Source organism: Thauera sp. ZXT1-4, assembly GCF_052598215.2.
In genome coordinates this window covers 1-112,616 of the sequence record NZ_JBQWSN020000012.1, presented here as the reverse complement: position 1 = coordinate 112,616, position 112,616 = coordinate 1, and the positions used below count along the sequence as shown (strand labels likewise).

Below are 112,616 nucleotides of genomic sequence, written 5' to 3'. Positions count from 1 at the left end.
CGCAAACCCGGGTCTGAACGGCGCTCCGCGCAGCCGTGTGTCAGCGCGCCGCCTTGCGCTTGGCGCCCGACCTTGCCGTGTTGCGTGGCTGCGAGCGGGGCGACTTGAGCCCGGTGGCGCCTCCCTTCTTGGAGGGGGCGTTCAGCTTCAGTCCCTGCGGGCGAACGAGGGCTGCACGCAGGGGCAACAGGCTGACCACTTCCAGGGCCCCGTCCGGATCGACGCCGTCCGGTACCAACAGCGCGTAGCCCGGAGCGGGCTGGCTTCCTGAGGCAAGGCCGTTGAGCTTGAGCAGCTGGGCATGGCTGATGCCATGCCGTGCCGCCAGTGCCTGCAGGGTTTCACCCTTGGCCAGACGATGAATGCGCCAACTCCCGTCCTCCTCGTCGAGTTCGGCCAGCCCTTCCTGCAATTGACTGGCACGGTCGGCCGGCACGACAAAGCTCTGTCCCGGCAGGGTGACGGCCGGGCGATTGAAGCCCGGGTTCAGGGCCAGAAATTCGTCCAGCGGCATGTCGGACAGCCGCGCTGCAGTAGCCAGATCGACGCCGATCGGCGCATCCACGCTGACGAAGTGCAACTCGTTGGCGACATAAGGCAACTCGAAGTGGAACAGTTCTGGTTGCGCGACGATGTTCTTGATGGCCTGCAGCTTGGGGATGTATTTCTGCGTCTCTTCCGGCATGCGCAGGTGCTTGTACTCGAGCGGCAGTCCCTCTTCGGCATTGCGCTTGAGGGCGCGCTGCACCGAGCCTTCTCCCCAGTTGTACGAGGCAAGTGCGAGGTGCCAGTCGCCATGCATGTCGTAGATGCGCTGCAGGTAGTCGAGGGCTGCATTGGTGGAGGCGATGACGTCGCGACGCTCGTCGATCCAGTGGTTCTGCGCGAGGTTGTAATGCTGACCGGTGGATGGGATGAACTGCCAGAGCCCAGAGGCATGCGCGCGTGAGTAGGCCATCGGGTTATAGCTGCTCTCGATCATCGGCAGCAGGGCGATCTCGGTCGGCATGCCGCGCCGTTCGAGTTCGTCGACGATGTAGTAGAGGTAACGTCCGCCCCGTTCGAACACCTGCTTCAGGAAGCGGGGACGGTTCAGGTAAAAACTCTGCTGTTCCATGACGCGCGGGCTGTCCAGGTCCGGCATGCCGAAGCCGCGCCGGATGCGGTCCCAGATGTCGTTGGCGTCGCGGGTCAGGTCGAGGGTGAGCACGCGCGCGGCCGTGACGGGCGGCAAAAGCGCAGCGCGCTGACCAGTCGTAGCCGATGCAGTAGAAAGGTCGGCTGCGGGCTCCATGGGGGTGGGCAAGGCCCCGGCTGCATCCGGTGTCTGCGCACCGGGGGGCTGTGGGTCGGCGGCCTGCAGATCGGTGCGCTGCGGGTGGATGGCCTGGGCAGGCTGCGCGACCTGCGCCCCGGCTTGCGCACCGCTGGCGGTGGCATGAAGGCAGAGGGCGGCGGAGAGCACAAGTGCGATGGCACGCAGCAGGGCGGACAGGGTCATCGGCCCCCGGCCATGGAGGGCATCCTTTGGCTTCATGTGCGGTTCAGAACTGATCCTTCCAGGCGCGCAAGGCGGCAAGACAGGCTTGCGCATCGGCGGGCCGGACGCCGCTGTGGGCCTGCACCGCGGAGAGAATGCCGGGGCGGTCGCAGCGCAAGAAGGGATTGATCTCGCGCTCGAGCCCGATCGTGCTCGGCAGGGTCGGTTCGCCGCGGGCCCGCAGCGCTTGACAGTGTTCGGCGTGCCGGTCGCGGGCAGGGTTGTCCGGCTCGGCGGCGCGTGCAAACGCAAGATTGGACAGGGTGTATTCGTGGGCGGCGCAGACGCGCGTCTCGGCGGGCAGCGCGGCAAGTCGTGCGAGTGCAGCACCCAACTGGGCCGGCGTGCCCTCGAAGAGGCGCCCGCAGCCAGCCGAGAAAAGCGTGTCGCCGCAGAACACCACGCCGGGTTCGATGTCCATGCTCAGGTAAGCGACGTGACCCGCGGTGTGCGCGGGGACCCCGAGCACGCGGAAGCGCGCGGCCGGGTGGACCAGGTGGATCTCGTCGCCCTCGGCGACCGGGTGGCTCACGCCCGTGATCGCCTCGGCCGCTGGTCCATGGACCGGCACCTGCCACGCCGAGAGGAGCCTGGCAAGACCGCCGATATGGTCGGCGTGGTGGTGGGTGATGAAGATCGCCGAGAGCGCCAGCCCGAGGCGCTGCAGAGCCTCTTCAACCGGGGCGGCATCGCCTGGGTCGACCACCACCGCATGGCGGCCGTCGTGCATCAGCCAGATGTAGTTATCGCGGAAGGCAGGAAGAGGGATAATGTGCATCCGCGAATTGTGAGGACCTGAGTGACGATGTCAATCCTCCGGCTCGAGGAATGGCTGCAGACGCCGCAGGGGCGGTACCTGCTCGACTGGGAGCAGTCGGTGCTGGACCAGTGCCTGGCGGACCTCTTCGGCTACTACGCGGTGCAGGTCGGCCTGCCGGGCATCGATCTCCTGCGGGCGAATCGCATGCCGCAGCGCGTACGCTGCTGTGCCACCGACGCGGGAGCGGATGTGCTTGCGCAGCCTCATGCGCTTCCCCTCGCGAGTGGCAGTGTGGATCTGGTGGTGCTGCCGCATGTGCTCGAGTTCTCCCCCCATGCGCACACAATCCTGCGCGAGGTGGAGCGTGTGCTGGTTCCGGAAGGCAGCGTGATCGTGACCGGACTGAACCCGCTCAGCCTTTGGGGGCTGCGCAGGATGATGGCACGGACCGGTGCCGAATCTCCGTGGCGGGGGCGCTATCGCACGGTGATGCAGATCCGCGATTGGCTCGGTTTGCTGGGGTTCGAGATCCAGCACAACGCCTTCGGTTGTTACGCACCGCCGCTGCGCACCCCGCGCTGGCGCTGCCTGGACCGGGCCGGCGCGCGCTGGTGGCCCGTGTTGGGCGCGGGCTACATGGTGCATGGGGTGAAGCGGGTGCAAGGCATGCGGCTGATCACCCCTCATTGGCGAGGCCGCAAGGCAAGTACGAAACGGCTTTCTCCCGTTGCGCAGCGCGACGGGAGCACGAGGACATTGCTTTAGACATGGAAGAAGTGGATATCTACACCGACGGCGCCTGCAGCGGCAATCCAGGGCCGGGCGGCTGGGGTGCGATCCTGCGTTCGGGTCCGCACGAGAAGGAGATCTGGGGGGGCGAGCCGGACACCACGAACAACCGCATGGAGCTGCTTGCGGTGATCCGGGCACTGGATGCGCTCAAGCGCCCGGTCACGGCGCGGGTCCACACCGACAGCCAGTACGTGCAGAAGGGAATCTCCGAGTGGATTCACGGCTGGAAGGCGCGCGGCTGGAAGACGGCTTCCAAGGAGCCGGTGAAGAACGCAGACCTGTGGCGTGCATTGGATGCGGCGGCGGCCCGCCACCAAGTGAAATGGCTTTGGGTGCGCGGCCACTCGGGCCATCCCGAGAACGAACGGGCCGATGCGCTGGCGCGGCGGGGCGTCGATGCGGTGCGCCGGAATGGCGCGTCGGTGCAGGGCTGAACGGAGAGCGGGAATGCGACAGATCGTACTCGACACTGAAACCACTGGCCTGGACTGGCGCAACGGAGATCGCGTCATCGAGATCGGCTGCGTCGAATTGCTCAACCGCAGCCTCACCGGGCGTCACTATCACGTGTATATCAACCCGGGGCGGAGCATCGACGCGGAGGCCGTCGCGGTGCATGGCATCACCGAGGAGTTTCTTGCCGACAAGCCCAAGTTCGCCGATATCGTCGCCGAGTTCGAGGACTTCGTCCGCGACGCCGAACTGGTGATCCACAACGCGAGCTTCGACGTCGGCTTCCTCGACTGCGAACTGGACCTGCTCGGGCGTGGAAAGCTCGCCGCGCTATGCGCGGGTGTGGTCGACACGCTCAAGATGGCCAAGGAGCAGAATCCGGGCAAGAAAGCTTCGCTCGATGCGCTGTGCGATCGCTACGAGGTCGACAATGCGCACCGCGAGTTGCACGGCGCGCTGCTGGACGCCGAGTTGCTCGCCGAGGTGTATCTGGCGATGACCCGCGGCCAGGAGAGCCTGATGATCGGGCTCGAAGACGAAGTGCCGATGCCGGAGTCCGATGCGGGCGGCGCACCGGTCGTGCGCCCGGCGCTCAAGGTGTTGCGTGCGACCGAGGACGAACTGAAGGCACACGCCGAGGTCCTTGATGCGATCGCCAAGGCAAACAAGGGCGTATGCCTGTGGTTGCCGCCCGCAGAACAGGCGTCGCCCGCCGCTTGAAACAGCGCCGTCACGCGAGGGCGCTCAGCGCTCCTCGTTGCGCACCTTCTCGAGGCCTCTGAGGATGTCGCGGCGCGAAATCTGGCCCACCAGACGCGATCCTTCGCATACCGGCAGGCAGCGGTAGTGCTTGCTCAGGAACAGCTGGATCGCGTCGATCAGGCTGGCATCGCCCGAGATCGAAGTGACGTCGCGACTCATGAAGTCCTGCACCGTGCCTTCCTCGCGTCGGAAGTAGGAGGCATCGAGCGCAGCCTTCAGGCAGTCCTTCTCCGACAGAAAGCCGATCAGGCGACTGTTGTCATCCACTACGGGCGCGCCGCTCAGGCCATGCTTGAGCAGGGTATGCACCGCCTTGAGCAGGTTGGTATCGGATTTGAAGGCGAGGTGGTCACCCACCATGTAGTCCTTGACAAGCAGGGAACTGAGCATGCTTTCTCCTGAGTGGAATCAGTGTTGTTCTTCGGTTTGGGCCGCGTCGAGGCGAGCCTGGCGCTTCGAACACGGGTTGCTGCAGCCGCAAGCGCCACCGCTCGCACCCAGCCCACCGCAACTGCCTGCAATGGGCTTGCGTCCGAACATGACGCCAATGGCCATGGCACCGATCACGATGCCGATCACGACGAAGGCGATCAGGAAGGTGTTCATGCGTTCAATCCTCTTTGCACAGGGCCTCGCGACCCGACGTTGAGGTGGACAATAACGCGCGCGAGGCGTTTATGGCCACGTTTTACAGTCGCAGTACGCCACCGGGCAAGGCGCTCGATGCCTCCAGACGGGTGACGGTAGGAAGCAGGTCCAGCCCCGTCTCTGCCTTGAGCGTTCGTGCGCGTTCCCGCAGGTCTTCGATGCTGCGCTCGATGGGCTCTCCATCGGCGCCGAAAGCCACGACGTTGCCGCTGTCGCAGGACGGAAAGGCAAGCGCGCGATCATCGAAGGCGCGCACGATGCGCTCGACGCTCGCCTTGTAGCCGCGCGAACGACCGAAGAGGTTCACCGCCATGATGCCGCGCTTCGACAGCCGCGCCCGCACTGCCTGGTGGAAGGGCTCGGTGTCGAGCACGCCCGCGCGCGCGTTGCGGTCGAAGCCGTCAACGAGCACGTAGTCCCACGCTTCGTCGTGCTCGAGCACGAACTGTGCACCGCAGCCGATGTGCACCGAGAAGCGCGCGTCCTCCGCCGGCAGCTTGAAGAACTGGCGCGCCGCGGCGACCACCGCGGGCGCGATCTCGACCACGCGGATCTTCGCCTGCGGCAGGTGGTGATGCACGAAGCGCGCCAGCGAGGCCGCGCCCAGGCCGATGATCAGCACCTTGCGCGGCCAGTGCGCGCCGTCGGCGGCGAGACCGTCGCGCAGCAGCAGTCCGGCCATCATCTCGCGGGTGTAGGCGAGCTCGAGCGCATGCGGCTTGCGGATGCGCATCGCGCCCTGGATCCAGTCGGAGCCGAAGTGCAGGTAGCGCACGCCGGCTTCTTCGGAGATCTCGATTGGCGGGTTCATGCGTTGTGGTCTCCGGCCAGGCGCTTGAGGGCGTAGAGGCGCTCGAGCGCCTCGCGCGGGGTGAGCGCGTCCGGGTCGATGTCGGCGAGCTCGGTGAGCACCGGGTGCGACAGCGGCGCGTCCTCCGGTTCAGGCAGCGCGGCGAAGAGGTCGGCCTGCGGGCCGGCCTCGATCTCGCGGTTCTCCAGCGCGCGCAGTCGCCGCTTGGCGTCGCGGATCACCGCGGCCGGGATGCCGGCGAGCGCGGCGACCTCGATGCCGTAGCTCTGGCTCGCCGGGCCTTCCTCCAGCGCGTGCAGGAAGACGATGCGGTGGCCGTGCTCGACCGCGTCCAGGTGCACATTCGCGCACTCGGGGTAGTCGGCGTTGAGCCGGGTGAGCTCGAAGTAGTGCGTGGCGAACAGCGTCAGCGCGCGCGACTTCTCCAGCAGGTGGCGGGCGATCGCGAAGGCGAGCGCGAGGCCGTCGAAGGTCGAGGTGCCGCGGCCGATCTCGTCCATCAGCACCAGGCTGCGTTCGGTGGCGCCGTGCAGGATGGCAGCCGCCTCAGTCATCTCGACCATGAAGGTCGAGCGCCCGGAGGCGAGGTCGTCGGATGCACCGATGCGGGTGAAGATGGCATCCAGCGGGCCGAGCTCTGCTGCATCCGCGGGCACGAAGCTGCCGACGTGGGCGAGCAGGCAGATGAGCGCGACCTGGCGCATGAAGGTCGATTTGCCGCCCATGTTGGGGCCGGTGATCATCAGCATGCGGCGCGTGGCGGCCAGGCGCGCGTCGTTGCGGATGAAGCTCTCGACCTGGCGCTCGACCACCGGATGACGGCCGCCGACGATGTTCAGGCCCGGCGTGTCGACGAAGCGCGGCTGCACGTAGCCGTAGCGCAGTGCGGCCTCGGCCAGCGCCGCGAGACCGTCGAGCAGGGCCAGCGCGCGCGCGATGCGCTGCAGCGCCGGGATGTGTGCGGCGAGCACGTCCAGCACTTGGTCGAAGAGGAGCTTTTCACGTGCCAGCGCACGCTCGTTGGCCGACAGCGCCTTGTCCTCGAAGGCCTTGAGCTCGGGCGTGATGTAGCGCTCGGCGTTCTTCAGCGTCTGGCGGCGGCGGTAGTCGTCGGGCACCTTGTCGGCGTTGGCGCGGCTGACCTCGATGTAGAAGCCGTGCACCTTGTTGAACTCGACCTTGAGCCCGGGGATGCCGCTGCGCTCGCGCTCGCGCGCCTCCAGCGCCATCAGGAACTCGCCGCAGTTGGTCTGGATGCCGCGAAGCTCGTCGAGCTCGGCATCGAAGCCGGGGGCGATCACACCGCCGTCGCGCACCATGGCGGCGGGTTCGGCGGCGATGGCCTGCTGCAGCAGCGCGAGCGGCTCGGGGGCGATGGCGAGCGCGCCGACGATCTCGGCGAGCAGCGGCGCGCGGCAGGGGGCGAGCGCGGCGGCGAGCTCGGGCAGCCGCAGCAGGCTCTCGCGCAGCGCGGAGAGGTCGCGCGGGCGGGCGCTGCGCAGCGCGATGCGGGCGGTGATGCGGTCGACGTCGGCCACGCCACGCAGCGCGCCGCGCACGGCGAAGGCGACGCGGCCGTCGCGCCCGGCCAGCGCGAACCCACCGGCGGCTGCGTCCGTGTGCTCGCTCATCTCGCTTTCGACCGTACCCACGAGTTCCGCCACCGCTGCATGGCGCGCGGCGGGTTCGGTGCGGTCGCGCAGCGGGTGGTGCAGCGCATGGCGCAGCCAGCGCGAGCCCATGCTGGTCACGCAGGTGTCGAGCAGAGAGAGCAGGGTGGGCGAGGGCTCGCCGCGCAGGGTCTCGGTGAGTTCCAGGTTGCGCCGGGTGGCGGCGTCCAGGCGCAGGGTCTCCGATTCGCGCTCGACGACGAGGCCGGTGACGTGGGCGAGCGTCTGGCGCTGGGTGGCCTGGGCGTAGTCGTACAGGGCCGCGGCGGCGCCGAGCGCCACCGGCAGGTCCTCGACGCCGAAGCCGGCGAGGTCGCGGGTGCCGAAGTGGGTGGTGAGCAGGCGCGTGCCGGTCTCGGCGTCGAACTGCCAGTCGGCCAGCCGGCGCTGCGCGGGGGCGAGCGCGTCGAGGAGCGGCAGGGCGAGGCCGTCGGGCACCAGCACCTCGGCCGGGCGCAGGCGCTCGAACTGCGCCTGCAGCGCATCCGACGGACATTGCATGAGGCGGAAGTCGCCGTTGGCGAGGTTCAGCCAGGCCAGCCCCAGCACGCCGCGGTGCAGGCTGGCGGCGAGCAGCAGGGAATCGCGGCGGTCATCGAGCAGCGCGGCGTCGGTCAGCGTGCCGGGGGTGACGATGCGGCTCACCGCACGCTCCATCGGTCCCTTGGTTGCGCCCGGCTCACCGACCTGCTCAGCGATTACCACCGATTCGCCGAGCCTGACCAGGCGCGCGAGGTACTGCTCGACTGCGTGGAAGGGCACGCCTGCCATGCGGATCGGCTTGCCACCCGACTGGCCGCGGGTGGTGAGCGTGATGTCGAGCAGGCGCGCGGCCTTCTCGGCGTCGTCGAAGAAGAGCTCGTAGAAATCGCCCATGCGGTAGAAGAGCAGGGTGTCCGGATGCTGCTGCTTGATCCGGAGGTACTGCTGCATCATTGGAGTATGGGCGGCAATCTCCGCCTCGCTCAGGCTGGCCGGGCGCGCAGCCGCTTCGCCGCGCGATCGCTTGCTCGCTGCCAAGACGGCCTCAGGCCTGCATGTTGGCCGGGCGCCAGGCCTGAATGATGGGCAGCAGCTGGCCGAAGATCTTCGGCGTGGCGGCCACCACGTTACCGGAGGTGAGGTAGTTGCCCTCGCCCGACAGGTCCGACACCAGTCCACCCGCTTCCTGAATCAGCAGCACGCCAGCGGCCATGTCCCACGGCGACAGACCCATTTCCCAGAAGCCATCGAAACGGCCGGCGGCTACGTAGGCGAGGTCGAGCGAGGCAGCGCCCGGACGGCGGATGCCGGCGGTCTTCTGGGTGAGTTCCTTGAACATGCCCAGGTAGGCATCCACGTTGTCGGACTGGCGGAAAGGAAAGCCGGTGCCGATCAGGGCTTCGTTGAGGCGGGTGCGACGAGAGACGCGGATGCGGCGGTCGTTGAGGAAAGCGCCGCTGCCGCGCGAGGCGGTGAAGAGTTCGTTGGTATTGGGATCGTAGACCACGCCATGCTCCAGCACGCCGTTCTTCGTCTGCGCGATCGAGATCGCATACTGCGGGAAGCCGTGAATGAAGTTGGTGGTTCCGTCGAGCGGATCGATGATCCAGTTGAACTCGCTTTCCTGACCGTTCGCCGGCCCGGTCTCGCCGGACTCCTCTGCTAGAATTCCGTGCCCCGGGAAGGCGTCGCGCAGCACCTCGATGATGGCCTGCTCTGCGGCACGGTCCACTTCGGTGACGAAATCGTTGGGGGACTTGGACTGCACGGTCAGCAGGTCGAGCTGGTTCGCCGCGCGGTTGATGACGGACGCGGCGCGACGGGCGGCCTTGACGGCGATGTTCAGGGTGGGATGCATGCGGATCGGTCTCGGTTAAAGAATCGGGGCCTGCGACGTGCAGCGCGCGGGGCGTCAGGGACGCCTTGCCGTCTTATCGCCTTCACGTTCCGGGCAGGCAGCCCGGCAAATTCGGAAAACGCGGAATTTTAATATGAATCGCCCCCTTGCGCTCGACCGTATCCGGGTTGTCCTGTCGCGTACCAGCCACCCGGGAAACATCGGCGCTGCCGCTCGCGCGATGAAGACTATGGGTCTGCGCGACCTGTGGCTGGTGGCGCCGGAGGCGTTCCCGGATGAGGTGGCCACGGCCCGCGCCTCGGGTGCCGTGGACCTGCTCGAATCGGCCCACGTGGTCGGCAGCCTGCAGGAGGCGCTGGCCGACACCGTGTTTTCCGCCGCCCTGACGGCACGCCGGCGCGAGCTTTCGCTCCCGCGCCAGCAGGCAAGGGATGCCGCGCTGGAACTGGTTTCGCGCACGCAGGATGGCGTGGTTGCGCTGGTGTTCGGCAACGAGACCAGCGGCCTGACCAACGAGGAGGCCGCGCTGTGCAGCCTGCCGGTGACGATCCCGACCGATCCGGACTTTTCTTCGCTCAATCTGGGGGCTGCCGTGCAGGTGTTGGCCTATGAGTTGCGGATGGCGGTACTCGGTGCCGAGGCTGCGCCTGCAGATCCGCAGCCGGAGCCCGCGACCCATGCCGATTTCGAGGGTTTCATGGCGCATCTCGAACGTGCCGTGACCGCAAGCGGCTTCCACGATCCCACCACGCCCAAGCGCTTGTTGCCGCGCATGCGACGACTCTTTAACCGAGTACGGCTCGAGCGCGAGGAGGTCGCGCTGCTGCGCGGCATGCTTACGACCTTTGAGACGCCGCGCAAGCGGGGCTGAGCACCCGGCTGCATGCCGTGCGCTGCGCAGACGGGGCTTTCTGCCGCTGGCGATAGTCGATTAAAATTGTCGGAAATTCAGCGCAGCCCTCGCTGTGCGACCTCCCTGCACGCTTTCTTGTTCCATCCTGGAGTTTCTCCGTCATGTTCAGCCGCCTTCGAGAAGATCTGGCCAGCGTTCGCGAGCGCGATCCTGCCGCGCGCTCCACGCTCGAGGTGCTGACCTGTTATCCAGGTATTCATGCCCTGATGTTTCATCGCCTGGCACACGGTGCATGGCAGCGGGGCTGGCATTGGCTCGGGCGCTTTCTCAGCCATGTCGGGCGCTTCTTCACGGGCATCGAGATCCATCCCGGTGCAGTGATCGGGCGGCGGGTTTTCATCGACCACGGCATGGGGGTGGTGATCGGTGAGACGGCTGAGATTGGGGACGATTGCACGATCTACCAGGGCGTGACCCTTGGGGGAACGTCGCTGTATCGCGGTACCAAGCGTCACCCCACGCTCGGTCGCGGCGTCGTGGTCGGTGCAGGGGCAAAGGTGCTGGGCGGCTTCACCGTAGGCGAGGGGGCAAAGATCGGCTCGAACGCGGTGGTGGTGAAACCGGTGCCGGACGGGGCTACGGCGGTGGGAAACCCGGCACGCATCCTCGATCCGGAGCGGGATGCTGCACGCGAGCAGAAGGCGGAGGAGATCGGATTCAGCGCCTACGGTGTCACACGCGACATGGACGACCCGGTTGCGAAGGCTTTGCATGGTTTGCTGGATCATGCGGTGGAAACCGACCGCCGCATGCACGCCATCATCGCGCGCCTCGAGGCGCAGGGCGTCAAGCTGGATGACGTCGCCGAGGCGAGTGACGATTTCGACGCAGGTCGGCTGTCGAAGATGGTCGATTAGGCTGGTGGCGACTGTCGGGTGTCTGGACGCATAGGGACCGGGTCAGGCAGGTGGCTGAGTAGTTGACCGTTTTTGTCGGGATAAGTATAGTCGAGCGAAATTGTAGGGTATTCGATGAAGTGAGCGCGGACACGGTTGTGCCGCAGTGCGCGGCTGATCTTGGGTCCCCTGCGGCTTCATCCCGGCTATGGCTGTTCGACTTTAGCTGTTCGAATTTCCCTGCCTGATTTCCCCGCCGCTTTTGCCCCCAGCAGATTTATTTCAGGAGCACGCATGAGACTGACGACCAAGGGCCGCTTCGCCGTTACGGCGATGATCGACCTGGCTTCGCGCGAAGCCGATGGGCCGGTCACGTTGGCCGGTATTGCAGACCGGCAGAAAATCTCGCTCTCCTATCTCGAACAACTTTTCGGCAAGCTGCGCCGTCACGACCTGGTGAGCAGCGTGCGCGGCCCGGGGGGAGGCTACCGGCTGGCGCGCGACATGGCGGAGATCACCGTGGCTGACATCATCGTCGCGGTGGATGAGCCGCTTGACGCGACCCAGTGCGGCGGCAAGGAAAACTGCCACGACGCCCATCGCTGCATGACGCACGACCTGTGGGCGAATCTCAACAAGCGCATGTACGCCTATCTGGATTCGGTAACCCTGGACGCTCTGGTGAATCGCCGCATCCTGCCGGACTCCGAAACCTCGGTGCTCAAGAACATGCACCGCCGAAGCATGGCAGCCACCCGTCAGGTCGCGGCGGTCTGAGCGCAGTCCGCATCCATTCACGAAGTAGTATGAGCTTTACGCCCACTTACCTAGACTGGAACGCAAGCACGCCGCTGGACCCCGTAGTGCGCGAGGCGATGCTGCCCTGGCTCGGTGCGGCCGGGCCGGCACGCTTCGGCAACGCGTCCAGCCGTCACGAGTATGGTCGTCAGGCGCGTGCAGCCGTGGATGAGGCGCGCGCGCGCGTGGCGACGGCAGTCGGCGCACATGCGACCGAGGTGATCTTCACGAGCGGCGGGTCGGAGGCGAACAACCTCTTCCTCAAGGGCGCGGCCGGCGTCATGAAGCCGGGCCTGGTGGCCGTGAGCGGCATCGAACACCCTTGCGTGCGTGAGCCTGCACGACAGCTGCGGCGCAGCGGCTGGACGATGCGCGAGATCGCGGTGGACGCCCAAGGGCGCGTGGCACAGGAGGATTGGCAGACGGTGCTGTCCGACAAGCCGCGTCTGGTGTCGGTGATGCTGGCGAACAACGAGACCGGCGTGATTCAGGACATCGGCAGCCTGGCAGCAGAAGCTCGCGCAGCGGGCTCCCTGTTCCATACCGACGCGGTGCAGGCCTTGGGAAAGATCGAGATCGACTTTCGCGGCCTCGGTGTCCATGCGCTCACGCTTTCTGCGCACAAGATCGGCGGGCCGCTGGGGGCGGGGGCGCTCGTTGTGGACAAGCGTGTCGAGCTCGCGCCCTTGATCGCTGGTGGCGGTCAGGAGCGGGGGTTGCGCTCCGGCACCGAGAACGTGGCGGCGATCGTCGGCTTCGGCGCTGCCTGCGAGCTTGCTGTCGCGCGGCGCGAGGCGGAACATGCGCGCCTGACCACGCTGCGCGACGAGATCGAAGCTGCGCTGGCGGCGCGTGGTGCGCAGATTTTCTCTGCTGGCGCGCTGCGCCTGCCGAATACCGTATTCTTCGCCCTCGCCGGAATTGACGGTGAGACCCTGGTGGGCAAGCTCGACCGTGCGGGCTTTGCCTGTGCGAGTGGTTCCGCCTGTTCGAGCGCAAACCCCGAGCCTTCGCATACCCTGCTTGCGATGGGGGTGGAGCCCGGTCTTGCGCGCGGTGCGCTGAGGGTGAGTCTTGGTCGCGACACCTGCGAAGACGACGTGCGGCGTTTTGTGCAGACCTTTGTCCGCGTCGCAGACGAATTGAAGAACCTGGCGTCGGTGGCGCGCTGAACGACACGCCCCGGCAGACGTGATACACGAACAACGAACTTGCGGAGAGACGCAATGCTGAAGTTCCCCATCTACCTTGACTACTCGGCCACGACCCCCGTGGATCCGCGCGTCGCGCAGAAGATGATCCCCTGGCTCACCGAGCATTTCGGCAACCCCGCCAGCCGCTCGCACGCCTTCGGCTGGGAAGCCGAGAAGGCCGTCGAGGACGCGCGTGAACAGGTTGCCGCATTGGTGAATGCGGACGCCAAGGAGATCATCTGGACCTCCGGCGCCACCGAGTCGAACAACCTTGCGATCAAGGGCGCTGCGCACTTCTATCAGGGCAAGGGCAAGCACGTCATCACCGTCAAGACGGAACACAAGGCCGTGCTCGACACGGTGCGCGAGCTCGAGCGCGAGGGTTTCGAGGCCACGTATCTCGACGTGCAGGAGAACGGCCTGATCGATCTCGAGGTGCTCAAGGCGGCGATCCGCCCTGACACCATCCTGATCTCGGTAATGTTCGTGAACAACGAAATCGGTGTTGTGCAGCCGATCGCCGAGATCGGCGAGCTGTGCCGCGAGAAGGGCATCGTCTTCCACGTCGACGCTGCGCAGGCGACCGGCAAGGTGGACATCGACCTGGCCAGGCTCAAGGTGGATCTGATGAGCTTCTCGGCGCACAAGACATACGGCCCCAAGGGCATCGGCGCGCTGTACGTGCGCCGCAAGCCGCGCGTGCGCCTGGAAGCGCAGATGCACGGCGGCGGCCATGAGCGCGGCCTGCGCTCCGGCACGCTCGCCACTCACCAGATCGTGGGCATGGGTGAAGCCTTCCGCATTGCGCGCGAGGAGATGGCCGGGGAAAATGCGCGCATCACCAAGCTGCGCGACAAGCTGCTCGCCGGCCTGACCGACATCGAGGCCACCTATGTGAACGGCGACCTCGAGCACCGTGTGCCGCACAACCTGAACATCTCCTTCGCCTACGTCGAAGGCGAGTCGTTGATCATGGCGATCAAGGACATCGCGGTGTCGTCCGGTTCGGCTTGCACCTCGGCCAGCCTGGAGCCGTCCTATGTGCTGCGCGCGCTGGGTCGCAACGACGAGCTTGCGCACAGCTCGATCCGCTTCACCATCGGCCGCTTCACCACGGAAGAGGAAGTCGACTTCACGATCGACCTGCTGCACAAGAAGATCGGCAAGCTGCGCGAGCTCTCCCCGCTGTGGGAAATGTACAAGGACGGCGTGGACCTTGACGCCGTGCAGTGGGCAGCGCACTGATCGGTACGCGCGCGGTCGAAACAACAGAGACAACCCCAGCAGGAGAAAAACATGGCATACAGCGAAAAGGTCCTGGACCACTACGAGAACCCCCGCAACGTCGGCTCCTTCGGCAAGGATGAGGAAGGCGTGGCGACCGGCATGGTCGGCGCGCCCGCCTGTGGCGACGTCATGAAGCTGCAGATCAAGGTCGGCAAGGATGGCGTGATCGAGGACGCCAAGTTCAAGACCTATGGCTGCGGCTCGGCGATCGCATCGAGCTCGCTCGTCACCGAGTGGGTCAAGGGCAAGACCATTGATCAGGCGCTCGAGATCAAGAACACCCAGATCGCCGAAGAGCTGGCCCTGCCGCCGGTGAAGATCCACTGCTCGATCCTCGCCGAGGACGCGATCAAGGCCGCCGTGGCCGACTACAAGAAGAAGCACGACGCCTGACCGGCTCGTTCAGTACAGGAGGAATCATGGCCGTCACGCTTTCCGAATCCGCCGCCCGGCATGTGTCCACTTTCATTGCCAAGCGCGGCAAGGGGCTGGGCATCCGTCTCGGCGTGAAGACCTCGGGCTGCTCGGGCATGGCCTACAAGCTCGAGTTCGTCGACAACACCGAGGACGAGGACCTGGTCTTCGAGAGTCATGGCGTCAAGGTCGTCATCGACCCGAAGAGCCTGTCTTACCTCGATGGCACCGAACTGGACTTCGTCAAGGAAGGGCTCAACGAGGGCTTCAAGTTCAACAACCCGAACGTGAAGGATCAGTGCGGGTGCGGCGAAAGCTTCAACGTTTGAGCCGCGCGCGATGAGCATCGACCTGACGCAGGACTTCTTCGCGCTGTTCGGGCTGCCGCGCCGTTACGCGCTCGACGAGGGCGCGCTCGAGGCCGCCTGGCATACGCTGCAGTCCCAGGTGCACCCGGACCGGCACGCACACCTGCCGGACACCGAGAGGCGGCTGTCGATGCAATGGGCGACGCGGGTGAACGAGGGCTTTCGCACCCTGCGCAAGCCGCTTGCGCGCGCGCAGTACCTGCTCGAGCTGGCCGGAGTCGATGCCGCGCTGGAAACCAACACCGCAATGTCGCCCGAGTTCCTGATGGAACAGATGGAGTGGCGCGAGGCGGTGGAAGAGGCGCGCATCGCCGCCGACGCGGGCGAGCTCGAGGAGCTGCACCGCCGCCTGCTCGGTCATGCGCGTGAGGTGCGTGGCCATCTGGCCGAGCAGCTCGACACACGACACGACTACGAAGCGGCTGCCGACACCGTGCGTCGGCTGATGTTCGTGGACAAACTTCAGCAAGAAATCGACGAGGCCTTGCTGGCCCTCGAAAACGAGTAAGCACGGAACGAAGACCCGATGGCCCTGCTGCAAATCGCTGAACCCGGCATGTCCGCCGAGCCGCACAAGCACCGGCTCGCAGTGGGCATTGATCTGGGGACCACCAATTCGCTCGTCGCCACAGTGCGCAACGGCATTGCCGTCTGCCTGCCGGACGAGACTGGCCGCACCATGCTGCCGTCCGCGGTCCGCTACCTCACCGAGGGGGGGGTCGAGGTTGGCCTTGCGGCGCTCAAGGCGCAGGCGGTCGACCCGCGCAACACCATTGTCTCGGTCAAGCGCTTCATGGGGCGTGGCCTCAAGGACGTCGCCCACATCGAGGCCGTACCCTACGACTTCGAGGACGCCAAAGGCATGCTGCGCCTGCGCACCGTGCAGGGCGTGAAGAGTCCGGTGGAGGTGTCCGCCGAGATCCTGCGTCTTCTGCGCGAACGCGCGGAGGCCAGTCTGGGCGGTGCGCTCGTCGGCGCAGTCATCACCGTGCCGGCCTATTTCGACGACGCCCAGCGCCAGGCTACCAAGGATGCCGCGCGCCTGGCGGGTCTGGACGTGCTGCGTCTGCTCAACGAGCCGACCGCTGCTGCAGTGGCCTACGGTCTCGACAATGCGGCCGAAGGCGTCTATGCCGTGTACGACCTTGGCGGCGGCACCTTCGACCTCTCCATCCTCAAGCTTTCGCGCGGCGTGTTCGAGGTTTTGTCCACGAACGGCGACGCGGCCCTCGGCGGCGACGACTTCGATCATCGCCTGTTCTGCTGGATCCTCGACAAGTCCAAGATCTCGCCGCCGTCCCTGCAGGATGCGCGTCGGCTGCAGATGAAGGCGCGCGAAGCGAAGGAGCTGCTCACCAGTTGCGAGGAGGCGCCGGTGCATGTACGGCTGGCTTCGGGCGAGGAGGTGGACCTGGTGGTCACGCGCGAAGAGTTCGCCGAGATGACCGCCAACCTCGTGCAGAAGACGCTGACGCCGGTGCGCAAGGCGCTGCGCGACGCCGGACTCGCCCCGGACGAGATCAAGGGCGTGGTCATGGTCGGCGGGGCAACGCGCATGCCGCACATCCAGCGCGCGGTGGCGAACTACTTCGGCCAGGAACCGCTCACCAACCTCGACCCCGACAAGGTCGTTGCGCTGGGCGCCGCGATGCAGGCGAACGTGCTCGCGGGCAACCGTGCCGGAGAGGACGACTGGCTGCTGCTCGACGTCATTCCGCTCTCGCTCGGTCTGGAGACGATGGGCGGGCTGGTCGAGAAAGTCATCCCGCGCAACTCCACGCTGCCGATCGCGCGTGCCCAGGAATTCACCACCTTCAAGGACGGCCAGACCGCGATGGCTTTCCATGTTGTGCAGGGCGAGCGCGAGCTCGTGTCAGACTGCCGCTCGCTCGCGCGTTTTGAGTTGCGTGGCATCCCGCCGATGGTGGCGGGGGCAGCACGTATCCGGGTCACCTTCCAGGTGGACGCCGATGGTCTGCTGTCGGTGTCTGCGCGCGAGATGTCCTCTGGGGTGGAGGCGAGCGTGCTCGTAAAGCCGTCCTACGGCCTGTCCGACGACGAGATCGCGGAGATGCTGCGTTCCGGCGTCGATCACGCCGGCGACGATATGCTGGCGCGTGCGCTGCGCGAACAGCAGGTCGAGGCCGACCGGGTGATCGAGGCGGTCGCCGCAGCGCTCGACAAGGACGGTGAGTTGCTCGACGTGCAAGAGCGCGCGCGCATCGACGCCGTGCTGGCAAGCCTGCACCAGCTTCGCGCTGGCGAGGACCATCGCGCGATCAAGGCCGGCATCGACGCCGTTGCCCGCGCCACCGACGAATTTGCCGCCCGCCGTATGGACAACAGCATTCGCAGCGCGCTTGCTGGCCATAAGGTGGATGAACTGAATTTCTGAAGCACGAAACCATGACCCAGATCATCGTCCTGCCCCACGTCGAACTCTGCCCGGATGGTGGCGTCATCGACGTCGCACCCGGTACCACCATCTGCGACGGCCTGCTGGATCACGGCATCGAGATCGAACACGCTTGCGAGAAATCCTGTGCGTGCACCACCTGCCACGTGATTGTGCGCGAAGGCTTTGATTCGCTGAACGAGGCCACCGAGGATGAGGAAGACCTGCTCGACAAGGCCTGGGGCCTGGAGCCGAACTCGCGCCTGTCCTGCCAGACGGTGGTCGCTGACACGCCGCTGGTGGTCGAGATCCCGCGCTATACCATCAACATGGCTCGCGAAGGAAAGCACTGACATGAAGTGGACAGAGGTTCAGGAAATCGCCATCCAGCTCGCTGACGCGCATCCAGAGGTCGATCCGACAAAGCTGAATTTCGTCGACCTGATGAACTGGGTCATGGCGCTGCCCGAGTTCGACGACGACCCAAAGCGCTGCGGCGAGCGCATTCTCGAGGGCATCCAGCAGGCCTGGATCGACGAAGTCGCCTGAGACCGTCGCTGCGTCGACGTCAGCAACAAAAGCGATATCAGCGCGGCCGCCACCGCAGCGTCTCCCCGGCATATCGACCGGGGGCGCGCTGCGGTTTTTCTGCAACGCCCGATTCAGACCTCCGAACCCGGCAGATCCTCGCGCCTGAGCAGGAAGACCATGTCGTCTCCGCCCCGGGTGGAGAGCCAGTTGAAGGGCAGGTCGGGGAAGGCCTCTTCGACGATTGAACGGTTGTGTCCGACCTCGACTGCAAGGAGTCCGCCCCGGTTCAGGTGCGCAGCCGACTCGGCGATCAGGCGCCGCACCACATCCAATCCATCGTCGCCCGAGGCGAGGGCCATCTGCGGCTCATGCAGGTATTCCGGCGGGAGCGCGTCCATGGCCTCTGCGGTGACGTAGGGGGGATTGCTCAGGATCAGATCGAAGCTGCGCCCCTGCAGGGCTGAGAACACGTCGCTGCAGACGAGTTCGACGCGCTCTTCCAGTCCGTAGTCCTCCACATTGATGCGTGCGACCTCGAGCGCATCCGCGGAAAGGTCTGCACCCACCACCGCAGCGTGCGGGAAAGCGTGTGCCATCAGGATCGCGAGGCACCCTGAGCCGGTGCACAGGTCAAGCACACTGCCCACGGCCTCCGGGTCTTCCACCCAGGGTGCCAGCCCGTCCTCGAGCAACTCGGCGAAGAAGGACCGGGGCACGATCACGCGCGGGTCCACCGTGAAGCGGAAATCCCCCAGCCAGGCTTCACCCAGGATGTAGGCGGTCGGCAAGCGCTCGTCTGCGCGTTGTTCGATCGCCTGCAGCAGGTCGAGGCGTTCTTCCCCCGGAATGCAGGCATCGAGGAAGGGTTCAAGGCGATCGAGGGGCAGGGCGAGCGTGCCGAGGATCAGCCATACGGCCTCGTCGAAGCTGTCCTGTACGCCATGGCCGCAGAAGATGCCGGCGCGGTTGAAGCGGGTGACTGCGTAGCGCAGCCAGTCGCGGACGGTGACGAGCTCGGCAAGGGGACCGTGCTCATGTTCGTGATCGTGCTCGTCTTCCGGGTGTTCGTCGTGGTGCATCAGGGCCTCTTGGGTTCGGTGCGCGTCGCATGATCGCCGCGCACGGGATTTGGTGGGAGCGGGCTTGCCCGCGAAAGGTGTGCAGTGGGCTGAAGGCGTTACGGAGCGGCGATGTCTGGCCGGGGGCTGGTTCCTGGATTCGCCGTCGTCACATCAGGCCGTCAGCAGTCCCTCCAGGGTTCGCTCGTAGACCACCGAAAGCGGTTCGATCGCATCGAGGGAAACGCATTCGTTCACCTGGTGAATGCTTGCATTGACCGGGCCGAACTCGACCACTTCCTTGCAGATCTCGGCGATGAAGCGTCCGTCGGAGGTGCCGCCGGTGGTTGAAAGCTCGGTTTCCACACCCAGCGTATTCAGGATTGCGGCCGATAGCGCGCCGACCAGCCTGCCTCGCCCGGTGATGAAGGGTTTTCCCGACAAGTGCCAGTCGACCTCGTAGTCCAGTCCGTGGCGGTCGAGTACATCATGCGTGCGGGCCTTGAGGGTTTCGGCGCTCGACTCGGAGCTGAAACGGAAGTTGAACATCACCTCGCACACGCCCGGGATGACGTTGTTGGCGCCGGTTCCTGCGTGGATGTTGGACACCTGCCAGGTGGTGGGCGGGAAGAACGCGTTGCCCTCGTCCCAGGTGGTCGATGCCAACTCGGCCAGCGCCGGTGCGAAAAGGTGGATCGGGTTGCGCGCGAGCTGTGGATAGGCGACGTGACCCTGCTTGCCCTTGACGCGCAGCGTGCCCGAAAGCGAGCCACGCCGGCCGTTCTTGATCATGTCGCCCAAGGTCTTCACCGAGGTTGGTTCGCCAACGATGCAGTAGTCCAGGCGCTCGCCACGGGCAGCGAGCGCCTCCACCACCTTGACCGTACCGTGGGTGGCGATGCCTTCCTCATCGGAGGTAAGCAGCAACGTGATGCTCCCGTCATGTATGGGGTGCTGCGCCACGAAGCGCTCGATCGCGGTCACGAATGCCGCGAGCGAGGTCTTCATGTCGGCAGCGCCCCGTCCGTACAGCATGCCCTCGCGCTCGGTGGGTGCGAAGGGCGGAGTGGTCCAGGCCTCGGTCGGTCCGGGAGGTACCACGTCGGTGTGGCCGGCGAAGCAGAGCACGGGCGTCGCGGTTCCGCGCCGCGCCCACAGATTGCTGACGCCGCCGGTGTCGATGCGCTCGATCGTGAACCCGAGCGGGCGCAGCCGGTCGGTGATCAGTTCGAGGCAGCCTGCATCGTCGGGCGTGACGGATGGGCGAGCGATGAGCGCACGGGCCAGGGCCCGCGTGGAAAGGTCTTCTGTCATGGGGGTCTCGGGCACGACCGGCAGTGCGGCCGCGCCTCAGTACGTGCTCAGTTGTTGTTCAGGTCGAGCGTGAACTCCTGGAACGAGGCGCCGTCCGGCGAACTCGCTTCGAAGTCCATCGCTTTCGGCGTCCGAACCTGTGTCGATTTCAGCTCTGCGCTCTGGATCTGCGCGTTGTTGATCAGCCAGTGCAGGTTCGTGGGCGAGTCGGCGTTGGCCAGCGCCTCTTCCAGCGTGACCTGCTTTTCGATGTAGAGCCGGTACAGTGCCTGTTCGAAGGTCTGCGAGCCGGGCGCCAGCGATTGCTCCATGGCCTCCTTGATGCCGTTCAGTTCGCCACGTTCGATCAACTCGGCAGTGTGGCGGGTGTTCATCAGGATCTCCACTGCGGGAATGCGCTTGCCGTCGGGCTTGCGCACCAGCCGCTGGGAGACGATGCAGCGCAGGGCGACGGCGAGGTCCAGGTAGAGCAGCTGACGGTTCTCCAGCGGGAAGAAGTTCACGATGCGGTTGAGGGCATGGTAGGCGTTGTTCGCGTGCAGCGTTGCGAGGCAGAGATGGCCCGTCTGCGAATACGAGATCGCTGCCTGCATGGTTTCCCGGTCGCGGATCTCACCGATCAGGATGCAGTCCGGGGCCTGGCGCATGGCATTGCGCAAAGCCTCGTTCCAGCTCTTGGTGTCGATGCCGACCTCGCGCTGGTTCACCACCGACTTGCGGTGTCTGAACAGGTACTCGATCGGGTCCTCCACCGTGAGGATGTGACCGCTGCGGCTCCCGTTGCGGTGGTCGAGCATGGAGGCCAGTGTGGTGGATTTGCCCGAGCCGGTCGCCCCTACCACGAGCACGAGGCCGCGCTTTTCCATCACCACTTCATTGAGCACCGGCGGCATCCCCAGGCTCTCGATGGTCGGGATATCGCTCTGAATGTAGCGCACCACCACTGCCATCGAGTTGCGTTGCCAGAACACGTTGACCCGGAAGTTGCCCAGGTCCCGACGACCGAAGGAGAGGTTGAGTTCCCGATCCTTTTCGAGGGTGGTCATCTGCGCCGGGGTGATGGCCTCGGTCAGCATGCGCTGGATCATCAGCGGATCCATCATCTGCTGATTGATCGGCATGGTGTGCCCCTGGATCTTGATGTGGATCGGGGCGCCTGCAGTGATGAAGAGGTCCGAGGCCTTTTTCTCGGCCATCAGCTGGAAGAGACTGTCGAAAATCATGGCGTCAAGGTCCCGGACAAAAGATCGTGAGCATCGCAGGAGCGCCTCTTCCGCGCGCGCAAGGTCATCGCGGCAGAGGCGCGCCTACGGAGTGAATCAAGCGCCGCGAAGCAACTCGTTGATGCCGGTCTTGGCGCGCGTCTGGGCGTCCACCTTCTTCACGATCACCGCGCAGTAAAGGCTGTACTTGCCGCAGGCCGAGGGCAGGCTGCCGGGCACCACGACCGCGCCCGCCGGCACACGGCCGTAGGTGATTTCGCCGGTTTCGCGATCGTAGATCTTGGTGCTCATGCCGATATACACGCCCATCGACAGCACTGCGTTCTCCTCGATGATCACGCCTTCCACCACCTCGGAACGCGCGCCGACGAAGACGTTGTCCTCGATGATCACCGGGCCGGCCTGCACCGGTTCGAGCACGCCGCCGATGCCGACACCGCCCGACAGGTGCACGTTCTTGCCGATCTGCGCGCAGGAGCCGACCGTGGCCCAGGTGTCGACCATCGTGCCTTCATCGACGTAGGCACCGATGTTCACATAGGACGGCATCAGCACCACGTTCCTGCCGATGAAGCTTCCCTTGCGTGCGACCGCCGGCGGCACCACGCGGAAGCCGCCTTCGCGGAACTGCTCTGGCGTGTAGTCGCCGAACTTGGTCGCCACCTTGTCGAAGAAGTTGAGGCCGCCGGCCTGTACCACCTCGTTGTCACGCAGGCGGAAGGAGATCAGCACGGCTTTCTTGATCCACTGGTTGACCACCCACTGGCCGTCCTTCTTCTCGGCCACGCGCAGCGTGCCGGCGTCCAGGCCGGCAATGACCTCTTCCACCGCATTGCGGATCTCGGCCGGGGCGGAGGCGGGCGACAGGCTGGCGCGGTTTTCGAAAGCGTCGTCGATGATCGGTTTCAGAGCGTGCATGTGGGAAATCTCTCTCAGAGTGTTTTGCAGAAATCGATGATGCGCTCGGCCGCCTCGACGCACTCGTGCGTGTCGGCCACCAGCGCGATGCGCACGAAGCCGGCGCCCGGATTTACGCCATTGGCTTCGCGGGCGAGGAAGCTGCCCGGCAGGACCGTCACATTATATTCAGCCTGCAGACGGCGGGCGAACTCGGTGTCCGGGATCGGTGTGCGCACCCAGTAGTAGAAGCCTGCGTCCGGCAGTGACACCGGCAGCCAGGGCTGCAGCATGGGCGTGATGCGGGCGAACTTGTCGCGGTAGAGGCGGCGGTTCTCCTCGACATGCTCCTCGTCGTTCCACGCCACCACCGAGGCGGCCTGCACTGCCGGGTTGAGCGCGCAGCCGTGGTAGGTGCGGTACAACAGGAAGTCCTTCAGGATCCGCGCATCGCCTGCCACGAAGCCAGAGCGCATGCCGGGCACGTTCGAGCGCTTGGACAGGCTGGAGAACATCACCACGTTGCGAAAATCCGTGCGCCCCAGACGCCAGGCCGCCTCCAGGCCGCCGATCGGCCTGGCGTCGTCGTCGAAGTAGATCTCGGAATAGCACTCGTCGGCAGCGATCACGAAGCCGTAGCGGTCAGACAGCTCGAACAGCGTCTTCCACTCCTCGAGCTTCAGCAGCCGCCCGGTGGGGTTGCCCGGCGAACACACATAGACGAGCTGGACGTCGCGCCAGACGGCCTCGTCGATGCTGCCGAAATCCGAGCCGAAGCCGTTCTCGGGCAGGTTGTTGATGAAGATCGGCTCGGCGTTGGCGAGCAGGGCCGCCCCCTCGTAGATCTGATAGAAGGGGTTCGGGCACAGGACCTTGGCGCCGGGTTTCGTGCCATCGACCACGCATTGCGCGAAGGCGAACAGTGCCTCGCGCGTGCCCGCGACCGGGATCACCTGCGTTGCCGGGTCGATCTTCGGCAAGCCAAAGCGGCGTTCGAGCCAGTGCGCGATCGCGCCGCGCAGCGCGTCACTCCCGAGCGTCGCGGGGTAGCTCGACAGGCCGCCAAGGTTGTCGGCCAGCGTCTGGCGGATGAAGCCCGGCGTCGGGTGCTGCGGCTCGCCGATCGACAGCCGGATCGGTTTCAGGTGCGCGGGCGGCTCGATGCCTGCGAACAGCGCGCGCAGTTTCTCGAAGGGGTAGGTCTGCAGGCGGGCAAGATTCGGATTCACTTTGATACGGATCGGGTACGCGCTGGGCGCGTCCGCGCGAAGTCGGGATGGGCGGAAATGGTATCATGCGCAGCCTTTCCGACCGCCCTGCGACGCGTTCGCGCGCGCTCTCCGCCTGGTTCCGACGTGCGTCTCTCCAAGCTCAAACTCGCCGGTTTCAAGACCTTCGTCGACCCGACCACGGTGCTTACGCCCGGCAACCTCGTCGGCGTGGTGGGACCCAATGGCTGCGGCAAGTCCAACATCATCGACGCGGTACGCTGGGTGCTGGGCGAAACGCGGGCCTCCGCGCTGCGCGGCGAGTCGATGCAGGACGTTATTTTCAACGGCTCGACGACGCGCAAGGCGGTATCGCGTGCGAGCGTGGAGCTGGTGTTCGACAATGCCGAGGGCAAGGCTGCGGGGCAGTGGTCGCGCTACGCCGAGATTTCGGTCAAGCGCGTGCTCGACCGTTCGGGCGAGTCGACCTATTACATCAACAACGTGCACGTCCGCCGCAAGGACGTCATCGACCTGTTCCTCGGCACCGGCCTGGGTCCGCGCGCCTACGCGATCATCGAGCAGGGCATGATCTCTCGCATCATCGAGGCGCGCCCGGAAGAGATCCGTGGCTTCCTCGAGGAGGCGGCGGGCGTCACCAAATACCGTGAGCGGCGCAAGGAGACCGAGGGGCGGCTGCGTGACGCGCGCGACAACCTGGCCCGCCTGGACGACATCCGCATGGAACTGGGCGAGCGCATCGGCCACCTCGAGGGGCAGGCCGAAGTGGCGGCTCGGTACCAGCAGCTCAGCGCCGTCCACACCGAGCGGCAGCAGTTGCTCTGGTTGCTCAAGCGCAACGAGGCACGTGATGCGCACGCGCGGATCGCGGCCGAGCTCGGTGAAGCCGCCCGCCGGGTCGAGCTCGACAGCGAGCGTCTGCAAAGTCTGGAGACGGCAATCGAAACCTGCCGCGACGCCCACTTCCAGGCGTCGGAGTCGGTCCATGAAGCGCAGAACGACCTGTTCGCCGTCAGCGCCGAGGTGAGCCGGCTCGAGACCGAGCTCCAGCACCTGGGCGAGGCGCGCAAGCGGCTCGAAGCGCGCATCACTCAGCTCGGGCTTGACCATGCGCACTGGCAGGCGCGCCGCGAGGGACTGGCGGGCGACCATGAGCGCTGGGCGGAACTGGCGCTCAATGCGGCGATGCGTGCGGAGCAGGCCGAGGCGCGCCATGCGGAGATCGCCGACCGTGTGCCGGAGCTTGATGCGGCACGCCAGGCGGCGGATACGACGGTCGCCGCAGCGCGCCGCGAACTGGCGCAGACCGAACAGCAGCTGCGGGTGGAGGAGGCGAACCGCGCGAGCGCTCACCGCGCGCTCGAGGCCCTGCAGCAGCGGCGCGGCCGGCTCGAGGCCGAGCGCGCCGCGATTACCGGTCCGGACGCGTGCGCATTGCTCGAGCGCGAGGCGCGGCTGGAGGCGCTGCAGGAAGCGTCCGAGCAGGCGCACCAGGAACTGGGCGCTTTGCAGGCACGCCTGCCGGATGTGCAGGCGGCGCTCAAGACGGCGCTCGAGCGAGAACGCGCTGCGCAGCGCAACCTCACCGAACTGCGCGCGCGGCGGGACGCGCTGGTCCAGTTGCAGGCTCGGGTGCAGGCACAGGGCAAGCTCGGGGACTGGCTCAAGCGTCACCGACTCGAGCAGCTCCCGCCGCTGTGGGAGTTCCTGCAGGTGAAGGCTGGCTGGGATGCCGCGGTCGAGGCCGTGCTGCGCGAAAGATTGTCCGCGCTGATCGCGCCCGATGAAACAGCCGCGCGGTCCGCCGCGCACAGCCTGCTCGACGAGGCCCCGCCGGAATCGGTCGCGATCGGTCTCGGGCTGGCGCAGCAGGTCGCAGATTCGCCCGCGAACGAGGTGGCCTTGGCAGGGACCGTGCCGCTCGGCACGCTGGTGACCTGCATACGGGCAGAGCTCGCACCATTGCTGGAGGATCTGCTTGAAGGCTGCTACGCGGTCGAGGCCCTCGCCCCGTGGATTGCCCGCCATGCAGAGCTTCCCGTGGGCGTAAGGCTGGTCGGTGCGCAGGGTCAGGTGCTCACGCGCGCAAGCCTTTCGTACCATGCGCCCGACACCCGCACGCACGGCGTCATCGAGCGCCAGCGCGAGATCGAGAGTCTTGCCCATGCGCAGCAGACACTGGAGGAAGAGGCGCTGATCGCGCATGACGCGCTGCACGCGGCCGAGGCCGCGGCGAGTGATGTGCAGGAGCGCATTGGCGCGCTGCGCAAGGACGCGCAGGCGGTGCAGTCGCAGGTCCATGCCGAGCAGGTCGAGGTGCTCAAGCTCGCGCAGGCCCGCAGTCGGGCCGAAGAGCGCCGCAGCCAGCTGGTGCGCGACCTGGAGGATGTATTGCATCTCGAAGGCACCGAGCGAGAGCACCTCACGCGGGCCGAGCTGGAGCAGGCGCGCGCTGCAGAGCTGGCGGCGCTTCAGCGTGAGCGCCTGGAGGCTGCCAGCGAGATCCTGCGCGATCGGGAGCAGGCGCTGCGCGAGGCGCGCGCGCTGGAACAGTCTGCGGGCCGGGAGCTTCAGGAAGCCCGCTTCTCCGAGCGTGAGTGCGCGGGCAAGCTCGACGATATCGCTCGTAACCGGCAACTCGCCGAGGAGCAGCTTGCACGCATCGAAAGCGAAAGCCGCACCCGCGAGGCCGAGCTTGAAGCGACCGATGACCGCCGCGGTACCGAGGCCCTGCACACGGCGCTCGAACTGCGCACCCGCCGCGAGGCAGCGTTGGCCGCGCGGCGCGACGCGCTGGCCGATGCGGCCGCCGCCCTGAAGCAGGTGGAGGAGGCGCGCCTGCGCACGGAACACGAGGCTGCACCGATCCGCAGCCGCGTGGCCGAGTTGCGTCTGGCCCTGCAGGCCGCCGAGCTGTCGGTGCAGCAGTTCGAGGAGCGCCTGATCGAGGTGAAGGCGGATGAAGCCGCACTCACGCCCCTGCTTCAGGAGGGGCCGAAGGAAGGCAGTCTGCAGCGTGAGCTTGCCCGGCTTGCACGAGAGATCGCTGACCTGGGCGCGGTGAACCTGGCTGCGCTGGACGAGTTGAAGAGTGCAGCGGAACGCAAGGGCTACCTCGATGCTCAGACCGAAGACCTGCTGCAGGCGATCGACACGCTTGAAGATGCGATCCGTCGCATCGACAGGGAAACGCGCGAGCAGTTGCAGGAGACCTACAATACGGTCAATCGCCAGTTTGCGGCGCTGTTCCCGCAGCTGTTCGGCGGCGGACGGGCGGAGCTGGTGCTGACCGGCGAGGAGATCCTCGACGCGGGCATCCAGATCGTGGCGCAACCGCCGGGCAAGAAGAACGCGTCCATCCACCTGCTGTCGGGGGGCGAAAAGGCGCTGACCGCGATTGCGCTGGTGTTCTCGATGTTCCAGCTCAACCCGGCGCCCTTCTGCATGCTTGACGAGGTGGATGCGCCGCTGGACGATACGAACACCGAGCGCTATGCGAACATGGTCAAGCGCATGTCATCGCAGACGCAGTTCATCTTCATCAGTCACAGCAAGATCACGATGGAGTATGCACAGCAGCTTGTGGGGGTGACGATGCAGGAACAGGGCGTTTCGCGCGTCGTGGAAGTGGATATCGAAGAGGCGCTGCGCCTGGCCGATCCGGTCGCGGCGTAGGGCATACGGGGCAAGACGGAGTCTTTCGGAAAACTCATGGACAGCGAACTTCAGATCGCGCTGGTTGCAGTCGGAATCGGCGCGGTGGTACTGGTGGTCGGCTACAACAAGTGGCAGGAGCGCAAGCACCAGCGCAACGCCGAGCGCGCCTTCAGGTCGGAGCACCGCGATGTGCTGCTCGAGCCGCGCGCCGACGCGGAGGGTGGGGGCGGGTCGGCGCGCCGGGAGCCCGGCGAGTTCCGCGTGGGCAGCGAGTTGGACAACGCTGCGCGGCGCGTCAGTGAAGCGCCCTTGCGACGCAGCGCGCCCGACCTGCCGCGTCTGCTGGATGCTCGCGCAGATTGCGTGATCCGGCTCGAGACGATCGAAGCGCTGGAGGTTTCGCGCGTCTGGAACGAACAGATCGCCCAGCTCGCGGGCCTGAGCAAGCCGGTGCGCTGGTTCGGCTTCAAGGACACCGAGAACCTCTGGCAGCAGCTCGGCCCCGACAGCGAAGGCACGTGCAACTGGTTCTGTGCGGCGCTCCAGCTCGTGGACCGGCATGGATCGATCGGTGAAACCGATTTCATGCGCTTTACCGGCGGCGTGCAGCGCGTAGCGGATGCCTTGATGGCGCTCCCGCCGGGTTTGCCGCCGCGGGCCGAAACCCTGAAGCACGCCGCTGAGCTCGACCGCTTCTGCGCGGATGTGGATGTGCAGATCGGCGTGAATATCGTCGCCCGCGACGGCCAGTTCGAAGGCGGTGAGATCCGGCGCCAGGCGGAACGCCTCGGCCTGACCCTGGGCGAGGATGGCTGCTTCCATGCGATCGACGGCACCAGCAGCCAGTTCATGCTTGCGAACCTCGACGCCGGGCTGTTCTCGCGCGACAACCTCGACAAGCTTGTCACGCCCGGCATCACGCTGGTGATCGACGTCCCGCGTGTCGCGCACGGCGCCCAGGTCTTCGAGCGCATGATGCACACCGCGAACGAGCTCGCGCGCGCGCTCGACGGCGATGTGGTCGATGACAACCGCGCGCCTTTCGGTACGGATGCGGCAGCGCTGATCCGGGTGCAGATCGAGCAGTTTCAGGCACGCATGGCCGAGTCCGATCTTCCCGCGGGCGGTCCGCTCGCGCAGCGCCTGTTCTCGCACTGATGGATCTCTTCGATCAGGCATCGGGCGCCAGCGAGGGCGACCCGGAAGCGCGTGCGGCCGCACTGCGGGCGGAGATCGCGCGTCACGACCACGCCTATTACGTGCTGGATGCACCGACCATTCCGGATGCGGAGTATGACCGCCTGTTCCGCGAATTGCAGGCGCTGGAGGCTGCGCATCCAGCGTTGCGCACGCCCGATTCGCCAACGGTGCGCGTGGCGGGCAAGCCGCTGTCGCAGTTCCCCCCGGTGCGCCATCGCGTGCCGATGCTGTCGATCCGCACCGAGACCGACACCGAGGCAAGCGGCGCCTTCAGCTTCGACGCGCGGGTGCGGAGCGCACTCAAGCTCGAGGATGCGGATCCGCCAGTGGAATACGCAGCCGAACTGAAGTTCGACGGCCTCGCGATCAGCCTGCGCTACGAGCAGGGCCTGCTGGTACAGGCGGCCACGCGGGGGGATGGTGAGACTGGAGAGGATGTCACCAGCAACGTGCGCACGATGAAGGCTGTCCCCTTGCGCCTGCGCGGCGAGGCGCCGCCGGTGCTCGAGGTCCGTGGCGAGGTCTACATGCGCCGCGCGGACTTCGAGCGCCTGAATGCACGCCAGGCAGAGGCAGGCGAGAAGACCTTCGTCAACCCGCGCAACGCTGCCGCAGGCAGCATCCGCCAGCTCGACCCTGCCATCGCTGCGCGCCGTCCCTTGTCCTTCTACGCCTACGGCCTGGGGGATGTGGAGGGCTGGCAGGTACCCGACACCCACGCCGGCGTGCTTGACGCGATCGCCGACTTCGGGCTGCCGGTGTGCGCGCACCGTGCAGTGGTGCAGGGTGCGCAGGGGCTGGCGGATTTCCACGCCCGCATCGCCGGGTTGCGCGACAGCCTGCCCTTCGACATCGACGGCGTGGTGTACAAGGTCAACGCGCGTGCGCTGCAGCAGCAGCTGGGTTTCGTCACCCGTGAACCGCGCTGGGCGGTGGCGCACAAGTACCCGGCGCAGGAAGCGGTGACGCTGCTGCGCGATATCGAAGTGCAGGTCGGTCGCACCGGGGCGCTGACCCCTGTGGCGCGACTCGACCCCGTGTTTGTCGGCGGGGTGACGCTCACGAATGCCACCTTGCACAATCAGGACGAGATCGACCGCAAGGATGTGCGCATCGGTGACTGGGTCATCGTACGCCGTGCCGGTGACGTGATCCCCGAGGTGGTTGCGCCGGTGGTGGAGCGGCGAACGACCGAGTTGCCACGCTTCGTACTGCTCGAGCGCTTTCCCGTCTGTCCAGTATGCGGTTCGCACGTCGTACGAGGCGAGGACGAGGCAGTGGCGCGTTGTACCGGGGGACTGTTCTGTCCTGCGCAGCGCAAGCAGGCCTTGCTGCACTTCGCGGGGCGTCGCGCGATGGACATCGAGGGCCTCGGCGACAAGCTCGTCGATCAGCTGGTCGATGCGGCGATCGTCAAGACGCCGGTCGATCTCTACCGGCTGGGCGTGCTCGCGCTGGCCAACCTGGAGCGCATGGGCGAGAAGTCGGCGCAGAACCTGCTCGCGGCGATCGAGAAGAGCCGTGCGACGACGCTTGCGCGCTTCATCTTCGCGCTCGGCATCCGCAACGTGGGCGAGGCGACCGCACGCGACCTGGCACGTTATTTCGGCAAGCTGGAAGCCCTGATGGCGGCCGACGTCGATGCCTTGCAGCAGGTGCCGGATGTGGGCCCCATCGTGGCGAATGCGATCGCCGCGTTCTTCGCCGAGCCGCATAACCGCGAGGTCATCGAGCAGCTGCGCGCTGCGGGCCTGCACTGGGAAGAGGGCGAGCCCGCCGCGGCCGCTGCGGGTGCGCTGGCCGGCAAGACCTTCGTGCTGACCGGTACGCTGCCGACGCTGACGCGGGACGAGGCCAAGGCGCTGATCGAGGCGCGCGGCGGCAAGGTCGCGGGCTCCGTCTCGAAGAAGACGCACTACGTGGTGGCTGGTGCGGAGGCCGGCTCGAAGCTCGACAAGGCGCAGGCGCTCGGGGTCGCGATCCTCGAAGAGGACGGCTTGCTGCGGCTGCTGAGCGAATCGGATACAAACGGTGGATGCGCACCGGCGCGGACGGGCGCATGATGGCGCCCGCTGCGTTGCGGCATCCTTTCAATCTGGGAGAGCAATAAGAAATGAAGAAGGTCACCAAGGCAGTGTTTCCGGTTGCCGGCATGGGCACGCGCTTCCTGCCCGCCACCAAGGCGAGCCCGAAGGAGATGCTGCCGATCGTGGACAAGCCGCTGATCCAGTACGCGGTCGAGGAGGCCGTGGCGGCGGGCATCACCGACATGATCTTCATCACCGGGCGCACCAAGCGCTCGATCGAGGACCACTTCGACAAGGCCTACGAGCTTGAGACCGAGCTCGAGGCGCGCGGCAAGAAGGAGTTGCTCGACATCGTGCGCAAGACGGTGCCGAAGGGTGTCAACTGCATCTACATCCGCCAGTCGGAAGCGCTCGGCCTTGGCCACGCGGTGATGTGCGCCAGCCATGTGGTGAGCGACGAGGCCTTTGCGGTGATCCTCGCGGACGACCTGCTCGACAACAAGGACAAGACGCCGGTACTGAAGCAGATGGTGGATGTTTACAACTATCACCGCTGTTCGGTGCTCGGCACCATGAACGTGCCCCGCGAGGAAACCCGCAGCTACGGCATCGTCAGCACCGAGTCCGACAAGGGGCAGGTGCAGCGTATGACCGGCATCGTCGAGAAGCCGAAGCCCGAGGATGCACCGACGACGCAGGCGGTCGTCGGACGCTACATCCTGACCCCGCGCATCTTCGACCACATCCGCGCGCTGAAGCCGGGTGCCGGCGGCGAATACCAGCTCACCGATGCAATCGCCTCGCTGCTGAAGGAGGAGGCGGTGCTGGCCTATCAGTTCGACGGTGTCCGCTACGACTGTGGCTCCAAGCTCGGCTACCTGAAGGCGACGATCGAGTTCGGCCTGCGCCATCCCGAGACCGGCGCGGAGTTCGCGCAGTACCTGAGCGGCCGCTTCGGCGCGGAAACGGGCGGCGGCAAGAAGAAGTAGGCGCGGGGGGCTTTCGCAGGTTCTTGGCGGACAAGGCCGCTTCTGCGCCAGAGTCCCCAGTCCGGTGGGGGTTTTCGCGGGCCTGCCCGCGAATGAATGCGCCGCTCGCTCCGATCTGCATGTAGATGGAGCGGAGCATTCGCGATGACTGGAAAGAAGAGGCCCCGGCGGGACAATCCCGGCGGGGCCTCGGCGCATTCGGTGCGGGTGCAGGGCTTGGGCGCTGCACCCGATGGCGGGCGATCCGGCTCAGGCGGCCTTGGCCGCGCGCTTGCGGTCGGTTTCCTTGAGGTGGCGCTTGCGCAGGCGGATGTTCTTGGGCGTGATCTCGACCAGTTCGTCGTCGGCGATGAACTCGATCGCGGACTCGAGGGTGAGTGCGATCGGCGTGATCAGGCGCACGGCTTCGTCGGTGCCGGAGGCGCGCACGTTGGTGAGCTGCTTGCCCTTGATCGGGTTGACGACGAGGTCGTTGTCGCGTGTGTGGATGCCGATGATCATGCCTTCGTACAGCGCTTCGCCCGGGCTCACGAACATGCGGCCACGGTCCTGCAGGTTCCACAGCGCGTAGGCCACCGCCTCGCCGTCGTTCTGCGAGATCAGTACGCCGTTGCGGCGCTCGGCCATCGGGCCGGCCATCGGGCCGTAGTCATCGAAGACGTGGCTGGCGAGGCCGGTGCCGCGCGTCATGGTGAGGAACTCACCCTGGAAGCCGATCAGGCCGCGGGCCGGAATGCGGTACTCGAGGCGCACGCGGCCCTTGCCGTCCGGTTGCATGTCCTGCAGCTCGCCACGGCGACGGCCAAGCTCTTCCATCACGCCGCCCTGGTGGTCTTCCTCGACGTCGACGGTGAGCATCTCGTAGGGCTCGCATTTCACCCCGTCGATTTCCTTGTACACCACGCGCGGGCGGCCCACAGCGAGCTCGTAGCCTTCGCGGCGCATGTTCTCGAGCAGGATGGTGAGGTGCAGTTCGCCCCGGCCGGAAACCTCGAACACATCCGAGTCGCCGGTGTAGTTCACGCGCAGGGCGACGTTCTTGAGCAGTTCCTTTTCCAGGCGCTCGCGGATCTGGCGGCTGGTGACGTACTTGCCTTCACGGCCGGCGAGCGGCGAGGTGTTGACCATGAAGTTCATCGTCAGCGTGGGCTCGTCGACCGCGATCGGCGTCATGCCCTCGAGGCAATCGGGGTCGCAGAGGGTAACGCCGATGTTGACCTGCTGAATGCCCGCGATCAGCACGATGTCGCCAGCTTCGGCCATCTCGGAGGGTTTGCGCTCCAGGCCTTCGAAGGTAAGGATCTGGCTGACCTTGCCCTTGCCGCGGTTCTCTTCGCCGTACATGACGACGACTTCCTGGTTGGGACGCACGCGGCCGCGCTTGATGCGGCCGATCCCGAGCTGACCCATGTAGGTCGAGTAGTCGAGCGAGCAGACCTGGATCTGCAGCGGACCGCTGGCGTCGACTTCCGGTGCAGGCACGTGCTCGAGGATGGCCTCGAACAGCGGGCGCATGTCCTTCCGCTCATCGCCCTCGTTGATCACCGCGAAGCCATTGAGGCCCGAGGCGTAGATCACCGGGAAGTCGAGCTGCTCCTCGGTGGCGCCGAGCTTGTCGAACAGGTCGAAGGTGTGGTTGATCACCCAGTCCGGGCGCGCCCCCGGACGGTCGATCTTGTTGATGACGACGATCGGCTTCAGGCCCAGCGCAAGTGCCTTGCGGGTCACGAAGCGGGTTTGCGGCATCGGACCTTCGACCGCGTCGACGAGCAGCAGCACGCTGTCGACCATCGACAGCACGCGCTCCACCTCGCCGCCGAAGTCCGCGTGGCCCGGGGTGTCGACGATGTTGATGTGGGTGTCGCCGTACTGGATTGCACAGTTCTTCGACAGGATGGTGATGCCACGTTCCTTCTCGATGTCACCCGAGTCCATGACGCGTTCTGCGACCTGCTGGTTATCGCGGAAGGTGCCGGACTGGCGCAGGAGCTGGTCGACGAGGGTGGTCTTGCCATGATCGACGTGGGCGATGATGGCGATGTTGCGAATGGCGCGGGACATGGAGGAGGGCGTGGGAAGTCTTTGAAAGGGCGAGGATTCTACCATGACGCACCGCAGCGCAACACGAAATCTCGAGGTCGCCTGTCCGCATGTTAAGATCCCGCGCCCGAATCTGAGAGGTCATCGAATGCTTGCGATCATTGGCGGTAGCGGACTCACACAGCTGTCGAACATGGAGATCGAGCGCCGGGAGGTCGCACGCACACCCTTCGGCGAGCCTTCCGGCGCGCTTGTATTCGGGCGTATGTGCGGCGACGAGGTGGTGTTTCTGGCGCGTCACGGCTATGGCCACACGATTCCGCCCCACCTCGTGAATTACCGCGCCAACATCTGGGCGCTGAAGGAAGCGGGCGTCACTGGCGTGGTGTCGGTCGCGTCGGTTGGCAGCATCCGCATCGACCTGCCACCCGGAACGCTGCTCGTGCCGCATCAGATCATCGACTACACCTGGGGGCGCGCAAGCACCTTCTTCGAAGGCGGCGACAGCCCCGTGCGCCACATCGATTTCACCCACCCCTACGATGACGCCTTGCGCCAGCGTCTGCTTGCGGCCATCCAGGCGGCAGGCGAGGCGGCCGTGGATGGGGGCGTGTATGCGACAACGCAGGGTCCGCGTCTGGAGACTGCCGCCGAGATCGATCGTTTCGAGCGCGACGGTGCGGACATCGTGGGCATGACCGGCATGCCCGAGGCCTCTCTGGCGCGGGAGCTCGATCTGCCGTATGCCGCGATCGGCGTGGTGGTCAATTATGCTGCGGGCCGTTCCGCAAGCGAGCACGGCATCCACTTCGATGACATCGAGCTCGTGCTGCAGGAATCGATGGTGCGGGTGCGCAACGTACTCGAGTGCCTGTGCAAAGTGTGAGGGTGAAAAAGATGAAGCGTCTCGAGAGCGCGTTCGAGCACGTGCTGTTCACCAGCCGGTGGCTGATGGCGCCAGTTTATTTCGGCCTGGTGCTGGCGATGGTGCTGCTGCTGGTGAAGTTCACCAAAGAGCTCTATGGATTGTTCGCCCACATCTGGTCCGCGACGGGCGGAGAGCTGATCATCGGCGTGCTTTCGCTGGTGGATGTGGCGCTGATCATGAATCTGCTGGTGATCATCATCTTCAGCGGTTACGAGAACTTCGTCTCGAAGATGGAGGACCTGCACTCGCATCGTGATCGCCCCGAGTGGATGGGCCACATCGGGTTTTCCGACCTCAAGCTCAAGCTCATCGGTTCGATCGTGGCGATCTCCGGGATCGAGCTGCTCAAGGCCTTCATGAACGCGCACAACCTGACCGACCGTCAACTCGGCTGGATGGTCGGTATCCATGTGACCTTCCTGTTCTCGGGGCTGTTGTACGCCGCCATGGACAGGCTGTCGGGGAAAGGGCACTGAAGCGCGGGTGCGCGCAGGCCTGCCCGCCGTTCAGATCTGCAGACGGTCGAGCAACTCGCGCTCGATCCTGAGCACCTGCGCATCCTGTGCGAGCACCTGCCCGGTGAGCAGGAAGGTGTCTTCCACGCGCTCGCCCAGGGTCGCGATCTTCGCAGTGTGCAGGCGGATGCCGTGATCGGCCAGCACCCCGGCTACGTCGAAGAGCAGGCCTGGCCGGTCGGCCGCGGTCAGTGAAAGCACGTAGTGACGCCCGGCCTCGTCGGGCAGGATGCTGACCTGGGGCGTGATCGGGAAGTGCTTGACCTGACGTGACATGCGCCCGCGTGAGGGACGCTCGGGAAGGCCGGGTTTCTGCAGGCGAGCGCAGAGTTCGTGCTCGATCAGGGTGACGATGTCTCGGTACGCGGCCTGCTGGCCCGGGTCCTGGAGCATGAAGCTGTCCAGCGCGTAGCCGTGGCGCGTGGTGTGCACCTTGGCGTCCAGGATCGTGAAGCCCATGCGACCGAAGAAGCCGGTCAGGCGTACGAAGAGATCCTTCTGGTCGCGGGTGAACACCATCACCTGCACGCCATCTTCGCCCTCGGCGACGCGCGCCTTGACCACCGGCTCGTTGGCGTCGCAGCGGTAATAGAGCACGCGCGTGTGCCAGGCGATCTCTTCCGCCGAGTGGCGCATGAAGTACACCGGGTCCAGTCTGGACCAGAGCGCTTCTTCGACGCCCGGCCGCAGGCCGTGAAAACGCAGCTGCCGGCGCGCATCTTCGAGGCGGTCGTCCAGTCCGAGCGCTTCCTGCGGTGTGGCGCCGCGCAGCAGGCGCCGCGTGGCGAAGAAGAGATCTTCCAGCAGTTTGCCCTTCCAGCCGTTCCAGACCTTGGGGCTGGTGCCGCGCACATCGGCGTGGGTGAGCAGGTAGAGCGCGATCAGGCGGCGCTCATTCGCCACCGTGTCGGCAAAGCGGCGGATCACCTCCGGGTCGGACGTGTCTTCCTTTTGTGCCACGTGCGACATCGTGAGATGGTGTTCGACCAGCCACACCACCAGTTTGGTGTCTTCCTCGGTCAGGCGGTGCTGCACGCAGAACTCGCGTGCATCGGCCATGCCTAGCTTGGAGTGGTCGCCCCCGCGGCCTTTGGCGATGTCATGGAACAGTGCGGCGACATAGAGCAGCCAGTGGCGCTCGAAGCCCATGATCAAACGGGTCATCAGCGGGTACTCGTGCGCATGCTCGCCCATCGTGAAGCGGCGCATGTTGCGCAGAACCATGAGGATGTGCTGATCGACGGTATAGACGTGGAACAGGTCGTGCTGCATCTGACCGACGATGCGCCGCCACGCGGGGATGTAGCGCGAGAGGATGCCGTACTCGTTCATGCGCCGGAATGCATGCAGCACGCCGCGCTTCTGCTGCAGAATCTGCAGGAACAGCGCCTGGTTTTCCGTGTTATTGCGGAATGCGGCATTGACCCGCTTGCGGTTCGACCATAGTGCCCGCAGCGTGCGCGCTGTCATGCCCTTGAGCTCGGAGCGCTGCTCAAGCAGCAGGAAGCATTCGAGCAGCGCCGAGGGGTGACGTTCGAACACGTCTTCCTCGCGCAGGTCGAGCAGTTCCCGCACTGCCTGGAAGCGAGGATTGATCACGATCGCGGCGCCGCGGTCGGGGCAGATCTCGCTGCCGTAGTTCTGCAGCAGCAAGGTGTTGAGCTGAAGCACCATCTTCGCGTTGACGTAGTAGCGCTGCATCAGCACTTCGGACGCCCGCCGCACCGCGGTGGCTTCGATGCCGAGGATGCGCGCGATCTTCTCCTGGTGGTCGAAGAGCAGGCGATCCTCGGCGCGCCCCGCGAGATGGTGCAGGCGGATACGGAGATGCTGCAGGAAGCGCTCGGCGTTGCGCAGCTCGCTTGCCTCGCCGCCGGTGATCAGGCGTCGGCGTGCGAGCTCCCGCCAGTTGCGCCCCAGGCCTGCGGCACGGGCGATCCAGCCCAGCATCTGGATGTCGCGCAGGCCGCCAGGACTTTCCTTGCAGTTGGGCTCAAGTGCGTAGGGCGTGTCGTTGAAACGTGCGTAACGCTGCTCCTGCTCGAGCAGCTTGGCCTTGAAGAAGGCACGCACGTCGAGACTCTCGCGGTAGCGACGCTCGAGCAAGGCGAAGAGTTGCGCGCTGCCGGTGATCAGCCTCGCCTCCAGCAGGCTGGTCTGCACCGTGATGTCGTCGGCCGCCGTGCTCAGGCATTCCTCTACCGTACGCACAGCGTGACCGATCTCCAGCCCCATGTCCCACAAGGCGCCGACCAGGGCGGAGAGCTTGCCCTGCATGGCTGCGTCCGACGGTTCCTGCAGCAGTATCAGTACGTCTACGTCCGAGGCCGGGAAAAGCTCCCCGCGACCATACCCGCCGACTGCGACCACCGCGGCCTCGGTGGGCATGCCGCAGGCGGTCCAGAGCGCAGCGAGCTCACGGTCGACCAGTTCGGCACGGCCCTGCAGCAGGTTCGCCGTGTGCGGGTGTTCCTCATACGCGGCGCGCAGGGCCGCCATGCCCTCGGCAATCCTCTGCCGGGCAGCGGGGATGTGGTCCGGCAAGGGGCAGGTTGCGGTGTCGTTCATTCGGCTCGGTCGCCCGGCGTCTCTCAGGCGAAGCGTTCGGCAACCAGTGCGGGTGGAGGCGGGCATTTCTCGGACAGGGTCAGCACCTCGACGCCGGTTTCGGTGACCACGACCGTGTGCTCCCACTGTGCCGAAAGGCTGCGATCCTTGGTGACGATGGTCCAGCCGTCGGGGAGCTCGGAGATCGCCGCCTTGCCGGCGTTGATCATCGGCTCGATGGTGAAGATCATGCCGGGTTTGAGCTCGGGCCCGGTGCCGGCCTTGCCGTAGTGGAGTACCTGCGGATCCTCGTGGAACTTGCGGCCGATGCCGTGGCCGCAGAACTCCCGCACGACCGAGAAGCCGTTTCCTTCGGCGTGCTTCTGGATCACCGCGCCGATGTCGCCGAGTCGTCCGCCCGGTTTGACCGCGGCGATACCGAGCCACATGCATTCGTAGGTGATCTGGCTCAGCCGGCGGGCGATGATGCTCGCAGCGTTCGCTCCGCCCACGAGGAACATCCGGCTGGTGTCACCATGGAAGCCGTCCTTGATCACGGTGATGTCGAGGTTGACGATGTCGCCCTTCTTCAGCGCCTTGTCGCTCGGCACGCCATGGCAGACCTGGTGGTTGATCGAGGTGCAGATTGACTTGGGGTAGGGTGTATAGCCCGGGGGGGCATAATTCAGCGGCGCGGGCACGGTCCCTTGCACGTTCACCATGTAGTCATGGCACAGGCGGTCGAGCTCCGCTGTCGTGACGCCGGGCGCGACATGGGGCTCGATGTAGTCGAGTACCTCGGCCGCCAGCCGGCAGGCGACGCGCATTTTCTCGATCTCTTCTTCGGTCTTGATGACGATGCTCATTCGATGGTCTTCTGTTGCGGGGGCTGGAAGGTGTCTAGGCTAGCGCAAGCCACCCTTCCGCGGCAAACATCCATCCTGGAACATGTTGAGCGCAGCTTGCGACGCGTGCTAGTATCGCGGGCTTGTCTGCTTGGGCAGGCAAAATCCGCACGTCCTGCGGCAAAGGGGTCCGTACGGTGTGTGTCCGTCCTGGTGACGGCATGCTTCGGACGGCAGGAACTGCAGCGCCATGTTTGCACCCGCTCGGGTGTGGATGGGCTCGGCATCCGCAGGGCGGAGGTTCAACCCTTCGAAAACTTGGAGTATCAAATGTCCGTAACGATGCGTCAGATGCTGGAAGCCGGCGTCCACTTCGGTCACCAGACCCGCTTCTGGAATCCGCGCATGGCCCCTTTCATTTTCGGCCAGCGCAACAAGATCCACATCGTCAACCTCGAGAAGACGATGGTGAAGTACAACGAAGCCATGGACTTCGTGCGCAAGCTCGCGGCCAACCGCGGCAACATCATGTTCGTCAGCACCAAGCGTCAGGCGCGCGAGATCATCGCCGAGGAAGCGCAGCGCGCCGGCATGCCCTATGTTGACGAGCGCTGGCTCGGCGGCATGCTGACCAACTTCAAGACCGTCAAGCAGTCGATCAAGCGTCTGAAGGAAGTCGAGGCGATGATGGAAGACGGCTCGATCGAGCGTCTGTCCAAGCGTGAAGCGCTGACCGTTCGCCGCGAACTCGAGAAACTGCAGAAGTCGATCGGCGGCATCAAGGAAATGGGCGGTCTGCCGGACGCACTGTTCATCATCGACGTCGGCTATCACAAGATCGCCATCACCGAAGCGCAGAAGCTCGGGATCCCGGTCGTGGCCGTGGTCGACACGAACCACTCGCCCGAGGGTGTGGATTACATCATCCCGGGTAACGACGACTCCTCGCGTGCCATCCGTCTGTACGCCCGTGGCGTAGCCGATGCCGTGCTGCAGGGCCGCAGCCAGGTGCTGCAGGAAATCGTCGATGCCGGCGGCGACGAGTTCGTCGAGGTCGAGGAAGAAGGCACGCAAGAGCAGGCCTGATCCTCAGCGAAGGGGGCCCGAGGGGCCCCTTTTGCAATCCGGGTGGTGGGCGCGGCCGGCGACATGCCAGCTGTAACCCGCCCCGGAAAGAATTCAGGCTTCCGCTCCCGGGTCATGTGCCCGTGCGGGGCGGTAGCCGCAACCCGAACGTCAACCCAGATACATTCAGGAGCTAGCATGGCGGAAATCACCGCAAGCATGGTCAAGGAACTGCGCGAGAAGACCGACGCGCCGATGATGGAGTGCAAGAAGGCACTGACCGAGGCCGGTGGGGACATGGCCAAGGCCGAAGAGATCCTGCGCGTCAAGCTCGGCAACAAGGCAACCAAGGCCGCGGCCCGCGTGGCTGCCGAAGGCGTGGTCGGCATCGACATCTCGGCCGATGGCAAGCTGGGCTCGATCATCGAGGTTAACTGCGAGACCGACTTCGTCGCCAAGAACGACGACTTCCTCGCCCTGGTGCAAAACTGCGCCGGTCTCGTGTCCGCGAGCAACCCCGCCGACGTCGCCGCACTGTCGGCGCTGCCGCTGGGCGAAGGTACCGTCGAATCGACCCGCAGCGCGCTGGTCGGCAAGATCGGCGAGAACATGTCGATCCGCCGTTTCACCCGCGTCGAAGCCAAGGGCCAGTTGTTCTCGTACATCCACGGCGGCGCCAAGATCGGCGTGCTGCTGGACCTGGTCGGCGGTGACGAGCAACTCGGCAAGGACATCGCGATGCACATTGCCGCCTCCAAGCCGAAGGCGCTGGACGCGTCGGGCGTTTCCCAGGATCTGATCGACGCCGAGCGCCGCATCGCGATCGAGAAAGCCCGCGCCGACAACAAGCCCGAAGCGATGCTGGAAAAGATCGCCGATGGCACGGTGCAGAAGTTCCTGAAAGACGTCACCCTGCTGGCGCAGGTGTTCGTCAAGGCCGAAGACGGCAAGCAGACCATCGAGCAGTTGCTCAAGGCCAAGGGTGCATCGGTCGCGAGCTTCGCGCTGTACCTCGTTGGCGAAGGCATCGAGAAGAAGGTCACCGACTTCGCTGCCGAGGTGGCCGAGCAGGCCGCCGCTGCCGCTGCGGCCAAGCAGTAAGGAGATGCAGATGTCCGCCGCCTACAAGCGCATCCTGCTCAAGCTCTCCGGCGAAGCCCTGATGGGGGACGACGCTTACGGGATCAACGAGGAGGTCGTCACCCGCATCGTGTCCGAAGTCGCCGAGATCACGCAACTCGGTGTCCAGGTCGGTGTGGTGATCGGCGGCGGCAACATCTTCCGTGGCATGAAGGGCGCGGCTTCCGGCATGGATCGCGCCACCGCCGACTACATGGGCATGCTGGCCACGGTGATGAACGCCATGGCCATCGCCGATGCCATGCGCCGCATGGACGTGCCTGCGCGTGTCCAGTCGGCGCTGCGCATCGACCAGGTCGTCGAGCCTTACATCCGCGGTCGTGCGATCCGGCATCTGGAAGAGGGACGGGTGGTGATCTTCGCCGCCGGCACCGGAAACCCCTTCTTCACCACCGATACCGCCGCCGCGTTGCGTGGGGCCGAGATCGGCGCCCAGATCGTCCTCAAGGCCACCAAGGTCGATGGTATCTACACGGCCGATCCCAAGAAGGATCCGCAGGCTCAGCGTTACCATCGCATCAGCTTCGACGAGGCCATCGGCCGCAACCTGGCGGTCCTGGACTCGACCGCGTTCGCGCTGTGTCGCGATCAGAAACTGCCGATCAACGTGTTTTCGATCTTCAAGCCCGGCGCGCTCAAGCGTGTGGTGATGGGCGAAGACGAAGGCACGCTGGTTCATTCCTGAACTCCGGAGAATGCGCGCATGATCCCCGAACTCAAGAAGACCGCCGAAGGCAAGATGCAGAAATCGGTCGAGTCGCTCAAGACCGACCTTGCCAAAATCCGTACCGGTCGTGCCCACGCCGGTCTGCTCGACCACGTCATGGTCGAGTACTACGGCTCCATGGTGCCGGTGAATCAGGTGGCGAACGTCACCCTGATCGACGCCCGCACGCTGGGCGTGCAGACCTGGGAAAAGCCGATGCTGGGCAAGGTCGAACGCGCCATTCGAGACAGCGACCTCGGCCTCAATCCGGCCAACATGGGGGAGCTGTTGCGTGTGCCCATGCCGGCGCTCACCGAAGAGCGCCGCCGCGACCTGACCAAGGTCGTGCGCCACGAAGGCGAAAACGCCAAGGTCGCGATCCGCAACCTGCGTCGTGATGCGAACCAGCAGCTGAAGGATGCCGTCAAGGACAAGGCGATCTCGGAGGACGACGAGCGCCGTGGCGAGGAAGAGATCCAGAAGCTTACCGACCGATACGTCGCCGAAATCGACAAGCTGCTCGCCCAGAAAGAGCAGGAACTGATGCAGATCTGATCCGCTTCCGGATCGGCTGCTCCCTTATGGGCAGAACAGGAGGCGGAGCATGAGCGGACGGTTCAGAAGTTCCACCCGGGACATCCCCGAGGTGTCGGCGGTACCGCGCCATGTTGCCGTCATCATGGATGGCAATGGGCGCTGGGCGCGCAAGCGCCTGCTGCCGCGTGTCGCCGGCCACAAGCGCGGGGTGGAAGCCCTGCGCTCGGTCATCCGCGCCTGCATGGAGCGTGGTGTCGAATACCTGACGGTGTTCGCCTTCAGCTCTGAAAATTGGCGCCGGCCGGCCGACGAGGTTTCCTTTTTGATGCAGCTGTTCCTCAATTCGCTGCAGAAAGAGGTCGGCCGCCTGCACGAAAATGGCATCCGCCTGCGCGTGGTTGGCGACCTCTCCCGTTTCGACGCAAAGCTCGTCGAGATGATTCACGCCTCCGAAGCCCGCACCGCCGCTAACACGCGCTTCACGCTCACCGTGGCCGCCAACTACGGCGGTCGGTGGGACATCATGAACGCGATCTCGCGTTTGATGGCCAGGCATCCCGGGCGGAGCGAAGCCTTCACCGAGGACGAGCTCGCCTCCGAGTTGTCGATGCATTACGCACCCGAGCCTGACCTGTTCATCCGCACGGGTGGCGAAACGCGCATCAGCAATTTTCTGCTCTGGCAACTCGCCTACACCGAGCTTCACTTCACCGATGTGCTTTGGCCTGATTTCGATGCGGATGCGCTGGACGAGGCGATCACCTCGTATCAGCAGCGTGAGCGCCGCTTCGGCCGTACCAGCGAACAGCTTCAGACGACACTACAGACACGGGGCGACAATGCTTAAGGACCGGGTGATCACTGCGATCCTGCTGCTCGCGGGGCTGCTTGGTGCGCTGTTCCTTCTGCCGCCGTTGGGCTGGGCGGTCGTCTGTTCCCTGATCTGCGCTGCGGCTGCCTGGGAGTGGGGAGGGCTCGCGCGCTTCGAGCGTCCGCTGCGCGTGAGTACTGCAATCATCTTCGGCGTCACCTGCCTGCTCATCGGGCACCTCGCCGGTCTTGCCGATGGAACGCTCGCCGGGGGAGCGCTACTGTTGCCGCTGTATCTGCTGAGCGCCGTGTTCTGGCTTCTCATCGCGCCCGTGTGGCTGGCGCGCAAATGGTCGCTGGCGAATCCGATGGCGGCCTCCTTGGTTGGCTTCGTCGTGCTTCTGCCCACTGCGCTCGCCATGATGCACCTGCGCCTCATAGGCCCGGGCGTGCTGCTCGGGGCGATGGCGGTGGTCTGGGTGGCAGACATCGCGGCCTATTTCTCCGGTCGGGCCTTCGGCCGCCGCAAGCTGGCGCCATCAATCAGCCCGGGCAAGACCTGGGAAGGGGCGGCCGGTGCTGCGCTTGCCGTGTTGCTGTTCGGGTTCGGTGTGCTCGTGGGGCTCGGGGCGAATCAACCCGGCGGGGCGCTGGTCATCGGTGTCGCACTGGTCGCCTGGACTGCGATCAGCATCGTCGGCGACCTGTTCGAATCGCTCTTGAAGCGTCAGGCTGGTCTCAAGGACAGCGGCGCCCTCCTGCCTGGACATGGCGGCATCCTCGACCGGATCGACAGTCTCACCTCCACGCTGCCGCTGGTTGCCTTTGCCGCGCTTTTGCTTGCGCGCTGACGCGGCTCAGCCGCCCTTCGTCGCCCCCGTTCTGGAACTCCCCACGACATGGTTCAATCCGCACTCCGGCGCCTGACCGTTCTCGGTGCCACCGGCTCGATCGGGCAGAGCACGCTCGACGTCGTTGCGCGCCACCCCGATCGATTCGAGATCTTTGCGCTCAGTGCCCAGCGTCAGGACGACAAGCTGCTCGCGCAGTGCCTGCAGTTTCTGCCTCGCTACGCGGTGATGGGCGACCCCACTGCGGCTTCTCGGCTAGAGGGTGCCTTGCGTGCGGCGGGTAGCCGTACCGAAGTGCTCTGTGGCGAGCACGCGCTTGAACAGGTGTCGGCGGCGAGCGAGGTCGACATGGTGATGGCGGCCATCGTCGGCGCAGCCGGACTGCGGCCCACGCTTGCCGCCGCGCGCGCCGGAAAGAAGGTGCTCCTCGCCAACAAGGAGGCCCTGGTGCTGTCGGGTGCGCTGTTCATGGAGGCGGTGGCGCGCAACGGCGCGACCCTGCTGCCGATCGACAGCGAACACAACGCGATTTTCCAGGCGCTGCCGGCCGACTATACGCGCCGCCCCTCGGATGCAGGCGTTCGCCGCGTGCTGCTCACCGCCTCCGGCGGCCCGTTTCGCGCTGCGCCGCTGGACAGCCTCGCTGCGGTGACGCCCGAACAGGCCTGCGCACACCCGAACTGGGTGATGGGGCGCAAGATCTCGGTGGACTCCGCAACCATGATGAACAAGGGCCTGGAAGTCATCGAGGCGCACTGGCTGTTCGGCGCGCCGGCGCAGATGATCGAGGTCGTCGTGCATCCACAGAGCGTGATCCATTCGATGGTGGAATATGCGGACGGGTCGGTCATTGCCCAGTTGGGCAACCCTGACATGCGCACCCCGATCGCACACGCCATGGCCTGGCCGGAGCGTATCGAGGCGGGCGTGAAGCCGCTCGACCTGTTCGCGATCGCACGGCTGGAGTTCGAGCGTCCCGATCTGGAGCGTTTCCCCTGTCTGCGACTGGCCTTCGAGGCGCTGCAAGCCGGTGGCGCAGCCCCGGCCGTTCTCAACGCCGCCAATGAGGAGGCCGTGGCGGCTTTCCTCGACCGCCGCATCGGATTCCTGGACATTCCCGCCGTCATCGGCGAGACGCTGGAACGCAGCGGCGCGCTTGCGGTCGATTCGGTGGAGGCGGTATTCGCCGCCGACGCTGCCGCACGCGAGTGGGCGCGCGACCAGATCCGACTTCGCCAGGCTACCTGATGACACTGTTCGATTACCTGATTCCCTTTGCGCTTGCGCTGGGGCTGCTGATCCTCATCCACGAGTTGGGCCATTACCTGGTCGCGCGCTGGTGCGGGGTCAAGGTGCTGCGTTTCTCGATCGGCTTCGGCAAGCCGCTGATCCTCCGCCGCGCAGGGCGGGACGGGACCGAATGGGCGCTTGCGGCCTTTCCGCTCGGTGGTTACGTGAAGATGCTGGACGAGCGTGAAGGCACCGTGGCGCCGGAAGAACTGCATCGCGCGTTCAACCGGCAGAGCGTCTACCGTCGCTTTGCGATCGTCGCAGCCGGGCCGCTGGCCAATTTCCTGCTTGCCATCCTGCTTTACTGGGGCCTGTTCGTGGCGGGTACCGAGGAGCTTCGACCGCGCGTGGCCCTTTCCGATACTCCGGCGATCGCCCAGGCGGCCGGCGTTCGGGATGGCGATCTGGTGGTTGCTGTGGACGAGGAGCCCGTGGCGAGCTGGCAGGATCTGCGCTGGGTCCTGCTGCGTCATGCGCTCGATCAGCGCGAGATCGTCCTGCGTGTGCGTACGCTGGAAGACGTGGATGCCCTTCGTAATCTGAACCTGTCCGGCGTGGCGATCGATGAGGACGGCAAGGATCTGATCGAACGCATCGGGCTGAAGCCCTGGCGTCCGGAGATTCCCGCCGTGCTCGGTCGGGTTGCCGAGGGCAGCGCTGCGGCCCGGGCGGGTCTGCTGAGCGGCGACCGCGTGCTGTCGATCGCCGATGTACCGATCGGCCACTGGGGCGAGCTGGTACAGGCGGTACGCCAGGCGCCGGGAAGAGCGCTGTCGTTCGAGGTCGAACGTGGCGGCGAACGCCTGCGCTTCAGCGTTGTTCCGGAGTCGGCGGAGGAGGGCAGCACCCGCATCGGCCGCATCGGGGTGGGCGTTGCCGAGCCTGCGCCCGGTGGCGTGCAGATGTTCGGCGAGGTGCGCTACGGCCCGCTCGAAGCGATCGGCAAGGCCGTGCGGCATACCTGGGAGACCAGCGTGCTCAGCCTCAAGATGATCGGCCGCATGTTTACGGGTGAAGTGTCCTGGAAGAACCTTTCCGGACCGGTGACGATCGCCGACTACGCGGGGCAGACCGCGCAGCTCGGATTGAGCCACTACCTGAAGTTCGTCGCCCTGATCAGCATCAGCCTCGGCGTGCTCAACCTGCTCCCAATCCCGGTTCTGGACGGGGGGCACTTGATGTACTATACGGCCGAAATCATCAAGGGCGGCCCCATCCCCGAGCGCATCATGGAGATCGGCCAGCAGATCGGCCTTGCACTCCTGATCATGCTCATGGCATTCGCCTTCTACAACGACATCAACCGTCTCATTTCCGGCTGAATCCCGCATGAATCGCAAGCTCCTGCCCGGGCTCCTGATGGCCCTGTTCGCCGCTGCGCCGGCCCTCGCATTCGACCCCTTCGTCGTCAAGGACATCCGGGTCGAAGGCATCCAGCGCACCGAGGCGGGCACCGTGTTCAACTATCTCCCGGTACGAGTGGGTGAAACCTTCACCGAGGGGCAGGCTTCCGATGCCATCCGTGCGCTCTTCGCCACGGGCTTCTTCAACGACGTCCGCATCGAGACCGAGGGCGACGTAATCGTCGTCGTCGTGGACGAGCGCCCGGCAATCGCCGACATCGACTTCGTGGGCGTCAAGGAGTTCGACAAGGATGCGCTCAAGAAGGGCTTGCGCGATGTCGGACTCGCCGAGTCCCGCATCTTCGATCGCGCGCTGCTGGAGCGTGCCGAGCAGGAACTCAAGCGCCAGTACCTGTCGCGCGGCAAGTACGCCGCGACGGTGACCACCACGGTCACGCCGCTCGAGCGCAACCGCGTCGGCATCAACTTCGCGGTGGAAGAAGGCGGCGTCGCGAAGATCCGCCAGATCAACATTGTCGGCGCGAAAGCCTTCGACGCCGACGATCTGCTCGACCAGATGCAACTGACGACGCCGGGCTGGCTGACCTGGTACACCAAGAACGACCAGTACTCGCGTCAGAAGCTCTCCGCCGATCTGGAAACCCTGCGCTCGTTCTATCTCGACCAGGGCTATCTCGACTTCAACATCGACTCCACGCAGGTTTCGATCACGCCCGACAAGCGCGACATCTACGTCACGGTGAACATCACCGAGGGTGAGAAGTACACCGTCACCGGCGTGCGCTTTACCGGCGATCTTGTGTTGCCGGAGTCGGACTACGTGGCGCTGTCGAAAATCCGCCCCGGCGACACCTTCTCGCGCGAGAACCTGACCGAGACCACCAAGGCGATCACTGACCGCCTCGGCAATGAAGGCTACGCTTTCGCCAACGTGAACGCCGCGCCCGAGGTTGACAAGGAGAAGCGTGAGGTCGCATTCACGGTGTTCGTTGACCCGGGTCGCAGGGTCTATGTGCGCCGCATCAACGTCGGCGGCAACACCAAGACGCGCGACGAGGTGGTGCGCCGCGAGATGCGCCAGATGGAAGGCGGCTGGTACGACGCGGCGGCGATCAACCGCTCGCGCACCCGCATCGACCGGCTTGGCTTCTTTGACGAGGTGAACGTCGAGACCCCTGCGGTCCCCGGCACCACGGACCAGGTGGATGTCAACTTCACCGTCAAGGAGCGTCCAACCGGCAACCTGATGCTCGGTGCGGGCTTCTCCAGCGCGGAAAACATCGTCCTGTCGGCTTCGATTGCACAGCAGAACCTGTTTGGCAGCGGCAATGCCTTGACCCTCGGACTGAACACCAGTGAGTCGAGTCGCACCCTGGCGCTCTCGTTTACCAATCCGTATTACACGGTGGACGGCGTGAGTCTTGGCTGGGATCTCTATCACCGCACCTACGATGCGGACGAACTCGATAGCGTGTCACCTTACAAGACGGTTTCGACCGGTGCCGGTATCCGCCTGGGCTGGCCGATTGCCGAAGATGACCAGATCAATTTCGGTCTGACGGCCGACCACACCGAGATCACGACCTACGCGTTGAGCCCCAAGCTCTACAAGGACTTCTGCCGCGACTTCGGTGGCTGCAACAACAGCGACGGCACCGGCGATGTGACGGTTACCAGCCTGATCGCGACTGTGGGCTGGGCGCGCGACAGCCGCGACAGCTTCACCTATCCGCGTTCGGGCACGTATCAACGGGTCTATGGCGAGTTGACGGTTCCGGTCGGAGATCTGCGTTACGGCAAGATCGGCTATCAGCACCAGCACTGGTTCCCGATCGGGCGTGATTACGCGCTGATGCTCAATGCAGATGTGGGTTGGGCGAAGGGCTTCGGTGGCAAGGAGGTTCCGTTCTACAAGAACTACTACGTCGGCGGTATCGGCTCGGTGCGCGGTTACGACCAGGGCTCGATCGGTCCCAAGTTCCGGGACACGGACGGGGACGTGACCTCGACCGGCGGTACGCGCAAGATCGTCGGCAATGCCGAGTTCTACTTCCCGATGCCTGGTGCAGGCAAGGACCGTTCGTTCCGCATCTCGGCGTTTTTCGATGCCGGCTATGTCTGGGGCGAAGACGAGCAACCCCTGGGCAGCGACCAGTTCGAGGAGCAGAAGCTGCGCTTCAGCGACCTGCGCTACAGTACCGGTCTCGCATTCGCGTGGAGCTCGCCGATCGGCCCGCTCAAGTTCAGCTTCGGTCATCCGCTCAACAAGAAGGACCAGGACGAAGTCCAGCGATTCCAGTTCCAGCTCGGCAGCGTGTTCTGACGCTGCGGGCGATCCAGTTTCATCCGGAGGCATAAGTGAAAGTCAGTACCCTCTCCCTGGTTGCAGCCGCGCTGCTCGCCCTCTCCCAGGCCGCCATCGCAGAAACCAAGATCGGTTTCGTCAACTCCGACCGCGTGATGCGCGAGGCGGCGCCGGCCGTGCGCGCGCAGCAGCGCCTCGAGAAGGAGTTCGAGAAGCGCGACCAGGAACTCCAGCGCATGGCGCGCGACCTCAAGTCGATGCAGGATGACTTGGAGCGTAACGGTCCCACGATGGGCGAGAATGATCGTCGTAACAAGGAGCGCTCGTTCACCGACCTGAACCGCGACTTCCAGCGCAAGCAGCGCGAGTTCCGTGAAGACCTGAACCAGCGTCGCAACGAGGAACTCGCCACGGTGCTGGATCGGGCCAACCGCTCGATCAAGGACATCGCCGAGAACGAGAACTACGACATCATCTTCCAGGAAGCGGTGTACGCGAATCCGCGCATCGACATCACCGACAAGGTCATCAAGGCCCTGTCCGACGCCAAGTAAGCACGGCAGGCGCATGTTCCGACTGCAAGAACTGGTTGACCGCCTCGGTGGCGAACTGCGCGGCGACGGCGACGTCGCCGTTGCGCGTGTCGCCACGCTGGAAAAGGCCGGGGAGGGCGACCTCGCCTTTCTCGCCAACCGCAAGTACCTCGCTCAGGTGAGGGACTGTGCGGCCAGCGCGTTGATCGTAGGCCCCGATTCCTGCGAACAACTCACCGCTCGGACGCTGATCGTCACCCCGGATCCCTACCTCTATTTCGCCCGCGTCGCGCAGATTTTCTCTCCGCAGCCCGCACCCCGTCCGGGTGTGCATCGGATGGCCAGCGTGGATTGCGTGGTACCGGCGAGCGTCGAGGTGGGGCCGGGTGCCTGCGTCGAAGAGGGAGTCGAGCTCGGCGAGGACGTGGTGATCGGGCCGAACTGCTTCGTCGGACGTGGTGCGCGCATCGGGCGGGGTACGCGCCTGCATGCGAACGTAACGGTCTACCACGACTGCGTGGTCGGCGAGGACTGCATCCTGCATGCCGGCGTGGTGGTCGGTGCGGATGGTTTCGGCTTTGCCCGTGAGCGATCCGGTGCCTGGGTCAAGATTCCGCAAACCGGGCGGGTCGTGATCGGCAACGACGTGGAGATCGGTGCGAACACCACCATCGACCGGGGTGCGCTCGACGACACGGTGATCGGCGACGGCGTCAAGCTCGACAACCTGATCCAGATCGCGCACAACGTCCGTGTCGGCGCGCACACCATCATGGCAGGCTGCGCAGGCGTCGCCGGCAGTGCGCAGATCGGCGCGCGCTGCATGATCGGCGGTCAGGCGGGCATCTCCGGGCATCTCGAGATCGCAGATGACGTCGTGGTCTCCGCATGGACCCTGGTTGCCAAGTCGATCAACAAGCCGGGCGTGTATACCGGGAATCTCCCCCTGCAGACCCATGGCGACTGGGTGAAGAACTTCTCCCACCTGCGCCACCTGGATGCGCTCGCGAAGCGCGTCCGCCAACTCGAACATAATCATCACGACGGTTCCGAAGACCGCAATCCGGGCTGAACGATCATGGACATCAAGGAAATCCTGCAGTACCTCCCGCACCGCTACCCCTTCCTGCTCGTCGATCGCGTGCTTGAGATCGAGCCGGGCGTGCGTGCGCGGGCGCTCAAGAACGTGACCATGAACGAGCCCTTCTTCCCGGGCCACTTCCCGCATCATCCCGTCATGCCTGGCGTGCTCATCATCGAGGCCATGGCGCAGGCGGCAGCGCTGCTTTCATTCAAGAGCAGCGGGGTCAAGCCCGATGAGAACTCGGTGGTGTACTTCGCCGGCATCGACCACGCGCGCTTCAAGCGACCGGTGGTGCCGGGCGACCAGTTGATCTTCGAGGTGGAGATCACGCAAAGCAAGCGCAACATCTACAAGTACAAGGCGCGTGCGACCGTGGACGGTGATCTCGCAGCCGAGGCCGAGCTGATGTGCGCGATCAAGACGCTATGATCGATCCGAGCGCCAGCATCCACGCCACCGCGATCGTCCATCCCGGCGCACGGATTGCCGCTGGCGTCCGCGTTGGCCCGTACTCGATCGTCGGCGAACACGTCGAGATCGGCGAACGTACCCGCATCGGCCCCCATGTAGTCATCGAGGGGCACACCCGCATCGGGTGCGACAACGAGATCTTCCAGTTCTGCTCGATCGGCGCCAGCCCGCAGGACAAGAAGTACGATGCCGAGCCCACCCGGCTCGAGATCGGTGATCGCAACACGATCCGCGAGTTCTGCTCCTTCAATGTGGGCACCAGCCAGGATGCGCACATCACGCACATCGGCAGCGACAACTGGATCATGGCCTATGTGCACATCGCCCACGACTGTCATGTAGGCAATCACACCACCTTCGCCAACAACGCCACGCTGGCAGGCCATGTACACGTTGGCGACTGGGCGATCCTGGGCGGTTTCACCGGTGTGCACCAGTTCTGCCGCGTTGGTGCGCACAGCTTCTGCGGCGTGGGAACGGTGCTCCTGCAGGACCTTCCGCCGTTCGTGACCGTGGCGGGCAACCCGGCCAAGCCGCACGGCATCAACAGCGAAGGGCTGCGCCGCCGAGGGTACTCGGCCGAGGCAATCGCCGGCGTCAAGCGCGCCTACCGTACCCTCTACCGCAGCGGACTGTCGCTCGAAGAGGCTCGCCAGCGCGTGGCTGAGATCGCCGCCGCGCAGCCTGAAGTCGCCCTGTTCTCGGATTTCATCGCCGAATCCGGGCGTGGTCTCGTGCGCTGAGCACGCCGACCTTGCGATGACGGTCCGTATTGCCATGGTCGCCGGAGAAACCTCCGGCGACCTGCTTGCCAGCCATCTGATCCGTGCGCTCAGGCAGCATGTGCCCGACGCGGAGTTCTTCGGCATCGGCGGGCCCAGGATGCAGGCCGAGGGCTTCGAGGCGCGCTGGCCATGCGAACGGCTCGCCGTGCATGGCTACGTCGATGCGCTGAAGCGTTATCGCGAGCTTTCGGGAATTCGCCGCGACCTGCTGGGGCAGATCCTGCACGAGCGACCCGATGTCTTCATCGGGGTCGATGCGCCGGACTTCAACCTCTGGCTCGAAGGCAAGGCGCGCGCGGCGGGCATCGCGTCGATCCATTTCGTCAGCCCTTCGATCTGGGCCTGGCGGGGCGGCCGCATCAAGCGCATCGCGCGCTCGGTGTCACACATGCTGTGCCTGTTCCCGTTCGAGCCCGAACTCTATGCGCGGGCCGGGGTGCCCGTGACCTACGTTGGTCACCCCCTTGCCGACGTGTTCCCGCTGCAGCCCGACCGCGACCAGGCGCGGGTAGCCTTGGGTATTGCCGTCGCGCAACAGGTGGTGGCACTGCTGCCTGGAAGCCGGCAATCCGAGGTGCGCAATCTCGCTGCCACCTTCATCGAAACTGCCCGCCGGTTGCGCGAGCGGGCGCCGGATCTGCGCTTTCTCGTTCCGCTCGCAACGCCCGAGACCCGGCAGATTTTCGACGAGGCCATTGTCCGTTGCCAGGCGCAGGACGTGCCGCTCGAACTGCTTCCGGGCCAGGCAGTGGAGGCAATGACCGCGGCTGATGTGGTGCTGGTGGCGAGCGGGACGGCGAGCCTCGAGGCCGCGCTGCTGAAGCGACCGATGGTGATCACCTACCGCATCGGCAAGTGGCAGTACCGCCTCATGAAACGGATGGCCTATCTGCCTTGGGTCGGCCTGCCGAACATCCTGTGCGGGGATACTGTCGTGCCCGAACTGTTGCAGGACGATGCGACGCCCGAGCGGCTCGCCGAAGCGCTGCTTGCCTGGCTCCAGGAACCCGCCCGTCGGGCAGTGGTCGAGGCGCGCTTCATGGAACTGCACCTCAGCCTGAAGCAGGGTACCGCCCGCAGGGCGGCCGAGGCCATCCTGCCTTATCTTTCCCGCCCCGGGGCGTGAGCACGCACATGCGGACGCCGGACCTTTTCGACGAGATACCTGCCGGCCTGCCCGCGAGCGGTCTGGTGTGTGGAGTGGACGAGGCCGGTCGCGGGCCGTTGTGCGGGCCGGTGGTGGCCGCGGCGGTGATCCTCGACCCCGCGCGGCCGATTCCCGGCCTGAATGATTCCAAGAAGCTCAGCGAGGCAGCACGCGAGCGCCTCGCACCGCTGATCCGGGAGCGGGCGCTGGCGTGGGCTGTCGCGCAGGCCGATGTCGAGGAAATCGATCGGCTCAACATCCTCCACGCAACCATGCTCGCGATGCAACGCGCCGTAGACGGGCTGTCGCTGGCGCCGATCGAGGTGCTGATCGACGGCAATCGCTGCCCCCGCCTGCGCTACCCGGCGCGCGCCATCATCAAGGGTGATGCGACCGAGCCCGCGATATCCGCTGCTTCCATCCTTGCCAAGACGGCCCGCGACGAGGCCATGCGCGCGCTGGATGCCGTCTGGCCCCAGTATGGACTGGCTGCGCACAAGGGGTATCCGACGGCGGCGCATCTGGCGGCGCTGGAGGCGCACGGCGTGCAGTCCTTCCACCGGCGCAGTTTCGGGCCGGTGCGCAGGCTGCTCACGGCGCCGGGAGAGCGCTGAGCGGTGGAGATGAAGGCGATCCGTTCCCGCGACAACGCGCTGGTCAAGCACTGGCACGCGCTCGCCCACTCAGCACGAGATCGGCGCAAATCCGGGCAGACGCTGCTGGATGGCGCGCATCTGCTACGCGCAGCGCTGGATGCGGGCTGCCCGTTCGAAGCAGTGATCGTTTCCGAGAGTGGTCTCGAGCAGGCGGAGATCTCAGGCCTCTGCGCCGCGCTGCCCCCCGGCGTGCAGCGCTACCTGCTGACCGACGCCTTGTTCCGGCATGTGAGTCCGGTGGATACACCCGCGGGAGTGCTTGCGGTGGTGCAGCCCGCAACGGTCCTCGTCGACGAGGGCGGTGGGATCCTTCGCCCTGAAAGCCTGATCGCGCTGGATGCGGTGCAGGATCCGGGCAACCTCGGCACGATCCTGCGTACCGCCGCGGCGGCCGGAATCCGGCGTGCGCTGCTGGGTGAGGGCTGCGCCCACGCGTGGTCGCCGCGGGTGCTGAGGGCCGGAATGGGTGCCCATTTCGCGCTGCGGATCGAGGAAGGGCTGGATCTTCCCGCGCGCCTTGCAGGCTATCCCGGAGTGCGGATCGCAACTGCGCTCGGTGCGGGTGCGCGCCCGCTCTACGACCTCGACCTGCGTGGGCCGGTCGCCTGGCTCTTTGGTGCAGAAGGCAAGGGCCTGTCGCGGGAACTGCTGGCATGCGCCGACCAGCGCGCCGTAATCCCCATGTTGGGTGCCATGGAGTCACTCAATGTGGGTGCTGCCGCTGCGGTCTGCCTGTTCGAACAGGCCCGGCAACTGCGCAGCCGTTAAAAGCTTCACATTGGAGGGCGCCCGGGGCGTTGACGGGGGGACGGCACGCCCCGATGCTACACACTGATCCGGAGCAGCGCTCCGGCACACACCTAGACGGCCACAGGCCGCAACCCGGGTTGGAGACACCTTAGATGGCGAAATACCTCAAGACCGCTAAAGGGCAGGAGGAGATCAACTCGCGCACGCATGGGCTGGGCCTGCGCGCGCGACGCGTACTGATCCTCGTGGACGGTGAGCGTGACGCGGACGTGCTTGCAGCAATGAGCGGGGCACCCGATGTCGAGGACGTGCTCACGGTGCTCGTGGAAGGCGGCTTCATCGAAGCGAGCGTGGCGCCGCAAGCAGCTGCCACGGCGAGCGCTGCGGTGGTGGAGCCGATCCCGGCCCCGAAGGGCGCGGGCGCCAGCGCGGAGAAGGTAAGGATGGCGCGCGACTTCATGATGAACACGCTGCGTACCTTCCATGGTCCGTACGGCAAGCTCGACCTCGTCAAGCGTATCCATTCGTCCAATGCCGAGGACGAACTTCATGGCCTGTTCGACGAGTGGCTGGTTTCGATCACCGAAACCAGTATCGGGCGCAAGCGCGCCGACGAGCTTTCCGCCCGCTTGCGCGGGGTGCTGGCCGGGTCCTGATCCGGGCCGGCGCTTCAGCGCGGCAAGGTCAGTGCAGTTGCCTGATCTGCGGGCGAGCCGCCCGGCGTCCACTGCAGCAGGCCTAGCAGGGGCGCAGCGATGCGCTGGCGAAGCGCCTCCACGTTCTGCTCCCGGCGCAGCATTTCCGCATCGACACAGTTGCCGATCCAGCCGGCGAGCGTCAGCCCGCGATGTGTGATGGCTTCGACCGTCAACAAGGCGTGGCTGAGACAGCCCAGGCGCAGGCCGACCACCAGGATCACCGGCAGCGCAAGCTCGACCGCGAGGTCTGCGCTGTCATAGTCCTCCGCGAGCGGCACCTTGAAGCCGCCCACGCCCTCCACGAACACGACATCGGCCTGCCTGCGAAGCGCCGCAAGCGCATCGACCACCGGAGCCGGCTCAACCCTGCGGCCTTCCTCCGCCGCCGCGATGTGGGGCGCGATGGGTGCAGCGAAACAACACGGATTCAGCCGCTCCAGCCCGGGGTCGAAGCTGCCGGCCGCGCGCAACGCGGCCACGTCCTCATTCAGGAGAACGCCGTCGACCCGTTCGGCGCCTGCAGCCACCGGTTTCATGCCGAGGGCGCGCAAGCCTTGGTTACGTGCGGCCTGCAGCAGCGCACAGGTGGAGAAGGTCTTCCCGATTCCGGTGTCGGTGCCGGCGATGAACCAGGCGGGGGCGAGGCTTGCGGTGCCGGCTGGCGGGGTCATGCGCCGTCTCCGATCGGGGGGTTTGCGATCAGGGGTTTGCGTAGTGCGAGCAGAATGACATCGTAGGTCGCGGGTAGCAGCCCGTCGCTGCGCCGGTGGCGTTCGTACTGTGCCTGCAGTTGCATCCACGCCGCACGTCCGAGCGCTTCGCGCCGACGTCCATGGTCGACCGTCGCCGCCCCGATTGCCTTGATGTCGCGCAGCAGGCTGCGGAGGTCTTCAGCGCAGGCGTACATGGGCCGCGTGTCGAGCGCTTCTACGGCGAGCCCGGCAGTGGTCACGTCCTGAACCCAGCGGCTCGCGGGGTGGAATTCGATCGTGTGGCGAGCGTCGTCTATGCTGGCGAACGCATCGCGCAGTTCGTGCAGCGTTGCAGGCCCCAGCGTTGCGATCAGCGCGACACCGCCAGGGGCCAGTACGCGCGCGCATTCCGCCAGTGCACGTGCAGGATCGCACCACTGCATGGCGAGGCTGGACCAGACCATGGCAAGGCAGGCGTCTGCGAGCGGCAGGTGCTCAAGGTCGGCACACACGGGCATCAGGGTGGGGGTACGGCTGGCCGCCTGCGCGCCGTGCCGGCTGCGTGCGCGCTCGAGCATGGCGGGCGCGAGATCGAGCGCGAGCAGCGACGCACCCGGGCAGAGAAGCTCGATCGCTGCCTGCCCGAACCCGGTACCGCAGCCCGCATCGAGCACCCGCGCGTTCGGGCGAGGAGTGGTCGCAGTGGCGGTTTCGCGGCCGAAGACCTGCAGGGCCTGGCAGATCGCGCGCTGTATCTCCGCTGCGGCGTCGTAGCCGTCGGCGGCCTGGTCGAAGGCCCGGCGGATGCGGTGGCGTCGCACGCGATGTGCGCTCAAACGCACACGATCGTCGGTCGCGGCGGGATCGTCGCGCGAGGCCTTATCCATGCATGAAGCGCTCGATCAAGCGGGCGCAGTCCGCAGCATGCGACAAGGGCAGCGCGTGTCCGCCGGCCGGAAGGCGCGCCAGCTGCGCGTCGGGGAGGGCCTGCGCCAGCATTCGAGCGGCGGCAACGGGCATCAGCGCATCGTGTTCGCCGTGGATCAGCAGGCAGAGCTGTCGCACCTGCGCAAGCACTGGACGCAGATCCGCGCAGGCGAGCAGCTCGAGTCCGGCGCGCAGGCCGGCATGTTCGCCCGTTCCACCGCGGTGTTCCGGGGCGAGACAGGATTCGAGCTGGCCGGCAAGTACCTTGCGTGTGGCCTCACCCAGGCACTGCAGGGCGAGAAAGCGCCGCAGCGTGGCCTGTGGCGATTGCGCGAAGCCGCTGCAAAAGGCGCCCACGGTTTCCGCCGCCAGACCGGGCCATACCGTCGCGGGTTGCGCTACCGCTGCAGTGTCCGGCACCTCGGCCACGAAGCGTGCGGTGCTTGAGATCAGCACCAGTCGGGAGACACGCGTGGGATGGCGCGCAGCGATGTCGAGCGCGAGCAGGGCGCCGAGCGACCAGCCCACGAGGGTGGCCTGCTGCGGCAAGCGTGCGAGCAGGGCGTCGGACCAAGCGGCGAGCAGATCCTCAGGCGCGGCATGGCGCGCGGGTACGGCGCCGGCGTGCCCGGGCAGCGCAGGCGCCAGCACCGGCCGGTCGCCCAGCAGCGCGCGCAGCGGCGCCCACACTGCGGGCGACATCGCCCAACCATGAAGGAGGACAAGCGGCGGCGCTTCGCCGCGCGTGTCGTGCGAAGGCAAGCTGGCGTTCATGGGGTGAGGCGCTGTTCAAGACCGCACAAGGTTTCTGCCAGGCAGCGCACATCGTCCTCGCTGTGGGCTGCACTCAAGGAGATGCGCAGACGGGCCGTGCCCGCCGGAACGGTCGGCGGGCGGATTGCCGGCACCCAGAAGCCCGCCGCCTCGAGTGCGGCGGCGACTGCGAGGGCCTCGGCGTTGTCGCCGATCAGCACCGGCTGGATCGGCGTACGTGAGTCCATCAGGCGCCAGCGCACGAAACGGGCACGACTGCGCAGACAGGCGATCAGGTGTGCGAGCCGGTCGCGGCGCGCATCGCCGTCCTCGATCAGTTGCAGGCTCTCGAGCAGCACGTGCGCCAGCGCAGGGGGGGCACCGGTGCTGAAGAGATAGGTACGCATCTTCTGCAGTAGCCATTCGATCAGTTCTGCCTGACCCGCGATGAAGGCGCCTGCCACCCCGGCGGCCTTGCCGAGGGTTCCGATGAGCACGATACGCCAGGCTTCGGGGTGGGTCAGCACGCCCGCTTCGGCCAGTGCGCCGCGCCCTTGTGGTCCGAGTACGCCGAAACCATGCGCGTCATCCACGACCAGCCAGGCATCGTGGCGGGCTGCGAGCGCGAGCAGCGCGGCAAGTGGGGCTACGTCACCGTCCATGCTGAACACGCTGTCGGTGACGATGGCCTTGTGCCGCGCCGTGCTGCTGGCGAGCAGGTGCTCGAGCGTGGCCAGGTCGAGGTGGGGGTAGCGGCGCAGCTCGGCACGCGAGAGCAGGGCGCCATCGACCAGCGAAGCATGGACCAGGCGGTCGGCGAAGATTGCGTCGCCACGTCCGAGCAAGGCCGGCAGCACACCCGTGTTGGCCATGTAGCCGGTGGACAGGTAGAGCGCACGTTCGCAGCCCACGAAGCGTGCGAGCGCAGTCTCGAGCGCGTCGTGCACCGTGTAGTGGCCGCTCACCAAATGGGAGGCGCCGGCGCCGCTGCCCCAGCGTGCTGCACCGGCAGCCAGCGCCGTGGCGAGCCGGGGCTCCGCCGCAAGGCCCAGATAGTCGTTGCTGCAGAAGGCCCGCCGCGTGCCGCCATCCACGTTCGCCTGCGGTGCGCAGGGCTGCGCGTTGCTGCGCCGGCGCCGGCGCAGCGCGTTCTGATCGAGCGTGGCGAGTCCGACGCGCAGATCGTCGAGCAGGCTCATTGGATTGGCGTTGCCAGCATCGGCGTGCAGGCGAGTGGGGCGCAGACGAGTGGGGCGCAGACGAGTGGGGCGCAGACGAGTGGGGCGAACATCGGGGGCTTCACGCGGCCTCCCGATGGAGCGCTTCGGCGAGTGCCGCGGCCGCGCCGTCGGCGAGGTGGGCGATGTCCGCCTCATCCAGGATGTAGGGCGGCATGAAATAGACCGTATTGCCGATCGGCCGCAGCAGCACACCATGTTCCAGCCCGGCGGCGAAGAAGCGGTGTGCGAAGCCGGACGGTGCTTCGGCCACGTCGAAGGCTGCGATCATCCCGGTCTGACGCAGGTGGCGTACCGCGGCCTGGCTGCCGAAGCGCTGCGCAAGCGCCTCGCCCAGGAGGCGGGCGCGGCTGCGGTTGGCCTCGATCACCCCGTCCTCGGCGAAGATGTCCAGGGTGGCGAGCGCAGCGCGGCAGGCGAGCGGATTGCCGGTGTAGGAGTGCGAATGCAGGAAGGCGCGCGTGCTGCGGTCGTCGTAGAAGGCGCGGTAGATCTCGTCGCGGGTGAGCACCAGCGAGAGCGGCAGGTAGCCGCCGGAGATGCCCTTGGAGAGGCACAGGAAGTCCGGCCAGCCGACCTCGGTGTCGGGCCCCTCCGCAGGGCCGGCAACCTGCTCCCAGGCGAAGAAAGTGCCGCTGCGGCCGCAGCCGACCGCGATCTCGTCGGCAATCAGGTGCACGCGGTAGCGTTGGCACAGGGCGCGCGCCCGACGCAGGTATTCGGCGTCGTACATCACCATGCCGGCCGCACCCTGCACCAGCGGCTCGACGATCAGCGCCGCAATGCCCTCGTGGTGGGCTTCGAGATGGGCTTCGAGCAGGTCTGCGGCATGGTGCGCGAGTTCGGCCGGCGTCTCGCCCTCTCGCACCCGGCGGGTGTCCGGGCACGGCACGGTGTCTCCTGCGCGCACCAGGGGTGCGTAGGCGTCACGAAAGACCGGCACGTCGGTCACGGCCAGGGCGCCGACCGTTTCGCCGTGGTAGCTGCCGGCAAGGCTGAGAAAGCGGGTCTTGCCGGGGTGCCCCGCATTGCGCCAGTAATGCACGCTCATCTTGAGCGCGATCTCGGTCGCCGATGCGCCGTCCGAGGCGTAGAAAGCGTGCCCCAGCCGATGGCCGGTGAGCGCTGCCAGGCGCTCGGACAGCTCGACTACCGGGGCATGGGTGAAGCCGGCCAGCATGGCGTGTTCGAGAGTCTCGAGCTGCGCGCGCAGCGCAGCATTGATGCGCGGGTTGCAGTGACCGAACAGGTTTACCCACCACGAGCTGATGCCATCCATCAGCCGGCGCCCCTGCGCGTCGATCAGCCATGCCCCCTCTCCGCGCACGATGGGCACCAGCGGCAGCGTCTCGTGCGTCTTCATCTGGGTGCAGGGGTGCCAGACGGCGGCGAGCGAGCGGGCGAGCAGGTCTTCGGTGCGGGACATCCGGATACGGTCGGCTTGAAAGGGCGCCCATGTTGGGCAAAGGGGGTAGGGCTGTCAATTGTCGATGGAGGGGCGGTGTGGAGGCCGGCGGTGAAGAGGGGCGAGGGTGCTGGGGCATGAAGGGTTGGAGAATCGGGGCATGAAGGGATGGGGGATGGGGACGGCACGGCCGCGTGGAGGGCGGTCTGGGTGATGACGCGCCGGATCCGATTCGCGTTAACATTCACCGGGTCCGGCCTCCGTGCCGCTTCCGCGAAGATTCTGCACATGCTCCTCGTCATCTCTCCGGCAAAAGCGCTCGATTTCGAAACGCCACCCGTCACGTCAACCCATACCCAACCCGATTTTCTCGACGATGCGGCCGAACTCATCTCCGTGCTGCGCGACTATTCGCCGGCACAGGTCGCCGAGTTGATGTCCCTTTCCGACGCGCTCGCGAGCCTGAACGTGGCGCGCTATGCGAGCTGGTCGCGGCCGTTCTCTCCCGCCAATGCGAAGCAGGCGGTGCTCGCTTTCAATGGCGATGTATACGAAGGCCTGGATGCGGCGAGCCTGTCGGCCGAGGATCTGGCCTGGGCACAGGATCATCTGCGCATCCTCTCCGGCCTGTATGGCGTGCTTCGTCCGCTCGACCTCATGCAGCCCTACCGGCTGGAGATGGGCACGCGGCTCGCCAGCCCGCGCGGAAAGAACCTCTATGAGTTCTGGGGCGAGCGCATCACTGCCGAACTCAACCGACTGCTGTCCCGCGAAGAGCAAGCGGGCCGCGAGCGGGTGCTGCTCAACCTGGCCTCGGACGAGTACTTCAAGTCGGTGAAGCCGAAGAAGCTGAACGGGCGCATCGTCACGCCGGTGTTCGAGGACTGGAAGGGCGGGCGTTACAAGATCATCAGCTTCTACGCCAAGCGCGCGCGCGGACTGATGAGCCGCTACGTGATCCGCAAGCGGATCGATGCGCTCGATGCGCTCGAGGGTTTCGATCGCGAGGGCTATGCGTTTGCGCCCGAGGCTTCGGAGGCCGACCGGCTGGTCTTCCGTCGCCGCGAGGTGTGAGGCGATGAAGATCAGCTGCGCCTTCGATTCGGGTGCGATCGAGGTTCTCAGCCTCGAAGACCCATCCAACATCCGCCTGCGCTTGCGCAGCGACAACGCGGCCGACTTCCACCAGTGGTTCCATTTCCGGCTCACGGGTGCCGCTGGCAAGCCTGTGCGCATGGTGTTCGAGAACGCGGCCAGCGCCGCCTACCCGGAGGGTTGGCCGGATTACCGATGCGTGGCCTCCTATGACCGCCAGAACTGGTTCCGCATCGCCACGACCCGCTACGAAGACGGGGCGCTGATCGTCGAGCATACGCCCGAGCGCGACACCCTCTATTACGCGTATTTCGAGCCCTATTCGCACGAGCGCCATCTCGATCTGCTCGGGCGGGTGGAGCAGTCGCCCTATGCCCAGGTACGCAACCTCGGCAGCACGGTCGAAGGGCGCGACCTCGACCTGATCGAGGTCGGGCGGCCTTCTCCGCGGCGCGTGCCGCTGTGGATCATCGCCCGCCAACACCCGGGCGAGACCATGGCGGAGTGGTTCGTCGAAGGTCTGCTCGAGCGCCTGCTGGACGGCGCGGACGCAGTGGCGCGCAAGGTGCGCGAACACGCCGTGCTGTACATCGTGCCCAACATGAACCCGGACGGCGCAGTGCGCGGCAACCTGCGCACCAATGCGGCGGGCTGTAACCTCAACCGCGCCTGGCGCGAACCCGACGCGGCGACGAGCCCGGAGGTGCTGCGGGTACGGTCCGAGATGGAGCGCACCGGCTGCGAGCTATTCCTCGACATCCACGGCGACGAGTCCTTGCCCTATGTGTTCTTCTCTACCGCAGAAGAGGTGCCGGGATATGGTGCCGAAGCGCTCGAGGCCCAGGCGCGCTTCATCGAGTGCTTCGCTGCGGTGAGTCCGGACTTCCAGACGCACGAGGGCTACAAACCCGGGCGCTTCGCGGACGAGCTGCTGACGCTCGCGAGCAAATGGGTGGCGCACCGCTTCGGGTGCGTTTCGCTGACGCTGGAGATGCCCTTCAAGGACAACGCCAACCTGCCCGATGGGCACGTGGGCTGGAATGGCGCACGCAGCAAGCGCCTGGGCGCGGCGATGCTCAATCCGATCCTGCGCCATCTGGAGGCCGGGCGCGCAGGCTGAACGAGCCCGCCCGGGCGATTGGGACAACCCACCCGGTCTTCAGCCCTTGCTTCCCAGTTCTGCGAGGATGGCGGTGGCGCAGGCCACACCCGAACGCACTGCGGACTCCAGCGTGGCCGGGTACTCCGAATCCAGGTAATCCCCCGCCAGCCAAAGGCCGGGCAGCGGCGTGCGCAGTCCCGGGCGCAGGATGCCCGGCCGGCAGGCAAACGTGGCGCGCCGCTCGACGATCACTTGCGACCACTCCGGGGCGGGGAGCCGCCGGCCAAGCTGGCGTTCGAGCTGGGCATGCACGGCCAGGATGAGCTCGTCGCGCGCCAAGGCTTCATGTGGGCCGTGCGCACTGATCACACAGGACATCAGCCCCTCCGCCCCCCCCAGCTGGCCGCGGTCGAACACCCATTGCGCGGGATCGGCGGGATCGCCTCCTGCGAGGCCGATCATCGGTTCGGGCAAGCGCTCGCCCTTGCCCAGGGCGAGGTAGACGGAAACGATCGGCTCATGCTCCAGCGCATCGATCTGCGCGGCCAGCCGGTCGCAGGCGCCGGTGGACGCAAGCAGCGCGCTGGCATGGTAGGGCGCCGTGGCGACGACGACGTGGCGCCAGGCCTTGCCCTGGCTGTCGCCGCCCAGGGCAAGCCCGCCCGCAACAGGCGAGATCGATTCGATCGCATGGCCGGTGCGCAGCTTGCCGCGGCGAACACCGATGTAGCGCGCTGCCGGGACCGGAAACAGTTCGGACAGGTCGGTGCGCGGCAACAGCAGTTCGCTCGCTGCCGCGCCGGCGGCCAGGCTGTCGCGCAGCACATTGGCAAATACCTGGGCAGAGGATTCCGCCACGGGGGTGTTCAATGCCGCCACGCACAGCGGCTCCCAGATCAGTGTGCGCAGTGCGGGCGTCTGGCGGGTCTCCGAGAGCAGGGCGTCGACATGCATCCCGGGGTCGTCCAGGCGGAAGTTGCGCTTCTTCAGCCAGCGCATCATGCGCAGCATCGCGAGGCGATCCCCCCAGCCGAGTCCCTTTGCACGCAGCAGCCCCACCGCCAGATGGAAAGGGGCGGGCAGGGCGGCCGCCTTCAGGTGCAGGCGGCCGGGGACGTGCAGGGTCAGCGGCAGGTGCGCAAGCTGCTTGGGTGAAACCCCGGTGAGTCGCAGCAGGCGGGTGAGCTCGGTGTACGCGCCGATCAGGATGTGCTGGCCGTTGTCCACCCGCCAGTGGTGGTCCTTGTGCACCACGCGCGCCCGCCCGCCCATGGTGTGCGAGCGCTCGAACACCGTGACGTGCACCCCGGCCCGCGCCAGTTCGACGGCGCAGGCGAGCCCGGCGTAGCCCGCGCCGATGATTGCGACCTCGGGTGCGCTCATGCGCGGAACCAGGTGGTGCCGGCCAGCCAGACCTTGCGCAGCGGGGTCAGGGAGGTGCGGCGGTCCAGCACCTTGAAGCCGTCGGCGGCGATCTCGCGCAGCAGCGTGCGGTAGATGGCGGCCATCACCAGCCCGGGGCGCTGCGCTTTGCGGTCAACCGCGGGCAGGTGGGCGAAGGCCTGATCGTAGAATTTCTCCGCACGCTCGGCCTGGAACGCCATCAGCGCCCTGAAGGGCTCGGAGTAGCGCCCCTCGAGGATGTCCCGAGCCGGGACCTCGAAGCGCTGCAGATCCTCGATCGGCAGGTAGATGCGGCCGCGGCGGGCGTCCTCGCCCACGTCGCGGATGATGTTGGTGAGCTGGAAGGCCAGCCCCAGATCGTGCGCGTACTTGAGCGTCTGCCGGTCCTGGTAGCCGAAGATCTCCGCCGCGAGCAGGCCGACGACGCTTGCGACGCGGTAGCAGTAGAGCTGCAGTCCCTTGAAATCGAGGTAACGGGTCTGGGAGAGATCCATCGCCATGCCGTCGATGATCTCGAGCAGTTGTTCCTGTGGCAGACGAAAGCCCTGCAGCACGTCCTTCAGCGCATGACCGACCGGATGCGTGGGCACGCCACCGTAGATGCGCCCGACCTCCTGTCGCCACCACTCCAGCTTGGTCTGTGCGAGCGAGAGGTCATGGCATTCGTCCACCACGTCGTCCACCTCGCGGCAGAAGGCGTACAGCGCGGTGATCGCCCGGCGCCGCTCGGCGGGGAGGAACATGAAGCTGTAGTAGAAGCTGGAGCCGCTCTTTGCGGCTTTGTCCTGGCAGTAATCGTGCGGATTCATGCAAACTTTCCGTAGTTCAGGGCGCGCCAGCCCAGGCGCAGCCAGTCGCTGCGACCCAGCGTGGGACGGTGGCGGAACACATCGTAGCCGACGGCCTCGATGCGTTCGAGAATGTGCAGGCCGCCGAGCACGACCAGGCGCAGCTCCCAGCCGACCCGGCCAGGCAGGGCGCGCGCAAGCGGGGCGCCTTCGCGCATCAATGTGCGCGCCCGCCCGACCTCGAAGGCGAGCAGGGACTGCCACGGCCCGGTGACCGGGCTGCGGCCCCGCGCCAGCCCGTCCAGTTGTGCCTCGTCGACGCCGAAGCGGGCCATGTCGTCCTGCGGCAGGTAGATGCGCGCCTTGCGCCAGTCGATCGCGACATCCTGGCAGAAATTGATGAGCTGCAGACTGGTGCAGACGGCATCCGAACGGCGCAGGTTTTCCGCGCTGTCGGCACGGTGCAGTGCCAGCATGAGCCGACCCACGGGATCGGCCGAGCACCGGCAGTAGTCGCGCAGTTCGGCGAAGTCGGCGTAGCGTGTCTTGCCGACATCCTGCATGAAGGCATCGAGCAGGTCGCGCAGGGGTTGGACCGGAAGCGCATGCGCCCGGATCGCCTGACCCAGGCGCGCGAACATGGGCGCCAGCTCGGGGTCGCTAACCGCCTGTCCGTTTGCACAGGCCTCCAGCGCCTGACGGTAATCGTGCAGGCGGGCAAGCCGGTCCTGCGGCAGCGCATCGCCTTCGTCCGCCACGTCATCCGCGCTGCGCGCGAAGGCATAGACGGCCTCCACCGGCGCACGCAGGTGCGCGGGTAGAAGCAGGGATGCGACCGGGAAGTTCTCGTAGTGTTCGACCGGCATGGGGAGCGTGGCGCAGACGTCACCGCGGGCCGGTGAGTGCTGTACAGGAGCGCGGAGTATATCGCGCACCAGGCGGCGCTCGGCTGCCGGCAAGTTGTGCGGCATGCATCGCGCGGTGTGCATCGGTGCAACTTTTTGCGGTGCGGGATGACACAATCTCGTCTTCGCGTCGGCGCTTTCCTGCCGCGTTCAATCGGATGTTCTCCCATGCTGGAACTCGTCAGCCTTTCAAAGACGCTCCCCGGGCCGCCGCAGCGCGCCCTCTTCGACCGGCTTTCCCTGCGCGTCGAGGCGGGCGAGTGCGTTGCGATCGTCGGTGAGTCGGGCGTAGGCAAATCGACGCTGCTCAACTGCGTTGCCGGCCTGGAGCCGATCGACGGTGGCAGCATCCGGGTCGGCCCCTCGTCGATCGAGCGGCTGGACGACGACGCGATGGCGCGCCTGCGGCGCAGCCACTACGGCTTCGTGTTTCAGGCCTTCCACATCCTGCCCCATCTGAACCTGTTGCAGAACGTCGCGCTCCCCTTGTGGTTGCTCGACACGCCTGCAGCGCAGGCCGAGGCGAGCGCTCGTGCGATGCTGGAGCGGGTCGGTCTGGGGGCGCGCGCCCTCGATGCGCCACAGCAACTCTCCGGCGGTGAAATGCAGCGCGTGGCGATCGCGCGCGCCCTGGTGCATCGGCCGCACCTGGTGCTCGCCGACGAACCCACTGGCAACCTCGACCCTGGTCGCGCCGCGGACGTGCTCGATCTGCTGCTGGGCCAGATCCGGGACTCGGGTTCGGCGGGGGTGCTGGTCACACACTCGCGCGCAGCGGCCGCGCGTGCCGACCGTGTGGTCGAGCTGCGCATGGATGGCTTGCACGACATCACGGTTCGCGCATGAACGCATCACTGCGCCACGTCTTTCTTGCCAGCCTCCTGCGACGCCGACTCGCCACCGCCTTGTCCCTGCTCGCGATCGCGCTCGGGGTTGCGCTCGGGCTGGCGGTACAACTGATTCACGGCGCGGCGCTCGATGAGTTTGGCCGCGGCATGCGGCTGGTGGCCGGCGAAGCCGATCTGCAACTGGTGGGGCCGCGCGACGGTTTCGATGAGGCGGTGTTCGTGGCGCTGGCGCGGCATCCCGCAGTGGCCGCGGCGAGTCCTATCCTCGAGGTCGAGGCCCGCCTGCCGGGGCGCGAGGACGCCCTGCGCATCCTCGGCGTCGACGTTTTTCGTGTGCTGCGCATGCAGCCGGGGCTGATTCCGCTTGCCGACGATGGAGCAGATGCAGGCGGGCGCTTTGCGGCACTCCAGCCGGGCAGGCTGTTCCTGAGTGACGACGCGCGTGCGCGCCTGCAGGAAGCGGATCGCAGCGGTGATGGTGAGTCGCAGCCACCTGCGATGCGCGAGAACAGGGTGCTGGTGCAGTCCGGCGTGCGCAGCGTTACGCTAGAGGTCGCCGGGCGCGTCCCGGGCATGGCGGGGGTAATCGGCGTGATGGACATCGCGGCGGCACAGCAGGTGTTTGGCCGTATCGGCACGCTGAGCCGCGTGGATCTGAAGATCGCGCGCGGACTGAGCGTGCCTCAGGCCCTCGCTGCGCTGAACCCGGCGCTGCCCCCGGGGCTCGCGCTGCGACCGCCGGAAGCCGCAGCGAGCGAGGTCGGCACGCTCTCGCGCGCCTACCGGGTCAATCTGACCATGCTCGCGGCCATCGCGCTGCTGACCGGCGCGTTTCTGGTGTTTTCGACACAGTTGCTCTCGGTTGCCAGGCGGCGCCGCGAGTTTGCCCTGTTGCGTGCGCTGGGGCTCGAGCGACGCACGCTGATGCGCGGCCTGCTTGCCGAAGGGGCCGCGGTGGGCCTGGTCGGAGGGCTGCTCGGTGTGGCGCTTGGGCACGCGCTGGCCGCCGGCGCCTTTCATTTCGTGGGGGGAGACCTCGGCGCCGGGTTCTTCCGCGGCCTCGTACCCAGTCTGCACTTCGATACGCTATTGAGCCTTTCCTACCTTGTGCTCGGGGTATGCGCAGGACTGGCCGGGACCTGGCTTCCAGCGCGGGAAGCCGCTCGGGTCGCACCCGCACACGCGCTCAGGGCGGGGGAGCACGAGCGCGGCGGGCTGCCGCAAGGACACACCCGCAGCGGGTACGCCGCGGCGATGGTTGCGCTGGCGGTCCTGGCCTGCCTGCTGCCGCCGTTGCGGGGAATTCCGGTTGGCGGGTATGCGGCGGTCGTGTTCGTGCTGGCGGCCGCCGTGCTCGCGCTGCCGGTGATCGCGCGGCGCGTATTGCCTGTGCTCGCGAGAGGGCGCACGGTGATCTGGCGGCTTGCGCATGCGCGCCTTTCGGGCACGCCTGGGCAGGCGGTCGTGGCGGGTGCGGGGGTGATCGCGAGCGTGGCGCTCGCGGTGTCCATGGCGATCATGGTGAGCTCGTTCCGGGTATCGGTCGATGACTGGCTGGCACAGGTGCTGCCGGCCGATCTGTACATGCGTGCTTCGGTCTCCTCGGGCAGCGGATACCTCGATCCGGCAGCGCTGGCAATGATCGCAGCGACCGAGGGCGTGGCGCGCGTGGATACGACACGGCTGATCAACCTGCGCCTGTCGGACGATGAGCCCCTGTTCAGCGTGCTGGCCCGCCCCTCGCAGGGCAACTGGGGGCTGCCGCTGGTCAGCGGTTCCATGGCGCCCCCGGCCCAGGCGGATGGATTGCCGCCGATCTGGGTTTCAGAGGCGGCGGCGGACCGGCACCGGGTTGCACGCGGGGCGGTTTTCGAGCTGCCGCTGGGTGGGCGGATGGTGCGCTTCATCGTTGCCGGGGTGTGGCGCGACTACGCCCGCCAGCACGGTGCCGGTCTGATCGAAAGCGCAGATTACGTGCGCCTGACCGGCGATCAACGGGTGAATGATGCGGCCATCCTGCTCCAGCCCGGTGCGGCGCCGCCGGCGGTGGCCGAGGCCCTGCGCACGCGCTTCGGCGCGGAGCACGTGACGATCGCGCTCCCTGGCGAGATCCGGGCACTGAGTCTGGAGATCTTCGATCGCACCTTCCTCATCACCTATCTGATGGAAGCGGTTGCGGTGATGATCGGGCTGTTTGGCATCGCCACGACCTTCGCGGCGCTCGCGGTGACCCGCCAGGGCGAGTTCGGCATGCTCAGGCACCTCGGCTTCACGCGCGGGGAAATCGGCCACCTGATCGCACTCGAAGGCGCGCTCACCGCGGCGCTGGGGGTGCTCGCAGGCCTTGTGGCTGGGGCGGCGATTGCCTGGATCCTGATCGAGATCATCAACCGCCAGAGTTTTCACTGGAGCATGGAGCTGGCGGTTCCCTGGGGAGCGTTGGCGCTTTTCGTGGCCAGCCTGATCCTGCTCGCGGCGCTGGTGGCCAGGCTCGCCGGCCGCCATGCGATGCAGCGCTCTGCCGTGCTGGCGGTGAAGGCGGACTGGTGAGGAACATGGGGATGCGGATGCTCGGGAAAGGATGGCCTATGGCGGGTAAGGAGAATGCACCGGGCAGGCTGCCGGGGGCCTTGCTGACCTTCTGTGTCGTGGTGGCAGTACTGCTGAACCCCGCGGTCGCTCGTGCGCAGGCCGATAGGGACGATCCGGACTATCCGGCCGTGCGACCCGGAAGCGCTCTTGTGTTTCCGCAGGATTTCGGCGCGCATCCCGCCTATCGCACCGAGTGGTGGTACATCACCGGCTGGCTGCGGGATGAGGCGGGCGAGGCGCGAGGCTTTCAGCTCACCTTCTTCCGGGTGCGCACCCGCATCGGTGAGGGCAATCCGAGCCGCTTCGCGCCCCGGCAACTCGTGCTTGCCCACGCCGCTGTGGCCGATGCCGGACACGGGCGCCTGCGGCATGCCGAGCGCTCGGGACGGGTGTTCCCCGGACTGGTCGAGGCCGAGGAGGGACGTACGTCCGTGCGTGTCGAGGACTGGTTCCTCGAAGGCAGTGCGGACTTGATGGGTGAATACCGGAGCCGGATCGAGGCCGAGGATTTCGCCTTCGAGCTGGAGTTTCACCCGGATCGACCACCGGTGGAGAACGGGCGCGGCGGGTTCAGCCAGAAGGCGCCCGATCCGCTCAACGCCAGCTACTACTACAGCCGCCCACAGCTCGCGGTGCGGGGCACCCTGCGCGTGGATGGGCGGGACCATGCGGTGGAGGGCAGGGCGTGGCTGGATCATGAGTGGTCGAGCGAGATCCTTCCCGAGAATGCGCGCGGCTGGGACTGGGTCGGGATCAACCTGCACGATGGGGGCAGCCTGATGGGCTTCCAGATGCGCGACGCGAACGGACACGCGATCTGGGGTGCAGGCACGGTCGGTGATGCACAGGGCGCAACGCAGACGCTCGGGCCTGAAACCCTGCGCTTCACACCCTTGCGCCACTGGCGCTCGCCACGCACCGGGATCGAGTACCCGGTCGAATGGGCGCTTGAGCTGAAGGACGGGCGCCGCTTCGTCATCCGCCCGCTGCTGGACGACCAGGAGCTGGACAGCCGCGCCTCCACGGGCGCTATCTATTGGGAGGGTGCAGTCCGCCTGTATGCGGTCGAACCCACCGGCGAAGTGCACAAGGAAATCGGCGAGGGCTATCTGGAGATGACCGGCTACGCCGAGCGCCTGCGCATGTGATGGCCCCCTCACGCGATCGCGCTGGCATGCACCCGCGCGCGCGTGACAGACGCCCAAGCGGCCGTGTGCGATGCGATAATGGAGCCCTTCCAATCTGGGCAGGAATGGCATTGTGATCCTCGTTACGGGCGGCGCCGGCTTCATCGGCGCAAATTTCGTACTCGACTGGCTGAAGGGTAGTGATGAGCCGGTACTCAACCTGGATGCCCTCACCTACGCGGGCAACCTCGAGAACCTGGCTTCCCTGCAGAACGATCCGCGCCACGTGTTCGTGCATGGCGACATTTGCGACCGGCCGCTGCTGGACCGCCTGTTCGCCGAACATGCGCCGCGGGCCATCGTGCATTTTGCGGCGGAGAGCCATGTCGATCGTTCCATTCACGGGCCGGGCGCGTTCGTCCGCACCAACGTGGAAGGCACCTTCACCCTGCTCGAAGCCGCGCGCGCGTACTGGTCCGGGCTGCCCGCGAATGCGCGCGAGGGATTTCGCTTCCTGCACGTGAGCACCGATGAGGTCTATGGCTCGCTGGGACCGAACGATCCGGCCTTCACCGAGACCAAGACCTACGAGCCGAACAGCCCGTACTCGGCGAGCAAGGCCGCCAGCGACCATCTGGTGCGCGCCTGGCATCACACCTACGGATTGCCGGTGCTGACCACCAACTGCTCGAACAACTATGGTCCCTGCCAGTTTCCGGAGAAGCTGATCCCGCTGATGATCGTCAATGCGCTCGCAGGCAAGCCCCTGCCGGTGTACGGCGACGGGCTCAATGTGCGTGACTGGCTCTACGTGGGGGACCACTGCAGCGCGATCCGCGAGGTGCTCGCGCGCGGGCGCAGCGGGGAAACCTACAACATCGGTGGCTGGAACGAGATGGCCAACATCGAGATCGTGCGTACCGTATGCGGGCTGCTCGATGCCCTGCGGCCTGATCCAGCCGGAAGCCGTGAGCGGCTGATCGCCCACGTAACAGACCGCCCCGGCCACGATCGCCGGTACGCGATCGACGCACGCAAGATCGAGCGCGAGCTCGGCTGGCGCCCGGCGGAAACCTTCGCGAGCGGCATCCGCAAGACCGTGGAATGGTATCTCGACAATCCGGCATGGCTGGCGAACGTGCAGAGCGGCGCGTATCGCGACTGGGTCAGCCGCAATTACGCCGAACGTGAGGCCGAGCAATGAAAATCCTGCTCCTCGGCAAGAACGGGCAGGTGGGCTGGGAACTGCAACGCGCACTCGCACCGCTGGGCGAAGTGGTGGCGCTGGATCGGCGTGGCACGGACGGACTGCATGGCGATCTCGAGGATCTGCAGGGGCTGGAAGCGACGGTGCGCAAGCTCGCGCCGGGGATCATCGTCAATGCGGCAGCCTATACGGCGGTGGATAAGGCCGAGACGGACGAAGCGCGGGCCCGGCGGATCAATGCCGATGCGGTTCGGGTGCTCGCCACCGAAGCCGGACGGCTCGGCACCCTGCTGGTGCATTACTCGACCGACTATGTGTTCGACGGCAGTGGCGCGCGGCCTTGGCGCGAGGATGCGCCCACAGGTCCGCTCTCGGTATATGGCCGCAGCAAGCTTGCGGGTGAAGAGGCAATTCGTGCGAGCGCATGCCGTCATCTGATCTTTCGCACCTCCTGGGTCCATGCTGCACGCGGGAATAATTTTCCCCGCACCATGCTGCGCCTGGCGGCCGAGCGCGACAGCCTGCGCGTGATCGCGGATCAGTTCGGCGCACCAACGGGGGCCGAGTTGATTGCCGACGTCAGTGCGCATGCGATCCGCGCAGTCCAGGCCGATCCCGGGCTTGGGGGCCTGTACCACTTGGCCGCCGATGGCGAGACCAGCTGGCACGGCTACGCGCAGTTCGTCATCGAACATGCGCGCCAGATCGGGGTGTTACTCAAGGTGCGTGAGATCGTCCCGATCGGTACGCGCGACTACCCCACCGCTGCCGAGCGGCCGCTCAACTCGCGCCTGGACACCGCGCTGCTGCGCAGCCGCTTCGGCCTCCAACTGCCCGACTGGCGCGATGGCGTGGCCCGCATGCTGCAGGAGATCGCGGGGCGGGAATCCAGCGTGTCGTGAAGGCATACCAGAAGAGACTGAAGGAACAGCACAGAGGACGCCATGACCATCAAGAGCGTGATTCTCTCCGGGGGCTCGGGAACCCGATTGTGGCCGGCTTCGCGCGAGAGCTATCCCAAACAACTGCTGCCGCTCACCGGTGAGCGTTCGCTGCTCCAGGAGACCGCGACGCGGTTGAGGGGCTTTACCGCAGCCGAGGTCGACCCGCGCCCGCTCGTGATCACGAACGAGGAGTATCGCTTCATCATCGCCGAGCAGCTGCGCCAGATCGGGGTGCGTTCGCCGCAGATCGTGCTCGAGCCCGTGGGACGCAATACCGCGCCGGCGCTCACGCTGGCCGCGCTCACCGCAGCGGAGGAGGGGGACCCCATTCTGCTCGTGATGCCGGCGGACCACGTCATCGGTGATCTGGGCGCTTTTCAGCACACGATCGCCGTGGGTGCGGCCGCGGCACGAAGCGGCGCGCTCGTGACCTTCGGCATCGTGCCCGACCGCGCAGAAACGGGATACGGCTACATTCGCGCCGGTGCCGTGCTTGCGGCGGGTGAGGGCGCGCGTACTCTGGAAGAGTTCGTCGAGAAGCCTGACCGGGAGACCGCTGAGCGCTACGTGTCCAGCGGCGAGTACTACTGGAACAGCGGGATCTTCATGATGAAGGCCTCTGTGTGGATGGCTGCCATCACCCACTTCAATCCGGACATGGCGCGCAGCTGCTCCGCAGCGATCGACGGGCGCAGCCAGGATGCCGACTTCGTGCGGCTGGATGCAGCCGCCTTCGAGCGCAGCCCGAGCGATTCGATCGACTATGCGGTGATGGAGAAGCTCGCGACAGCGTCGGATCTGGGGCAGGGCGTGGTCGTTCCGCTCTCGGCCGGCTGGTCCGACGTGGGGGCCTGGGATGCATTGTGGGCCGTGTCGGAGAAGGACGCCGATGGCAACGCCGCACGCGGCGAAGTGATTTTCGAAGGCAGCCACAATACCCTCGTGCACGCCGACAGCCGACTCGTCGCGGCGATCGGATGCGAGGACATGATCGTGGTGGAAACACCCGACGCGGTCATGGTCGCACACAAGACCCGCACCCAGGACGTGAAGAAGGTGGTCGCCCGCCTCAAGGCCGAAGGCCGCAGCCTCACCCAGAGCCACCGCAAGGTGTATCGCCCCTGGGGTTGGTACGACTCGATCGACGCCGGTGAGCGCTTTCAGGTGAAGCGGATCGTGGTCAATCCGGGCGCCAAGCTCAGTCTGCAGATGCACCACCATCGCGCGGAGCACTGGATCGTGGTGCGAGGCACGGCCGAGGTCACCAGCGGCGACAAGACCTTCCTGCTTGCCGAGAACGAGTCGACCTACATTCCGCTTGGACATACGCATCGGCTCTCGAACCCGGGCAAAGTGCCGCTCGAGATCATCGAGGTCCAGTCGGGCAGCTACCTTGGCGAAGACGACATCGTGCGGTTCGAAGACACGTACGGACGGGCGCCGGCGTGACGCCGCCCCTGGGTGGCGGCCAACTCGATGCACCTGCTGGTCTTTCGGACTGCAGGGCTCGGGGCATGCATGCCTGTGTATAATGCGTGCCGCTTCTCGGCACCGCGGGGATGGCGGAATTGGTAGACGCACTGGATTTAGGTTCCAGCGCCGCAAGGCGTGAGAGTTCGAGTCTCTTTCCCCGCACCATCAAGCGCAGCAAGGGTTCGATGGAACAAGGTCGGGATGTGCCGTAAGGTCGGACACATCCCGGCTCTGTTTCGCGTGCCCATGGATAAAAAGCGAAGAATCTGCGTTATGTTAACTTGAAAGTTGCAGCCGTAACGCCGCGGTCTTATAGTCGAGTCGTCTCCCACCCGCATGAGGATGGCCATGTCCAATGTGCCGCCTGGCGATCCGAGGGCTGAGTTCGACTTTCAGCCCCTTATCGACGCCCTGCTTGCCGGCGATCACAAGTTGGCCCTCACCGCGACGCAGGTTCTGATCGATCGGGGGTGTTCGCGCGAACGCATCGTCACCGAAGGCCTCGAGCATGCGATGAGTCGGCTCGATGACAAGTGCACGGTCGATAGCTTCAACCTGCTTGAGATCATGCTGGTCGGGCGCGCAGTGTCCGCGGTTGTCCGTGTGCTGTATCCGGACGGCCATGCCCCGACCGAGGGGCGCGCCACCTTCGTGATTGCGACACTCGAAGGCGATGTGCACGACCTCGGCAAGAACATCGTGCGGATGGTGCTCGTTGGCAAGGGCTTTCGCGTCGTTGATCTCGGGCGTGACTGTCCGGTGGAGAATCTTGTGAGCGCAGCGCAGCGCGAAGACGCGGTTGCCGTCCTCGTGAGTGGCCTGATCAGTCCTGTGGTCAGCCAGGTGCGGAAGGTTCGGCCAGCGCTCTCCGCTGCGGGGCTTGGCGAACTCCCAGTCGTCGCCGGAGGGGCCGCGCTGAAGCAGTTGCAGCCCCGAGCCCTCGATGTCGATTACGTGGCTGAGAATGCCTTCGACGGGGCGCGCTATCTCGAGCGGCTCGTGGAAGCCGATGAACGGTCATGAACAGCCTTGAGCGCATCCTGGCCGCAACCCGCTTTGAGGCCGTCGACCGCCCGCCTCTCGTACCACAGCTGTTCGGGCACGCTGCGGTGAATGCCGGCCTCAGCCTGCGCGCGTACCTCCATGACGGAGCAGCACTTGCATGTGCGCAGTTGGCGGAGCGGGAGCGCTACGGCACCGACGCAGTCTTCGGCTTCATGGATTTCGGGGTTGAGGCTGAGGCGCTCGGCGCAGGGCTGCGCTTCTATGAGGATCGCTACCCCGATATCGTGGATCCGGTGCTCATCCCGGAGGGGGACGCGAATTGCCTGACCCTGCCGGATCCGCAGATCTCCGGCCGGATGCCCGTGTGCCTGGATGGGCTGCGAAGGATGCGTGCTGCGCTCGGTGATAGCGCACTTGTCGCGGGCGCGGTGGCTGGGCCGATGACGCTGAGCGCCCAGTTGTATGGCATCGAAAGCGCCCTCTATGTCGCGATCGACGATCCCCAGCGCTTTTCTGCAACGCTCGATTTTTCGACCCGACTGGCTATCTTTTTTGCTCGTGCGCAACTCAATGCCGGCGCACATGCCGTCGTCGTGTTTGATCCGGCGGCCTCCCCTGCCGTTGTTCCGGCCGCATTCTTCCGTGCGCATCTCCTGCCGAGGCTGATGCAGTTGATGTCCACATTGCGCCAGGAGGGCGCGGCTTTCACCTGGCTCAACATCGCCGGGCCGACCGCAGGCATCCTCGACTGCTATCCGCGTATCGGCGCCGATGTCGCCACCTTCGACTATTACGTTGATGCTGACGAGGCGTGTCGGCTCCTGCCTCGCACCTGTCTTGCAGGCAACCTCAAATCGCTTGATTTCCTCGATGCCGAACCGGAGACGGTCGAGCAGCAGGCGCGTGCCTTGGTTGCGACCTTCCATGCTCGCGGGGGCTTCCTGCTCTCGAGCGGCTGCGAAATTCCGCCCGAGGCGGCCTCGGCCAACATTTCCGCGATCGGTGCGGCGCTTCGCGGGGACTGAGCAAAATGGCTACCCTGCGCGTTCGTGTCGACGGAACGCTACATGCGCTGGCCTTCGATCCTGCAGCCGGGGCAAGCCTGCGCGGTATCCTCGAACCGACGGATTACCGGGTGCGTACCGCCTGTCTTGGCCTGGGGGCATGTGGCCTGTGCCGGATCCGTGTGCTCCGCGGTGACGCCGGTGCGGTCACTGCGGTAGAGCGCGCACAACTGGATGAGGTCCTGCTTCTGGACGGCATCCGGCTGGCCTGCCAGTGCCACCCGATGGCCGATCTCGAGGTCGAAGTGTTGAGCCTGGCTGCGCCGACGAACTGGCGTATGCCCGCGGGGGGATTGAAAGGGTTCGGTTCGCTGCGCTGGACGCCTCCCCTGTCCGGGCATCACCGTGGTGCTCGTCCGCTCGGCGTCGCGGTCGACCTCGGGACCAGCCACATCAGCCTTGCAGTGCTGGATCTCGACAGCGGAAGGCCGCTCACACTGCGCTTTGGTCCGAACCCTCAGCGTGCCCATGGCGCGGACATCATGACGCGGCTGGTCGTGGCCGGTGGTGCGGGCCACGCCGAAAACCTCGCCGCACTGGCTCGAGGCGCGATCGGTGAAGCGCTTGGCGAGATCGCCCGCAGCGAGGGGATTGATCTGGCGCGCATTACCCGCATGACGGTGGTGGGCAACACGGCCATGTTGAGCCTGCTCGCCAACCGCAATCATCAGCAGTTGCTCGAACCTCGAAACTGGTTCGCTCCGGTCGACTGTGCTCCCGCGGACACGGCCCTTTGGGCGCAGGAGTGGAGCCTCTCCCCCGGGGTTACGATCGAAGTCATTCCACCGCTTGCGGGCTTTGTAGGCTCGGATTTGCTTGCCGGCCTGGTCGCCGAGCGCATGCTGGAGCGCCCTGCCCCATGCTTGCTGATCGATTTCGGCACGAATTCGGAGATGGCCCTGTGGACGGGCAAAACCCTGTGGGTCACTGCCACCGCCGGTGGCCCTGCTTTCGAAGCCAGCGCCGGGCGCGACTGCATTCCTGCCGAAGCCGGCGCGGTCTACCACGTCCGCGAGGGCGTGGGTGACGCGCTCGAGTGCGACATTGTCGGTACCGACGAGGCCCGAGGGCTCTGTGGCTCGGGGCTTGTGGATCTGCTAGCGTGCCTGCTGCGGCGCGGGCAGATCAATACCATCGGGCGGTTCGCGGATGGCAGCGAGCGTTTCCATTTCGAAGCCAACGGGCGCGTTCTGAGCCTGGGTTGGCGCGAGATCGATGCGCTGCAGCGGGCGAAGGCTGCGATCGGCGCCGGCGTCGCAGTGCTGTGTGAATGCGCGGGCATCAACCCCGCCGAACTGCGTCATCTCCTTGCCGCAGGGCTGTTCGGTCGCCACCTCGATCTGAAAAATGCAGCGCAGATCGGGCTGCTGCCCGCGTTGCCCGCGGGGCGTATCTCGCTCGCAGGCAACACGGCGCTGGCCGGTGCCTGTGCTCTGCTGTTCGCCGAGGGCGCAAGACAGATGCTCGCCGATGCGCGCGGATGCACCCGTTTCGTCAATCTGGGCAACACCGCCGCATTCGACGCGGCGTTCCTGGATCATCTCTTCCTTCAACCGATGAGCATTTCGTCATGAGCGGTCCGCTGCCCGATCCGCGTACGCCGGTCGACGCCGTGGTGCGCACGGCTCAGTATCTCGCTGGCATCGTGTCCTACGAAGGGCTGTGGCCCCAACTCGCACGGGTCGTGCACAACTTCTATGGCGCCGACATCGCTGCCTTTCTGGCACGCGATGCTGGCGGGGAAATTCGCTGCCTGCAATGTGAGCCGGAAAATACAGAGCTTGCGCAGGTGTGCGCTGAGTCGGCCAAGCAGGTGTTCGAAAGCGGCTTTCTCAGCACGGAGGCGCTCAGCCTGCCGGATCCGCACGAATCGATCTTGCTGCCGATCGGCAGGGAGCGTCAGCGCACCGCCTATGTTCTGGTCGCTGCGCACAGGGGGAGGACGCCCCTGCCGCGTGAGACGCTGGACCTCTATCTTGCCCTGGCGGGCTTGATCGAGACCACCCTGGACCGCATCGCATCGCAACACCGTTTTCTGAGCATGGCGGACAACGTGCCGGAACTGCTCTTTCAGATGGTCGAGCAGGATGGCGCGTGGCGCTTCAGCTACGCGAGTGGTGGCGCTCGTGCGGCCCTCGGCCTTCAGGCGCAGGATCTGCTTGACCGCCCCGCCCTGCTCTTTGCCGGATTGGACGACAGCCAGCAAATTCGATTGTCCGAGGCGCTTCGTGAAAGTGAAGCGGGCAGGCGTTTGCATATTCCACTGCGCTGGACTGCGCCGGATGGGAACCTGCGCCATCTGCTGCTCGATGCCGCCAGCGCCACCGGCGAGCAAGGTCGACCGGTATGGGATGGTGCATTGCGTGACATCAGTGAGCAGGTCCGGCTTGAGGAAGAAAGCCGCCGCAACCTGCTGCGCCTGAACAGGAGTATGGAAGACGCCATTCAGGCGATCGCAACCACGATCGAGAAACGCGACCCCTACACGGCTGGCCATCAGCGCCGCGTTTCGGATCTCGCGGCGCGGCTTGCCATGGCGCTGGGTATGCCGGAAGAGCAGGTCCATGGCATCCGGCTGACCGCGGCAATCCACGACATCGGAAAGATCCATGTGCCGGCCGAGATCCTCAGTTTTCCCGGACCGCTGCCGGAAATCGAATTTGCCCTCATCCGCACGCACCCGGAGGTGGGCTACCAGATCCTGAAAAACGTGGACTTTCCATGGCCTGTCGCAGAGATGGTCTATCAACACCACGAACATCTTGACGGGACGGGCTATCCGCGAGGCTTGCGCGGGGACGAAATCATGATTGGTGCCCGCATCATCACCGTAGCGGATGTAGTGGAGGCGATCGCGCTGTATCGTCCGTATCGTCCGGGTCTGGGCGTGGATACGGCACTTGACGAGATCACTCGCAACCGTGGCACACGCTATGATCCACAGGTAGTGGATGTATGCCTCGAACTGTTCAGGGACAGGGGTTACAACTTCCCGGACGGCGTAGATCTTGGCAGTCTGTTCTCGCGCCGGCCCTCACCCGCCCGAACGGAGGCATGAACGCTCGATGGCAGGCGTGGCGTTCCGGATTGCAGCCCCCTGCTCCTGCACGTTGCCCTGCCTGGGGTGAACGGACAACGCCGACCAAAGGCCGGCGTTTCTTGTCTGGTGGGCGGTACTGGGATCGAACCAGTGACCCCTGCCGTGTGAAGGCAGTGCTCTACCGCTGAGCTAACCGCCCGATCGGAAAATCTGATCGGTGTTCTGGAGGAGACAACGCGAGCGTTGGTGGGCGGTACTGGGATCGAACCAGTGACCCCTGCCGTGTGAAGGCAGTGCTCTACCGCTGAGCTAACCGCCCGCCAGAAAAGAGGCCGCATTTTAGGAGGCGGCCAGGCTCGCGTCAAGCACATGCCATCAGAACATGCCATGAAATCGCAAGCCTTTGCGCAGCCAGTGGTGGTCGGTCTGGCGCGGCGCGGGAAAAACACAGGGGCGACCTCCTGTCTTCGGAGACGGCCCCTGGTGTACGACGCGTGGGATTACTTCTTGCCGGCAGGCTTCTGGGCACCCGTCACAGCCTTCACGGCCGCTTCGGTCGCTGCAGCCATATTGGCTTCAGCGGTGGTTGCAGCCTGTTTGGCAGCCTTCGAGGCGTTCTCGTACAGGGTACTTGCGCTCTCCATGGCCGACTTGACTGCGGCGAACACGCTCTCGGAGCCAGCAGGAGCCTGCTTTGCAGCCTGCTCCAGCATGTTGTTGAAGTTGCGGTTAAGTTCGGCGATCTGATCTTCGAACAGACCTGAGACTTCTTCCTGGCCCTCGGTGGCGATCTGCTGCACGCTGCGGGCGTACGCAACGGCCTTGTCGATCATCGGCTTGGTCAGCTCGGCCTGCAGGCTGGCCAGTTGTTGGGGATCTTTTGCCTCGGCCAGCTTGCGGGTCGTGGCCACGCTGTCTTCCAGCACGGAGCGAACGGCGTTCAGGTTCAGTTCGGCAAGACGCTCGGCGCGCGACAGCGCGCTGTTGGCGAGCGCAACCAGCTTTTCGAGGTTGGCCTGGCTCACAGCTGCAAACTGCTCGGGGGACTGGATCTTCGTCATTTAAATGCTCCTTGGCTGGACAAGCGGATTGGATGATTCCTTGCAGCATCCGGAAGCGCAATGCTGCGCTGCAACAATCAGAATCCTAGTGCGCAGCGGAAGACATGTCAAACGTTTTGTGCACCGCACCATCGTCCCTGCTCGCCCGCTGAATCGTATCCTCAGGTCAGCGCTCGCTGGGGGCGCCTTTGGGCTTTCCAGCTGGCGTCGCAGGGTCTTCAGGGTCGATGCCCCAGTCCCCGTAGGTATACCAATCCTCGCCCAGCAGTTCGGAAGGATGTTGCGTGCGTCCCGAGCCATTCCCGCATCCCAGCGCGTCAGCCGGACAGTATTTGTCGCAGCCCCAGCAGATGCGCTCAGGGTTTTTGGGGTGTAGCGGGAATTTCTTCGCCATGGATTTCTCCAGCATGCGCAGGTCCACAGGCGCCAGTCCCGCGCCTGGAAGGTCCCAAAACCGTACTGGCCCGTTGCAAGTGCAAGCATGCAAAAGACAAAGCCCGGGGCAGGCCCGGGCTTCGGTGTTATTGGTGGGTGCTGACGGGGTCGAACCGCCGACATTCGCCTTGTAAGGGCGACGCTCTACCAACTGAGCTAAGCACCCGCGCTGCAACCCCGATCGGGCCGGATTCGCAAAGTGCGTCAGTTTACCGAATCCTTGAGCCCTTTGCCAGCGCGGAATTTGGGTACCTTGGCCGCCTTGATCTTGATGTCCTTTCCCGTCCGCGGATTGCGTCCGCTGCGTGCGGCACGTTCTCCCACATAAAAGCTGCCAAAACCAACCAGCGTGACAGTCTCCGTGCGCTGGAGGGCTTCGGTCACGGCAGCGACTGTGGCCTCGAGCGCTCGTGCTGCATCAGCCTTGGTCATGCCTGCCTTTTCCGCAATGTTTGCAACCAGTTCCTGTTTGTTCACTTGACCCCTCCGGAGACGAACCGCATGGAAAAGAGTGCAGACCGGCCAGAACTGATGGCCACTGCAACCTGGATGACAGTTTGCATATGGGGAGTTTTATAGCGCGGTGAATTCCGCGCTGTCAACGCGCGTGTCCTGTCGTGTTGCCCAGAAGCACGATGGATGCAGGACGCATTGCACAAAAAAGCCGCACGCCGAAGATACGGCATGCGGCCTTCTTGCCGCTACCACAGAGACTGGCTTTCTCAGTGCGCGTGACGCGAGGATGCGGCCTCGTCCGAGGCTGGTGGCACGGCTGCAGCCTCGGGTTCTTCTGGCAGGGGTTCCGGGTTGCGTTCGAGCGCGAGTTCAAGGACCTTGTCGATCCACTTCACCGGCACGATTTCAATCGCGTTCTTAATGTTGTCGGGAATCTCCGCGAGGTCCTTGACGTTCTCCTCGGGAATCAGCGCGGTACGGATGCCTCCACGCACGGCGGCAAGCAGCTTCTCCTTGAGTCCGCCGATCGCCAGCACCTCGCCACGGAGCGTGATTTCACCGGTCATGGCGACGTCGCAACGCACGGGGATGCCGGTGAGCACGGACACCAGCGCAGTGGAGATCGCGATGCCCGCCGAGGGGCCATCTTTCGGAATCGCGCCCTCCGGCAGGTGAATGTGGATGTCGCTCTTTTGATAGAACTCGGGATCGATGCCAAGGGAGCGCGCGCGGCGACGCACCACCGACAGCGCAGCCTGAATCGACTCCTGCATCACCTCGCCCAGCTTGCCGGTGGTGAGCACCTTGCCCTTGCCCGGGAGTTGCACGGCTTCAACGGTAAGCAACTCTCCGCCGACCTCGGTCCACGCCAGTCCAGTCACCTGGCCGATCTGGTTTTCCTTTTCGGCCATGCCGAAGCTGTGCTTGCGCACGCCGAGGAACTTGTCGAGATTCTTGGCGTTGACGACGATCTTGCTGCTGCGCGGCTTGAGCACGAGCTGCTTGACCACCTTGCGGCACACCTTCGAGATCTCGCGCTCGAGGCTGCGCACACCCGCCTCGCGGGTGTAGTAGCGCACGATGTCGCGCAGTGCCTCTTCGGTGACGGAGAGTTCGTCCTGCTTGAGGCCGTTGTTCTTCATCTGCTTGGGCAGCAGATAGCGCTGAGCGATATTGACCTTCTCGTCTTCCGTGTACCCCGACAGCCGGATGACCTCCATGCGGTCGAGCAGCGCCGCCGGAATGTTCAGCGTATTGGCCGTGGCGACGAACATCACGTCGGAAAGATCGAAGTCGACCTCGACGTAGTGGTCCTGGAAGGTGTGGTTCTGCTCGGGATCCAGCACCTCCAGCAGTGCCGACGAGGGGTCGCCACGGAAATCCATGCCCAGCTTATCCACCTCATCCAGCAGGAAAAGCGGATTCTTGACGCCGACCTTGCTCATGTTCTGCAGGATCTTGCCCGGCATCGAGCCGATGTAGGTGCGACGATGACCACGGATCTCGGCCTCGTCACGCACACCGCCCAGCGCCATGCGGATGAACTTGCGGTTGGTCGCCTTTGCGATCGACTGGCCGAGCGAGGTCTTGCCCACCCCCGGGGGGCCAACCAGGCACAGGATCGGCGCCTTGACCTTGTCGACACGCTGCTGCACGGCGAGATATTCGAGGATGCGTTCCTTGACGCGCTCAAGGCCGTAGTGGTCCTTGTCAAGCACCTTCTCGGCCTCGCCGAGGTCCTTGCTTACGCGCGACTTCTTCTTCCAGGGCAGGCCGATCAGGGTGTCGATGTAGTTGCGCACGACCGTGGCTTCGGCCGACATCGGCGACATCAGGCGCAGCTTCTTGAACTCGGCTTCGGCCTTGGCAAGGGCTTCCTTCGGCATGCCCGCCGAGCGGATCTTCTTCTCCATTTCGTCGAGGTCGGCGCCGTCCTCGCCTTCGCCGAGTTCCTTCTGGATCGCCTTGACCTGCTCGTTCAGGTAGTACTCGCGCTGGCTCTTCTCCATCTGGCGCTTGACGCGGCCACGGATGCGCTTTTCGACCTGCAGGATGTCCAGTTCGCCCTCGAGCTGGCTCAACAACTTGTCGAGTCGCTCGGCCGTATCGAACATCTCGAGCACCTCCTGCTTGTGCTCGAGCTTGAGCGGCAGATGTGCGGCAATCGTGTCGGCCAGCCGGCCCGCGTCTTCGATGCCCTGCAGCGAGCCGAGGATCTCGGGCGGAATCTTCTTGTTGAGCTTAACGTACTGGTCGAACTGCGAGATGATTGCGCGCCGCATGGCTTCGAGCTCATGAGTGGCATGCTCTGCGGCCGGAACCGGGCGTACCGTGGCAACGAAAACGCTGCGCAGATCTTCGACCTTTTCGATGTGTGCCCGCTGCACACCTTCGACCAGCACCTTGATGGTGCCGTCCGGCAGCTTGAGCATCTGCAGGATGTTTGCGATGCAGCCGATGCTGTACAGGTCTTCGACCGAGGGTTCGTCCTTGGCAGCTGATTTTTGCGCCACGAGCAGGATGCTCTTGCCTGCCTCCATGGCGTTTTCGAGCGCCTTGATACTCTTGGGGCGGCCCACGAAGAGCGGGATGACCATGTGCGGAAACACCACCACATCCCGCAGTGGCAGGAGCGGCATTTCCATCGCTTCGTTGGGGAGGTCAGCAGGACCCGACATTTTTTCTTTCCTTAAGCAAAAGGTCACACCCATGTATGGGCGTGACCTGGAAATTCAAGCTGCGGGCCGTCGGCTCGCGTCCTGGGGCGGGATGCGCGAAGCTGGGACTCAGTTGCCGCCGGACACCTTCTGCTGCTCCGCATAGATCAGCAGCGGCTTGCCACCCTCTTCGATCGTGGCCTCGTCGACGACGACCTTCGTCACGTTCTCCATGGCCGGCAGATCGTACATGATGTCTAGCAGCGCGGATTCCAGAATCGAGCGCAGGCCGCGCGCGCCGGTCTTGCGACGGATCGCCTTGCGTGCGACCGCGTGCAGTGCCGCCGGACGGATTTCGAGCTCGACGCCTTCCATGGAAAACAGCTTCTGGTACTGCTTGACCAGTGCGTTCTTCGGCTCCACAAGGATCTGGATCAGCGCTTCTTCATCGAGTTCCTGCAAGGTGGCGACGACGGGCAGACGGCCGATGAGCTCGGGGATGAGGCCGAACTTGATCAGGTCCTCAGGCTCGACCTGTCGGAAGGTGTCGGAGAGGTTGTTCGCTTCCTTGCTCTTGACCTCGGCGCCGAAGCCGATCCCGACCTTCTCGGTGCGGTTGCGGATGACCTTCTCCAGTCCGTCGAAGGCGCCGCCGCAGATGAACAGCACGTTGGTGGTGTCGACCTGGACGAAGTCCTGATTCGGATGCTTGCGGCCGCCTTGCGGCGGAATGGACGCGATCGTCCCTTCGATGAGCTTGAGCAAGGCCTGCTGCACGCCTTCGCCCGACACATCGCGGGTGATCGACGGGTTGTCTGCCTTGCGCGAGATCTTGTCGATCTCGTCAATGTAGATGATGCCCTGCTGAGCCTTGTCTACGTCGTAGTCGCACTTCTGGAGGAGCTTCTGGATGATGTTCTCGACGTCCTCGCCGACGTAGCCGGCTTCGGTCAGCGTGGTGGCGTCGGCCATCACGAACGGAACTTCGAGCACGCGCGCCAGGGTCTGTGCGAGCAGAGTCTTGCCCGAGCCGGTGGGGCCGATCAGCAGAATGTTGCTCTTTGCGAGCTCGACGTCGTCCTGCTTGGCCTGAATGTGGCGAAGACGTTTGTAGTGGTTGTACACCGCCACCGCCAGATTGCGCTTGGCCTTGGACTGGCCAATCACGTACTGGTCGAGGATCTCGCAGATCTCCTGCGGGGTTGGCAGGGCGTCCTTGAACTTCTCCGGATCTGCAGCGCCGACAACCTCATCGCGAATGATGTCGTTGCACAGCTCGATGCACTCGTCGCAGATGAAGACCGAAGGACCGGCGATCAGCTTGCGCACCTCGTGCTGGCTTTTGCCGCAGAAGGAGCAGTACAGCAGCTTGTCGCCGCCAGCCTTCTTGTCCGTCATGTGGGGGTTCTCCTGAATCAGGTGTCGTCGCGGCTGGTGATCACCTTGTCGACCAGGCCGTACTCCACGGCCGCTGTGGCGGACATGAAGTTGTCGCGGTCGGTGTCCTTCTCGATGCGCTCGAGCGGCTGACCGGTGTGCTTGGCCAGCATCTCGTTCAGGCGCGAGCGCAGGTAGAGGATCTCACGGGCGTGGATCTCGATGTCCGAAGCCTGGCCTTGAAAGCCGCCGAGCGGCTGGTGGATCATGACGCGCGAGTTCGGCAGGATGAAGCGCTTGCCCTTCTCGCCCGCCGCCAGCAGGAAGGCGCCCATGCTCGCTGCCTGGCCGATGCACAGCGTGCTGACATTCGGCTTGATGAACTGCATGGTGTCGTAGATCGCCATGCCGGCGGTGACCGAACCGCCAGGCGAGTTGATGTAGAAGTAGATGTCCTTGTCCGGGTTCTCGGACTCGAGGAACAGCAACTGCGCGACGATCAGGTTGGCGGTCACGTCATTGACGGGGCCGACGAGGAACACCACCCGCTCCTTCAGAAGGCGCGAATAGATGTCGTAGGCGCGTTCGCCGCGACCGCTCTGTTCGACCACCATCGGAACCAGGCCGAGACCGACCGGGTTCCAGTCGCTGCTTTGCTGGGGTGTTCCTTGCATCATTCGTCAGACCCTCTGCGGCATCAGGCCGCGTTGTTGCCCATCAGTTCGTCGAAGGCCACCGGGTTGTCGGTGGTCTCGGCCTTGTCGCAGACCCAGGCGACGACGTTGTCTTCGATGACCACGGCTTCGGCCTGCGCCAGACGTTCCGGTTGAGCGTAATACCAGCGCACGAGTTCCGAAGGGTCCTCGTAGCTCTGGGCCATTTCCTCGACCAGCGCGCGTACCTGTTCGGGTTTGGCATGCAACTCGTTGGCCTTGACCAGCTCGGCCATGATCAGGCCCAGCTTGACGCGGCGCTCGGCCTGCTCCGCAAACCAGGACGGGTTGACCGGGATGTCCTTGGTTTTGAGACCGCGCATCTCGAGATCGCGGCGGGCGCTCTCGGCCAGTTGCTGCGATTCGGCCTGCACCAGCGCCTTGGGCACTTCGATCGGCGTGGCCGAGATCAGTGCCTCCATGACCTGTTCCTTGACCTTGGACTGGATGCGGCGCTTCACCTCACGTTCGAGGTTGCCCTTTACTTCCTCGCGCAGCTTTGCGACGTCGCCATCGGCAACACCGAGCGACTTGGCGAACTCTGCGTCCACCTCGGGCAGCACCGGCTCTTCGACCGCCTTCACGGTGATCTCGAACTGCACGGTCTGGCCCGCCAGGTGCTGGGCGTGATAGTCCTCGGGGAAGGTCATGTCGAAGGTCTTGCCTTCTCCAGCCTTGAGACCCACTACCGCAGTCTCGAAGTCCTTGAGCATGGACCCTGCGCCGACCACGAAGGGGAAGTCCTGCGCCTGGCCGCCATCGAACACCTCGCCGTCCTTGCGGCCGGTGAAGTCGATCACCACACGGTCGCCTTCGGCGGCAGCACGATCCACTGCCTTGAAGCTGGTACGCTGCTTGCGCAGGACTTCAAGGGTCTTGTCAACCTCGGCATCTCCAACCGCCAGAGTCGGGCGCTCGATCTTCTGACTGGCAAACTCCCCCACCACGATGTCCGGGTAGACCTCGAACACCGCGGTGAACTCGAGCGTGCCCTCGGGTGCGCCGTCCTTCGGCTCGATGCTGGGGTAGCCAGCCACGCGCAGGTTCTCTGCGCGCACCTTCTCGCCAAAGGCCTTTTCGACGGCAGCGCCGACGGCTTCGCCACGTGCCTGACCGCCATGGGTCTGGGCCACGATCTTCAGCGGCACCTTGCCCGGGCGGAACCCGGGCATCTTCACCGTGCGCGCCATGCGCTTGAGGCGAGCATCCACCTCCTTCTCGATGTCCGCCAGGGAAACGGCGATGTCGATACGGCGCTCGAGCGCGCTCGGGGTGACCTGGTTCTGCTCCATTAAATCGATCCTGAGAAGTCTTGAATAACCGCTCCCGCTTACTGTAGTGCGATGACGGGCACGAGCCCGGGACGCATTTCGCCAGCGTGAGCACGATGTACGAAGTCGACGATTCTAGCACAGGCCCGGGACGCACCTGCAGGGCACACGCACAGACGCAGGAGTACCCAATGCGGGCTTTGCCACCGGACCGAGGAGGCCCGCGTGGGGCAGTCCGCCAGACGGCGTAGAATCGCGGCCAAACCCCCTGGAGCCGCTCAGCATGTTCAGCCCCTTGCGTCCGATCTATCCCGTTGCCGGAATACGAGAAATCGAGGACAAACTCATCCCCAATGCACGCCCTCCGCTTATGGAACGTGCCGGGCGCGCGGCTGCGCAGGATGCGGTGCGGCTGATCATGAACCGGCCCGGCCCGATCCTGATCGCCTGCGGCCCGGGCAACAACGGCGGCGACGGCTTCGTGATGGCTCGCCAGCTCGCTCAAGCGGGACGCGAAGTGGTGGTGGCCTTCGCCGGAAAGGTCGAATCGCTTCCGCTCGAAGCCGCCAAGGCGCACGCGGACTACGTTGCTGCGGGCGGCAGCATCGTCTCCGACCTGCCTGCGGCCCCCGCCTGTGGCTGGGCACTGGTGGTCGACGCCTTGTTCGGCATCGGCCTCGCGCGGCGGATCGACGGGCGCTATGCAGACTGGATTCTCACCCTGAACGCGCAGCCTGTACCACGCATGGCGCTCGACGTTCCGAGCGGGCTCGACGCCGATACCGGCCAGCCGAAGGGGGCCACTTTCCGCGCCACGCACACAACCACCTTCATTGCCCTCAAGCCCGGACTGCTTACCAACGATGGCCCCGACTATTGCGGGGAGGTCTCGGTACAGCGCATCGACGTGGATGCCGCTGCGTGGCTGCCGGCGAGCGGCCTTGCCATTGCCCCTTCGCTGTTCCGCACCCAGCTTCAGCCACGACCGCGCAACACCCACAAGGGGGTTTATGGCGACGTGGGCATCCTCGGCGGCAACGCTGGCATGGTGGGGGCAGCCTTGCTCGCGGGTCGCGCCGCATTGTGGCTCGGTACCGGCCGTGTCTACGTCGGACTTCTGGATGACCACGGCCCGGCCGTTGATTTTGCGCACCCCGAACTCATGCTGCGGCGGGCGCACCTCCTGCCCGAGCGGCTGAGTGCGCTGGCGGTCGGCCCCGGGCTTGGCACGCAGAACATCTCGGCCGGTGTGCTGGCGAATGCGCTGCGACGTGACATGCCATTGCTGGTCGACGCCGATGCGCTCAATCTCGTGGGCACCGATCCTGCGCTCGCCGCTACGCTCGGCGAGCGCCAGGCACCCACCATCCTCACCCCGCATCCGGCCGAGGCGGGGCGCCTGCTCGGGGTGAGCACGGCACGGGTGCAGGCAGACCGCCTGTGCGCAGCACTCGAGATCGCGCGCCGTTATCGCGCCATGGTTGTACTCAAGGGATGCGGCAGCATCATCGGCACTCCGGATGGGAGGTGGTACATCAACACCTCGGGACACCCCGGAATGGCCAGCGCCGGCATGGGCGACGTGCTCAGTGGCCTCGTGGTCGGCCTGCTTGCGCAAGGCTGGCCACCCGAGAAGGCCCTGATCGCCGGCGTGCATCTGCATGGCGCTGCAGCAGACCGGCTTGCACGTGAAGGCATCGGCCCGGTGGGACTCAGCGCCAGCGAGACCATCGATGCTGCGCGTGGCGTCTTCAATGCGTGGTTGATCGAGGCTCAACGCGAACCCGGTCCGAACGCGGGCTTGCGTCCCGAGCGCTAGGCGTGCGGATGCTAGAATCCGTAACCATAGATACCTCTCTTTTCAAGGCCCTCATGCTCTCCGAACAACTCCGCGTCGAAATCCAGCGCAATATTGCCGCCTCTCTCGCCGAGGACATCGGCACCGGCGACCTGACCGCTCGCCTGATCGGACCCGATACCGAAGCACGCGGGCGAGTGATCACGCGCGAGGACGCGGTGATCTGCGGCACGGCCTGGTTCGATGCAGCCTTCGCCGCACTGAGCCCTTCGGCCGTCGTGCACTGGCTGGTCAAGGATGGAGACTGCGTGCAAGCGGGGCAGCAGTTGTGCGAGATCATCGCGCGTGCCCGCGTGCTGCTGACGGCCGAGCGCACCGCACTGAACTTCCTTCAGTTGCTGTCCGGCACGGCCACCGTGACGCGCCGGTTCGTGGAGACGGTCGCTGGAACCAAGGCACGGATCGTCGATACCCGCAAGACCCTGCCCGGCCTGCGCCTGGCGCAGAAATACGCCGTCGCGATCGGCGGTGGCACCAATCACCGGATTGGGCTCTATGACGGGATTCTGATCAAGGAGAACCACATCATCGCTGCGGGTAGCATCCGCGAGGTGGTTGCGCAGGCCCGCGCCATCGCGCCCTCGAACGTCTTTATCGAAGTCGAGGTAGAAACGCTCGAGCAACTGCGCGAGGCCCTCGATGCGGGCGTGCGCATGGTTCTGCTCGACAACATGAGCCTTGAGCAGATGCGCGAGGCGGTTTCGATCACGGCGGGGCGCGCCGAACTCGAAGCATCGGGCGGGGTCAGCCTCGACCGGGTGCGCGCCATTGCCGAAACGGGGGTCGACCGGATCTCCATCGGGACCCTCACCAAGGACGTGCGCGCACTGGATCTTTCGCTGCGTCACGTCGAAGCCTGAGAAGCCGGGGCGCAGAATTCACCGTGCTCGCCCTGCGCCTTCGTTGCCTTTCCCCTTGCCATTCCCTCAAATCGCCCTCATTGCGCTCAATTGCGTTGACGGGCGGTGCCGCGCCAGAGCATAATCCGCGCCCTCGCTGAACACCTTGCGGTCCCTGCAGGTCGCGCAGCGAGCGAGCCTTGGTGGTGAAATTGGTAGACACGCTATCTTGAGGGGGTAGTGGCGAAAGCCGTGCGAGTTCGAGTCTCGCCCAAGGCACCAAACGTAACGGCGCTGCTCACTGTCAGCGCCCCAACAAAAAGCCCGCGAGTCGTTCGCGGGCTTTTTGTTTCCTGCCGCCCCGGCCGGGACGACAGGGAATCAAGCGGCGCTCAGGTGTGCTCGACAATGAAGCGCTTGATCGCCTCGACGTCGGGCGCCATGACCTCCACCCGCTGCGGCAGCTTCTCGATTCCTTCCAGGTCGGCAGGGCGCTCCGGCTCGCGGCCCAGCGCCTCCACGATCGTTTCGGCGAACTTGACCGGAAGCGCCGTCTCCAGCACGAGAACCGGTACCCCAGCGGGCACGTCGGCTGCACGCTCCCAAGCCACCTTCACGCCGTCAGCGGTGTGCGTGTCGATCAGTACGCCGTACCGCTCGAACACCTTGCGGATCGTGGCCAGGCGGTCTGCGTGACCGCTGGCGCCCGATGCGAAGCCGAACTCGTCAATGCGCGTGAATTCGGGCGAGCCGGAGAGATCGAACGCGCGGCCGGCATCCACTTCGGCCCACAGGGCTGCGACCTTTTTCGGATCGCGGCCGACGAGATCGAACACAAAGCGCTCGAAATTCGAGGCCTTGGAGATATCCATCGACGGGCTTGAGGTGACGTGCGTCTCCGCGGCCTTGCGCGGGCGGTAAACGCCGCTGCGGAAGAACTCATCGAGCACGTCGTTCTCGTTGGTGGCAAGGATCAGCTTGGCCACCGGCAGCCCCATCTGGCGGGCGATGTGACCTGCGCAGATGTTGCCGAAGTTGCCGGAGGGCACGCAGAAAGCGACCTGCTCGTCATTGCTGCTCGTTGCGGCGAAGTAGCCCTTGAAGTAATACACGATCTGCGCGGCGACCCGCGCCCAGTTGATCGAGTTGACCGCGCCGATCTTGTGCTTTGCCTTGAAGGCGTGGTCGTTGGATACCGCTTTGACGATGTCCTGCGCGTCGTCGAACATGCCAGTGACGGCGATGTTGAAGATGTTCTCGTCCTGCAGCGAATACATCTGCGCACGCTGAAAGGCGCTCATCTTGCCGTGCGGCGACAGCATGAACACCCGCACCCCTTGCTTGCCGCGCATTGCATATTCGGCCGCCGAGCCGGTGTCGCCAGAGGTCGCTCCGAGAATGTTGATGGACTCGCCGCGTTTTGCGAGCACGTACTCGAAGAGGTTGCCGAGCAACTGCATCGCCATGTCCTTGAAGGCGAGCGTCGGGCCGTTGGACAGTTCGAGCAGGCCGAAACGACCACGGCCGCCGGCGTCCTTCTCCAGCCAGTGCACCGGGGTGATGTCGCGCGCATCGTCGCCCTTGCGTACGTGGCGATAAACCTCAGCCGTGTAGGTCTTGTCGCAGATCGCCTTCAGGTCTGCAGGCGGAATATCGGTGATGAACTTCGACAGGATGACGAAGGCCAGTTCCGCATACGACAGCTTGCGCCAGCTGTCGAGTTCATCGCGTGTGACCCGAGGATAGGTTTCCGGAAGGTACAGGCCGCCGTCGGGCGCAAGACCGCCGAGGAGGATGTCGCAGAACTCGGGATTTGCAGGCTGGCCGGCATGGCCGCGGGTCGAGATGTACTTCACGTGGGCAGTCCTTCGATTGGCTGGAGGGTCGGGCGGGTTTGGCTGCGGGGGCGTGGCAGCCTGCGGCCGGAGCGCGCTCGCGCGCAAGGGCGGGATTCTAACCCAATGCCTGGGAAACGAATCCGCACGCCCATCCGCGCGTTTCGCAGCCGACACCCGCGACGCGCTACACGGGCTCCCCGTACTTGCCAACCCACAGCCCATCCAAACCTGCACGGCGACCAGCCCGCAGGTCAGCCCTTTGCCGTTATAATTGCGCCTTTTTAACAGGCGCTTATGCAGGTTCATCGCGGGATTCCCGAGCGCGCCGACACGGCGGCGGTGCTTACCATCGGCAATTTCGATGGCGTGCATCTCGGCCACCAGGCACTGCTCTCGCTGCTGACCGGAAAGGCCCGCGAGCTCGGCCTGCCGGCGGTGGTGCTCACCTTCGAGCCGCACCCGCGCGAGTTCTTCAGTCCTGACGACGCCCCTGCCCGCCTCGCCTCCCTGCGTGAAAAGCTGCTGCTGCTGACCAGCGCTGGCGTGGATCGGGTGCATATCTGTCGGTTCAACGCCCAGCGAGCTGCGCAGAGCGCCGAGAGCTTCGTTCGCGACACGCTTGTGCGCGGACTCGGCGTGCGCCACCTCTTCGTAGGGGATGACTTCCGCTTCGGTGCGCGCCGTCAGGGCGACTTTGCCATGCTGTGCGAAGCGGGCCGTACTCAAGGCTTCGGTGTCGAGGCGATGCCGACACTCGAAGTCGGAGGCGAGCGCGTCTCCAGTTCAGCTGTCCGCGCCGCCTTGTGCGCGGCAGAGCTCGATCGCGCTGCGCGACTGCTCGGGCGTCCGTACAGCATCGCCGGCCGTGTCAGCCACGGTGACAAGGTCGGGCGACAGCTGGGGTTTCCAACCGCCAATCTGCAGATGAAGCACCGCCGTCCGGCCCTGACCGGCGTATATGCGGTCAGCGTCGAAGGCCTGGTCGAGGACCGCATACACGGCGTCGCGAACGTCGGCGTTCGCCCGACGGCCACCGCACGTGGTCGCGCGCGGCTCGAAGTCCACCTCTTCGACTGGACCCAGAACTGCTACGGTGCGCATATACGCGTGCATTTCCTGCACAAGCTGCGCGAAGAACGCAAGTTCGAATCGCTCGACGCCTTGCGCGCGCAGATCGCGCGTGACGCGCTGTCCGCGCGCGACTGGTTCGCAGCGACAACTGACATCGCCTGATCCTGCGCAGGCCCGCCCACCTGAATCGTACCGACTCAACCGACTCCCGAATTCGCCATGGCCGACTACCGCAAGACGCTCAACCTGCCCGACACCCCCTTCCCGATGCGCGGCGACCTGCCCAAGCGCGAGCCGAACTGGATCGCCGACTGGCAGCAGAAAAAGCTCTACCAGCGCATCCGCAAGGCCAGCGCCGGCCGGCCCAAGTTCGTGCTCCACGACGGCCCGCCCTACGCCAACGGCAGCCTGCACATCGGCCACGCGCTGAACAAGATCCTCAAGGACATCATCGTGCGCTCGAAGACGCTCGCCGGCTTCGATGCGCCCTACGTGCCGGGCTGGGACTGCCACGGCCTGCCCATCGAGCACAAGGTCGAAGTCACCCACGGCAAGAACCTGCCCGCCGACAAGGTGCGCGAGCTCTGCCGCGCCTACGCCGCCGAGCAGATCGAGATCCAGAAGGCCGACTTCATCCGCCTCGGCGTGCTCGGCGACTGGGACAATCCCTACCGCACCATGGACTTCGCCAACGAAGCCAACGAGATCCGCGCGCTGGCCGAGATGACGAAGAACGGCTACGTGTTCAAGGGCCTGAAGCCGGTGAACTGGTGCTTCGACTGCGGCTCGGCGCTGGCCGAGGCGGAGGTCGAGTACGCCGACAAGCAGTCGCCGACGATCGACGTCGCCTTCCCGGTGGCCGAAGGTGACAAGCTCGCCGCTGCCTTCGGCCTGGCGAAGCTCGACAAGCCCGCCGCTGCAGTGATCTGGACCACCACCCCGTGGACCATCCCCGCCAACCAGGCGCTCAACGCCCATCCCGAGTTCGACTACGCGCTGGTGGACGTCAAGCTCAAGGACGGTGACGAGCGCCTGCTGGTGCTGGCGAAAGAGCTCGTCGAATCCGCCCTGCAGCGCTTCCAGCTCGAGGGCACCATCGTCGCCACCGCCAAGGGTGCGGCGCTCGAGCTCATCGAGTTCCGCCACCCCTTCTTCGATCGCGTCTCGCCGGTGTATCTGGCCGAATACGTCGGCATCGACGCCGGCACCGGCATCGTGCACTCGGCGCCGGCGCACGGCGTGGACGACTTCAACTCGTGGCGCGCCTACGGCCGCAGCAACGAGGAGATCCTGTCGCTGGTGATGGGTGGTGGCGAGTACGTGCCCGACCTGCCCTTCTTCGGCGGCATGAACATCTGGAAGGCCAACGCTGCCATCGTCGACAAGCTCGCCGAGGTCGGCGCCCTGCTCTCGCACGGCAAGATCACCCACAGCTACATGCACTGCTGGCGCCACAAGACCCCGCTGGTGTATCGCGCCACCGCGCAGTGGTTCGTCGGCATGGACCGCGACGCCGCCGACGGCTCGACGCTGCGCGAGCGCGCTTTGCGCGCGGTCGAGGCGACGAAGTTCTACCCGGGCTGGGGCCAGGCGCGCCTGCACGCGATGATCGCCAATCGCCCCGACTGGTGCATCTCGCGCCAGCGCAACTGGGGCGTGCCGATCCCCTTCTTCCTGCACAAGGAAACCGGCGAGCTGCATCCGCGCACGGTCGAGCTGATGGAAGCGGTCGCGCTGCGCGTGGAGAAGGAAGGCATCGAGGCCTGGTTCAAGCTCGACGCTGCCGATCTGCTCGGCGCCGAGGCCGCGCAATTCGAGAAGATCGGCGACACGCTCGACGTCTGGTTCGACTCCGGCACCACGCACAAGCACGTGCTGCGCGGCTCGCACAACGACGGCCACCCGGAAGGCCCGCGCGCCGACATGTACCTGGAGGGCTCGGACCAGCACCGCGGCTGGTTCCATTCGTCGCTCCTGACTGGCTGCGCGATCGACGGCCACGCGCCCTATCGCAGCCTGCTCACCCACGGCTTCGCGGTCGACGGCGCCGGACGCAAGATGAGCAAGTCGCTCGGCAACGTGGTCGTGCCGCAGGAAGTCACCGGCAAGCTCGGCGCCGAGATCCTGCGCCTGTGGGTGGCGTCTACCGATTATTCCGGCGAGCTGTCGATCTCCAAGGAGATCCTCGACCGCGTGATCGAGGTCTACCGCCGCGTGCGCAACACCCTGCGCTTCCTGCTCGCCAACACCGCCGACTTCGACATCGCCAAGGACGCCGTGCCGCTCGAGCAGTGGATGGGCATCGACCGTTACGCGCTCGCCTTCACGCGCCAGCTCGCGCAGCAGGCCGAAGCCGACTACGCGAAGATGGAGTTCCACCGCATCGTGCAGGCGCTGCAGGTGTTCTGCGCGGAAGACTTGGGCGCCTTCTACCTCGACATCCTCAAGGACCGTCTGTACACCACGGCCGAAGGCAGCCTGCCGCGCCGCGCTGCGCAGACCGCGCTGTGGCACATCACCCAGACGCTGCTCAAGCTGATGGCGCCGATCCTGTCCTTCACCGCTGAGGAAGCCTGGGCCATCCTGAACCCGGCCAAGGCCGGCGAGGAAGCCGATAGCGTGATGCTGCACACCTTCCACGCCCTGCCCGCGCAGGAAGGCGAAGCCGGCCTGATCGCGCGCTGGGAGACCATCCGAGCGGTGCGTAGCGAAGGCCTGAAGGTGATCGAGGCGCTGCGCACCGAAGGCAAGGTCGGCGCCTCGCTGCAGGCAGAGCTGGAGCTTGCGCTTACCGCCGACAAGTTCGCTGCTCTGGCGAGCCTGGGCGAGGATCTGCGCTTCGTCACCATGACGTCCTCGGCCACCCTCACTGCAGTCGTCAGCGCCGAAGAGGAGCGCATCATCGCAACGCCCAGCGCGGCGCAGAAGTGCGAGCGCTGTTGGCACTATGCCGGGTCGGTCGGCAGTGACGCCGAGCATCCCACGCTGTGCGGGCGCTGCGTGAGCAATCTGTTCGGCAGCGGCGAAACACGCCTTCATGCCTGAGGCAGTGGCCACGATGCCCTCTCCTGCGCCGCGCAGTGCGCTGTCGCTGATGCTGCCCTGGCTGGTCCTCGCCTTGGTGGTCGGCGTACTCGATCAGTTCACCAAGCAACTGGTGCTGGCGAACCTGCACTACGGCCAAGTGATCCCGGTCACCGGCTTCTTTGACCTCGTGTTGGTATTCAACACCGGCGCGGCATTCAGCTTCCTCGCCGAGCATAGCGGCTGGCAGCGCTGGTTCTTCACCGTGCTGGCGCTCGCGGTCAGCGGTTGGCTGCTGACGCTGATGCACCATCACCGCCACGAGAGGCTGCTGCCGGCGGCCTTCGCGCTCATCATCGGGGGCGCGCTCGGCAATGTGTACGACCGCCTGGTCCATGGCGCGGTCGTCGACTTCCTGCATTTCCACTACGCTGGCTGGAGTTGGCCGGCGTTCAACCTGGCCGACTCGGCCATTACCGTGGGCGTCGTGCTGATGCTGTGGGGCCAGTTCTTCGGCTCCAGCGGCGACGAGCAGCCCCGATCGGGAGCACCATCTTGAGCGAAGCGATCCAGGCCAACAGCCTCGTCACCCTGCATTACCGCATCTCGCTGCCGAGCGGCCAGCCGCTGATCAGCACCTTCAACGCCACCCCCGCAACGCTGCAACTGGGCGCAGGGGAGATGCTTCCTGCGATGGAGAAGCTGCTCGTCGGCTTGCTGCCGGGCACCCATCACGTGTTCGAGCTCGATCCCGAGAACGCCTTCGGCCCCTATCGCGAGGACCTCGTCGAGCGTGTCAAGCGCGAGCACATGCCCGATGAGGAGATCCAGCCGATGAGCATCATGGAGTTTGCCGCTCCCGACGGTTCGCGCTATTCGGGTCTGGTGCGCGAGATTGATGACAGATCGGCACTGATCGATTTCAACCATCCGCTTGCAGGCAAGTCGATCCATTTCGAGGTGCAGGTCATCGGCATCTCCTGAACGCACCGGCCCCACAGAGACAAAAGAATGAACGACAAGGAAATCCTGCTCGCCAACCCGCGCGGCTTTTGCGCGGGCGTCGAACGCGCGATCGAGATCGTCGAGCGTGCACTGCAGCGCTTCGGAGCACCGATTTATGTGCGCCACGAGGTCGTGCACAACAAGTTCGTCGTGGACGACCTGCGCAGCAAGGGTGCCGTCTTCGTCGACGAGCTCGATGAAGTGCCTGCCGGCAACACGGTGATCTTCTCCGCTCACGGCGTGTCGCTTGCGGTACGGGAGGAAGCCGAGCGGCGCGGCCTGCGCGTTTTTGACGCGACCTGCCCGTTGGTCACAAAGGTGCACATCGAAGTGGCACGCATGCGCGAGCAGGGCAAGGAGATCGTCATGATCGGGCACAAGGGGCACCCCGAGGTCGAGGGCACCATGGGCCAGGCGCAGGGCGGGATCCATCTGGTCGAGAAACCGGAGGATGTGGCGGGCCTCGAGGTCGCGGATCCCGACCAGTTGGCCTACGTCACCCAGACCACCCTGTCGGTGGACGACGCGGCAGCCATTGTCAGCGCGCTGCGTGCGCGGTTTCCGAGCATCGTCGGCCCGAAGAAGGACGACATCTGCTATGCCACCCAGAACCGCCAGGATGCGGTCAAGTTCATGACCCCATACGCGGACGTGGTCTTCGTCGTCGGCTCGAAGAACAGCTCCAACTCCAATCGCCTGCGTGAAGTGGCAGAGCTGCGGGGCGTGCCGGCCCATCTGGTCGACAACGCTGCGGGGATCGACCCCGCATGGGTGGCCGGCAGACGTCGCATCGGTGTCACTGCGGGCGCATCCGCACCGGAAGTGCTGGTCGATGAGGTGATCGCACGCCTGAAGGAACTCAGCGGTGCTTCGGTGCAGAACCTGGACGGCGTTCCTGAACGGGTCACCTTCCCGCTCCCGAAGGAGCTGCAGGATCCGCACTGAACGGTGTCCAGATACCCGTAACCGCCACGCCGTTCACCTGCATCTCCAGTCCATTGGAGCGGCTCGGGTCGTGCCCCATCCGGGCCAAAGCGCTCGCTCAAAGGACCGCTGCGCACACAGAGGGATAAGCAGATTTTCTTGCAACCTTCGAGTAATTTATGCTGTTTTCATCGCGCCCGTGATTTATTTCTCACTGTGCATGCGGAGAGCATCAGTATTTGACACTTATCAAATCCGCACCTGACGCTTACGTGATCTGATCGCCCGCCATCAGGGCACAGCGACCATTGCGATGGCTAGCGTTGCCCTCCACGATTCGCCAAGCTGAAGGGGAACCCGGTCATGCAAGCAGTGGCAACGCGCAAGCGCGAACGCTTCGGGGATAAATACCGAGGCATCATCCTGGCGGTCGGGTTCTTTCTGGTGCTGGACCTCACCGCGCTGATCATGAATTTCTACGTGTCGTCCCGGATTGAGGGCGATGCGATGCTGATCAACATCTCCGGTCGCCAGCGAATGTTGTCGCAGCAGGTCGCAAAATCGCTGTTCATCGTCCGTGATGAACTGCAGACCGGTAGCGACCCGAAGCCCGCACTCGCAGAGCTGAAACAGGCCACGGAGTTGTTCGACGGGACCTTGCAGGCCTTTTCGACAGGCGGGAGCGTAATCGGCCCGATCGGTGAACTGGTTCGCGTCGATGCGCTTGAGCGCGAAGCAGAACGGAGCCTGCTTTCTGATTCGACGAGACTGTGGCACCCCTATCTCGCCGCAATCGCGGCAGCGCTGGGGCCCCAGGCAACGCTGACCGACATTGACAAAGCGGTCGAGTATGCGCGCACGAACAGCGCTACGCTGCTGGGGCTGATGAACAAGCTAACCGCGGAACTCGAAGGGAACGCGCAGCGCCAGGCGGCCATGCTGCGCTGGATACAGATCGCCGTGATCGTGCTCGCGCTCGGCAACTTCTTCTTCATCCTGCTCAATTTTGTCCGCAGCCTGCGTGCGAGCGATGCGGTTGCCGAGACCGCACGCGAGGAAACCGAACGCATCCTGGCGACGGTGAACGAAGGCCTTTTCCTGCTCGACAAGGATGGCCGGATCGGTTCCCAGATGTCTTCGGCACTGCCCGCGATCATGGGGCGGACGATCGAGCGCGGCGCAGAGTTCATGCCCCTGCTCGAGAAAATGGTTTCGCCGGAGGTCTTCGCCTCCGCCCGAGACTACATCGGGCTGCTGTTCGGGAAACGTGTGAAGGAGGAACTCGTACGGGAGTTGAATCCGCTGCAGCAGATTGAGGTCTTCACATCAGGTGCATCCAGAAGCCCCCGCTATCTCACGCTCGCATTCAACCGCGTGAAGCGCGATAACGAAGTCGAAAACCTCCTGGTCACCGTGATCGACGTGACCGAACAGGTGCGTCTGACGCGTGAACTCGAGGAGGCCAGACGTGGGGCACGAAGCGAGATTGCCTCACTCCTTGCGACCTTGTCGGCCGATCGGGACTCCCTCACGCGGTTCCTCGATGAAACGGAGCAGACGCTCAATAACGTCAATGCGATCCTGCAGCAATCTGCACAGAACGAGAAAGAGTTGCGCCGACAGGTTACGGCTGTGTTCCGAAGCATCCACGGAATCAAGGGCGATGCCGCCGCGCTGGGCTTGGGCTTGTTCGAGAATCTCGCACATGACTTTGAGGACACGCTCGCCGAACTGCGCGACAAGACGGGCATCGGGGGCGAGGATCTGCTCAGCCTGCCACCGCATCTTGACCTCATGCTGGAGCGGGTCGATACCGTCAAGCAACTGCTTGCTGCAGTTTCAGACCGCAGCGATGACCATGCGCCCACGAAGAAACCGGCTGCAACACAGGGCTTGCGTCAGAGCATCGAGTCGCTCGCTGGCCGTATCGCTGCCGAACAGAAGAAGAAGGTGCGGGTTCGCACTGACCTGGACGGAATCAGCTACCTGCCTGATCCCTTGTTCAGGCAGGTGCGCGAAATTGCACTGCAGTTGCTGCGCAATGCGATCGTGCACGGCATCGAGCCCGCACCCGAGCGTGAGCGTGCGAACAAGCCGAGCGCCGGCGAGGTCTTCATTGGGCTCCGCAAGGCTTCAGAAGGAGGTTACGAACTGGTGTTTCGCGACGACGGGCATGGGATCGACCAAGAGAGGATCCGAGACGCGCTCCGCCGTTCGGGCGCCTGCAGCGAAGACGAAATCGCGCGGATGGACGAGCGCCAGCTTTACGGCAAGCTCTTCGAGCCAGGTTTTTCGACTGCCGCGACGGTCGATGAGCACGCGGGGCGCGGGGTCGGACTGGATCTGGTGGCCGAACGGGTGCGCGCACTGGGCGGGCGCCTGAAGCTGGTCTCCCGGCCGAAGCATTTCACCGAATTCAGTATCCGCTTTGCGGGTTCACCTAGCCCGGAGGGCGCTTAAATGAGACTGCTCATCGTGGATGACTCGAACGTGATCCGCTCCCGTATCGCCCGGGTGGTCGGCAGCGGCTCGCTGTCCAGTTGGCAGATTGTGGGCCTCGCCCGCAACGGCGCAGACGCGGTTCGCGTCTGCGAGGAACTTCGGCCCGACGTGGTGACCATGGATCTGACGATGCCCGAGATGGATGGAATCGAATGCATTCCTCGCATCCTGGGCGACAATCCCGACTTGATCATCCTTGTCGTCTCGGCGCTCTCCGATAAGGCCACTGCGATCGAAGCGCTGAAACGTGGCGCGCATGGCTTTCTGCACAAGCCGTTCACGGACGAGCAACTCATCAACGGGCTGACGCAAGTCGTTCAATAATCCTGCGAGACCTTCATGCCGAACATCAGCGAGAGCGAAATCAAGGTTTTTGTGGATGCGGTGACGCAGTACTTCCGCGCGCTTACAGGGGAAGCCGCGAGTGTGCGCGCATCCTATCTTTCCTCGGGAAACGAAACGCTCCCCACCCTCGATTACACCGGACTCATCACGGTATCCGGTGAATATCGCGGCGCAGTTTACTTCACGGCCGGTCACGCGCTCGTGCGCCAGTTGCTGAGCGCGATGCAGGAGCCCGACCACAGTGAATTGAACCTGCTCGATGCAGTAGGCGAAGTGGCCAACACCCTCGCTGGCAATGCCCGCAAGTTGCTCGGCGAGGCAATGGAAATTTCGGTGCCGGTAACTTTCCGCGGTAGCGTGGATACGCTGCAGGTTCCGGTGCGAGCGCGCCCCTTCGTCATCGATATCGAGTGGAAGCGGCATACGGCCACCGTAGTGGTCGACGTCGAACGCTGCTGAGCGTCGGTGGGCCCCGGTGCGGCCAGGGCCCTGGTTGTCGGATCAGTCCTCGATCTGCGACCCCATGATCCGGCGGTAGAACTCGTGGAAGTGCTGCATACCGTCCTCGAACGGTGACTGGTAGGGACCGAACTCATTGCGCCCCGCCTTGTACAGGGCGAGCCGTCCGCGGTCCATGCGTTCGCCGATCTCGTCGTCCTCGACTGCCGTCTCCATGTAGGCCGCTTGTTCTGCCTCGACAAACTCGCGCTCGAACTCGACGATGTCTTCCGGGTAGTAGAACTCGACCACGTTCGTCGTCCTGTCCACATCGGTCGGAATCAAGGTGCTGACGACGAGTACGTGTGGATACCACTCCACCATGATGTTCGGGTAATAGGTAAGCCAGATCGCACCGTGCTCGGGCTTGTTCTCGCCGTAGTATTCCAGCACTGCCTTGTGCCATCTTGCGTAGGCTTCCGAACCAGGTCTCGCCAGCGATGTGATGCCCACCTGCTGGACGGAGTACCAGTCTCCGAACTGCCAGCTTAGGTCGTCGCAGGTCACGAAGTTGCCCAGGCCGGGGTGGAAGGGTACGACGTGGTAATCCTCCAGATAGACCTCGATGAAGGTCTTCCAGTTGTAGTTGCACTGGTGGATCTCGACCTTATCGAGCTTGTAGCCGGAAAAATCCAGCGCCCGCGCCACCTTCATTCCGGCAAGGTCGGTTGCGGGCGAGCGCGGTCCCTTGAACAGCAGGCCGTTCCAGCACTCGAGCTCGTCGCGCTTGAGACCCAGGCAGGGCTTCTCAGCGAAATGCGGCGCACCGATGAGTGCCCCATGCTGATCGTAGGTCCAGCGATGCACCGGGCAGACCACATGTTCGGTCGTACCACTGCCCTGCAACATGATCGCCTGGCGATGGCGGCAGACGTTGGACATCTGGTGCACGCCCATCTCGGTGCGAAACAGCAATTTGGCGTGGTCCAGCCACTCGAGCGAACGGTAATTGCCAGGCTCGGGCACCATCAGCTCATGGCCGACATAGCCCGGACCGGCGTCGAAGAGAAGCTTTTTCTCGAGTTCGAAAACCTTCTCGTCGAAGTACCATGAAACCGGCAGTTGGGATACCGCCTGAGCCAGCCGTGCCTTGGGAGCGATGTCGGACATCCCCGAACCTCCTCTTGCGGACAAGAAATCCGGAAAAATAAACGGGTTAGTTTAAGTCAGCCGCTGTTTGACCGCTACACCCGCATTCGGTTATTTTCCCGCTTTTACCGCGCCAGATATTGATCCATGCCAAAGTCGGCGTCCGCCCCAAAAACGTTCGAGGTCGCGGTTTCGGAACTCGAAGCCATTGTTCAGGAAATGGAGTCCGGCAGGCTTTCGCTCGAGGATGCGCTCGCCAGCTACCAGCGCGGCGTGAGCCTGATGCGCTTCTGCCAGACTACGCTTTCAGACGCGGAGCAGCGCGTGAAGGTTCTCGAAGGCGACATGCTGCAGCCCTTTGCGCCTGACAGCAGTGGCCAGTCCTCGACCGAGGCCGGATCATGAGCACAGCGCCCACGCTTGCCGACTGGATGGCAGCAGTTCAGCACCGCACCGAGCATGCCCTGGCGGCGGCCCTGCCATCGCCCGCGCTCGCCCCGAGGCGGCTACATGAGGCGATGCGCTACGCAGTGCTCGGGGGTGGCAAGCGGGTGCGCCCCCTGCTCGCCCACGCGGCCGGCGAACTCACCGGTGGGGCACCTGAGGACGTTGACCGGGTGGCCTGTGCCGTTGAGTTGATCCACGCCTATTCGCTGGTGCATGACGACCTGCCGTGTATGGACGACGACGTGTTGCGCCGCGGCAAACCGACCGTGCATGTCGAGTACGACGAGGCTACCGCTCTGCTTGTGGGGGATGCGTTGCAAACGCTGGCCTTCCAGGTGCTTGCGGAGCGCCCCCTCCGCCAGGCGCCAGGCGTGCAACTCGAGATGCTCGCCCAGCTGGCCGCTGCATCCGGGTCGCGCGGCATGGCGGGCGGGCAAGCGATCGACCTGGCCTCGGTAGGCAGAAAACTCGGTCGGGAAGAATTGGAGTTCATGCACGTCCACAAAACCGGGGCGCTGATCCGCGCCGCGGTGTTGCTTGGCGCACGCACGGGTCCCGCCCTTGAGGAGACTGCCCTGGAGCGCCTCGACCACTACGCTAAGATCGTCGGTCTGCTTTTTCAGGTGGTCGATGACATTCTGGATGCGGAGGCCGACACTGCCACGCTGGGCAAGACTGCGGGCAAGGATGCGGACAACGACAAGCCCACCTACGTAAGCCTGCTTGGCCTATCCGAGGCGCGCAGGCTCGCGGAGGACATGCTTTGCGAGGCAAAGGCCTCGCTCCAGGGCTTTGGCCCCCGCGCCCTGCGCCTGGGGCAACTCGCAGACTACGTCGTACATCGGGCCTTCTGAACGCCAGTACGCCACGAACGTCAAAGAACGAACAAACCGAAAGCCGGATTCGACATGGCCCCCTACCCCAATCTGGAACGCATCGGCTCGCCGGCCGACCTGCGCAAGCTAGACCGCCGTGAGCTGGGCGCACTTGCAAGCGAGTTGCGCGCCTTCCTCATCGAGTCGGTATCCAAAACCGGCGGACACCTCTCCTCGAACCTTGGCACGGTCGAGCTGACGATTGCGCTGCATCATGTGTTCAATACCCCGGATGACCGCATCGTCTGGGATGTCGGCCACCAGACCTACGGCCACAAGGTTCTCACCGGGCGGCGCGAGGCCATGTCCGGACTGCGTCACTGGGGCGGCATCTCGGGCTTTCCGCGTCGATGCGAAAGCGAATACGACACCTTCGGCACCGCGCACTCGTCTACGTCGATTTCCGCCGCACTGGGCATGGCCGTGGCCGCACGTGCGCGCAGGGAGGAGCGACGGTCCATCGCCGTCATCGGCGACGGTGCGATGTCCGCCGGCATGGCTTTCGAGGCGCTGAACAACGCCGGGGACATGGAAGACATCAACCTGCTCGTCATCCTCAACGATAACGAGATGTCGATCTCCCCGCCTGTTGGGGCGCTGACCAAGATCCTGGCCCGCATGATGTCCGGTTCGACCTACAACACCGCACGTCGCGTGGGCGAACGCGTGCTCGGCATGGCACCACCGGTGGCAGAACTTGCGCGCAAGGTCGAGGAATACGCGAAGGGCATGATCGGGCCGGGCACCCTGTTCGAGGAGTTCGGCTTTCACTACTACGGCCCCATCGACGGCCACGACCTCGACGCATTGATCCCCACTCTTCAGAACATCAAGAAGCTCAGGGGGCCCCAGTTCCTGCACGTGATCACGCGCAAGGGACACGGTTACAAGCTGGCCGAGGCCGATCCGGTGCTCTACCACGGAGTCTCCAAGTTCGATCACGTCGCAGGCATACAGACCGGCAAGGGGGCCGGAAAGCTCACCTATACGCAGGTTTTCGGCGACTGGCTCTGTGACATCGCGAAGCGCGATCCGCGCATCGTGGGCATCACACCGGCCATGCGCGAAGGGTCGGGCTTGGTCCGCTTTGCAGAGGAGTTCCCGGAGCGCTATTTCGACGTCGGCATTGCGGAGCAGCATGCGGTGACCTTCGCAGCAGGTCTGGCTTGCGAGGGGTTCGTGCCGGTGGTGGCGATCTACTCTACCTTTCTGCAGCGTGCCTATGATCAGCTCATTCACGACGTCGCTTTGCAGAACCTTCAGGTGGTGTTTGCCATCGACCGTGGCGGACTCGTCGGCGCGGACGGAGCGACCCATCACGGAGCCTTCGATCTTTCCTTCCTGACCTGCATTCCGAACCTCGTCGTGATGGCGCCGTCGGACGAGAACGAGTGCCGTCAGATGCTCTTCACCGCCGTGCAGCATCCGGGGCCGACAGCCGTGCGCTATCCGCGCGGTAGCGGAAACGGCACAGTACCGCTGCAGACGATGAGCGCCCTGCCAATTGGCAAGGGCGAAGTGCGCCGCCATGGCCGCAACGTCGCCCTGCTGGCCTTCGGGAGCATGGTTAACCTGGCCTGCGAAGTGGGTGAGGAAATCGACGCCACGGTTGCGAACATGCGCTTCATCAAACCAATCGATGAAGCGCTCGTGACCGAACTGGCGGCTACGCACGATCTCGTCGTGACGCTTGAGGAGAACGCCCTCATCGGAGGGGCTGGCTCCGAGGTTTCCCGCGTGATCGAACTGCTGCCGGAGCGGCCACGCGTTCTTCGTCTCGGCCTGCCAGACCAGTTCGTCGATCACGGCGATCAGGCGCAACTCCTCGCTTCAGTCGGCCTCGACAAAGCCGGCATTCTCGCCAGCATCAGAGATGCGCTATCGACGCAATAGTTGAGTTGGCCGGGTGTGGGGGCTAACATCGCGTCGAATCTGCAATTATGTTGCACCACGACCACAGCGCCACACCTTAAGAAAAGACAGAGAACACGTATGAACTCCCCTTCCGAGCCCCTGATGGCGGACGTCCAGAGCAGCGCCGACAGCCGCCGCATCGCAATCAACAAGGTCGGCATCAAGTCGATCCGCCATCCGGTCAAAGTTGCAGACAAGGCCGGCGGCGTCCAGCATACGGTTGCTAGCTTCAACATGTACGTCGGACTGCCGCACAACTTCAAGGGCACGCACATGTCGCGCTTCGTGGAGTTGCTCAATGGTAATGAGCGCGAGATCTCTGTCGAGAATTTCGAGCCCATGCTGCGCACCATGGTGGAGCGCCTCGAGGCGGAAACCGGTCATGTTGAGATGCGCTTCCCCTATTTCGTGACCAAGACGGCGCCGGTTTCAGGTGTACAGAGCCTGATGGACTACGAGGTGTGCTTTACCGGCAGCATTTGTGAAGGTGGGCGCTACGAATTCACGATGCAGGTGGTCGTGCCCGTGACCAGCCTCTGCCCCTGCTCGAAGAAGATCTCTGACTACGGTGCGCACAACCAGCGCTCGCACGTCACGGTCACAGCCGTTCTCAACGATCATCTCTGGATCGAGGAGATGATCGCGCTGGTCGAGGCCCAGGCCTCCTGCGAACTCTTCGGCCTGCTCAAGCGCCCGGACGAAAAATGGGTGACCGAACGCGCCTACGACAATCCGAAGTTCGTCGAGGATATGGTGCGGGACGTGGCTGCACAGCTCACACGCGAGCCGAGGATCGACGCCTATACCGTCGAATCCGAGAACTTCGAGTCCATTCACAACCACTCGGCCTACGCTTTGATCGAGCACGACAAGCGCGGCGCATCGCTGGCTTCCTGAGCGGGTCTTTACGTCAAACTTATGGCGTGATCACCCTTTGCAATGGCGCAGGGCGACGGGAATGCGTAATATAAGCGATTTCTTAATTGCCGGATCCGCTTCATGTCCAAGTCGTACCTACAGATCACCAACGACGTCTCCAAGGCCCTGGGTACCCTGCGCAAAGAGATTCCACAGACCATGCAGGGCTTCAGTTCGATGGCGCAAAGCGCGCTGAAGGACGGCGCATTGAGCGAGCTGCAGAAAGAGTTGATCTCGCTAGCCATCGCAGTCACGCAGCGCTGCGACGCCTGCATCGGCTTCCACATCAAGGCGCTCATCCGGCTGGGCGCAACCCGCGAGCAGATCATGGAAACGCTTGGCGTCTGCACCTACATGGGCGGCGGCCCGGCCCTGATGTATGCGGCCGACGCGGTCCGCGCCTACGAGCAGTTGCTGCCGAAGGACGAGTGATCGCACAAGTGCACCCCCGAGAACGCAAAAAGGCGTGACCCCGTGTTCACTTTTCGGTGAAAGACACTATAATGTCGAGCTTCGAGCGGAGAGGTGGCAGAGTGGTCGAATGTACCTGACTCGAAATCAGGCGTAGGTGCAAGCCTACCGTGGGTTCGAATCCCACCCTCTCCGCCAGACAATACGCTGAAACCCGCACTGCCATTGGCTTTGCGGGTTTTTGCTTTGGGCAAGCCGCCATTCGAAAAACCATCGGGCTTTGTCACCGCGTGGGAATAAGCACCGTCGGCCCGATTGTGCCATCCGCAGCGCGCCGAGGAGCACCTTCTGCCACTGATGGTGGTGGCGGGCGCTGCCAGCGAGGGTACCGGTCAATGCATCTTCAGCGACAGGGTGATGGAAGCCACACTGTCGGCGTTTCAAGTTGGCTGACCTTTCAAGAGGACTTTCACTTGATCGCCGGGCTTTCTTACAAGGCCGCCATCGTTACCGGCTCCACCAGCGGAATTGGGCGCTTGTACGCTCCCCATGAGCGCATCGTGAATGAGAACGCCTGCTCGTTCGCTGAGTGGCCCAGGGTCCAGGGATGGGTTTCGGATGACCCGCAGCGATAGGCCGCTGTAAATCGTAAGCAGAACTTCTACCAGAACAGCAATGCCTTCTGGATCATCGTCAAACCCTGCGGATCGTCGTACCTCCTTGACCGCGAGCGCAAGGCTATGGCGAATCACGGCATCCGCATCACGCACAACCTTTCCAATCTCCAGGTTTCTTCCGGCCTCCGCGAGAATCTCCACCTTCAAAGCGGCGATCTCAGGGTTCAGTTGCGCGCGCATTGCACTGGCAATGCGGTCGCGTACCAGCGAAGAGGATCGCCCCTCGCGGCGCAGCATCTCCATGAGCTCGATCTGCCCAGCGAGATCCCTGCACACGATGGCAGCGATGATCGCTTCCTTGCTCGTGAAGTAATAGTAGATGTGTCCAGGGCTCATGCCCGCTGCTGCAGAGATTCGTGAAATGCTGGCAGAATGAAAGCCGAACTTTCGAAAGCAATCGGCAGCCGCAAAGAGGATCTGTTCCCGCCTTGTCTCCACGCGGACCTGCTTTCCACTTAGCGGCATAGAGGCCGCTTACCAGCCATCAGACCATCCCTAGAGGCGCCGCCGTTCGCACTCTTCGCAGCGGGATTTCAGATTCGGCCTTTGGGGTACCAATTCGGGACAGCACCAGAGCCAGAAAAGGGCACACCCTGCAATTCAGGCGCGCTCAGGTTTCTTCGCCGCGCACGTCCGACAGCGTCTTCCCGGTCCACCCCTTGAACGCCCGCCTGAAATTGCTGACGCTGCTGTAGCCGAGCAGGAAGCCGATTTCCTTTGGCGTGAGCGCAGTGTGCTTCAGATACTGAACCGCCAGGTCGTGCCGTGTCTGATCCAGGATCTGCTGGTAGCTCATCTCCTCTTCCACCAGCCGCCGGCGCAAGGTCCTTGCCCCCATCTTCAGGTGCTGGGCCATCTCGTCCAGGGTCGGGAAATTGCCCGGATTGTTCATCAGGTAATTGCGTATGGTTTCGGCCAGAATCGTCTTGTCGCGATTCTTGGCGGCCAGCAGCTCACAATTGCGTGCGCACAGTTTGAAGACTTCTTCATTTGCGAGACTGATCGGATCCTGTAGCCGGTTGATGTCGAAGACGATCACGTTCCTCGGCTGATTGAAATAGATCGGGCAATTGAAGCGGCGGATGTATCTCGCAAAATCAGTCGGCTGCGAGTAGGTCAGGTGCAACTCCAGCACGGGGAACGGACGATTCGTGAGTGAGGAGGCCAGCTCGATCGTCTGGCTGATGAACTCCTCGATCCCGAAGCGCGGAACGTGTCAATGACTTTGCGTCACCATGCTTCATGAATTTACTGTGGAAGCCAGGGTGTTCGAGTCGTCGCTTTTCTCCGTTGCGGGTGGGTTGATCCAGGCTGCGGTCGGCAGCGTTGGGGGTTCGGGGCGGCGCCCCTTGAATCGCTTCGGGTTGGCCAGGAAGGCGGCATCCAGGGTGTCCTGCCGGAGTGCCCGTGCAGCCTGCGCGTGACCGTAATGGACGCTGCTCGGGGTCATGTAGCCGATGCCCGAGTGTCGGTGTTCGGTGTTGTACCAGGCGAAGAAGGTCTGGCAGTGGGCACGGGCGTCGGCGAGGCTGCCGAAGCGTACGGGGAAGTCCGGGCGGTACTTCATCGTCTTGAACTGCGACTCCGAGTACGGGTTGTCGTCCGAGACGTGCGGGCGGCTATGACTCTTGGTGATATCCAGATCGACCAGCAAAGCGGCCACGGGCTTGGAGCGCATGCTGGCGCCGCGATCGGCGTGCAGCGTCAGGGTGCCGGGCACGATGTCGTGGCGGGACACGGTCTCGGCGATCAGTTGTTCGGCCAGTTCGGCGCTTTCACGTTCGGCGATCAGCCAGCCCACGACCTGGCGGCTGAAGATGTCGAGGATCACGTAAAGGTGAAAGTACGTCCACTTAACCGGCCCCTTGAGCTTGGTGATGTCCCAGGACCAGACCTGGTTGGGGGCGGTGGCCAGCAACTCCGGTTTGACGTAAGTCGGGTGGGTGAGCTGACGCCGGCGTTCGCGCGTGGCGCCGTCGGTGGCGAGCACCCGGTACATGGTGCGCACCGAGCCCAGATAGCACCCCTCGTCGAGCAGCGTGGCGTGGATCGCGGCCGGCGCCGTGTCGCAGAAGCGCGCGCTGTTGAGCACCTCGCGCAGTGCCTCCCGCTCCAGGGGGGCGAGCGCGAGCGGCGGACGGGGCCTTGCCGCGCGGCGGGGCTGCGGTCCGTGAAGGGCTTCGCGGTGGGTGCGTGCGCGTGCCCGGGCCGGCGCACCGCGCCAGAGGCCCACGGCCCGGCAGGCGGCGGCCATGCCGAGAGTCGGGGCGAGTTCGTCGGCGCCGCGCATCATGATTTGTCGTGTGTGTCGTCGATCGGACTGCCCAGCAAGGCGGCAACTTTTTTTTGAACCTCGATGACCAGGCGTGCCTTGTCGAGTTGGCTCTTGAGGCGCTCGTTCTCGCGCATCAGCTGCGCGATCTGGCGTGCTTCGGCGGCGGCGGGATCCGGCTTGGGGCCTCGCTTTTGCGGCGCCAGCGCGGCCAAGTCGGCGGCCTCGCGCTGGCGTCGCCACGTGCTCAGGCTCGACGAGTAGACGCCCTCGCGGCGCAACAGCGCGCCGATCTCGCCGGGCTGGGTGCAACGGTCGGCCGCGTCCAGGATCCGCCGCTTGTCGGCGTTGGAAAACTGCCGGCGTCGGGCGCGTGGCACGACCTCGGTGTCGGCACCGGGCTGCGTGGTCGGCGCCGCCGATCCGCTCGTCTCTTCAGTCGCCCTACGGGCGCCTTGCGAGACGAGCGGATCGGCAGAGGTCTTCAGAACGTGCATGGATGCCTTGGGTTGAGTGGTGGTCGTCATGCCTACCTCGTTGCTCACTAAATGATCAGGGGTAGGTGACGCAGGTCATATTGGCACAGGGGGGCGCAGCACATCACTCAGCCTGTGCACATCCTGGATTTCAGAGAACCAGCGGCCGTTGGCGATATAGTTTCGCGAAGCAAAGACATGCTGCTCGTTCAGGTCGCGATAGCGGTCATAGAGTTCTCGCGATGCCTTCAGGTTGGGTGCGCTCAGGGCGGCATAACCCAGAATGCCAAGATCGCTGATCTTGAACTCCTGTCCGAGACTGATCCCCAGATGCGGATCACCCGTAAGCTCGAGCATGTTGAGGATGATCTGGCGGTACTGGGGCGGCCGCGGGCGGCCATGAGGATCATCCAGCCGATCGGTCCTCAGCCCCGTGCCCGCGAGCACCTGCTCGGCCGCGAAGCCGCGATGCTGCATACGCTCGAGGTAGAAATCGATCTTGCTCTTTGGTTTGAGGTCTCGCATGGCTTTCTCCTGCGGGCACCCTGACAGACACATCAAGTCGCGCGCCCTGGTCGGCATGGCCGTATTTGATCAGCGGCGGCACGCGACCGCATCACCCGATCGAATTAAGTTCAACGACGGCCGATTCGGACGCGTATATGGCCAGCGGTGTAGACCACGCAGCGCCATTGCCGGAAAAGCGCGTTAGTGGGGTCGTCTCAGAAAACGGAAAATAAAGCACGCTAAGCGTGCGTGGAGGCTGGCACCCAGCGGTACAGCGTCGGAATGGACACGCCGAGGTTCTTGGCCACGTCCTTGGGCGGCACCCCGCTGGCCAGCAGCTTCTTGGCCGACTCGATCTTGCTGTCGGTCATCTTCGGCTTGCGGCCGCCTTTGCGGCCGAGCTGCTTGGCGACTTCCAGCCCGGCGCGGGTGCGCTCGACGGTCAGCTCGCGCTCCATTTCGGCAAGGCTCGCCATGACGTGGAAGAAGAACCGCCCGGATGGTGTGCCGGTGTCGATGGAGTCGGTGAGGCTCCTGAACTGGACACCGTGCTTGTGCAGATCGCCGACCAGATCGACCAGTTGCTTGACCGACCGGCCCAGCCGGTCGAGCTTCCAGACGACCAAAGTATCGCCTTCGCGCAGCATTTCGAGCGTCTTGGCCAAGCCAGGCCGGTCTGCCCGCGTGCCACTCACCTTGTCCTCGAAGACCTTTTTACATCCGGCCTTGCTCAAGGCTTCGCGTTGCAGCTCCAGGTTCTGATCCTGCGTCGAGACGCGCGCATAGCCAATCAACATGGCTTGTCTCGCGCCCGGTCGATGCGTTCCTGCATCGCCTGCATCACTTCTTCGTGGGTGTACGATCTGGCGTTGGCGTCGGTGGCTTGCCGCAGGGCTTCCTCAACCTCGCGCGTCATCCGCTCGTAATCCTCCGGCCACAGCGCTTGCTCCATGCGCAGCGACGCCTGACCCAGCAGGTGCAGCAGGCTGAACAGCCGCATGTCGTTGGTGGCGACGATGCGCTCCCGAATCTGCTCCTGAATAGCTTCGCTAGCCCGATGCGCTTGTGGTGTGGCAGTCCCCTCGTAGTCAGCGGGGAATTCCGCTTCCTCGGCAATCCTTGCCCAGGCGCTGGCCAGCGCCTCGATGGTTGACGTGCTCATTTCCGCCGCTCCTGTGCTCTTTGGCGAATCAACCGGCCAAGGGGCCTCGACGCGAAAACCAGCAGCATCACGCCTATCGGATACCAGGTCGAGAAGACCACCAAGGCATCGAAGGCTGGCCGTCCGGTGTTGGTAGGCAGTACGGCGGTCACAGCCATCAACCCGCCGACCGTCCAGATGATGCGCCACACGTAGGGCATCACGCGGGGCACGTAGCCGTCATCGAAAGCGGTCTGGTAGTAGCGGCGCAGGCCGCGCTCGGCAAGCGCCTGGCGCTGCCGCTCCGACAGCGCATCCGTCCGGCCATACCAGCGCCGGAATGGTGGACAGCGCAGCAGCAAAGGGGTGAAGAGGATCATCACCGCCACGATCGCGACACCCCACGCCATGACGGCGCCGGCATCGGGCCGCTTGGCGTTCTCGATCACGGGCGCGAAGACGCCCGGAGCACCGATCATCCAGAACAGCGCAATGTGCTGATGGAAGGAGAGCTTCATTTGCTCATCCACTTGCGCAGCAGGCGCTTTTTCAGGGAGGCGCGTTCTTGCGGGTTGCGTCCCTTGTGATTGGCGATGCGATCCGCCGTGGCGGCCTGGCGCTTGACGGGCCAGTAGGAGCGGCCATCCTTGCCCATCGACCAGACGCTGCTGGCCTGGTTTTCCAGCAGGGGCAGATGGGCGCTCAGGGCTTCGGGCGACGCGCTGGTCAGCGCCGTGCGCTCACGGGTGCGCCAGCGCTGATGCCAGAGCTTCTTGTCCTCGCGCTCGCTGCCGCAGGTCGTGTGCCCGACGATGGGTGTTTTGCGGCGGCTGCGGCTCATAACGTAGTGGTCTCCAAGAACATTCAGGACTGATCCCAGGCGTCGATGGTCAAGACCTGATCGGCAGGACAGGCGGCTACGCGGTCGGGAACTGTTCAGCTTTGTTCGACGCCTGCCCCTGCCTCGCGGCGATGAAGATCCGCCCCAGGTCGGTGGGCAGGCGTTGGACAAAGCCCGGGGGAGGAAACCGCGAGACGAGGCGAGGCCGTTCAGTCGGGGCGTGGCGCTATGGGCATTTGAGCGCCGCCCAATCGCGCAGGTACGCGATGTGCGTGGTGCTGCGCCAGGCGCCGCGTGTTGCGTGAAGCCGCTGCCCGCCCTCGGTTGCGCGGGCGAGGTCCGCGCGGCGCGGCTTGTGATGTGAATGCCAGTGGCGGGCGCAGCGGGTCTTGACCAGGCCCGTCCGAACGGGTGCTGGCGGAAGGCTGCGGGCGTGGAAGCGATGCCCGGTCATGAGGTCACCCCACGGAGTGGTGGCGCGCGGATCGTCGCACCGCGAGCAAAGGTATCGATCACGCGCATCACCGATCCACAGCAGCGACACACGAAGCCGGCGGTGGGCGTGGTCGACAGCGCGGCGGCTGGCTCCACCGCGATGGCGTGTGGATCGTCTGGCGGCGTCGCGACGAGCAACTCGCGCGCATGCGCTAGGTGCTGCCGCCGTCCTGCGTTGGCGAGCAATCCGTAGTGCCGGATGCGGTGAAAGCCGCACGGCAACACGTGCAACAGGAAGCGGCGCATGAACTCCTCGGCAGTGAGCGTCATCGTCTTGTGGCGGGTGCGCCCCTTGGCGCGGTAGTCCTTCCAGCGGAAGGAGACGCTGCCGGCGTCGAGCGACACCAGGCGACGGTTCGAGATCGCCACCCGATGGGTGTAGCGCGACAGGTAGGCGA

Annotated in this window: 104 protein-coding genes, 6 tRNA genes and 2 pseudogenes (1 of these 112 running past the window's edge); 68 read left to right on the top strand and 44 right to left on the bottom strand. The window is 65.2% G+C overall.

Annotated features, from left to right (window positions below; genetic code table 11):
* Window positions 1-17 carry the 3' portion of an ABC transporter ATP-binding protein gene (locus ACUH78_RS11435; protein WP_445333512.1) on the top strand. 2,062 nt of this gene lie to the left of the window's left edge, so only the last 17 of its 2,079 coding nucleotides appear in the window; its start codon lies off the left edge, out of view; it ends in the stop codon at window positions 15-17.
* Between the two features lie 23 nt (window positions 18-40).
* On the opposite strand, the gene ACUH78_RS11430 is transcribed toward ACUH78_RS11435, so the two are convergent.
* Together ACUH78_RS11430 and gloB are read right to left on the bottom strand one after the other, a co-directional pair.
* A complete protein-coding gene (locus tag ACUH78_RS11430; protein WP_445333511.1) occupies window positions 41-1,537 on the bottom strand; it encodes a transglycosylase SLT domain-containing protein in 1,497 nt (498 codons plus the stop codon).
* A 7-nt stretch (window positions 1,538-1,544) separates the two neighbouring features.
* Complete coding sequence (gloB, locus tag ACUH78_RS11425) at window positions 1,545-2,318, bottom strand: hydroxyacylglutathione hydrolase (protein ID WP_445333510.1); 774 nt, start codon at window positions 2,316-2,318, stop codon at window positions 1,545-1,547.
* A 27-nt stretch (window positions 2,319-2,345) separates the two neighbouring features.
* On the opposite strand from gloB, the gene ACUH78_RS11420 reads away from it, so the two are divergent.
* The 3 genes from ACUH78_RS11420 to dnaQ are packed head-to-tail and all read left to right on the top strand — an operon-like array spanning window position 2,346 to window position 4,265.
* Window positions 2,346-3,065 (top strand): class I SAM-dependent methyltransferase, encoded by a 720-nt coding sequence (locus tag ACUH78_RS11420; protein ID WP_418362705.1) that lies wholly within the window; start codon window positions 2,346-2,348, stop codon window positions 3,063-3,065.
* A 2-nt stretch (window positions 3,066-3,067) separates the two neighbouring features.
* On the top strand, window positions 3,068-3,526 hold the full coding sequence (gene rnhA / locus ACUH78_RS11415; protein WP_445333509.1) for a ribonuclease HI: 459 nt from the start codon (window positions 3,068-3,070) through the stop codon (window positions 3,524-3,526).
* Window positions 3,527-3,539: 13 nt separating this feature from the next.
* Window positions 3,540-4,265 (top strand): DNA polymerase III subunit epsilon, encoded by a 726-nt coding sequence (gene dnaQ, locus ACUH78_RS11410; RefSeq protein ID WP_445333508.1) that lies wholly within the window; start codon window positions 3,540-3,542, stop codon window positions 4,263-4,265.
* Window positions 4,266-4,289: 24 nt separating this feature from the next.
* On the opposite strand, the gene ACUH78_RS11405 is transcribed toward dnaQ, so the two are convergent.
* The 5 genes from ACUH78_RS11405 to ACUH78_RS11385 form a co-directional block, all read right to left on the bottom strand.
* Window positions 4,290-4,697 (bottom strand): CBS domain-containing protein, encoded by a 408-nt coding sequence (locus tag ACUH78_RS11405; RefSeq protein ID WP_435749843.1) that lies wholly within the window; start codon window positions 4,695-4,697, stop codon window positions 4,290-4,292.
* 18 nt (window positions 4,698-4,715) lie between these two features.
* Entirely contained in the window at window positions 4,716-4,913 is a 198-nt protein-coding gene (gene nqrM, locus ACUH78_RS11400; protein WP_418362709.1) for a (Na+)-NQR maturation NqrM, read from the bottom strand.
* A gap of 82 nt (window positions 4,914-4,995) precedes the next feature.
* The gene (locus ACUH78_RS11395) at window positions 4,996-5,766 is read right to left on the bottom strand and encodes a fused MFS/spermidine synthase (RefSeq protein ID WP_445333507.1); all 771 of its coding nucleotides are present in this window, start codon (window positions 5,764-5,766) and stop codon (window positions 4,996-4,998) included.
* Window positions 5,763-8,369 carry a DNA mismatch repair protein MutS gene (gene mutS, locus ACUH78_RS11390; RefSeq protein WP_418363341.1) on the bottom strand — a complete coding sequence of 869 codons (2,607 nt, stop codon included), beginning with the start codon at window positions 8,367-8,369 and terminating at the stop codon, window positions 5,763-5,765. Before mutS ends, ACUH78_RS11395 begins: the two co-directional genes overlap by 4 nt.
* A gap of 94 nt (window positions 8,370-8,463) precedes the next feature.
* Window positions 8,464-9,276 (bottom strand): inositol monophosphatase family protein, encoded by an 813-nt coding sequence (locus ACUH78_RS11385; RefSeq protein ID WP_418362711.1) that lies wholly within the window; start codon window positions 9,274-9,276, stop codon window positions 8,464-8,466.
* 133 nt (window positions 9,277-9,409) lie between these two features.
* Between ACUH78_RS11385 and ACUH78_RS11380 the strand changes: the two genes are divergently transcribed.
* From ACUH78_RS11380 to iscX, 11 genes are all read left to right on the top strand, one after another.
* Window positions 9,410-10,147 carry an RNA methyltransferase gene (locus tag ACUH78_RS11380; RefSeq protein ID WP_445333506.1) on the top strand — a complete coding sequence of 246 codons (738 nt, stop codon included), beginning with the start codon at window positions 9,410-9,412 and terminating at the stop codon, window positions 10,145-10,147.
* 143 nt (window positions 10,148-10,290) lie between these two features.
* Window positions 10,291-11,046 (top strand): serine O-acetyltransferase, encoded by a 756-nt coding sequence (gene cysE / locus ACUH78_RS11375; protein WP_418362713.1) that lies wholly within the window; start codon window positions 10,291-10,293, stop codon window positions 11,044-11,046.
* A gap of 273 nt (window positions 11,047-11,319) precedes the next feature.
* Window positions 11,320-11,802: a Fe-S cluster assembly transcriptional regulator IscR gene (gene iscR, locus ACUH78_RS11370; protein ID WP_418362714.1), complete on the top strand. Its 483-nt coding sequence runs from the start codon at window positions 11,320-11,322 to the stop codon at window positions 11,800-11,802.
* 29 nt (window positions 11,803-11,831) lie between these two features.
* Window positions 11,832-12,995, top strand: a complete 1,164-nt coding sequence (locus tag ACUH78_RS11365; protein WP_445333505.1) for a cysteine desulfurase family protein — start codon at window positions 11,832-11,834, stop codon at window positions 12,993-12,995.
* A 54-nt stretch (window positions 12,996-13,049) separates the two neighbouring features.
* Window positions 13,050-14,261, top strand: a complete 1,212-nt coding sequence (locus ACUH78_RS11360) for an IscS subfamily cysteine desulfurase (protein ID WP_435749844.1) — start codon at window positions 13,050-13,052, stop codon at window positions 14,259-14,261.
* A 51-nt stretch (window positions 14,262-14,312) separates the two neighbouring features.
* A complete protein-coding gene (gene iscU / locus ACUH78_RS11355) occupies window positions 14,313-14,696 on the top strand; it encodes a Fe-S cluster assembly scaffold IscU (protein WP_418362716.1) in 384 nt (127 codons plus the stop codon).
* A 26-nt stretch (window positions 14,697-14,722) separates the two neighbouring features.
* A complete protein-coding gene (iscA, locus tag ACUH78_RS11350; protein ID WP_418362717.1) occupies window positions 14,723-15,046 on the top strand; it encodes an iron-sulfur cluster assembly protein IscA in 324 nt (107 codons plus the stop codon).
* 10 nt (window positions 15,047-15,056) lie between these two features.
* Complete coding sequence (hscB, locus tag ACUH78_RS11345; RefSeq protein ID WP_445333504.1) at window positions 15,057-15,593, top strand: Fe-S protein assembly co-chaperone HscB; 537 nt, start codon at window positions 15,057-15,059, stop codon at window positions 15,591-15,593.
* 18 nt (window positions 15,594-15,611) lie between these two features.
* Window positions 15,612-17,480 carry a Fe-S protein assembly chaperone HscA gene (gene hscA, locus ACUH78_RS11340; protein WP_445333503.1) on the top strand — a complete coding sequence of 623 codons (1,869 nt, stop codon included), beginning with the start codon at window positions 15,612-15,614 and terminating at the stop codon, window positions 17,478-17,480.
* 11 nt (window positions 17,481-17,491) lie between these two features.
* A complete protein-coding gene (gene fdx, locus ACUH78_RS11335; RefSeq protein ID WP_445333502.1) occupies window positions 17,492-17,833 on the top strand; it encodes an ISC system 2Fe-2S type ferredoxin in 342 nt (113 codons plus the stop codon).
* A gap of 1 nt (window position 17,834) precedes the next feature.
* Window positions 17,835-18,029 (top strand): Fe-S cluster assembly protein IscX, encoded by a 195-nt coding sequence (gene iscX, locus ACUH78_RS11330; protein WP_418362721.1) that lies wholly within the window; start codon window positions 17,835-17,837, stop codon window positions 18,027-18,029.
* Window positions 18,030-18,142: 113 nt separating this feature from the next.
* Here iscX and prmB read toward each other — a convergent pair whose 3' ends face one another.
* From prmB to dapC, 5 genes are all read right to left on the bottom strand, one after another.
* Window positions 18,143-19,090: a 50S ribosomal protein L3 N(5)-glutamine methyltransferase gene (gene prmB, locus ACUH78_RS11325; RefSeq protein WP_445333501.1), complete on the bottom strand. Its 948-nt coding sequence runs from the start codon at window positions 19,088-19,090 to the stop codon at window positions 18,143-18,145.
* Between the two features lie 153 nt (window positions 19,091-19,243).
* Complete coding sequence (gene dapE / locus ACUH78_RS11320) at window positions 19,244-20,383, bottom strand: succinyl-diaminopimelate desuccinylase (RefSeq protein ID WP_445333500.1); 1,140 nt, start codon at window positions 20,381-20,383, stop codon at window positions 19,244-19,246.
* A 47-nt stretch (window positions 20,384-20,430) separates the two neighbouring features.
* Window positions 20,431-21,606, bottom strand: a complete 1,176-nt coding sequence (locus ACUH78_RS11315) for a PilT/PilU family type 4a pilus ATPase (protein WP_445333499.1) — start codon at window positions 21,604-21,606, stop codon at window positions 20,431-20,433.
* 96 nt (window positions 21,607-21,702) lie between these two features.
* Window positions 21,703-22,524, bottom strand: a complete 822-nt coding sequence (dapD, locus tag ACUH78_RS11310; protein WP_445333498.1) for a 2,3,4,5-tetrahydropyridine-2,6-dicarboxylate N-succinyltransferase — start codon at window positions 22,522-22,524, stop codon at window positions 21,703-21,705.
* Between the two features lie 14 nt (window positions 22,525-22,538).
* Window positions 22,539-23,732, bottom strand: a complete 1,194-nt coding sequence (gene dapC / locus ACUH78_RS11305; protein WP_418362726.1) for a succinyldiaminopimelate transaminase — start codon at window positions 23,730-23,732, stop codon at window positions 22,539-22,541.
* Between the two features lie 126 nt (window positions 23,733-23,858).
* Between dapC and smc the strand changes: the two genes are divergently transcribed.
* The 4 genes from smc to galU are packed head-to-tail and all read left to right on the top strand — an operon-like array spanning window position 23,859 to window position 31,605.
* Window positions 23,859-27,407, top strand: coding sequence for a chromosome segregation protein SMC (smc, locus tag ACUH78_RS11300; RefSeq protein WP_445333497.1), 3,549 nt, complete (start codon window positions 23,859-23,861; stop codon window positions 27,405-27,407).
* A 36-nt stretch (window positions 27,408-27,443) separates the two neighbouring features.
* The gene (locus tag ACUH78_RS11295; protein WP_445333496.1) at window positions 27,444-28,547 is read left to right on the top strand and encodes a cell division protein ZipA; all 1,104 of its coding nucleotides are present in this window, start codon (window positions 27,444-27,446) and stop codon (window positions 28,545-28,547) included.
* Complete coding sequence (gene ligA, locus ACUH78_RS11290) at window positions 28,547-30,652, top strand: NAD-dependent DNA ligase LigA (protein ID WP_445333495.1); 2,106 nt, start codon at window positions 28,547-28,549, stop codon at window positions 30,650-30,652. Before ACUH78_RS11295 ends, ligA begins: the two co-directional genes overlap by 1 nt.
* Before the next feature lie 50 nt (window positions 30,653-30,702).
* Window positions 30,703-31,605, top strand: coding sequence for a UTP--glucose-1-phosphate uridylyltransferase GalU (gene galU, locus ACUH78_RS11285; protein ID WP_435749850.1), 903 nt, complete (start codon window positions 30,703-30,705; stop codon window positions 31,603-31,605).
* Between the two features lie 249 nt (window positions 31,606-31,854).
* Here galU and typA read toward each other — a convergent pair whose 3' ends face one another.
* Complete coding sequence (gene typA, locus ACUH78_RS11280; protein WP_418362731.1) at window positions 31,855-33,666, bottom strand: translational GTPase TypA; 1,812 nt, start codon at window positions 33,664-33,666, stop codon at window positions 31,855-31,857.
* A gap of 127 nt (window positions 33,667-33,793) precedes the next feature.
* Here typA and ACUH78_RS11275 point away from each other — a divergent pair, with 127 nt between their 5' ends.
* Together ACUH78_RS11275 and ACUH78_RS11270 are read left to right on the top strand one after the other, a co-directional pair.
* Complete coding sequence (locus ACUH78_RS11275) at window positions 33,794-34,531, top strand: S-methyl-5'-thioinosine phosphorylase (RefSeq protein WP_435749851.1); 738 nt, start codon at window positions 33,794-33,796, stop codon at window positions 34,529-34,531.
* Window positions 34,532-34,542: 11 nt separating this feature from the next.
* Window positions 34,543-35,049, top strand: coding sequence for a TIGR00645 family protein (locus tag ACUH78_RS11270; protein ID WP_418362733.1), 507 nt, complete (start codon window positions 34,543-34,545; stop codon window positions 35,047-35,049).
* 30 nt (window positions 35,050-35,079) lie between these two features.
* Here ACUH78_RS11270 and ACUH78_RS11265 read toward each other — a convergent pair whose 3' ends face one another.
* Both ACUH78_RS11265 and map read right to left on the bottom strand, forming a co-directional pair.
* Window positions 35,080-37,656 (bottom strand): [protein-PII] uridylyltransferase, encoded by a 2,577-nt coding sequence (locus ACUH78_RS11265; RefSeq protein WP_445333494.1) that lies wholly within the window; start codon window positions 37,654-37,656, stop codon window positions 35,080-35,082.
* Between the two features lie 23 nt (window positions 37,657-37,679).
* A complete protein-coding gene (gene map / locus ACUH78_RS11260) occupies window positions 37,680-38,501 on the bottom strand; it encodes a type I methionyl aminopeptidase (RefSeq protein WP_435749853.1) in 822 nt (273 codons plus the stop codon).
* A 309-nt stretch (window positions 38,502-38,810) separates the two neighbouring features.
* Here map and rpsB point away from each other — a divergent pair, with 309 nt between their 5' ends.
* The 17 genes from rpsB (at window position 38,811) to ACUH78_RS11175 (ending at window position 54,630) form a co-directional block, all read left to right on the top strand.
* The gene (gene rpsB / locus ACUH78_RS11255; protein ID WP_418362736.1) at window positions 38,811-39,566 is read left to right on the top strand and encodes a 30S ribosomal protein S2; all 756 of its coding nucleotides are present in this window, start codon (window positions 38,811-38,813) and stop codon (window positions 39,564-39,566) included.
* Between the two features lie 177 nt (window positions 39,567-39,743).
* Window positions 39,744-40,646, top strand: a complete 903-nt coding sequence (gene tsf / locus ACUH78_RS11250; protein WP_418362737.1) for a translation elongation factor Ts — start codon at window positions 39,744-39,746, stop codon at window positions 40,644-40,646.
* 10 nt (window positions 40,647-40,656) lie between these two features.
* Entirely contained in the window at window positions 40,657-41,370 is a 714-nt protein-coding gene (gene pyrH, locus ACUH78_RS11245; protein WP_418362738.1) for a UMP kinase, read from the top strand.
* 18 nt (window positions 41,371-41,388) lie between these two features.
* A complete protein-coding gene (gene frr, locus ACUH78_RS11240) occupies window positions 41,389-41,946 on the top strand; it encodes a ribosome recycling factor (RefSeq protein WP_418362739.1) in 558 nt (185 codons plus the stop codon).
* A 49-nt stretch (window positions 41,947-41,995) separates the two neighbouring features.
* On the top strand, window positions 41,996-42,775 hold the full coding sequence (uppS, locus tag ACUH78_RS11235) for a polyprenyl diphosphate synthase (protein ID WP_435749855.1): 780 nt from the start codon (window positions 41,996-41,998) through the stop codon (window positions 42,773-42,775).
* Window positions 42,768-43,589: a phosphatidate cytidylyltransferase gene (locus tag ACUH78_RS11230; protein ID WP_435749856.1), complete on the top strand. Its 822-nt coding sequence runs from the start codon at window positions 42,768-42,770 to the stop codon at window positions 43,587-43,589. The genes uppS and ACUH78_RS11230 overlap by 8 nt, the downstream gene beginning before the upstream one ends.
* A gap of 48 nt (window positions 43,590-43,637) precedes the next feature.
* Complete coding sequence (gene ispC, locus ACUH78_RS11225) at window positions 43,638-44,837, top strand: 1-deoxy-D-xylulose-5-phosphate reductoisomerase (RefSeq protein WP_445333493.1); 1,200 nt, start codon at window positions 43,638-43,640, stop codon at window positions 44,835-44,837.
* Entirely contained in the window at window positions 44,837-46,201 is a 1,365-nt protein-coding gene (rseP, locus tag ACUH78_RS11220; RefSeq protein WP_445333492.1) for an RIP metalloprotease RseP, read from the top strand. Before ispC ends, rseP begins: the two co-directional genes overlap by 1 nt.
* A 7-nt stretch (window positions 46,202-46,208) precedes the next feature.
* On the top strand, window positions 46,209-48,566 hold the full coding sequence (gene bamA, locus ACUH78_RS11215) for an outer membrane protein assembly factor BamA (RefSeq protein WP_445333491.1): 2,358 nt from the start codon (window positions 46,209-46,211) through the stop codon (window positions 48,564-48,566).
* Window positions 48,567-48,601: 35 nt separating this feature from the next.
* The gene (locus ACUH78_RS11210) at window positions 48,602-49,102 is read left to right on the top strand and encodes an OmpH/Skp family outer membrane protein (protein ID WP_418362745.1); all 501 of its coding nucleotides are present in this window, start codon (window positions 48,602-48,604) and stop codon (window positions 49,100-49,102) included.
* A 13-nt stretch (window positions 49,103-49,115) separates the two neighbouring features.
* A complete protein-coding gene (lpxD, locus tag ACUH78_RS11205; RefSeq protein ID WP_435749860.1) occupies window positions 49,116-50,153 on the top strand; it encodes a UDP-3-O-(3-hydroxymyristoyl)glucosamine N-acyltransferase in 1,038 nt (345 codons plus the stop codon).
* A 6-nt stretch (window positions 50,154-50,159) separates the two neighbouring features.
* Window positions 50,160-50,594 carry a 3-hydroxyacyl-ACP dehydratase FabZ gene (gene fabZ / locus ACUH78_RS11200; RefSeq protein WP_435749861.1) on the top strand — a complete coding sequence of 145 codons (435 nt, stop codon included), beginning with the start codon at window positions 50,160-50,162 and terminating at the stop codon, window positions 50,592-50,594.
* Window positions 50,591-51,379, top strand: a complete 789-nt coding sequence (lpxA, locus tag ACUH78_RS11195) for an acyl-ACP--UDP-N-acetylglucosamine O-acyltransferase (RefSeq protein ID WP_445333490.1) — start codon at window positions 50,591-50,593, stop codon at window positions 51,377-51,379. Before fabZ ends, lpxA begins: the two co-directional genes overlap by 4 nt.
* 16 nt (window positions 51,380-51,395) lie before the next feature.
* Window positions 51,396-52,547, top strand: coding sequence for a lipid-A-disaccharide synthase (gene lpxB / locus ACUH78_RS11190; protein ID WP_435749863.1), 1,152 nt, complete (start codon window positions 51,396-51,398; stop codon window positions 52,545-52,547).
* A gap of 8 nt (window positions 52,548-52,555) precedes the next feature.
* A complete protein-coding gene (gene rnhB, locus ACUH78_RS11185; protein ID WP_435749864.1) occupies window positions 52,556-53,182 on the top strand; it encodes a ribonuclease HII in 627 nt (208 codons plus the stop codon).
* Window positions 53,183-53,191: 9 nt separating this feature from the next.
* Entirely contained in the window at window positions 53,192-53,992 is an 801-nt protein-coding gene (locus ACUH78_RS11180; protein ID WP_445333489.1) for a TrmH family RNA methyltransferase, read from the top strand.
* 134 nt (window positions 53,993-54,126) lie between these two features.
* A complete protein-coding gene (locus ACUH78_RS11175) occupies window positions 54,127-54,630 on the top strand; it encodes a hypothetical protein (protein WP_435749866.1) in 504 nt (167 codons plus the stop codon).
* A 14-nt stretch (window positions 54,631-54,644) separates the two neighbouring features.
* On the opposite strand, the gene bioD is transcribed toward ACUH78_RS11175, so the two are convergent.
* From bioD to ACUH78_RS11150, 5 genes are all read right to left on the bottom strand, one after another.
* A complete protein-coding gene (gene bioD / locus ACUH78_RS11170; protein ID WP_445333488.1) occupies window positions 54,645-55,343 on the bottom strand; it encodes a dethiobiotin synthase in 699 nt (232 codons plus the stop codon).
* Window positions 55,340-56,251, bottom strand: coding sequence for a methyltransferase domain-containing protein (locus ACUH78_RS11165; RefSeq protein ID WP_445333487.1), 912 nt, complete (start codon window positions 56,249-56,251; stop codon window positions 55,340-55,342). Before ACUH78_RS11165 ends, bioD begins: the two co-directional genes overlap by 4 nt.
* Entirely contained in the window at window positions 56,244-57,065 is an 822-nt protein-coding gene (locus ACUH78_RS11160; RefSeq protein WP_445333486.1) for an alpha/beta fold hydrolase, read from the bottom strand. The genes ACUH78_RS11165 and ACUH78_RS11160 overlap by 8 nt, the downstream gene beginning before the upstream one ends.
* Entirely contained in the window at window positions 57,062-58,243 is a 1,182-nt protein-coding gene (gene bioF / locus ACUH78_RS11155) for an 8-amino-7-oxononanoate synthase (protein ID WP_435749871.1), read from the bottom strand. Before bioF ends, ACUH78_RS11160 begins: the two co-directional genes overlap by 4 nt.
* 100 nt (window positions 58,244-58,343) lie before the next feature.
* On the bottom strand, window positions 58,344-59,708 hold the full coding sequence (locus ACUH78_RS11150) for an adenosylmethionine--8-amino-7-oxononanoate transaminase (protein WP_445333485.1): 1,365 nt from the start codon (window positions 59,706-59,708) through the stop codon (window positions 58,344-58,346).
* Between the two features lie 267 nt (window positions 59,709-59,975).
* Between ACUH78_RS11150 and yaaA the strand changes: the two genes are divergently transcribed.
* Window positions 59,976-60,761 (top strand): peroxide stress protein YaaA, encoded by a 786-nt coding sequence (gene yaaA / locus ACUH78_RS11145; RefSeq protein ID WP_435749873.1) that lies wholly within the window; start codon window positions 59,976-59,978, stop codon window positions 60,759-60,761.
* Window positions 60,762-60,765: 4 nt separating this feature from the next.
* Window positions 60,766-61,902, top strand: coding sequence for a M14 family metallopeptidase (locus ACUH78_RS11140; RefSeq protein WP_445333484.1), 1,137 nt, complete (start codon window positions 60,766-60,768; stop codon window positions 61,900-61,902).
* Between the two features lie 39 nt (window positions 61,903-61,941).
* Here ACUH78_RS11140 and hpnE read toward each other — a convergent pair whose 3' ends face one another.
* From hpnE to hpnC, 3 genes are read right to left on the bottom strand one after another with little or no spacing between them, the layout of a single operon-like run.
* Complete coding sequence (gene hpnE, locus ACUH78_RS11135; protein ID WP_445333483.1) at window positions 61,942-63,267, bottom strand: hydroxysqualene dehydroxylase HpnE; 1,326 nt, start codon at window positions 63,265-63,267, stop codon at window positions 61,942-61,944.
* Window positions 63,264-64,097, bottom strand: a complete 834-nt coding sequence (hpnD, locus tag ACUH78_RS11130; RefSeq protein WP_435749876.1) for a presqualene diphosphate synthase HpnD — start codon at window positions 64,095-64,097, stop codon at window positions 63,264-63,266. The genes hpnE and hpnD overlap by 4 nt, the downstream gene beginning before the upstream one ends.
* On the bottom strand, window positions 64,094-64,942 hold the full coding sequence (gene hpnC / locus ACUH78_RS11125) for a squalene synthase HpnC (RefSeq protein WP_435749911.1): 849 nt from the start codon (window positions 64,940-64,942) through the stop codon (window positions 64,094-64,096). The genes hpnD and hpnC overlap by 4 nt, the downstream gene beginning before the upstream one ends.
* Before the next feature lie 207 nt (window positions 64,943-65,149).
* On the opposite strand from hpnC, the gene ACUH78_RS11120 reads away from it, so the two are divergent.
* From ACUH78_RS11120 to ACUH78_RS11070, 11 genes are all read left to right on the top strand, one after another.
* Window positions 65,150-65,827, top strand: a complete 678-nt coding sequence (locus ACUH78_RS11120; RefSeq protein ID WP_445333482.1) for an ABC transporter ATP-binding protein — start codon at window positions 65,150-65,152, stop codon at window positions 65,825-65,827.
* Entirely contained in the window at window positions 65,824-68,379 is a 2,556-nt protein-coding gene (locus ACUH78_RS11115; RefSeq protein WP_445333481.1) for an ABC transporter permease, read from the top strand. The genes ACUH78_RS11120 and ACUH78_RS11115 overlap by 4 nt, the downstream gene beginning before the upstream one ends.
* Window positions 68,380-68,417: 38 nt before the next feature.
* The gene (locus ACUH78_RS11110) at window positions 68,418-69,569 is read left to right on the top strand and encodes a lipocalin-like domain-containing protein (protein ID WP_445333480.1); all 1,152 of its coding nucleotides are present in this window, start codon (window positions 68,418-68,420) and stop codon (window positions 69,567-69,569) included.
* Window positions 69,570-69,681: 112 nt separating this feature from the next.
* Window positions 69,682-70,752, top strand: coding sequence for a dTDP-glucose 4,6-dehydratase (rfbB, locus tag ACUH78_RS11105; RefSeq protein ID WP_445333479.1), 1,071 nt, complete (start codon window positions 69,682-69,684; stop codon window positions 70,750-70,752).
* Window positions 70,749-71,657, top strand: coding sequence for a dTDP-4-dehydrorhamnose reductase (gene rfbD, locus ACUH78_RS11100; protein ID WP_435749881.1), 909 nt, complete (start codon window positions 70,749-70,751; stop codon window positions 71,655-71,657). The genes rfbB and rfbD overlap by 4 nt, the downstream gene beginning before the upstream one ends.
* A gap of 42 nt (window positions 71,658-71,699) precedes the next feature.
* On the top strand, window positions 71,700-73,148 hold the full coding sequence (locus ACUH78_RS11095) for a mannose-1-phosphate guanylyltransferase/mannose-6-phosphate isomerase (RefSeq protein ID WP_435749882.1): 1,449 nt from the start codon (window positions 71,700-71,702) through the stop codon (window positions 73,146-73,148).
* A 104-nt stretch (window positions 73,149-73,252) separates the two neighbouring features.
* Window positions 73,253-73,337 (top strand) — tRNA-Leu (locus tag ACUH78_RS11090).
* A 183-nt stretch (window positions 73,338-73,520) separates the two neighbouring features.
* The gene (locus tag ACUH78_RS11085) at window positions 73,521-74,195 is read left to right on the top strand and encodes a cobalamin B12-binding domain-containing protein (protein ID WP_445333478.1); all 675 of its coding nucleotides are present in this window, start codon (window positions 73,521-73,523) and stop codon (window positions 74,193-74,195) included.
* Window positions 74,192-75,202: a uroporphyrinogen decarboxylase family protein gene (locus ACUH78_RS11080; protein ID WP_445333477.1), complete on the top strand. Its 1,011-nt coding sequence runs from the start codon at window positions 74,192-74,194 to the stop codon at window positions 75,200-75,202. Before ACUH78_RS11085 ends, ACUH78_RS11080 begins: the two co-directional genes overlap by 4 nt.
* A 5-nt stretch (window positions 75,203-75,207) precedes the next feature.
* A complete protein-coding gene (locus tag ACUH78_RS11075) occupies window positions 75,208-76,815 on the top strand; it encodes an ASKHA domain-containing protein (protein WP_445333476.1) in 1,608 nt (535 codons plus the stop codon).
* A complete protein-coding gene (locus ACUH78_RS11070) occupies window positions 76,812-78,299 on the top strand; it encodes an HD-GYP domain-containing protein (RefSeq protein WP_445333475.1) in 1,488 nt (495 codons plus the stop codon). Before ACUH78_RS11075 ends, ACUH78_RS11070 begins: the two co-directional genes overlap by 4 nt.
* A 106-nt stretch (window positions 78,300-78,405) precedes the next feature.
* Here the strand turns inward: ACUH78_RS11070 and ACUH78_RS11065 are convergent.
* The 10 genes and pseudogenes from ACUH78_RS11065 to tig all read right to left on the bottom strand — a co-directional run bounded on the left by ACUH78_RS11065 (window position 78,406) and on the right by tig (window position 86,272).
* Window positions 78,406-78,480 (bottom strand) — tRNA-Val (locus tag ACUH78_RS11065).
* Between the two features lie 45 nt (window positions 78,481-78,525).
* Window positions 78,526-78,600, bottom strand: a tRNA-Val gene (locus ACUH78_RS11060).
* 181 nt (window positions 78,601-78,781) lie between these two features.
* Complete coding sequence (locus tag ACUH78_RS11055) at window positions 78,782-79,342, bottom strand: phasin family protein (protein ID WP_418362773.1); 561 nt, start codon at window positions 79,340-79,342, stop codon at window positions 78,782-78,784.
* A gap of 166 nt (window positions 79,343-79,508) precedes the next feature.
* Window positions 79,509-79,751 carry a DUF3079 domain-containing protein gene (locus tag ACUH78_RS11050; RefSeq protein ID WP_435749887.1) on the bottom strand — a complete coding sequence of 81 codons (243 nt, stop codon included), beginning with the start codon at window positions 79,749-79,751 and terminating at the stop codon, window positions 79,509-79,511.
* Window positions 79,752-79,867: 116 nt separating this feature from the next.
* Window positions 79,868-79,943 (bottom strand) — tRNA-Val (locus tag ACUH78_RS11045).
* Between the two features lie 38 nt (window positions 79,944-79,981).
* A pseudogene (locus tag ACUH78_RS11040) lies at window positions 79,982-80,272 on the bottom strand (HU family DNA-binding protein); the annotation flags it as partial.
* A 227-nt stretch (window positions 80,273-80,499) separates the two neighbouring features.
* Window positions 80,500-82,911: an endopeptidase La gene (gene lon, locus ACUH78_RS11035; RefSeq protein ID WP_418362775.1), complete on the bottom strand. Its 2,412-nt coding sequence runs from the start codon at window positions 82,909-82,911 to the stop codon at window positions 80,500-80,502.
* A gap of 108 nt (window positions 82,912-83,019) precedes the next feature.
* Window positions 83,020-84,288 carry an ATP-dependent Clp protease ATP-binding subunit ClpX gene (gene clpX / locus ACUH78_RS11030; RefSeq protein ID WP_445333474.1) on the bottom strand — a complete coding sequence of 423 codons (1,269 nt, stop codon included), beginning with the start codon at window positions 84,286-84,288 and terminating at the stop codon, window positions 83,020-83,022.
* A gap of 17 nt (window positions 84,289-84,305) precedes the next feature.
* Complete coding sequence (clpP, locus tag ACUH78_RS11025) at window positions 84,306-84,944, bottom strand: ATP-dependent Clp endopeptidase proteolytic subunit ClpP (protein ID WP_418362777.1); 639 nt, start codon at window positions 84,942-84,944, stop codon at window positions 84,306-84,308.
* A gap of 20 nt (window positions 84,945-84,964) precedes the next feature.
* Complete coding sequence (tig, locus tag ACUH78_RS11020) at window positions 84,965-86,272, bottom strand: trigger factor (RefSeq protein WP_445333473.1); 1,308 nt, start codon at window positions 86,270-86,272, stop codon at window positions 84,965-84,967.
* 262 nt (window positions 86,273-86,534) lie between these two features.
* Here tig and ACUH78_RS11015 point away from each other — a divergent pair, with 262 nt between their 5' ends.
* The 3 genes from ACUH78_RS11015 to ACUH78_RS11005 all read left to right on the top strand — a co-directional run bounded on the left by ACUH78_RS11015 (window position 86,535) and on the right by ACUH78_RS11005 (window position 89,230).
* Window positions 86,535-88,070: an NAD(P)H-hydrate dehydratase gene (locus tag ACUH78_RS11015; RefSeq protein WP_445333472.1), complete on the top strand. Its 1,536-nt coding sequence runs from the start codon at window positions 86,535-86,537 to the stop codon at window positions 88,068-88,070.
* Window positions 88,071-88,123: 53 nt separating this feature from the next.
* Window positions 88,124-88,969, top strand: coding sequence for a carboxylating nicotinate-nucleotide diphosphorylase (gene nadC / locus ACUH78_RS11010; RefSeq protein WP_418362780.1), 846 nt, complete (start codon window positions 88,124-88,126; stop codon window positions 88,967-88,969).
* Between the two features lie 176 nt (window positions 88,970-89,145).
* Window positions 89,146-89,230: transfer RNA gene (locus ACUH78_RS11005), tRNA-Leu, on the top strand.
* A 110-nt stretch (window positions 89,231-89,340) separates the two neighbouring features.
* Here the strand turns inward: ACUH78_RS11005 and thrC are convergent.
* Entirely contained in the window at window positions 89,341-90,804 is a 1,464-nt protein-coding gene (thrC, locus tag ACUH78_RS11000) for a threonine synthase (protein ID WP_435749892.1), read from the bottom strand.
* A 276-nt stretch (window positions 90,805-91,080) separates the two neighbouring features.
* Here thrC and ACUH78_RS10995 point away from each other — a divergent pair, with 276 nt between their 5' ends.
* The 8 genes from ACUH78_RS10995 to ACUH78_RS10960 all read left to right on the top strand — a co-directional run bounded on the left by ACUH78_RS10995 (window position 91,081) and on the right by ACUH78_RS10960 (window position 100,116).
* Window positions 91,081-92,019: a bifunctional riboflavin kinase/FAD synthetase gene (locus tag ACUH78_RS10995; protein WP_445333471.1), complete on the top strand. Its 939-nt coding sequence runs from the start codon at window positions 91,081-91,083 to the stop codon at window positions 92,017-92,019.
* Window positions 92,020-92,076: 57 nt separating this feature from the next.
* Entirely contained in the window at window positions 92,077-94,902 is a 2,826-nt protein-coding gene (gene ileS / locus ACUH78_RS10990; RefSeq protein ID WP_445333470.1) for an isoleucine--tRNA ligase, read from the top strand.
* A complete protein-coding gene (lspA, locus tag ACUH78_RS10985; protein ID WP_445333469.1) occupies window positions 94,895-95,440 on the top strand; it encodes a signal peptidase II in 546 nt (181 codons plus the stop codon). Before ileS ends, lspA begins: the two co-directional genes overlap by 8 nt.
* Complete coding sequence (locus ACUH78_RS10980; protein ID WP_418362785.1) at window positions 95,437-95,865, top strand: FKBP-type peptidyl-prolyl cis-trans isomerase; 429 nt, start codon at window positions 95,437-95,439, stop codon at window positions 95,863-95,865. The genes lspA and ACUH78_RS10980 overlap by 4 nt, the downstream gene beginning before the upstream one ends.
* Window positions 95,866-95,892: 27 nt before the next feature.
* A complete protein-coding gene (gene ispH, locus ACUH78_RS10975) occupies window positions 95,893-96,831 on the top strand; it encodes a 4-hydroxy-3-methylbut-2-enyl diphosphate reductase (RefSeq protein ID WP_435749895.1) in 939 nt (312 codons plus the stop codon).
* Window positions 96,832-97,173: 342 nt separating this feature from the next.
* A complete protein-coding gene (locus tag ACUH78_RS10970; RefSeq protein ID WP_445333468.1) occupies window positions 97,174-99,270 on the top strand; it encodes an ATP-binding protein in 2,097 nt (698 codons plus the stop codon).
* On the top strand, window positions 99,271-99,636 hold the full coding sequence (locus ACUH78_RS10965) for a response regulator transcription factor (RefSeq protein ID WP_418362788.1): 366 nt from the start codon (window positions 99,271-99,273) through the stop codon (window positions 99,634-99,636).
* Window positions 99,637-99,651: 15 nt separating this feature from the next.
* A complete protein-coding gene (locus ACUH78_RS10960; RefSeq protein WP_418362789.1) occupies window positions 99,652-100,116 on the top strand; it encodes a chemotaxis protein CheX in 465 nt (154 codons plus the stop codon).
* Between the two features lie 42 nt (window positions 100,117-100,158).
* On the opposite strand, the gene put2H is transcribed toward ACUH78_RS10960, so the two are convergent.
* Window positions 100,159-101,265: a putrescine 2-hydroxylase Put2H gene (put2H, locus tag ACUH78_RS10955; RefSeq protein ID WP_445333467.1), complete on the bottom strand. Its 1,107-nt coding sequence runs from the start codon at window positions 101,263-101,265 to the stop codon at window positions 100,159-100,161.
* A 126-nt stretch (window positions 101,266-101,391) separates the two neighbouring features.
* Between put2H and ACUH78_RS10950 the strand changes: the two genes are divergently transcribed.
* The 6 genes from ACUH78_RS10950 to ACUH78_RS10925 all read left to right on the top strand — a co-directional run bounded on the left by ACUH78_RS10950 (window position 101,392) and on the right by ACUH78_RS10925 (window position 106,007).
* Window positions 101,392-101,649, top strand: a complete 258-nt coding sequence (locus ACUH78_RS10950) for an exodeoxyribonuclease VII small subunit (protein WP_435749898.1) — start codon at window positions 101,392-101,394, stop codon at window positions 101,647-101,649.
* The gene (locus ACUH78_RS10945) at window positions 101,646-102,545 is read left to right on the top strand and encodes a polyprenyl synthetase family protein (RefSeq protein WP_445333466.1); all 900 of its coding nucleotides are present in this window, start codon (window positions 101,646-101,648) and stop codon (window positions 102,543-102,545) included. The genes ACUH78_RS10950 and ACUH78_RS10945 overlap by 4 nt, the downstream gene beginning before the upstream one ends.
* A 54-nt stretch (window positions 102,546-102,599) precedes the next feature.
* Window positions 102,600-104,459, top strand: a complete 1,860-nt coding sequence (gene dxs, locus ACUH78_RS10940; protein ID WP_445333465.1) for a 1-deoxy-D-xylulose-5-phosphate synthase — start codon at window positions 102,600-102,602, stop codon at window positions 104,457-104,459.
* Between the two features lie 99 nt (window positions 104,460-104,558).
* Complete coding sequence (gene folE2 / locus ACUH78_RS10935; protein ID WP_435749901.1) at window positions 104,559-105,377, top strand: GTP cyclohydrolase FolE2; 819 nt, start codon at window positions 104,559-104,561, stop codon at window positions 105,375-105,377.
* Window positions 105,378-105,479: 102 nt separating this feature from the next.
* Complete coding sequence (locus ACUH78_RS10930; protein WP_418362795.1) at window positions 105,480-105,830, top strand: carboxymuconolactone decarboxylase family protein; 351 nt, start codon at window positions 105,480-105,482, stop codon at window positions 105,828-105,830.
* A gap of 87 nt (window positions 105,831-105,917) precedes the next feature.
* Window positions 105,918-106,007, top strand: a tRNA-Ser gene (locus tag ACUH78_RS10925).
* 242 nt (window positions 106,008-106,249) lie between these two features.
* Here the strand turns inward: ACUH78_RS10925 and ACUH78_RS10920 are convergent.
* The 9 genes and pseudogenes from ACUH78_RS10920 to ACUH78_RS10880 all read right to left on the bottom strand — a co-directional run.
* On the bottom strand, window positions 106,250-106,924 hold the full coding sequence (locus ACUH78_RS10920; RefSeq protein ID WP_435749903.1) for a TetR/AcrR family transcriptional regulator: 675 nt from the start codon (window positions 106,922-106,924) through the stop codon (window positions 106,250-106,252).
* A 172-nt stretch (window positions 106,925-107,096) separates the two neighbouring features.
* On the bottom strand, window positions 107,097-107,660 hold the full coding sequence (locus tag ACUH78_RS10915) for a helix-turn-helix transcriptional regulator (protein ID WP_510497563.1): 564 nt from the start codon (window positions 107,658-107,660) through the stop codon (window positions 107,097-107,099).
* A 66-nt stretch (window positions 107,661-107,726) separates the two neighbouring features.
* Window positions 107,727-109,255 (bottom strand): annotated as a pseudogene (locus tag ACUH78_RS10910) (IS3 family transposase).
* 75 nt (window positions 109,256-109,330) lie between these two features.
* A complete protein-coding gene (locus tag ACUH78_RS10905; RefSeq protein WP_445333464.1) occupies window positions 109,331-109,759 on the bottom strand; it encodes an AraC family transcriptional regulator ligand-binding domain-containing protein in 429 nt (142 codons plus the stop codon).
* Between the two features lie 221 nt (window positions 109,760-109,980).
* Window positions 109,981-110,538 (bottom strand): recombinase family protein, encoded by a 558-nt coding sequence (locus ACUH78_RS10900; RefSeq protein ID WP_003100847.1) that lies wholly within the window; start codon window positions 110,536-110,538, stop codon window positions 109,981-109,983.
* The gene (locus tag ACUH78_RS10895; protein ID WP_003100853.1) at window positions 110,532-110,903 is read right to left on the bottom strand and encodes a hypothetical protein; all 372 of its coding nucleotides are present in this window, start codon (window positions 110,901-110,903) and stop codon (window positions 110,532-110,534) included. Before ACUH78_RS10895 ends, ACUH78_RS10900 begins: the two co-directional genes overlap by 7 nt.
* Entirely contained in the window at window positions 110,900-111,400 is a 501-nt protein-coding gene (locus tag ACUH78_RS10890; protein ID WP_003100856.1) for a hypothetical protein, read from the bottom strand. The genes ACUH78_RS10895 and ACUH78_RS10890 overlap by 4 nt, the downstream gene beginning before the upstream one ends.
* Window positions 111,397-111,723 carry a hypothetical protein gene (locus tag ACUH78_RS10885; protein ID WP_003100858.1) on the bottom strand — a complete coding sequence of 109 codons (327 nt, stop codon included), beginning with the start codon at window positions 111,721-111,723 and terminating at the stop codon, window positions 111,397-111,399. The genes ACUH78_RS10890 and ACUH78_RS10885 overlap by 4 nt, the downstream gene beginning before the upstream one ends.
* 450 nt (window positions 111,724-112,173) lie before the next feature.
* Window positions 112,174-112,616: transposase (locus tag ACUH78_RS10880; RefSeq protein ID WP_445333463.1), on the bottom strand; the 443-nt coding region annotated here is incomplete at its 5' end.

Coding starts and splice junctions, on each gene's coding strand:
- ACUH78_RS11380 (WP_445333506.1), top strand. CDS start 9,410: ATGAATCGCCCCCTTGCGCTCGACCGTATCCGGGTTGTCCTGTCGCGT.
- clpX (WP_445333474.1), bottom strand. CDS start 84,288: ATGACGGACAAGAAGGCTGGCGGCGACAAGCTGCTGTACTGCTCCTTC.
- lpxD (WP_435749860.1), top strand. CDS start 49,116: ATGTTCCGACTGCAAGAACTGGTTGACCGCCTCGGTGGCGAACTGCGC.
- iscU (WP_418362716.1), top strand. CDS start 14,313: ATGGCATACAGCGAAAAGGTCCTGGACCACTACGAGAACCCCCGCAAC.
- dapD (WP_445333498.1), bottom strand. CDS start 22,524: ATGCACGCTCTGAAACCGATCATCGACGACGCTTTCGAAAACCGCGCC.
- iscX (WP_418362721.1), top strand. CDS start 17,835: ATGAAGTGGACAGAGGTTCAGGAAATCGCCATCCAGCTCGCTGACGCG.
- ACUH78_RS11175 (WP_435749866.1), top strand. CDS start 54,127: ATGGCGAAATACCTCAAGACCGCTAAAGGGCAGGAGGAGATCAACTCG.
- folE2 (WP_435749901.1), top strand. CDS start 104,559: ATGAACTCCCCTTCCGAGCCCCTGATGGCGGACGTCCAGAGCAGCGCC.
- ACUH78_RS11275 (WP_435749851.1), top strand. CDS start 33,794: ATGCTTGCGATCATTGGCGGTAGCGGACTCACACAGCTGTCGAACATG.
- ileS (WP_445333470.1), top strand. CDS start 92,077: ATGGCCGACTACCGCAAGACGCTCAACCTGCCCGACACCCCCTTCCCG.
- ACUH78_RS11085 (WP_445333478.1), top strand. CDS start 73,521: ATGTCCAATGTGCCGCCTGGCGATCCGAGGGCTGAGTTCGACTTTCAG.
- ACUH78_RS10970 (WP_445333468.1), top strand. CDS start 97,174: ATGCAAGCAGTGGCAACGCGCAAGCGCGAACGCTTCGGGGATAAATAC.
- yaaA (WP_435749873.1), top strand. CDS start 59,976: ATGCTCCTCGTCATCTCTCCGGCAAAAGCGCTCGATTTCGAAACGCCA.
- hscB (WP_445333504.1), top strand. CDS start 15,057: ATGAGCATCGACCTGACGCAGGACTTCTTCGCGCTGTTCGGGCTGCCG.
- hpnE (WP_445333483.1), bottom strand. CDS start 63,267: ATGAGCGCACCCGAGGTCGCAATCATCGGCGCGGGCTACGCCGGGCTC.
- ACUH78_RS10885 (WP_003100858.1), bottom strand. CDS start 111,723: ATGAGCCGCAGCCGCCGCAAAACACCCATCGTCGGGCACACGACCTGC.
- ACUH78_RS10945 (WP_445333466.1), top strand. CDS start 101,646: ATGAGCACAGCGCCCACGCTTGCCGACTGGATGGCAGCAGTTCAGCAC.
- ACUH78_RS11165 (WP_445333487.1), bottom strand. CDS start 56,251: ATGGATAAGGCCTCGCGCGACGATCCCGCCGCGACCGACGATCGTGTG.
- tsf (WP_418362737.1), top strand. CDS start 39,744: ATGGCGGAAATCACCGCAAGCATGGTCAAGGAACTGCGCGAGAAGACC.
- hscA (WP_445333503.1), top strand. CDS start 15,612: ATGGCCCTGCTGCAAATCGCTGAACCCGGCATGTCCGCCGAGCCGCAC.
- rfbD (WP_435749881.1), top strand. CDS start 70,749: ATGAAAATCCTGCTCCTCGGCAAGAACGGGCAGGTGGGCTGGGAACTG.
- lpxB (WP_435749863.1), top strand. CDS start 51,396: ATGACGGTCCGTATTGCCATGGTCGCCGGAGAAACCTCCGGCGACCTG.
- ACUH78_RS11095 (WP_435749882.1), top strand. CDS start 71,700: ATGACCATCAAGAGCGTGATTCTCTCCGGGGGCTCGGGAACCCGATTG.
- ACUH78_RS11385 (WP_418362711.1), bottom strand. CDS start 9,276: ATGCATCCCACCCTGAACATCGCCGTCAAGGCCGCCCGTCGCGCCGCG.
- iscR (WP_418362714.1), top strand. CDS start 11,320: ATGAGACTGACGACCAAGGGCCGCTTCGCCGTTACGGCGATGATCGAC.
- ACUH78_RS10960 (WP_418362789.1), top strand. CDS start 99,652: ATGCCGAACATCAGCGAGAGCGAAATCAAGGTTTTTGTGGATGCGGTG.
- fabZ (WP_435749861.1), top strand. CDS start 50,160: ATGGACATCAAGGAAATCCTGCAGTACCTCCCGCACCGCTACCCCTTC.
- cysE (WP_418362713.1), top strand. CDS start 10,291: ATGTTCAGCCGCCTTCGAGAAGATCTGGCCAGCGTTCGCGAGCGCGAT.
- lspA (WP_445333469.1), top strand. CDS start 94,895: ATGCCTGAGGCAGTGGCCACGATGCCCTCTCCTGCGCCGCGCAGTGCG.
- ACUH78_RS11150 (WP_445333485.1), bottom strand. CDS start 59,708: ATGTCCCGCACCGAAGACCTGCTCGCCCGCTCGCTCGCCGCCGTCTGG.
- nqrM (WP_418362709.1), bottom strand. CDS start 4,913: ATGAACACCTTCCTGATCGCCTTCGTCGTGATCGGCATCGTGATCGGT.
- ACUH78_RS11405 (WP_435749843.1), bottom strand. CDS start 4,697: ATGCTCAGTTCCCTGCTTGTCAAGGACTACATGGTGGGTGACCACCTC.
- ACUH78_RS10965 (WP_418362788.1), top strand. CDS start 99,271: ATGAGACTGCTCATCGTGGATGACTCGAACGTGATCCGCTCCCGTATC.
- prmB (WP_445333501.1), bottom strand. CDS start 19,090: ATGCACCACGACGAACACCCGGAAGACGAGCACGATCACGAACATGAG.
- hpnD (WP_435749876.1), bottom strand. CDS start 64,097: ATGAATCCGCACGATTACTGCCAGGACAAAGCCGCAAAGAGCGGCTCC.
- clpP (WP_418362777.1), bottom strand. CDS start 84,944: ATGATGCAAGGAACACCCCAGCAAAGCAGCGACTGGAACCCGGTCGGT.
- bioF (WP_435749871.1), bottom strand. CDS start 58,243: ATGAGCCTGCTCGACGATCTGCGCGTCGGACTCGCCACGCTCGATCAG.
- ACUH78_RS11430 (WP_445333511.1), bottom strand. CDS start 1,537: ATGAAGCCAAAGGATGCCCTCCATGGCCGGGGGCCGATGACCCTGTCC.
- bioD (WP_445333488.1), bottom strand. CDS start 55,343: ATGACCCCGCCAGCCGGCACCGCAAGCCTCGCCCCCGCCTGGTTCATC.
- lpxA (WP_445333490.1), top strand. CDS start 50,591: ATGATCGATCCGAGCGCCAGCATCCACGCCACCGCGATCGTCCATCCC.
- typA (WP_418362731.1), bottom strand. CDS start 33,666: ATGTCCCGCGCCATTCGCAACATCGCCATCATCGCCCACGTCGATCAT.
- fdx (WP_445333502.1), top strand. CDS start 17,492: ATGACCCAGATCATCGTCCTGCCCCACGTCGAACTCTGCCCGGATGGT.
- uppS (WP_435749855.1), top strand. CDS start 41,996: ATGAGCGGACGGTTCAGAAGTTCCACCCGGGACATCCCCGAGGTGTCG.
- ACUH78_RS11315 (WP_445333499.1), bottom strand. CDS start 21,606: ATGATTTTCGACAGTCTCTTCCAGCTGATGGCCGAGAAAAAGGCCTCG.
- dnaQ (WP_445333508.1), top strand. CDS start 3,540: ATGCGACAGATCGTACTCGACACTGAAACCACTGGCCTGGACTGGCGC.
- ACUH78_RS11080 (WP_445333477.1), top strand. CDS start 74,192: ATGAACAGCCTTGAGCGCATCCTGGCCGCAACCCGCTTTGAGGCCGTC.
- mutS (WP_418363341.1), bottom strand. CDS start 8,369: ATGCAGCAGTACCTCCGGATCAAGCAGCAGCATCCGGACACCCTGCTC.
- ACUH78_RS11180 (WP_445333489.1), top strand. CDS start 53,192: ATGAAGGCGATCCGTTCCCGCGACAACGCGCTGGTCAAGCACTGGCAC.
- ACUH78_RS11365 (WP_445333505.1), top strand. CDS start 11,832: ATGAGCTTTACGCCCACTTACCTAGACTGGAACGCAAGCACGCCGCTG.
- ACUH78_RS11395 (WP_445333507.1), bottom strand. CDS start 5,766: ATGAACCCGCCAATCGAGATCTCCGAAGAAGCCGGCGTGCGCTACCTG.
- lon (WP_418362775.1), bottom strand. CDS start 82,911: ATGTCGGGTCCTGCTGACCTCCCCAACGAAGCGATGGAAATGCCGCTC.
- rnhB (WP_435749864.1), top strand. CDS start 52,556: ATGCGGACGCCGGACCTTTTCGACGAGATACCTGCCGGCCTGCCCGCG.
- ACUH78_RS10890 (WP_003100856.1), bottom strand. CDS start 111,400: ATGAAGCTCTCCTTCCATCAGCACATTGCGCTGTTCTGGATGATCGGT.
- gloB (WP_445333510.1), bottom strand. CDS start 2,318: ATGCACATTATCCCTCTTCCTGCCTTCCGCGATAACTACATCTGGCTG.
- ACUH78_RS10905 (WP_445333464.1), bottom strand. CDS start 109,759: ATGCGAGACCTCAAACCAAAGAGCAAGATCGATTTCTACCTCGAGCGT.
- ispC (WP_445333493.1), top strand. CDS start 43,638: ATGGTTCAATCCGCACTCCGGCGCCTGACCGTTCTCGGTGCCACCGGC.
- ispH (WP_435749895.1), top strand. CDS start 95,893: ATGAACGACAAGGAAATCCTGCTCGCCAACCCGCGCGGCTTTTGCGCG.
- ACUH78_RS11070 (WP_445333475.1), top strand. CDS start 76,812: ATGAGCGGTCCGCTGCCCGATCCGCGTACGCCGGTCGACGCCGTGGTG.
- ACUH78_RS11115 (WP_445333481.1), top strand. CDS start 65,824: ATGAACGCATCACTGCGCCACGTCTTTCTTGCCAGCCTCCTGCGACGC.
- ACUH78_RS11270 (WP_418362733.1), top strand. CDS start 34,543: ATGAAGCGTCTCGAGAGCGCGTTCGAGCACGTGCTGTTCACCAGCCGG.
- galU (WP_435749850.1), top strand. CDS start 30,703: ATGAAGAAGGTCACCAAGGCAGTGTTTCCGGTTGCCGGCATGGGCACG.
- rseP (WP_445333492.1), top strand. CDS start 44,837: ATGACACTGTTCGATTACCTGATTCCCTTTGCGCTTGCGCTGGGGCTG.
- ACUH78_RS11050 (WP_435749887.1), bottom strand. CDS start 79,751: ATGCTGGAGAAATCCATGGCGAAGAAATTCCCGCTACACCCCAAAAAC.
- ligA (WP_445333495.1), top strand. CDS start 28,547: ATGGATCTCTTCGATCAGGCATCGGGCGCCAGCGAGGGCGACCCGGAA.
- dxs (WP_445333465.1), top strand. CDS start 102,600: ATGGCCCCCTACCCCAATCTGGAACGCATCGGCTCGCCGGCCGACCTG.
- ACUH78_RS10930 (WP_418362795.1), top strand. CDS start 105,480: ATGTCCAAGTCGTACCTACAGATCACCAACGACGTCTCCAAGGCCCTG.
- ACUH78_RS11230 (WP_435749856.1), top strand. CDS start 42,768: ATGCTTAAGGACCGGGTGATCACTGCGATCCTGCTGCTCGCGGGGCTG.
- ACUH78_RS10895 (WP_003100853.1), bottom strand. CDS start 110,903: ATGAGCACGTCAACCATCGAGGCGCTGGCCAGCGCCTGGGCAAGGATT.
- ACUH78_RS11160 (WP_445333486.1), bottom strand. CDS start 57,065: ATGAACGCCAGCTTGCCTTCGCACGACACGCGCGGCGAAGCGCCGCCG.
- rpsB (WP_418362736.1), top strand. CDS start 38,811: ATGTCCGTAACGATGCGTCAGATGCTGGAAGCCGGCGTCCACTTCGGT.
- dapE (WP_445333500.1), bottom strand. CDS start 20,383: ATGACAGAAGACCTTTCCACGCGGGCCCTGGCCCGTGCGCTCATCGCT.
- map (WP_435749853.1), bottom strand. CDS start 38,501: ATGAGCATCGTCATCAAGACCGAAGAAGAGATCGAGAAAATGCGCGTC.
- ACUH78_RS11075 (WP_445333476.1), top strand. CDS start 75,208: ATGGCTACCCTGCGCGTTCGTGTCGACGGAACGCTACATGCGCTGGCC.
- bamA (WP_445333491.1), top strand. CDS start 46,209: ATGAATCGCAAGCTCCTGCCCGGGCTCCTGATGGCCCTGTTCGCCGCT.
- rnhA (WP_445333509.1), top strand. CDS start 3,068: ATGGAAGAAGTGGATATCTACACCGACGGCGCCTGCAGCGGCAATCCA.
- ACUH78_RS10900 (WP_003100847.1), bottom strand. CDS start 110,538: ATGTTGATTGGCTATGCGCGCGTCTCGACGCAGGATCAGAACCTGGAG.
- ACUH78_RS11420 (WP_418362705.1), top strand. CDS start 2,346: ATGTCAATCCTCCGGCTCGAGGAATGGCTGCAGACGCCGCAGGGGCGG.
- tig (WP_445333473.1), bottom strand. CDS start 86,272: ATGGAGCAGAACCAGGTCACCCCGAGCGCGCTCGAGCGCCGTATCGAC.
- ACUH78_RS11295 (WP_445333496.1), top strand. CDS start 27,444: ATGGACAGCGAACTTCAGATCGCGCTGGTTGCAGTCGGAATCGGCGCG.
- ACUH78_RS11265 (WP_445333494.1), bottom strand. CDS start 37,656: ATGAACGACACCGCAACCTGCCCCTTGCCGGACCACATCCCCGCTGCC.
- frr (WP_418362739.1), top strand. CDS start 41,389: ATGATCCCCGAACTCAAGAAGACCGCCGAAGGCAAGATGCAGAAATCG.
- put2H (WP_445333467.1), bottom strand. CDS start 101,265: ATGTCCGACATCGCTCCCAAGGCACGGCTGGCTCAGGCGGTATCCCAA.
- iscA (WP_418362717.1), top strand. CDS start 14,723: ATGGCCGTCACGCTTTCCGAATCCGCCGCCCGGCATGTGTCCACTTTC.
- hpnC (WP_435749911.1), bottom strand. CDS start 64,942: ATGCCGGTCGAACACTACGAGAACTTCCCGGTCGCATCCCTGCTTCTA.
- ACUH78_RS11140 (WP_445333484.1), top strand. CDS start 60,766: ATGAAGATCAGCTGCGCCTTCGATTCGGGTGCGATCGAGGTTCTCAGC.
- ACUH78_RS11055 (WP_418362773.1), bottom strand. CDS start 79,342: ATGACGAAGATCCAGTCCCCCGAGCAGTTTGCAGCTGTGAGCCAGGCC.
- pyrH (WP_418362738.1), top strand. CDS start 40,657: ATGTCCGCCGCCTACAAGCGCATCCTGCTCAAGCTCTCCGGCGAAGCC.
- ACUH78_RS11015 (WP_445333472.1), top strand. CDS start 86,535: ATGTTCAGCCCCTTGCGTCCGATCTATCCCGTTGCCGGAATACGAGAA.
- ACUH78_RS10995 (WP_445333471.1), top strand. CDS start 91,081: ATGCAGGTTCATCGCGGGATTCCCGAGCGCGCCGACACGGCGGCGGTG.
- ACUH78_RS11360 (WP_435749844.1), top strand. CDS start 13,050: ATGCTGAAGTTCCCCATCTACCTTGACTACTCGGCCACGACCCCCGTG.
- ACUH78_RS11120 (WP_445333482.1), top strand. CDS start 65,150: ATGCTGGAACTCGTCAGCCTTTCAAAGACGCTCCCCGGGCCGCCGCAG.
- nadC (WP_418362780.1), top strand. CDS start 88,124: ATGCTCTCCGAACAACTCCGCGTCGAAATCCAGCGCAATATTGCCGCC.
- ACUH78_RS10950 (WP_435749898.1), top strand. CDS start 101,392: ATGCCAAAGTCGGCGTCCGCCCCAAAAACGTTCGAGGTCGCGGTTTCG.
- ACUH78_RS11110 (WP_445333480.1), top strand. CDS start 68,418: ATGGCGGGTAAGGAGAATGCACCGGGCAGGCTGCCGGGGGCCTTGCTG.